Below are 114,524 nucleotides of genomic sequence, written 5' to 3' on the forward strand. Positions count from 1 at the left end.
CACATCAACTACGCCTTCGGCAACGTCGGTTCGGCCGGCACCTGCCAGATCGGCGGCCCCGGCTCCGACGGCTGGGCCGACTACGTCCGCCCGGTCGGCGCGGCCGAGTCGGTCGACGGCGCGGCTGACGCCGACGGCCAGGCGCTGGCCGGCAACTTCAACCAGCTGCGCAAGCTCAAGGCCGCGCACCCGGACCTCAAGCTGATGATCTCGCTGGGCGGTTGGAGCGGATCGGCCTACTTCTCGGACGCGGTGCGCACCGCCGCCGGGCGCAAGGCCCTGGTCTCCTCCTGCATCGACCTCTACCTCAAGGGCAACCTGCCGGCCGACGGCGCCCGCGGCGGCGCGGGGGCGGCGGCCGGGCTCTTCGACGGCATCGACCTCGACTGGGAGTGGCCCGGCTCCGAGGGCGCCCCCGGCAACGGCATCCGCCCCGAGGACAAGAAGAACTTCACCGCCCTCGTCCACGAGTTCCGCACCCAGATCGACGCGTACGGCAAGTCGCTGCCCAAGCGCAAGCACTACGAGCTGAGCGCGTACGTGCCCACCGCCCCCGCCAAGATCGACGCGGGCTTCGAGGTCTCGAAGATCATCCGGGACTTCGACTTCGTGAACCTCCAGGGCTACGACTTCCACGTCTCCGGCGAGAAGACCACCGCCCAGCAGTCCGCCCTCTACGCCAAGAAGGACTTCAGCGTCGACCAGACCGTCGAAGCCTGGCTCCGGCGCGGCGCCCCCGCGCGCAAGCTGGTGACCGGCCTCCCGTTCTACGGCCAGGGCTGGACCGGTGTCACGGGCGGCGGCGACGGTCTCGGGCAGCCCGCCGCCGGCCCCGCCCCGGCGACCTGGACGGCCGGCACCGAGGACTACAAGGCGCTGAAGAAGCTCGCCGAGTCGGGCACCTACAAGCTCTACCGGGGCCAGAAGAACGGCCACGCCTGGATCTTCGACGGCAACACCCTCTGGACGTACGACGACGCGACCGTGCTGCGCACCAAGGCCGCCTACGTCCGCAACGAGGGCCTCGGCGGCGCCATGATCTGGTCGCTCGACGGGGACACCCCGGACGGTGAGCTGATCACGGCGATCGACCAGGGCCTGAGCCGCCGGCACTGACGCGACCGCGCGCGCCGGAGGGCCGGTCCCGGTCGGGACCGGCCCTCCGGCGTTCCGGCTGTCCGGCTGTCCGGGGTCTTGGCGTTCCGGCGTTCCAGCTGTCCGGCGCGGGCGAGGCTGCGTGGTTCGGGCCGGGGCACCGGGGGGGGGGGCGTGCCGGGGCGCCGCTTCCGCCCCTTCCGCCCCTTCCCGTCCGGCCCCGGCGGGACGGGTCAGACGCGGAACTCCGCGACGTAGCGGCGCGGTTCGTGCCGGAGGTCGGTCGCCCAGCGGTCCGCGCACTGTTCGGCGAAGGTCTTCCGGGTGTGCAGCAGCTCGTCGAGCGGGTCGAGGTAGTCCAGCACCTTCGGGGGTTCCAGACCGTCCCCGACCCGGGCGCTCAGACCGGCCCGGGCGAGCCGGACCAGCTCCGCCGCGAGGTCGTGCACACGGTCGCCGCCGAGCAGCGTGCGCAGGCCCTCGGACGGCAGCGCGGCCATCGCCGCCCGGTGGTCGGCCGCACTGTAGGACCGCAGCAGCTCCCACGCCGCCGCCCGCGACGGCGGGTGGTAGCTGAGCCCCACCCACAGGGCCGGTACGGCCGCGAAGTGCCGGTACGGCGGGCCGTCCCCGGCCCGCAGCTCCAGGGTCCGGCGCGCCCGGACCGCCGTCCAGGTCTGCGACATGTGGGAGACCCAGTCCCCGTACTGCGGGAAGCCGCCGTCGTCGAAGCCCTCGCGCAGGATCGTGCCGAACGGCCGTGCGGGGGCGGGGCGGTAGCCCCCGTCCGGGCCCCGGTGGTAGATCATCGGGAGGCCGAGGGCCCAGTCGATGACGGCGTCGGCGTCGACGCCGTCCCGCAGGGCCGGCGGCATGATGCCGCAGCGGTCCGGGTCCATCCGCAGCCAGTCCCGCGACCGGTGCGACAGCAGGCCGTTCGAACGTCCGTTGTCCAGCGGCGAGTTGACGAACAGGGCGGTGACCGTCGAGGAGGCCGCCATCTGCATCCGCAGCTTCTCGGTGAAGTCCCGCTCCGAGAGGTAGTCCAGGTGCACCTGGGCGGACAGCGAGAGCGCCATGACGCGCGTCGCCCCGCTCCCCGCCGCACCGAGCCGTCGGAAGTAGTCCCGCATGACGGCGCCGCGCACCATCGGCACCCACTCCATCGCGTCGACCCGGTCGAACGGCAGCTGCGCGCCGGGCAGCAGGGCCAGCCCGAACCGTCCGACCAGCTCGGCCAGCCGCTCCAGCACCTCCCGCGTGCCGTCGACGGCCGCGGCGAGCCCGGGGAGCGGGACGGAGGAGTACTCCAGCTGCCCGCCGTGCTCCAGCGTGACGCGGGCGCCGTCCGGCAGGGCGACCCCGGTCAGCCGCCCGGCGTCCGCCAGGCGCTCGCCGCCCCACTCCTCCAGCACCGTCCTCAGGACCTCCTCGATCCCGCCCGGGCCCCCGTAGCGGGCGGCGCGGCCGGTCTCGGGGTCGACCACGCCGTTCTCGACCTCCAGGCCGACCAGTTCGGCCCCGGCGGCGGGCGGGGCGAAGAGGGACCGGAGGTCCTCACGCCGCAGCCGGCCCGCCGGGCCGCTGCCGTTCCCGGCCGTGCCGTTCCCGGCCGTGGCGTTCCCGTTCGTGCCGTTCCCGTTCGTGCCGTTCACGGTCGGCTCCCCGTGGTGGCGGTGCCGGACCGTCTCGCCCGGTCGAGTACCTGGAGCACCGCGTCGAGTGCCGACTGCGCGGCGCCCTGCATCCATGCGTGCGCGGCGGAGAGGTGCTCGCCGGCGAAGTAGATCCGCGGGTCGTCGACCGGGTGCGGGGTGCCCAGGCCGCCCAGGTAGCGGGTGTGCTCGCCGGGCGCGAGGTGGGCGAACGCGCCGCCGCCCAGGCCGATCTGGTCGTCCCAGTTCCAGTGCACGACGTCGTCGACGTCGTCGCGGATGAGGGGGTGCAGCTGCTCAAGGCACGTGAGCACCAGCAGGTCGCGTTCGGCCTGCGGGAGCGTCGCGAACCGCCGGGCACTGGCGCCCCAGAGGTAGGCGCCGGTGAGGACCGCGGCATCGTGCGAACGGCCGGGGTCGAGGGCGACCAGGTGCGGCCCCGCGTGGGAGCCGTTGCCGTTCGAGCCGCTGCCGGCCGGGCCGTTGCCGTTCGAGCCGTTGCCGGCGGGTCGCCTGCCGTTCGGGCCAACGGATCCGTTGCCGGTGCCGAGCCCGGTGCCGAGCCCGGTGCTGTGCTCGATGCCGAGGCCGTGCCCGATGCCGTCCGGTCCGGCGTCGTACCGGCGGCCGTTCGAGCCGGAGCCGCTGCCGCCGCCGCTGCCGTTGCCGTTGCCCCCGGCGGTCCCCCCGTCGACGCTCCCGTCCGCGACGGCGCGGGCGTTGTCCGACGGGTACCAGCACTGCTGGATCGGCATGTCCGTGAAGCTGCCGCCGCCGAAGATCCCGTCCGCCAGCTCCCAGCGGCGCCGTCGGGTGTGCACCAGGACCTTGGTGCTGCTGGCGTAGCTGATGCCGCGGATCGCGTGCTGCTGGTGGTGCGGCAGGGCGGGGCGGAAGCCGATCCGGTCCAGGGCCGGTACCGGGACGCAGCAGACCACGAAGTCGAACAGGTCCGAGACCGCGCTGCCCAGCCGGGTCCCCTGCACCCGCACGCCGCCCCGGGTGGTCAGTGCGATCTCGTCGATCCGGGTGGACAGCTGGAGCGTCCCCGGCCGCAGCGCCCGGACGAAGGCCCGCACCAGGGTGTCCATCCCGTCGACCAGCTCCACCTGGCCGAGGTGGAAGAGGCCGAAGTAGTCGACGAGGACCTCCAGCAGGCACGACTGCTCGTAGTGCGCCAGACCGCTGGCGTGGCCGAGGAGGTGCCAGGCGTCCGGGGAGAGGCGCTCGTGGACGTACTGCCAGAGGGACACGGTGGTCAGCCGGTCGAGCGCCGGGTCGTCCCACCGGCCGGACAGCAGGCGCCGCTGCTGGTCCGCGCTCAGCGACCTCCACACCGTCCGCAGCAGCCGGTCCAGGACGTCGAGCGGCGCGCCGTGCTCCTCGGCGCGCAGCGCGTACACGGAGCTCAGCGACCGCCCCTCCCGGATCCGGACGCGCCGGCCGCGCAGGTGGTAGTAGGCGGCGGGGTTGAAGTTCACGAAGGGCCTGGTCCGCAGCCCGAACGCGGAGATGTAGTGCAGGATGCAGTGGTGGTTCGCTGGGACCCGCATGGCTCCCAGGTCCGCGTACGTGCCGTCCCAGAAGCGGTGGGTCCGGACCCGGCCTCCCGGGCGGTCCAGCCGCTCGTACAGGACGACGTCGAAGCCCCGGCGCTGGAGCTCGTAGCCGGCGACCAGGCCGGCGATGCCGGCTCCGATCACCGCGCCGCGGCCGGTGGCGCCGGTCGTCGGGGTCAGCAGGCTCCTGGGGAAGGCGAAGCTCTCGTCGAACATCGGCACCTCGCTGGGTTGTCGTCCCAGCATGGGGCGGTACATCGTGTACGAGCCACTCGGGCGCACCCATCCGGACCGCCGCCCGGCATACGGGCGCGGGCCCGCCCTGGAGGGGGTGGGCCCGCGCTGGTGGGGCCGGATCAGGCGTTGACGCAGGTGTTGCCGAAGGCCGGGTTCAGGGCGCCGATCAGGTTGATCGAGTTGCCGCAGATGTTGATCGGGATGTGGACCGGGATCTGGATCTGGTTGCCGGAGAGGACACCGGGGGATCCGACCGCCACGCCCTCCGCGACCGAGTCGGCGGCGGCGGTGCCACCGCCGGCGAGGACCGCGGCGGCGGCGAGGGCGCAGGCGGCGAGGGTGGTGCGAGTACGCATGTCTCTCCTTGACGGGTGAGTTGGCAGATCAGAGCACCAATCACACCGGTGGAGGGCGGCAACCCGCCCGCATTGGTCGGATCGGGGGCGTGTCCGCACCGCCCGGCCGGCTCCCCGCACTTCCCCCCCAACCCGGGTGCCGAGCGGTGCGCATCCCCAGGCGATTCCCGCCGACGCCGAGGCCGGTGCCGGGGCCGACGAGTTCCTCGTGACGCACCAGGAGCCACCCCCGCAATTGCGGGGTCGACGCTTCGTGCCCTGCGGTGTTGTCGGCAGGGTCTTGGCCTGACATTCGGCCCGTCGAAGGCTTCTGCTTTGCAAAGGCCTCGTGTGAGCCCTGGTGAACGACTCCGGTTGCCGACGAACAGAGTCGGATCGTGCGCAGCCCGGCCGCCCGGCCGCCCGGCAGCCCGGCAGCCCGGCGTGAGTCTGGCCCGCTGTTCCCCTGTCGGCCGGAGGCGTGGGACTGCCGAGGCGTGAGGGCTGAGCGACCCGGATGATCCGGCACGACTGCCGGTGGAGCCGACATGCCGCCTGCACCCGCCACTCCGCCCTCGACCGCTGCCCGTGATCGTTGATCGCTGATCGACTTCTGCTCCGGTCCGTCGAATCCGAGGAAGAAATATGTAGACCGATCGAGATATTTGTAGCCAGCGCCGCACCGGCCCGGATTCAAAAGTCGGCCGGTTCGACTTTCTGTGCAGGGGTGCCTTGTTGACGGGCTCACGAGGGTGGGTGCCTGTGTGGGGTGGGGGCTGATGGGGGTTGTGGAGGTGGAGTAGGAAGTCGGCCGGTTCGACTTTCTGTGCAGGGGTGCCTTCTTGTGGGGGCCCCGATGGTGGGTGCTCGTGTACAGGTGTGGGCCGATGGGGGTTGTGGGGGTGGAGTAGGAAGTCGGCCGGTCCGACTTTCTGTGTACGGGCGTATCGCTGCCGGATTCGCGGGGCTGGGTGCCCTGCGGGTGGAGCAGAAAGTCGGCGGGTCCGACTTTCTGCTCCACTGGGGGTGGGCGGGGTGGAGCGGGCGAGCAGAAATCTGTAGACCGGTCGGTATATTCAGCGAGATTCGGTAGACCGGTCGACATATTTTTGTGAAGGCGCGCAGGCGATGGGCGGTGAGAACAGAGGGGCTGCGGGGCTCAGGGGAGGTCCTGTTCGGCCCAGATGGTCTTGCCCTGGCGGGTGTAGCGGCTGCCCCAGCGGGTGGTGAGCTGGGCGACCAGGTAGAGGCCGCGGCCGCCCTCGTCGGTGAGGCGGGCGCGGCGCATCCGGGGCTGGGTGGCGCTCGGGTCGGAGACTTCGCAGGTGAGGCGTTCGGCGCGGATCAGTCGGACGCCGACCGGGCCGCCGGCGTAGCGGATCGCGTTGGTGACCAGTTCGCTCAGCACCAGTTCGGTGGTGAACACCAGCTCCTCCAGCCCCCAGGCACGGAGCTGTTCGGTGGCGGACTCCCGGACCCGGGCGACGCCGGCCGGGTCGGCCTCCAGGGTCCAGCCGGCGGTGGCCTCGGGCGGTACCGCACGGGTGCGGGCGAGCAGCAGGGTGACGTCGTCGGTGAGCCGGTGGGCCGGCAGTCCGGCGACGACCTCGCGTCCGAGGTCGCGCAGCGCCGCGGTGCCGGGGGCGCCACCGGCGGCGGTCGCCGGGCCCGTGGCGGCGGCGGTCAGGCGGCGGCCCAGTTCGGCCATGCCCTGGTCGAGGTCGTCGCCGTACCCCTGGATCAGGCCGTCGGTGTAGAGCGCGAGCAGGCTGCCCGGTGCCAGTTCGACCTCGGTCATCTCGAACGGCAGTCCGGTCACGCCGAGCGGCGGTCCCGGCCGGACGGGCACGTAGGTGACGGTGCCGTCCGGGGCGACGACGGCCGGCGGCGGGTGTCCGGCGGAGGACATGGCGCAGCGCCGCGACACCGGGTCGTACACCGCGTACACGCAGGTGGCGCCGAAGGGGACGGCCTGCTGGTGGTCGTCCGGGTCCCCCTCCTCGTCCGGCAGTTCGGCCTCGACCATCAGCTGGGCGACCAGGTCGTCCAGGTGGACCAGCAGTTCGTCCGGTTCGAGGTCCAGGTCGGCGAGTGTCCGGACGGCGGTGCGGAGCCGTCCCATGGTGGCGCTGGCGGCGAGGCCGTGGCCGACGACGTCCCCGGCGACCAGGGCGACGCGGGCGGAGGAGAGCGGGATCACGTCGAACCAGTCGCCGCCGATGCCGCTGGCGGTGTCGGTCGGCAGGTAGACGCTCGCGGTGGAGACGGCGGCGGTCTCGGCCTGGGAGGGCGGCAGCAGGCTGCGCTGGAGGCCGACGGCGGCGCGGTGCTCGCGGGTGTAGCGGCGGGCGTTGTCGAGGGCGAGGGCGGCGCGGTCGGCGATCTCGCGGAGCAGTTCCCGGTCGGCCGGGAGGTAGCGCGGCCGGTGCGCGGCGCGGCGGACGGTCACCCGGCCGAGCAGGCTGCCGCCGGCGCGCATCGGCGCGGTCATCTCCGGGGGCCCGGCGTCCTCGGGCCCGGCGGGCTCCGCGGGCTCCGCGGGCTCCACGGACCCGGCGGGCCCCGAGGCGTCAGGCCCCGGCGGGTCGTCGGGGTCGGCCTGGACGGTGACGCCGGTGGGCGGGGGCACCGGTCCGTTCGGTCCCGGTGCGACGGCCACGGCGGTGCGGCGCAGCGGTAGGCGGCCGTCCCGGCCGGGGGCCGGTTCCTCGCCGGCGAACACGGCCTCGGCGACGTCGACGACGACCAGGTCGGCGAGGCCTGGGGTGAGGACGGCGGCCAGCTGCTCGGCGGTGTCGGTCACCGACAGCGATCCGCCGACGGCGGCGGTGGCCCGGTGGAGCAGTGCGAGCCGTTCGCCGGACCGGTGCAGTTCGGTGACGTCGGTGAACAGTGCGGTGACGCCGATGACCTGGCCGTCCGCGGCCTGGAGGCGGAACGCGGAGATCGCCATCACGGCGCCGCCGGCCGGGTCCTCGATGGTGCGGACCAGTTCCTCCGCGCCGACCAGCGGCCGGCCGGTGCGCAGGACCTCGTGCAGTCCGCGTTCGACGGCCTCGGCGTCCTGGGGCTGGAGGAAGTCGCCGAGGCGGCGGCCGCGGAGGTCCGGGGGGAGGCCGCTGTACGGGAGCAGGTGGGTGTTGGTGCGGATCAGCCGCAGGCGGTCGTCGAAGACGGCGAGGCCGACGCGGTCCTGGAGGAAGAGTTCGCGGGTGAACGCCTGGTCCTGGCGCGAGCGGGCGACCTGCGAGGCGGGGGCGGCGAGCACGAAGTACCGGGCGGGGGCGCCGGGCCCGGTGGGGCCTTCGGGGGGACCGGTCGGGGGGCCGGTCGGCGGGTCCGCGGACGGGACGCCGAGCGGCAGCACCTGGTAGGCGATCGCCAGCGCCTCGCCGCGTCCGGAGCGGAGCTCCGCCTCGCCGGACCAGCCGTCGGCCCGCTGCTGGTCGGTGAGGGTGGCGAGTGAGGGCCATCCCGCCGGGTCGGCGAGGAGGTCCCGGGCGGGTCGGCCGCGGACCTGGGCGGCACCGAGGGCGAGCAGCCGTTCGGCCTCCAGGGTCCAGCCGACGATCAGGCCGTTCGCGTCGAGCAGTGCTCCGGCCGCGTTGCCGAGGAAGGGCGATCGGCCACGGTGCAGGGCGTCCGCCGCGCTCATCCGGTCCGCTCCTCTCCTCCGCCGGCACCTCTCCGGGCGCGGCCTGGGACCTCTCCATCATCCCCCGGCGGGCCGGGGCCGCCAGTTCCGCGGGCGGGGTGGCAGGGCCGGCCGGGGGACCGGTGGCGGGCGGGCGCGGGGTGCGGACCGCGTCCGCGGGAGCCGGAACGGTCTCCGGAGCGGCGGCGAGCGGGCCCGGCGGCGGTCGGGCGGGCTGCGGGCGTCCGGGTCCTGGCGCGCGGGGGGTTCTCGGGCGCGGGCTCTTATTGTACTCTCCGTCAATAAGCGGGGCGGGGCGGATCCCGCGCTGGCCACGCACCCGGAGCACGCACCCGGAGCTCGCACTGGAGGCAGCCATGGCTCACCCGGCGGCACGCGCCCGCACCACCGGCACCCACGCCACCGACACCGGCACCGACACCGACACCGGCACCGACACCGACACCGACACCGGCACCGGCACCCACGCAGGCACCACCGGCAGCCACGCGCGCGCCGACGCGCGCCGCACCCACACCGCCGCCGACGACGACGTGGCCAGGCGGCTCCTCGACTCCGCCGCCACGCTCTCCTACGACCCGGCGGTCGAGATCGACTGGGAGGCGCCGCTCCCGCCGGAGCACTACGGCCTCAACCCCGAGTGGAGCACCCTCTACGGCACCGCGCTCTGGGCGGAGATGACCGAGGAGCAGCGGGTCACCCTCACCCGGCACGAAGTCTGCTCGATCATGACGACCGGCATCTGGTTCGAGATGATCCTCCAGCAGATGGTGCTGCGCGACCAGTACCTCAAGGACCCCGCGAGCGCCGAGTTCCAGTTCGCGCTCACCGAGATCGCGGACGAGTGCCGGCACTCGATCATGTTCGCCCGCGCCTGCGAGAAGATGGGCGTCCCCCAGTACAAGCCGAACCGGCTCATCGCCCAGGCCGGCCGCGCCTACAAGGCCCTCGCGCGCGGCGAACTCGCCTACGGCGGCATCCTGGTGGCGGAGGAGGTGCTGGACGTCATGCAGCGCGACTGGATGCGCGGCGAGAACGTCCTGGAGATCGTCCGCGGGACGTCCCGGATCCACGTGGTCGAGGAGTCCCGGCACATGAAGTTCGCCCGCCAGGAGATCCGCGAACGCCTGCGCGGTGCGGGGGCGGCCCGGCGCAGGGCCTCCGCCACCGGGATCGCGGCCGGTGCGTTCGTCATCGTCAGCAGCATGGTCCACCCGGGCGTGTACGCGGCCGCCGGGCTGGACGTCGGCCGGGCGCTCGCCGAGGCCCGGGCCAGTGAGCACCGGCGGGCGATGATGCGCACCAGCAGCCGCCACCTGATGGCGTTCCTGGCCGAGACCGGTCTGCTCACCCGGGCCTCGGCGGCGGTCTACCGCCGGATCGACATGCTCTGAGCCCGTGTCGGCCCGGCGACCGGCCCGGCGACCGGCCCGCGGGAGCCCCGCCGCCGGGCCCGCCCGCACCGCACCGCGCCACGCCGCAAGCCGCCGCACCGCACCACGCCGGAACCCACTGGAACCCACGCAGCGAGGACCCCACCCCCGCCATGGCCTACGCGATCACCCGTACCTGCTGCAACGACGCCTCGTGCGTGTCCGTCTGCCCGGTCAACTGCATCCACCCCACCCCGGACGAGCCCGGGTTCGGCCGCACCGACATGCTCTACATCGACCCGGCCGCCTGCATCGACTGCGGCGCCTGCGCCGACGCCTGCCCGGTGGACGCCGTCTTCCCCGTCGACCGCCTGACGGGCCCCGACAGCGTCTTCGGCGACCTCAACCGCGACTACTTCCGCGACCACCCCGCCGACCACTCCTGGGGCGCGCCCGAGTTCCCCCGCAGCCTGCCCGCCGGCCTCGACCTCGGGACCGGGGCGGGGCCGCTGCGGGTCGCCATCGTCGGCACCGGCCCCTCCGCCGGCTACACCGCGCAGGCGCTGCTGCGCTCCACCGGCGCCGAACTCACCATGATCGACCGGCTTCCGGTGGCCGGCGGGCTGCTGCGGCACGGCGTCGCCCCGGACCACCAGTCGACCAAGCGGATCGCCGAGAGCTTCGCGTCCGTCTTCCACGACCCGCGCCTGCGGGTGCACCTCAACGTCGAAGTGGGCACCGACCTCACCCACGCCGAACTCGCCGCCCACCACCACGCGGTGGTGTACGCGGTCGGCGCCGCCGCCGACCGCCGGCTCGGCCTGCCCGGCGAGGACCTCCCCGGAAGCCTGCCCGCCACCACCTTCGTCCGCTGGTACAACGCCGAGCCGACGGTCCCGGCCGGCGCGGTCGACCTGGGGGCCGCGGGTGCGGACGGTCCCGGCGCGGAGCGGGCGGTCGTCATCGGCAACGGCAACGTGGCCGTCGACATCGCCCGGATCCTGCTCTCCGACCCCGACCGGCTCGCCGCCACGGACATCGCCGACCACGCGCTCGCCGCGCTCCGCGGGAGCCGGGTCCGCGAGGTCGTCCTGGTCGCGCGGCGCGGGCCCGGGCACGCCGCGTGGACCCGGCCGGAGCTGCTCGCCCTGACCCGGCTGCCGGGCGTGGACGTGGTGGTGGACGACCACCCGGAGGTGCGCGCGGCCCTCGCCGCCGCCCCCGAGGGCTCCCATGCGGCGCTGCTCGCCGGGCTGCCGCTGGTCGCCTTCGACGGCGGCCGTGAACCGCTCCCCGGTCGCCGGGTCGTGCTGCGCTTCCACGCCACGCCCACCGAGTTCATCGCCACCCCCGCCGACGCCCCCGCGCCCGCCGAGGCCAACGCCGTGGCCGCCACCGCCGACCGGGTACGAGGCGTGCGGCTGGCCGGTGACGGGACCCCGCTCCACGCGGGCCTGGTGATCCGCTCCATCGGCCACCGCGGCGTCCCCGTCCCCGGCCTCCCCTTCGACGAGGCCGTGGGTGGCGTCCCGCACCGGGCCGGCCGCGTCCTCGATCCGGCCACCGGCCGTCCGCTGCCCGGCACTTACCTCGTGGGCTGGGCCAAGCGCGGTCCCTCCGGCGGCATCGGCGCCAACCGGGGCTGCGCGCGGGAGACCGTCGACGCCCTCCTCGACGACGCCGCCGCCCGCGCCCTGCCCGTGCCCACGGGCAGCCGCAAGGAGTTCGACCGGCTGGTCCGCACCCGTCGGCCCGACGCCCTCGGGCTGCGCCACCTCCGGGCGATCGACCGGGCCGAGCGGGCTCAGGGCGAGGCCGCCGGCCGCCCCCGCGTCAAGTTCTCCACCGTGCCCGCGCTCCTCGCCGCCGCCCGCCGCTGAGATCCGGGGGCGGGGGCGGGGGCGGGGGCGCGGCGGGCGGCGGTCAGAGCGCTTCGGCGCCGATGGCGCGCAGGACGTCGCCGAGCCAGACGAAGCCGTAACCGACGGCGGGCGTCTCGCCCTTGGCCATCTTCTCCAGGTGCGCCCAGGCCTCCGTCACCTGGCCGATGGTGAGCTCCGGCGGGTCGGCGTGGACGTCGGCGGCCTTGGCGGGAGGGACGGACCAGTAGTAGTCGTCCCGGACGGTGATCCCGTCGTCCGGCAGGCGTTCCGCGAGGTGGCGGACGAGGACGTCGAGCGCCCGGTGCAGGTCGGCCGCGGGGATGCGGAGCGCGGCCGTGGGCGGCGCGGGGGCGGACGGCGCAGGGGTGGGCGGCGCAGGGGTGGGCGGCGCGGGCGGCCGGGCGGACCCGCCGCGGGGGTCCGGGGTTCCGGTGCCGGTCGTCACCGGCCCAGCACCGCCCCGCCGTTGATGCCGATGACCTGGCCGGTGACGTAGCCGGCGGCGGGGGAGGCGAGATAGCCGACGGCGGCGGCGACGTCCTCGGGCGTGCCGGCGCGGCCGACCAGCGTGGCGGCGACCTTGTCGGCGTGGAAGTCCGGCGTCCAGTCGGCGCCGAAGATCTCGGTGTCGGCGACGTAGCCGGGGGCGAGGACGTTGACGGTGATGCCGTCCGGGCCGAGCTGGCGGGCCAGGCCGAACGCCCAGCCGTGCAGGGCGGCCTTGGCGGCCGCGTACGAGCCGGCCGAGTGCGGGCCTGCTCCGCCGCGCTGGGCGGCGGCCGAACTGATCAGGACCACCCGGCCGCCGGGGCGGCGGAGCCGGTCGGCCAGCGCGGTGGTGAGCAGGACGGCGGTCAGCAGATTGGTGTCGAGGTCCCGCCGCCACGCCTCGGCGAGTGCCTCCAACGTCCCGTCGGAGGGCGGGGTGATCACCGCACCGGCGTTGTTGACCAGGACGTCCACCGGGCCGAGGGCCGCGATCTCCCCTGCGGCCTCGGTGACCCGTGCGGCGTCCGTCAGGTCGACGGCGAGCGGCACCACCTGCGGCCCCAGCTCGGCGGCCGTCCGCTCCAGTACCTCTGTCCGGCGGCCCAGGATCACCACCCGGTTTCCCCGGGCGGTCAGTTCGGCCGCGATGGCCCGGCCGATCCCCGTTCCCCCGCCCGAGACGACCGCGATCCGCTGCTGCTCCACCGTTCCCCCAAGCCCTGGTCGGTCATTGCTTCGGGAGCGATCCTACTTGCTGGTAACTCCATGGCCGGCTCCGGCGGGTGGCCCGCTCGGACCCGTCAGCTGAAGAGGGCGGCGAGGTCGAGGGGGGAGACCAGGAAGACGCCGGTGGCGTCGTCGTGGGAGTGCAGGAGGGCCGTGCGGCCGGCCGGGAGTGCGGGGTCGCCGGGCATGGTGCGGACCGGGAGGAGGGCGGGGGAGCCGTCGTCGGTGGCGGTCTCGGCCCAACCGGAGGCGGCGTCGGCGCCGCCGGCGAGGATCACGCAGGCACGGCCGACGAGGGGGAACGAGTCGCCCTCCCAGTCGCAGGACTCGTCGCAGCACTCGGCGCCGGGGTCGGCGTCGTCGTGGTCGGGCGCGGTGCGGTGGCCGGCGTCGCGACCCCCGTGCGCGGCGCCGGCCCCGAGCCCGCCGAGCAGGGCGAGCACCCATGCCTCGACAGCCGTCACGGGAATCGGAGGGATCGGTGCGGTCTCGAAGAATCCCTGCATTCGCCCCGTCCCCCCGGCTCACCCCGTAGCGCCGGTTCCCCCCGGGCGCTGTGAGGATCCTTGCAGGCGGAGGGCCGTTCGCACATTGCCAGGATCCGGCAATCTTGACGGCGTTTTGACACCCGGAACGGATCACCGGATCCGGACTTCCCGGACCGATCGGGGGGAAGCGGGCACGGACCGAAGCAGGAAGCGGGCAAGGGCGGGAGCAGGAAGCAGGAAGCGGGCACGGACCGAAGCGGGAAGCCGCCCGGGGGCGGCCCGGCCGCCGCTCCCGGGGCGGTCAGAGCGGCCGGGCCGGCCACTCCAGCAGGCGGGCTCCCATCACGGCGGTCTCCAGCGTGTAGCGGTGCAGCGCGTCCGACGGGTCGTAGCCGGTCAGGGTGTGGATCCGCTCCAGCCGGTAGCCGAGGGTGCGCACGCTGACGCCGAGCCGCCGGGCGGTCTCCGCGTTCACGTACCCGGCCTCGGACTGCACGGTGATGGTCTCCAGCAGCGGCCGCGCGCCGCCGCGGGCGGCGGTGAGCGGGCCGAGCACGCTGCGGACCAGGTCGGCCATGGCGGCCCGGTCGCGCATCAGGACCGGGAAGACCAGGAGTTCCTCGGCGCGCAGCCGCTTCGCGGGCAGGGCCAGCCGCTCGGCGTACTCAAGCGTGCTGAGGGCCTCCTCGTAGCTGCGGACGACGCCGCCGGTGCCGGCGTGCCGCCGACCGCTCGCCACCCGGTGCGCCATGGCCGGATTGGGGCCGGGGCCCGGCCGGAGGGCGAGGTCGGTGAAGGCTTCGAGTACCGACTGGGCGCCGTCGGGGGCGATGCAGATCAGCCGGCCGTCCCGGGCGGCGAGCAGGACGGTCCGTTCGTCGAAGCGGCCGCACAGCTCGCTCAGGATCCGGCAGCGGCCGATCTGCCCGTCGACGTAGGGGCGTTCGCCGATCGCGACGGCGACGGTGTAGCCGGCGGCGAGGTGCACGCCGAACCGTTCGGCGCGCTCGGCGAGCACGCTGAGGTCGCCCCGGCCGTTCAGCAGGTCGTCGATGAACTCCCGCCGGTTGGACTCCTCCAGGCGCATCGCCCGCCGCTGGGCCCGCTCGTGGCCCTCGCCGAGGGCGCCCAGGGCGGACTGCGTGGCGGCGAGCACGGCGTCGCCGGTCCGGCGCAGTTCGGTGGCGGTCGCGGCGGAGGTCAGGCTGGGCAGGGTCTGCCAGGCCTGGCGGGTGGCGTCCAGGAAGTGGGAGACGAGGTCGCGCAGGCCGTGTCCGCACTCGGCCCCGCGTTCGCCGAGGGTGCGCAGGTTCTCCAGTTCGGCGCGGCGCAGGCGGCGTCCGGTCCGGGAGACGTCGGCGAGCAGGTCGAGGCAGCGCAGGGTGAGTTCGGCGGGTACGTCGAGCGGCTCGGCGGCGTGGCCGGGCCACGACGATGCCGGGGCGACGGGAGCGGCGACGGGGACGGAGACGGGGACGGAGACGGGGGGAACGACGTGAGAGGTGACAGGCAGGGCGCCGGTCGGTGTCGACGGTTCGTGTAGAGCCGAGGCCGGGGGTGCCGAGGTCCCTTGGGGCTTCGGCGGTCCCGACAGCCCCGACAGCCTGGGCATTCCGTGTTCGTTCGTCACCGTCATGCCGTCATGCTCCGCCCCGGTCAGTCCGCGCCACTTCGCATCCACTGCCCCTGGGCGGGCATGTTACCGGGTTGTCATCCACCGCGCCGGGGGGTTACGGCCACGGTGGAACCGGCCGCCCGCCGGCTCCCTGCGGAGCCCGGTGTCCGCGCCGACTCCCGGGCGGGCCAAAGTACTTGGCCGTGCACGCACCTTCCCCGTGCCCGTGCCCGCACCCGTGCCCGCACCCGTGCCCGCACCCGCCGGCTCAGCGCGATCGGAGAGCTCCCGGTGCCCGAGGCGACCCCGGCGCTCCCGGTGCCCGACGCGACCCCGGCGCTCCCGGTGCCCGACGCGACCCCGGTGCTCACGGCAGGAGCGGCCGGTGGCAGGCGACCGTTCGCCCGGGTGTCACCTCCCGCAGCTCCGGTACCTCCTTCGCGCACCGCGCGTCGGCGAGCGGGCAGCGGGTGCGGAAGCGGCACCCCGAGGGCGGGTCGAGCGGGGAGGGCGGGTCGGCGGGGAGCAGGCCGGTCTCGCCGAGCGGGCGGCCGGGTTCCGGGACGGCCGCGAGCAGCGCGGCGGTGTAGGGGTGGGCGGGGGCGGCGAGCACCTCCTCGGTGGGGCCCTGTTCGCAGAGCCGGCCGAGCTGGAGCACGGCGACGTCGTCGCTCACGGCGCGGACGACGCCCAGGTCGTGCGAGATGAAGAGGCTCGCCAGGCCGCGTTCCTCGGTGAGCCGGCGGAGCAGGTTGAGGACGGTGGCCTGGGCGGAGACGTCGAGCGCGGAGACGGCCTCGTCGGCGATCAGGACGCGCGGTTCGGCGGCGAGGGCCCGGGCGATGGCGACCCGCTGGGCCTGGCCGCCGGAGAGCCGGTCCGGTCGGCGGTCGCCGAACAGGGCGGTCGGCAGACCGACGGCCTCCAGCTGCCGCTCCACCACCTCGGTGCGGTCGCGGGCCGGGTCCGGGTGGGCGTCGAGCGGTTCGGCGACCAGGTCGCGGACGGTGCGGCGCGGGTTGAGCGAGGAGAGCGGGTCCTGGAAGACCATCTGCATCCGGGGGCGGACGGCCCGCAGCGCGCGCGGGGTGAGCGCGGCGAGGTCGGTGCCGTCCAGGGTGACGGTGCCGGCGGTGGGCGGGGGCAGCCGCAGCAGTGCCTTGGCGATGCTGCTCTTGCCGGAGCCGGACTCGCCGACCAGGGCGAGGGTCCGGCGCTCGTGGAGCGTCACGTCGACGTCGGTGACGGCGTGCAGGGGGCCGGAGCGGGTGCGGTGGACCACCGTGAGCCCGGTGGCTTGCAGGACGGCGGTCATGCGGCGTTCTCCGAGGTGGGCACGGACTTCTCCGACGGGATGGCGGGGGCGGCGTGGGTGGCCGGGGCGGCCGGGGCGGCGGGGGTGAGCGGGAAGTGGCAGGACGCGGTCTGCCCGGGGCCGGCGTGGTGGAGCGGCGGCGCCTCGGTGGTGCAGACCGTCTCCGCGCGCTCGCAGCGCGGCGCGAACGGGCAGCCGGGGATCGCCAGCGAGAGGTCCGGCGGCGAGCCGGGGATGGCGGGGAGCGTGCGGCGCAGCGGCCCGGTGACGCGCGGGACCGAGCGGAGCAGCGCCGCGGTGTAGGGGTGGGCGGGGCGTTCGGTGACGTCCTCGGTGGAGCCGGTCTCGACGATCCGCCCGCCGTACATGACGGCGATCCGGCGGGCCCGGCCGTAGAGCAGGCCGATGTCGTGGGTGATCAGCAGGGTGGCGAGGCCGCGGTCCTCGCGGTGGCGGTCGAGCAGGTCGAGGACGGTGCGCTGGACGGTGACGTCGAGCGCGGTGGTGGGTTCGTCGGCGAGCAGCAGGGCGGGTGAGCCGGCCAGGGCGGCGGCGATGCCGACGCGCTGGCGCAGGCCGCCGGAGAGCTCGTGCGGGTACGCGCGGGCGCGCCGGGCCGGGTCGGGGACGTCGACGGCGGCGAGCAGTTCGGTGGCGGTCTCCCGGCGGGCCCGGCGGGAGAGCCGTCGCCGGTTGGTGAGCGACTCGGTGACCTGGTCGGCGATCCGGACGACGGGGTTGAGCGAGGTCATCGGGTCCTGGTGGACCATGGCGACCCCGGTGCCGAGGAGTTCGGCGCGCCGGGCGGGGGCGGCGGCGAGCAGGTCCTCGCCGCCGAGCAGGACCTGTCCGGTGACGGTGACCCTGGTGGTGCGGGGGTGGACGCCGAGGACGGTCCGGGCGAGCACGGACTTGCCGGAGCCGGACTCGCCGACCACGCCGAGGCACTCGCCGGCGTCGATGGTGAGGCCGACGCCGTGCAGGACGTGCAGGGCCCGGCCGTCGGGGGTGTGCAGGGTGGTGTCGAGCGAGCGGACCTCCAGGACCGGGGCGGTCATGTGCGGCTTCCCTTCGAACGGAGCTGCTCGCCGAGGTAGTTGAGGGCGAGGACGGTCAGGCAGAGCACCGCCGCGGGGGCGAGCGAGATCCACGGCGCGCTGCCGAGGGTGGTCCGGCCCTCGGCGATGATGCCGCCCCAGGACGGCTCCGGCGGGCGGAGCCCGAAGCCGAGGAAGCTGAGCGAGCCCTCGGCGACGATGGCGACGGTGGTGGCGGTGAAGGCGAAGGTCAGGGCGGCGGGCGCGACGTGCGGCACGACCTCGCGGCGCAGGATGCGCAGCGGTGCGGTGCCGATCATCCGGGCGGCCTGGACGAAGCCGCGTTCGCTGAGCGAGAGCACGACGGCGCGCACCACGCGGGTGAAGTGCGGCACGGTGAACACGCCGATCAGGGTGCCGATCACGGTCAGGCTGGGGCCGCGCAGGGCGACCACGATCATCACCAGGATCAGGGTGGGGACGGACATCAGCAGGTCGGTGGCGAAGCCGATGGCCTTGTCGACCGGGCCGCGGAACCAGCCGGCGGCCACGCCGAGCGCCCCGCCGCCGAGCAGGCCGACGGCGATGGTGAGCCCGGCGACGGCGAAGGAGGCGCGGGCGCCGGCCACGGTGCGCTGGAGGACGTCCCGCCCGCCGGCGTCGGTGCCGAGCCAGTGGCCGGGGCCGGGGGCGGCGGAGGGGTGGGCGAAGTCGCCGTGCAGCGGGTCGAAGCCGGGGAGCAGCGGGAGCAGCAGGGCGGCGAGCGCGACGAGGGCCAGCCAGCCGGCGGCGGCGATCACTCCGGCGGGCGGCCGCCGCCGGGTCCTGCGGGGGCGGGGGTCCGCCTTCGCTGTGGCCAGGGCGGCCCGGGCGGTGGTCGCCGCCCCGGTCCCGGCAGCGGCGGTGGCCCCGGAGGTGGCGGCGGCCTCGCCGGTGGTGGCGGGTTCAGCGGTGGTCATGGGCGATCCTCGGGTCGATCGTGCGGTACAGCAGGTCCACCGCGAAGGTGGCGGCGACCACGGCGACGGCGCTGACCACCACCACGGCCTGGACCACCGGGAAGTCGCGCCCGTTGATGGCCCCGGCGGCGAGGCTGCCGACGCCGGGCACCGCGAACAGCGACTCGACGAGCACCGAGCCGCCGAGCGACGTCCCGACGCCGATCCCGACCAGGGTCACCAGCGGCAGCGAGGACGGCCGCAGCGCGCGTCGCAGCAGCAGGCGCACGGTGCCCATGCCCCGGCTGCGCGCGGCGGCGACGTACGTCTGGTCGAGGGTGTCGATGAGCTGGCCGCGCAGGGTGCGGGTGAAGACGGCGGCCTCGGTGAGGCCGAGGGTGAGCGCGGGCAGCACCAGGTGGCGGAGGTTGTCCAGCGGGTCCTCGGTGAACGGGGTCCAGCCGGTGGCGGGCAGGATCCGCAGCTGGACGGCGGCGATCCAGATCAGCAGCAGGCCGAGCACGAAGCCGGGCACGGCGAGCCAGACGAAGGCGCCCGCGGTGGCGATCCGGTCGACGGTGCCGCCCGGCTTCCAGGCCGAGTACAGGGCGACCGGCAGGGCCACGCCGAGCGCCACCACCTGGGCGGCGACGAAGAGTTCGAGGGTGACGGGGATGCGGGCGGCGAGTTCGGCGGTGACGGCGCCGCCGGTGGAGAGCGAGTGGCCGAGATCGCCCTGCAGGGCGTCGCCGATCCAGCGCCAGGTGGCGCTGAGGATGTTCTCGTCGAGGCCGAGCGTCGCCTCGTACGCGGTGACCTGTTCGGGGGTGGCGGTGGGGCCGAGCGCGGCGAGCGCGGGGGAGCCGGGCATCAGGTGCGGCAGGGCGAGTGCGGCCACGGTGACCAGCAGCAGGACGGCGCCGGCCCGTCCGGCCTGGCCGGCCCAGCCGGCGAGGCGCAGGAGCCTGGGTGTCACTTCTTCACCCACAGGACGGCCGGGGAGACGCTGACGACGGTCCGCTTGGAGACGTCGGGCAGTCCGGCGACCTTGGCGGAGGCGAGGAAGCCGACCGTGTTCTCGGTGAGGAAGAGCATCGGGGCCTCCTCGACGACGGCCTGCGCGGCCTCCTGGTAGGAGCGGGTCCGCTGGGCCTGGTCCAGGGTGGCGCGCCCGGTGGCGATGGCCTGCCCGGCGGCGGGGCTGCTCCAGCCGGTGAAGTTGTAGGGGGCGCCGGTCGCGAAGAGGCTGGCGAGCGCGGTGTCGGTGTCGCCGAAGAGGCTGGTGATGAAGTCCATCACCTGGAACTGGCGCTGGTACATCGCGGTGCCGAGGCTCGCCGGGTCGAGCGGCTTGATGGTCATCTTGACGCCGGCCTCGGCGAACATCTGCTGGAGCACGGTGGCGCGCTGCTGGCCCTCGGGGCGGCTGTCGACGAGGTACTCGAAGGAGAGGTCGGGGTGGCCGGCCTCGGCGAGCAGGGCGCGGGCCTTGGCGACGTCGCGTGCGGGGTGGGCGGCGGTGCCCCGGTAGGGGGAGGTGGAGCCGATCGGGCCGTCCGAGACCTTGCCCTGGCCCAGGTAGACGATCTTCTCGACGGCCTCGCGGTCCACCGCGTACTGGAGGGCCTTGCGCACCTTCGGGTCGTCGAAGGGGGCGGCCTTGGTGTTGAACAGCACGGTGGAGGTGGAACCGGGGCCGGTGGCGGAGCGCAGGCCGTCGGCGGTGGCCTGCTTGAACTGGGCGGGGGTCTCGGCCCAGATCAGGTCGGCGTCGCCGGAGCGCAGGGACTGGTAGCGGCTGTCGGAGTCGGGCAGCACCTTGTAGACGAGCTTGTCGGCGTGGCCCTTGGGGCCCCGGTAGGAGGGGTTGCGGGCGAGCGTGACGGAGACGCCGGGCTGCACGCTCTCCACGGTGTACGGGCCGGAGCCGACGGCGGGGGCGTCGGGGGCGGCGGGTGCCTCGGAGACGTAGCCGAGCGAGCGGGTGAAGAGGTTGGGGAAGGCGGCGTTCGGGGCCTTGAGGGTGAAGGCCACGGAGGTGGGGGAGTTGACCGTCATCGTGCCGATGGTGGCGGCGTCGGCGGCGCAGGCGCACTTGTTCTCGGGCTTCGAGAGGCGGGTGACGTGGTCGACCACGGCCTGTCCGTCGAGCGGCTTGCCGTCGCTGAAGGTGACGCCCTCGCGCAGGTCGAGGGTCCAGCCGGTGGCGTCGGCGTTGGGGGTGAAGGACTTGGCCAGGTTGGGCTGGACGGCGCCGTTGTCGCCGTTGACCATCAGCGGGTCGTAGAGCGCGTTGGTGAGGATCATCAGCGGCATCGAGGCGAGGCCGGAGTCGGCGGGGTCGAGCTTGGCGAAGGGCCGGTCCAGGCCGATCTTCAGGGTGCCGCCGTCGACGGCGGGTCCGTCGTCGGTCGCGGCCTTGGTGGCGGCGGCGCCGGACACCGTGTCGTCGGAGGCCGAGCAGGCGCCGGCGGTGAGGGCGAGGGCGGCCGTGCAGGCCGTCGCTACCAGAACGTGCGTGTGCCGCTTCATGGTTTCCCGTGCTTCCTCGGAATGGGGGGAGGGGGTGGCGAGGGGCGGACGATGCTGGTCCGGTCGTCGCCGGGGACGTCGCCGGGGACCACCTTTCGGAAGTGGCACAACTGCCAATTGGCAGTTGTGCAAACTTCGCGTGACGAACTGTCGACGACTTCGCTCTCGCCTTGAGCGAGCCGCACCCGGCGTGATTGCGTACGGACGAGGCCGTATGCGGTAGGGCAGTTGACGCGCACGAACGACATGCGCGACCGACGCGCACGGCCGACACACGCGGCCGACACGTATGACCGACATACGTGACCGACACGTACGACCGACACGCACGACGCCCGAGGGAACCGGGCGCGACGAGGGGCGAGCAAGGTATGCAGGGGCAGGGGACGGACACCGGGGCGGCGAGCGCCGCCGAGATCGGTCTGCGCGACCGGAAGCGGGCGCGGACCCGTCAGGCGATCCGGACGGCCGGGCTCGACCTCTTCGAGGAACAGGGCTTCGAGGGCACCACGGTGGACCAGATCTGCCGGCGCGCGGACGTCGCCCACCGCACCTTCTTCCGCTACTACGCGTGCAAGGAGGCGATCCTCTTCGGGCTCGACTTCGGCCTGGTGGTGCTGGAGGCCTTCGCGCAGGCACCGGCCGAGCTCGGCCTCTGGGCGGCCTTCGAGCACGCCGTGCAGGTCACCGACGGGCAGCTGGAGGAACCCGCCGAGCACACCGCCAGGCGCCGCGCGCTGCGCCGGCGGTTCCTCGACGTCCGGTCCGTCCACGACTTCGCGGTGATCCAGATCGACGCCATCTCACAGCGGGCGGTGGTGATCGCGGGCGAGCGGCTCGGCGTCGACCCCGCCCTCGACCTGCGGCCGCAGGTGCTGGGGGCGGCCCTCGCCGGCCTGACCCGGCGGCACGTCATGTCCCCCGGCGGCTCGGAGCCGATGGCGGCCTGGGCGGAGGCGTTCCGCGAGCTGGTCGCGCCGGGCGGCCCGGCGGGGGACCGGCGGTGAGGCGGCGCCCCGGCGGGGCGGCCGGCCGGCGGGCGGGCCCCGGACCGGACCCGCCGGAGCCGTCGGAGTCCCGCCACCGCTGCTCCTCCCGGGGCTACTCCGCCCGCTGGGATGCGGCGGGTCCGGCGCCGTCCCGGTCGCGGTAGTGCAGGACGAACCGCGCGCTGCTGCCGTCGATCCGCCGCCGGACATACAGCGCGGGCGTGCCGTCCGGGGTGCAGCTGACCCCCTCGCGGACCAGCAGCGGGGTGCCGACCGGCACCCCGAGCAGCTCCGCGTCGGCGAGGTCCGCGCCGATCGCGCCGAACGCCCGCCAGTCGTACTCCAGCTCCACCCCGGCGGCTCCGGCCAGGGCCGGCACCATGTTGCCGGGGCGGCCGGGCCGGACCAGCTCGGCGGGCAGCGGTCCGGCCGCCACCCAGTAGCTGCTGACCACCCGGGGCCGGTCGCCGAGGCGGATCACGGTGTCCACCCGGGCCAGTTCGGCGGCCGGGCGGCCGAGCTGCCGGGCGGCCTCCTCGTCCTCGGCGGAACCGGCCACCGGCGGGGCGGCGACGACGAACTCGCCGTCCGTGCCGACGGCCTCCGCGCCGACGACCTCCGTACCCGTGGCCGCCGGACCCGCGGCCTCCGCCGACCGGGCGTCCAGCGGCAGCGAGCCGTGCACGCTGCCGAGGTCGAATCGCTGGCTGCGCGGGTCGACGGCGATCGAGATCCGGACGGCGGGCGGGCGGACGAAGGTGCCCACGCCCCGGCGGATCTCCAGCACGGCCGCCCGTTCCAGCTCGGCCACCGCCTGCCGGACGGTCAGCCGGTTGACGCCGAACTCGGTGCTGAGCTCGGCCTCGCTGGGCAGCCGGGCGCCGGCCGGGTAGGTGCCGGCGGCGATCCGTTCCTGGAGCTGCCGGGCCAGTCGGCGGTACAGCGGGGTGTCGCTTCGGTGCGTTGCCACGGGCCAGATCCTACGGATCCGGGCGGCGTGCGGGCGGTGCGCGGGCGCCGCCGACCGGCGGGGTCGCGGCGTTCGCCCGGTGTTCATCCCGTCTCCGCTTGCCCTGCACCGGACTCACCCGGTAGACATCTAGACATCTAGATGTCCTGCGCGAAGAAACGTTCCACCGCTCCACCCCAACGCCGCTCCACCGCTCACCGCTCCACCGCTTCGCCACCGAGTTCCCCCACCTCCCCCTCCGAAAGGCCCCTCCGATGACCCTGGTCAACTTCCGCGACCCCGCCGTCCTCGCCGACCCCGACAACCGCTGGATCCGCCCCGGCGTGGTCCACCGCTCCGCCCAGCCCTACCCGTCCGCCGACCAGGCCGTCGTCGACCAGCTGAACGGCGCCGGCATCCGCACCGTCGTCGACCTGCGCGGGGACGCCGAGGCCGACCCGGAGGACTGGTCCGCGGCGGCCGCCGCCGGGATCGAGATCGTCGCGGCGCGCATCCAGCCCACCAACCCGGCCCTGGACGCGTGCATGCGGGAGATGACCACCGCCGCCGACCTCGGCGCCTTCTACCTGCTGATGGCCGAGTCCGCCCCCGAGTCGGTCGTGCTCGCGGTCGAGGCCGCCGCCCGCCCCGGCGGCGTCCTGCTGCACTGCGCCGCGGGCAAGGACCGCACCGGCCTGCTCGTCGCCCTGCTGCTCGACCTCGTCGGCGTCCCCGCCGAGGAGATCGTCGCCGACTACGCCCGCACCAACGAGGCGCTGACGCAGATCTTCGAGATCCTCGCCGAGCGCAACCGCAGCGCCCTGAACGACTACCACGCCGGCTCGCTCACCGTGCCCGCGCCGCTGCTGGAGGCCCCGGCCGGCGCGATCGCCGCCTTCCTGGAGCTGGTCGCCGCCCGCTACGGCGGCACCGAGGCCTTCCTGGCCCACTGCGGGGTCCGGCCCGCCACGATCGAGGCGTACCGCGCGAAGGCCGCCGCCACCGCCCCGGCCGCCGCCACCGCCGGGACGGAGGCCGTCGCATGACGGCGGCCCTGCTCCACCACCACGACGGCACCCCGTTCCGGGACCTCAACCACAACGGCACCATGGAGCCGTACGAGGACCGGCGGCTGCCCGTCGAGGAGCGCGTCGACGACCTGCTCGACCGGATGACCCTCGCCGAGAAGGCCGCCCTGATGTGCCACGGGCGGATGCTCCCCGGCGACCACGGCCCCTTCCCGTCCGGCGCGCACCTGATCACCGAGCGCGGCCTCACCGCCTTCGGCATGATGGCGGTGCCCGACGCCCGCACCATGGCCGCGTGGAACAACCACGTCCAGGACCTCGCCGCCGCCGGCCGCCTGGGCATCCCGGTCACCCTCGCCTCCGACCCGCGGCACGGCTTCACGGAGAACCCCGCCACCACCTTCACCGGCGGCGGCTTCTCCACCGGTCCCGAGCCGATCGGCCTCGCCGCCACCGACGACCCGGCCCTCGTCCGCGAGTACGCCGGGCTGATCGGCCGCGAGCTGCGCGCCGTCGGCATCCGGCTCGCCATCCACCCGATGGCCGACCTGGCCACCGAGCCGCGCTGGGCCCGGATCGCCGGCACCTTCGGCGAGGACGCGGACCGCGCCTCCCGGATCATCGCCGCCTACATCCGCGGCCTCCAGGGGGAGCGGGTCGGCCCGGACAGCGTCGCCTGCATGACCAAGCACTTCCCCGGCGGCGGCCCGCAGTTCCGGGGCGAGGACTCGCACTTCGCGGCCGGGCGGCGGCTGGTCTACCCGGGCGGCGCGTTCGAGCGGCACCTGCGGCCCTTCGAGGCCGCGTTCGAGGCGGGCACCGCGCAGATCATGCCCGCCTACGCGATCCCGTCCGGCAGCGGGCTGGCCGAGGTCGGCGCGAACTTCAACCACGACGTCATCACCGGGCTGCTGCGCGGCCGGTACGGGTTCGACGGCGTCGTCTGCACCGACTTCAACGCGATCACCGGCATGGACGTCCCGGGCATCGTCAGCCTCCCGCCGCGCCACTGGGGCGTCGAGGAGCTGTCGGTGCCCGAGCAGGTCGCGCTGACGCTGCACGCGGGCGCCGACCAGCTCGGCGGCGAGACCGACCCGGAGCTGGTCCTGGGCGTGGTCCGCTCCGGAGCGGTCAGCGAGGCCCGGATCGACGAGTCGGTGCGCCGCATCCTGCGCGACAAGTTCCGCCTCGGCCTGTTCGACGACCCGTACGTGGACGTCGAGGCCGCCGCCGAGCTGGTCGGCACGGCCGAGGGGCGCGCGCTGGGCCGCCGGGTGCAGGCCCGCTCGCTGGTCCACCTCGCCGGGCGGCCGCTCACCGGGGCGCGCCTGTACGTGGAGGGCGTGGACCGGGAGGTCGCCGCCCGCTACGGCACGCTCGTCGAGCGGCCCGAGGACGCGGACGCCGCGGTGATCCGGCTCGCCACGCCGTACGAGCAGCGCGAGGGGCTGCTGGAGCAGGCCTTCCACTCCGGTTCGCTGGAGTTCGCCCCGGCGGAGGCCGGGCGGCTGGCGGCGCTGGCCGGCGCGGTGCCGACGGCGTTCGTGGCGCAGCTGGAGCGGCCCGCCGTGCTGACCCCGCTGGAGCCGCACGCGGCGCTGCTGGTCGGCGAGTTCGGCGCGGCCGACGACGTGGTGCTGGACGCGGTGTTCGGCCGGGCCCCGATGACGGGCACGCTGCCGTTCGACCTGCCGCGCTCGGACGCCGCCGTCGAGGCCGCCCGCGAGGACGTCCCCTTCGACACGGCGGACCCGCTCTTCCGCTGCGGCCACCCGACGGCCCCGCGCGCGGCGTCGGTGTGACCGGCGGGCCGCTGCCCGACGGGTCCCCGTCCGGCGCCGCCGCTGCCCACCGTGGCGGGGGCCGCCCGGACTGAGGCGCACCCGGCCGCCCCGGGGCGGGAGGCGCGGAGCGGTGAAGTACGGAGCAGGAAGTCGGCCCGGCCGACTTCCTGCTCCGGCATGTCCGCCCCGGTCGGTCCACGGGTGGCGACGCTCCACCGGCACGGGCCGCCGAGGCCTCCTGGCCGGAACGGTCCAGGGACGTTTCCGTCCAGGCGAGGGCCCTTCCACGAGCGCTGAGCTGCGACGAAGCTTATGACTGTCGCCGGGAGTACCACCCGGGCGGCACACCGGAGGACGCGTCACCGCGGGACGCGACAACCGGCCGACCCCGTCGCATCGCCGAAGAGGATCCCACCATGTTCCGTACCGTCATCGCCAAGGCCGCCGCGGTCCTCACCCTCGCCCTGATCGGCCTGGCCCCGGTCGTCGCCGCGGAGGCCGCCCCGGCCCGTCCGGCCGCCGCCGCGGAAGCCGCGGAGCCCGCCCCGACGCAGCCGGCGCCCACGCAGCCCGCCCCCACCCGGTCGGGCACCCCCGGCACCGGTGACAACATGATCTGGGGCTGACGGCGCCGGGCGCACCTCGCCCTCCCTGTCCCCCTCCCCGCCCCCGTGGACCGGCTGCTCCTGCAGGGCAGCCGTCAACCGGGCCCACCCACCGCGCCGCACGAAAGCCGCCGCAGCACCGAAGCCGTCCGGCACCGCTGCCCCCGCACCGGCCCGCCGCGATCCCCCCGCGGCGGGCCACGCTCACTTCACGGGCGCGTCGGCGGGGCGGTCGCGGCAGGAGAGGGCGTCGATCTCGCTCGGTTCGGGCCGGGCCTCGTTGCGCAGCGCCAGCGGCACCTTCGGCAGGTTGATCTCGAAGTCGCGGACCCATTCGTTGTTCACCGCGTACGCCTTCAGGGCGTCCCGCAGCTTCTCGCAGTCCTTGCGGTGGCCCTTGGCGAAGGCGATGCCGTAGTCGTTGGGCGCCCCGAACGCGACCCCTGCCACGACCTCCAGGGACGGCTCCGCCTCCATGAAGCCGTAGAGGATCAGCTGGTCGGTGGTGACCGCGTCGACGTCGCCGGCCTTGAGCGCCTTGACGCAACTGCTCGCGTCGTCCCGCGAGGACTGCCGGATATCCCGGTAGGCGGGCTTGTCCAGCTCGATGCCCGAGGTCGTGCTCCGCCAGACGCACACGAGCCTGCCGTTGAAGTCCGCAAGGGTGCGGTAGCGGTCGTGGTCGGCCGCCCGCACGAGCATGCCCTGCAGTCCGGACGCGTAGGGCCCCACGAAGTCGAGCCCTTCCCCGCCCTCCTTGACCGGTTGCATCCGCTGCACGGTGATCGAGAAGGTGGCCGCCACGAGGTCGACGTCGTGGTCCCGCAGGACGGGCGCGCGGTCCTTGGAGAGGACCCCTTCGAACTTCGGGGGCTCGCTCCCGACCCGGTCCAGGAGCTCCCTGGCCACCGTGATGTCCAGCCCGACGAACTCGCGGGCGTGCACCTCCAGGCCGGTTCCGGGCTGGTCGTTCTTGGCCCCGACCCTGACCTTCTTGCCCGCGCCGAACAGCGAAGGCGGCTCGTCCGCCCCGCAGCCACCGGCGGCGAGCGCGAGGACGAACGCCCCCGCGGCGGCCCGTACGGCCGAGGTTCTTCGCTTGCTTCCCGCCACGTGCCCCTCCCAGGTCGCCGTCAGTCGTTGAAGAGCGTGCCGCTCGCGTGCGCCACCCGCATCGCGCAGTTCGTCCTGGTGTCCAGGGTGACGTCGACGGTCACCTCGCCGCGGTGCCCGCCGAGGTCGAAGCGCGCGACGCCCTGGGCGGGCACCCGCTGTTCGTGCGGGGTGACTCCCGGCGTCGTCGCCTTGAGTATGGCCTCCGTCCGGTGGACACAGGTGGGGGTCGTCGGGTCGTCGTCCGCGACCGTCAGCAGGATGCGGAGGTGGTCGCGGGCGGGCGCCGACGCGGGCACCACCAGGGTCCACTTGTCGGGCTCCGAGTCGACCAGCGGCTGGGCGCCCAGGACGGTGATCGCCACGGCGACCTGGCCGTTCCGCCTGACGTCCTCCAGGCCCGTCAGGCCGAGGAGGGCGAGGACGAGCGCGCCGGAGAGCAGGAGCACGCGGACCGTGGACGGCTTGCTCAGGGCGGTCGCCCCGGCCGCCCCGGCCGCCCCGGCCGCCCGGGCCGGGCCTTGCGGGGCCCGGGGGTCCCGGGGGTCCCCGGGCTTCTGCGGGTCACGGGCGTTCCGCGGGTCACGGGGCTTCTGCGGACCCCGCAGGTCCGGGCCCCGCGGGGCCGGTCCGGCGGCGGCGCACAGGACGGACAAGGTGAACGCGGACGAGACCCCGAGGTAGAACCACAGGTACTGGCCCTGCGGGCCCCCGGGCCAGGTCAGGGCCGCGTAGACGGCGGCGGTGACGACGGCGAGGAGCGGCAGCAGGGGGACGATGGTGAAGGGTTCGTCGGTGCGCCAGTTGCCGAAGTTGAAGGTGCTCCTGTCGCCGAAGGTGCCGCCGTTGATGGTCCGGTCGCCGTACGAGGTGGCGGCCGGCGGTCTGTCGGGGTCCGGGCCGTCCGGGCCGTCCGGGGCGCCCGTCATCGGTCGCCGTCAGGGTCGGCCGGGTCGGCGGGGTCGGCGGTGATCCTGTCGCCGAAGTTGAAGGTGTTCTTGTCGCCGAAGGTGCCGCCGTTGATGGTCCGGTCACCGTAGGAGGTGACCGGACCGGGAGCGGTGGAGCCGGCGGGCGCCGCCGCCTGGACGAGCTCCACGAGGCGCTCCGCGGCGAGGCCGCTCGTCGTCGCGCCGCCGAGCCACGAGGACAGGGCCTGTGCCAGCCGGCGGCGGTCGGTCTCGTTGAGGCCGGTGAGCAGGGCGTCCACCTGCCCCTCGTCCAGCTGGTGACTGTCGAGGGCTTCGGCGACCTCGTCGGAACGGCGTCCGAAGAGCCGCCGGAAGAAGCCCTGCCCGGCGTCCACGGTGCCCTCGGCGACGCGTTGCGTGGCCTCCTGGGCGAGCTGCGTCCCGAAGGTGGTCGCAGCGATGGTGAAGTACGGAGCGATTGCAGAGATGTCGGTGAGAAGTTCGGACATGGCCGCTGGCCCCCCAGATATGTCCCGGCCACACGCTGATCGCGGTGTCGACAGGGATGCTAGCGACCGGGAGGCCCCGGCGCATCAGTCCTGATCGACTGATTGAGCGTCAGATATCCATGGTTCCAGTGTTGTTGGATGGGTTTGTGGGGATGGTGGGGCGGATGCGAGCCTTGTTGTAGTCGGTTCCGGCGGAGGAGCTCAGCACTGCCCCGGCCGGGACGGAGGTGTTGCGGTGCCTCGCTCGTTTCGAGCGAGGCACCGCTGGAGGTTAGGCGTGGTGGTCGAGTTCGCCGGACTTGATGGTGTGGAGGAGCGCGGCAAAGGCGGTCGGGGCGGTCCGGAGGATGACGTCGCCGTCGTCTGATTCGCGGAGTTCGATCAGCCCATCTACGGAACGCACTTCGACGCACTCGCTGGAGGCGCCGCTGTAAGTGGACTTCTGCCAGATGCGAGTGCTCATGCTGTCTCCAGGTGCAGGGCCGGAGCGGGTTTGTTGCGGGCCCTCGCTCGGTTCGATCGAGGGCCCGCTGGAGGTTAGGCGTGGTGGTCGAGTTCGCCGGCCTTGATCGCATGGAGGAGTGCGGCGAAGGTGGTTGGGGCAGTGCGGAGGATGGTCTTGCCGTCGTCGGACTCACGCAACTCGATGAGGCCCGCAGCCAGCCGGACCTCGACGCATTCATTGGATGCGCCGCTATAGCTGGACTTCTGCCATTCGGTCTCACTCATACTTGCCCCTCGTGCTATCCCTGATGGCTCGAATGAACTTTCGCGATTCATCATCAGGCAGCGCGAGGGAGTCCAGGCGCGCGAAGGTCGCCCGGTGGCTGGCCAGGTCGGCCGGGGAGTCGAAGAAGAGGACACCCTGCGCGGTGTCCATCTGAAGCGTCGCTAGTTCTGGGACCGACCCCTCGGCGAACATGATGTTCTCCCCAGCGCCGGGGAAGGTGTCCATATCGAACGGAACGACGCGTACCGAGCTCTCCTGCTTCTCGGAGTCTTCGATCAAGCTGTCCAACTGGGCGGCAAGAACCTTTGGGCCGCCGAACTGCATCCGTAGCGCAGCCTCGTGGATGAAGGAGATGTGCTCTATCCCGCTGGAGCGGAGAGCCCGCTGGCGTTGCACGCGGAAGGCGGTTCGGGCTTCGACGTCGTGATCAGGCAGCGGTGGTGTGATGCGGGCGAAGACCGCGGAAGCGTAGGCGCCGGTCTGTTGAAGGCCTGGAATGTAGGTCGTTGCCCACGTGAAGATCGTCTGGGCGTGAGCTTCCATCTCCGCGACCTCAAGGAAGCCGGTCGACAGGATCCCCCGGTACTTCTCCCACCAGCCCTTCCTGCGTGACGCGATGATGTCGGAGAGGGCATCGATGAGGGGTTGGTTGGTGCACTTGCACGCTGCAGCGATGGTCAGCAATCGGTCGGTGCTGACGCTGGTCTTCCCGCTCTCCATCTGCGTCACCTGGGCCTGGCTCACACCGAGCGTATGGGCGAGTTCGCTCCCACGAAGACCTGCCTGCTCACGCATTCTCCGTAGCTCTGTGCCCAGTCGGCGCTGACGAAGAGTGGGGTTCTGTCGGCCAGGCATGGTGTCCTCTCGACGTTCTTGGGACTCAGTGTGCCGTGAGGCGAGAGCGCGAAGCCATCTGTGCCACGTGTGGGGGAACTTCGCTGCAAGGTACCTAATCTTAAGTTCCTCTGCGTTATGGTCTATCTCACAGCGATCCGACGGATCGTCAGTAACGCTCGTCTGTTGGGGCGGTAGGTGCCTGCTGCCCTCTTGCACCGCAGAGCAGCCATGGCCGGGCCTGGCTCACGGTGACGTATCCGCCGCCGCTCTCCCTTCCACCACCCTTGCCTCTCTCGGAGGTTCCCATGCGTGCCTGTAACCCGCCCGACTGGTCGGCCGCCCGCGAGGAGCTGCGTGCCGCGCTCGCCCTCGCCGCCTGGCCCGATGACCTCATCTCCGACGCCGAGCTCGCCCTCCACGAGCTGTACGTCAATGCCTGGCGCCACGCCGGCTGCCAGGCGCCGACCGTCGTGGTCGTCCTCCTGCCCACCCGCACCGTCCGCGTCTCCGTCGCCGACGACAGCCCCACCCTCCCGGAGTCGCGTGTGAGCTCCGACCCGTACGAGATCTCCGGGCGCGGGCTGCACCTCGTCCGCTCCCTCACCCACCGCTTCGGTGCCGACCCCGCCAAGAACGGCAAGCGGGTCTGGTTCGAGCTGGACGCCGCCGCGTGAGCCACGACCACACCCCCATCGCCCCCGACGACCCCGTCATCCGCACCTACACCGACCCCCAGGTCACCGCCCTGCTGCGCGAACTCCACGAAGCGGGCCGCCCGTTCGGCATCCAGTGGGGATCCGCCACCACCCTCCCCGGCACCGTCGACGGCCGCATCCTCGTCGACTTCGGCAACGCGCCGGTCGCGACCGTCCTCAACCTCCTGAACCTCCTGCGGGAAGGAGGAAACCGGCCGTGGGAGTCGTGATCCCCATCCCCCGCCCCCACACCGAGCGCACCACCGTCCCCCACCTCACCGTCGAGACCGCCCCCGACGCCGACCTCCAGCTCCGCTTCCCCGTCGACCACGCCGTCAACGCCGCCCCCGGCGACCACCTCGCCATCCCCCTCACCCGCACCCAGGCCCGCGACCTCCTCGAAAACCTCGCCAACCACCTCGGATACCTCCGATGACCGACTACCTCATCGGCACCGCCTTCGCCGTCCTCCTCGCCCTCGCCCTCGCGACCGTCGCCATCGGCGTCATCACCAGCCTGCGCATCGGCGACACCCCGCCCCCGCCCCCCATCACCCGCCACGGCCGCTGGGAACTGCGCCACCTCCCCGACGGCACCACCGAATACACCTGGATCGCCCGCCAGGCAGGCCACTTCAGCCCCGAAACCAACCCCACCCCCGACAACCGCCGACCCCACGGCCGCCACCGCATACCCCACTGACCGACCGGCGGCGCCCGGGCCTGCAAAGGCCCGGGCCGGTCGCCGCCGGGAGCTTCGCGGGGCTCAGCCCGGCTGCGTGGCGGCCTTCTCCTCGGCCGCCTCACGGACCATCTCCTCGTACCGCGCCTCGGCCTCCTCGCGGGTGTCGGCCTCCTCGACGTAGCGGGTGTACGGGGCGAACCGGGCGGCGCCGTAGACGATGTCGCCCCCTCCGGCGTCGTAGCTGATCAGCGAGATCCACTCGTGGTCGCTCAGGTCCGTACGGAGCAGGGTGGTCTCGAACCCGTCGTTCAGCAGTTCCTCGACGTGCTCGTAGTGGGGGTAGTCATCGGGCTGGGCGAAGATCAGACGCACGGAGTCTCCTGCTGTGGCATGACATCGGCTGTGGACGGACGCAGTCCGCGTTCCGGCCGCCACCGTAGTCAGCCGCACCGACAGTGCACCGCGCCGGACGGACGCAGGCGGGATCAGCCGCTCGGCCGGGCGGGCGGAATCCCACAGGAACCTCGCCGCCCACCGGTGGTGCCGCGCGCGAGGGCCGGGCTCAGGCCGGGGCGCGCAGCCCCGACAGGAGCCGGTCGAGTGCCTGCTCCGCCGCCTGCGGGTCCCCGCCGCGCGCGATCCAGAGCGCGGCCTCGTTCATCGCCCCCGAGAGCAGCCGGGCCAGCGGTTCCACCGGCTGGTCCTCGATGGTCCCGGCCGCGACCAGCGCCGTCAGGGCCTCCGCGAGGTGTCGGGCGGACGACTCCTCGTCCAGTGCCCGCCACTCGTCCCACCCCAGGACCGTCGGCGCGTCGACCAGCAGGACCCGCCGCACCGCCGGATCCGTCCCCGCGGCGAGGAAGGCCCGGCACCCGGCCCGGAGCTGCTCCCAGAGGTCCTCGTGCCGCCCGGCCTCGGCGGCCACCCGCTCGCCCAGCTCCTGCTGCACCTCGGCGACGACGGCCCGGAAGAGTCCGGCCTTGCTGTCGAAGTGGTGGTAGGCGGCGCCCTTGGTGACGCCGGCGGCCCGCGCCACGTCGGTCAGCACCACGTGGTGGTACCCGTCGGCGGCGAACCGGCGCCGCCCTTCGTCCAGCAGTGCCTGCCGTGTGGCAGCACGCTGCTCCGCCCGGTTGACCGCCATCGCCTGCGCACCGCCCTCTCGGTTTCGCGTACCCGGGGTATGCTAACCCTACGATTCACATACCCCGGGTATGTGAAATGGATCCGAAGGGTCTCGCCATGACGAACGACCTCACCGCCGCCGGGCCCGCGAACGGCCCGGCCTCCGCACTCGGCGGCTTCTATCCGGTGCTCGCCACCCAGGACGTGGCCGCCTCCCGCGACTTCTACACCCGCCACCTCGGCTTCGAGGTCACCTTCGAGGCCGACTGGTACGTGAGCCTGCGCCGCCCGGACGCCCCGCAGTACGAACTGGCGCTGCTGGACCACACCCACCCGACCCTCCCCGAGGGCCACCGGGCCGCACTCCGGGGCGGCCTGCTGCTGAACTTCGAGGTGGACGACGTGGACGCCGAGCACCGGCGGCTCGTCGCGGAGGCCGGACTGTCCGAACTGCTGCCGCTGCGCACCGAGGAGTTCGGCCAGCGCCACTTCATCGTCGCCGCCCCGGACGGCGTACTGATCGACGTCATCACCGTCGTGCCGCCCACCGAGGAGTACGCCGCCGGGTACACCGGAGCCTGACCGCCGGCCCGGCCGGGCGCCTCCACCGGTCGGACCGCCGTGACCGCCGCACGGAAAGTCGGCCGGTCCGACTTCCTGCGCGCGGGCGGCGGTGCGGGTGCCGGTACGGGCCCGCCGCCCGGTCGAAAACCGGTCGCCCCGCCCGCCGGGCCGCTGGCAGAGTCGGGCGCCATGCAGCACCTGTGCGAGATCCGCGCCGACTTCGACGCCACCACCGTCACCGTCTACCAGGCGTACGCCCCGGCGGTGGCCGAACCCGCCGTCGCCGCACAGCGGTTCGTGCCGCCCTTCTCCTTCGGCCGGATGACGTGGATCAAGCCGTCCTTCGCCTGGCTGATGCACCGCAGCAACTGGGCCCGCAAGCCCGGCCAGGAGCGCATCCTCGCCGTCCGGATCACCCGCGCCGGATGGGAGGAGGCCCTGGGCCGCGCCGTCCTGACCACCGCCGACCCGGCCGCGCTCGGCCGCGCCGAGGTGCACGTCCAGTGGGACCCGGAGCGCTCGCTGCGCGGCGCCGCGCTCAACCACTACAGCATCCAGGTGGGCGTGGGCCGCACCCTGATCCGGGCCTTCTCCGAGGAGTGGATCACCGGCATCACCGACCTCACCCCGCAGGTCCGGAAGATCGCCGCCCTCGTCCAGGGCGGCCGGGCGGCCCAGGCCCAGCGCCTCCTCCCGCCCGAGCGCCCCTACCCGCTGCCGGGGCCGCTCGCCGCCCGGCTGGGGACGGGCCGCTGATCCGGCCGGATCGGCCGGATCGGCCTGCTGACGTGAACGGCCTGAAGGGTCGGTGACGTCGGCCGTCCGGCCCGCATGAAAAGTCGGCCGCTCCGGCTTCTCGTGCGTGGATACGGGGGCCTACCCGGTTCCTCGCCCGCCAGACAGGGCGGGCGGGCAGGCGGGCGGGGCCGTGCAGCACAGTGCAGGCGGGGCGGAATCCGCCTGGACGGCACCTGGGTGGCGCCGTGGATCCCAGGTGCCCCAAGGGCCCTCCGGCCACGAATGTTTCAAGCCATCCCCCTCTCATATGGCTAACGACCCGTTCGGCCCTGCTTCCCCCGCGTCCCCTGCGGAACGGCGGCGGTCCGCGCTCTCATATGGCTGGGCAGCCCCACGCGCCCCATGGGAAGGCAGGGACATGAGCAGATTCGGATACACGGCCACCGGACCGGCCCTGGCACTCGCGGTCTCGGCGGTCCTCCTGGCGGGAGGCGGTACGGCCCGGGCGGAGGCGGGCTACGACCAGATCGCCATGCTGAAGCAGGAGAAGACCCAGTGGTGCTGGTCGGCCGCCGGGCTCACCATCGCCAAGTTCCAGGGATACGGCACCACGCAGGCGGACTTCTGCGACCGCGCCTCCCGCTACAGCGGCGGACCGAGCTGCGAGAACCAGCCCGCCCGGCTGGAGGACATGGCCAACGCCTGGTACAGCCTGGGCATGGCCAACCCCGGTACCGGCCTCAACAGCGCGGCCTCGTTCGCCCAGGTCACCGCCGACGTCAAGGCCGCCCGGCCGATCGGCGCCCGCATCGGATGGACGTCCGGCGGCGGCCACATGAACGTCGTCTACGGCTTCGACACCTCCAACAACACCATCGGCGTCGCCGACCCGTGGCCGGACACCGCCACCTACACGTGGTGGAACTACGACGACTACGTGAAGAACGGCTCGTTCCGGTGGACCCACTCCCGTACCGGCATCTCCCGATAGCGCCCGACAGAGAAGGAGGACGACACATGCGTGACCGAGGTACGCCCGTCGGGCGGGAGGCCGCCCGGTTCCCCCGGCTGCCCATCGTCCTGGCGCTGAGCGCCGCCGCACTGCTCTCCGCCGCCGGGCCGGCCCGCGCGGTCGACATCCCCGACTACCAGGCCGCCCTCGACGTGGTCAGGTCGGCCGACGTCCACGACGCCGTCTGCCGCTTCCTCGGCACGCCGCTGCCCCAGGGCGGATCCGAGACGATGGTGGCCGTCCCCGACAAGCCCGACCCCTGCGAGGGGCTGCCCGCGTTCACGCTCAAGGACCCGCTGGCGGTGAACGAGGTCGCCCCGGGCTTCGTCGCGGGCACGGCCCAGCCGGTCCCCACCGAGGCCGTCCGGCTGAGCCATCTCGTCTCCACGCTCGACGTCACCGTCAACGACCGCACCGCCACCGTTCTGCTCGCCCCGACCGACGGCGGCGGCTGGCACCTGGCGGGAGTGCGCGACGGTGACGGCGACGCCGCGTACGCGGGCCGGGCGACCCTGGGCACCCTGGTCTTCACCGAGCCCCAGATCCGCGGCTGGTACCAGCTGCAGCTCACCACCGTGGAGCCGCTCAACGACCAGGCCAGGGAGGGCCTCGACGGTCGGTCGGCGGTCTCGCTCGCCGAGTACCAGCAGCTCGTCAAGGCCCGCTACGCCGACAAGCTGCCCGGGTCCGAGTACGACACCCGGGGCATGTCCAGCGGCTACGGGACCGAGGACCGGGCGGCCGGCCCCGCCTCCCGCACGCCGCTGCTCGCCGGCGGTTCGATCGCGGCGCTCGCACTCGCGGGCGGCGCCCTCGTCCTCGCCCGGCTGCGGCGCGCGCGACGCGGCCGCGGGGAGGCCTGAGCGCCGTGCCTCCGCCCCGGCTGCCGTCAGGACGGCAGCCGGGGCGGAGGCGCCGTACCCGCCCCCACCGGCGGGTCCGGCATTCATGAGGTCCCGGGCGGCGCTACGCCTTGAACCAGCCGCTCCACGTGCCGCTGGTGTAGCGGATCTGCCGCCACCAGTCCCCGTCGGTGCCGACGGCGTCGAAGATCAGCTCCTCGCCGTGCCACCCCATCCGGATGCCGGAGGCGAGGACGCCGCCGAGCGTGCGCCAGGTGCTGACGCTGCCGTCCGGGTTCTGCCACCTGGTCCACAGCGAGTTGTCGACCCCGACGGCGAAGACCTGGAACGTGCCGTCATGGAAGGTGAAGTAGCGCGGCTGGGTGTACGTGCCACCGCACTTGACCGGCCCTCCGAAGACGGGCAGGAACTTGATCTCGATGTTCTGCACGTCGCACTGGAGCGTCTCGCCGGTGGTCCGGGCGTGGGCCGTTCCGGCCGCGCCCCCCATCGCCAGTGCCATGACGGCCACCGCCGTGGCGGCGGCCCTCTTGATCCTCTTCATCATCAGTGTCCCCGGGTGATGAGTCGGCTCACCCCGCCGGACGGCGGAGCAGGACGGGCCGGACACCCACGGTCGAAGGACCGGGGCAGCGGATGCCGGCCTCGCCGAGAACCCTCCGGACCGACCCACTGATTCGTCAACAAGCCGACGGTTCAAGGGACTTGAAGGACAGGGCAGCCTGCCCCATCGGGCACCGAATCGGTGCGCTTCGCGACCGGAGGCAACCCGGCCGCGGTGCCGACGGGTTGTTGACGGGCATGACCACGCGTGGGAACACCCGCTCGGACCGCCCCCGGCGCGTCCTGTCCGCCCTCCTGGCGCTGACCGCCTCCGCGGCCACCCTGGCCCTGACCGGCCCGGCCGCCGCCGCCCCGTCGGACCCGTCCGACCCCATCGCCCTTGCCCCGCCCATCAGTTGGGGCCCCTGTCCGAAGAGCGAACCGCCCATGCCGGACCCGAACCCGCAGACGGAATGCGCGACGGTCCGGGTGCCGGTGGACTGGTCGAAGCCGAACGGCCCGAAGACCGGGATCTTCGTCGCCCGCCTCCGGGCCGCCGACCCCTCCCGGCGGATCGGCGTCCTGCTGTCGAACCCCGGCGGACCGGGCGCCCCCGGAGCGGACGACGCGCTGGAGGCGGGCATGCCCGGCCGGAGCACCTACACCCCGGAGATGCTCCAGCGGTTCGACGTCGTCGGGTTCGACCCGCGCGGCACCCAGCACAGCCAGGACGCCCGCTGCGACGAGTCGATCGCGGGCGAGCACACCGCCCGCCCCCGCGACGCGGCCGCCTTCGAGCGGATGCGCGCCACCAACGCCCGGCTGGCGGCCAGTTGCCTGCGGCTGACGGGCCCGCTCGCCGCCCACATGGACACCGAGAGCGTCGCCCGGGACATGGATGCGATCCGCGCCGCCCTCGGCGAGCGCCGGATCAGCTACCTCGGCCACTCCTACGGCACGCTCCTCGGCGAGCGCTACGCCCGCCTGTTCCCCGGCAGGCTGCGCGCACTGGCCCTCGACAGCGTGGTGGACCCGGCCAGGCCGGACGCGGAGCGCTTCCTCACCGACAGCAGCACCACCGTCGAGGCCGCCTTCGAGCGCCTGGCCGCCTGGTGCCGGACCGCCGCGGCCTGCCCGCTGAAGGACCGCGACCTGTCGGGCGTCGCGGCCGACCTGTTCGCCCGCGCCGACGCCGGCACCCTCCGCGTCCCCGGACCGGAGGGGCCGACGGAGACGGCGGCCGACGCCGACGGGCTGTCCGCCTTCCTCACCTTCCTGGCCTGGCAATGGGACCCGGAGCGCGCGACGCGGCAGCTGGCCGCCGTGCACAGCGGGCGCGGCGAGGTCTACTGGCCCGACTACCAGGGCCCCGGCCGCGACATGCAGCTCGTACTGTGCCGGGACCACGACCTCCGGATCCGCGACTTCGCCGAGTACCGGGCGATCCGGGAGCGGGTCGCGAAGGCCGCCCCGCACGTCCGCGTGAGCACCCAGGCCCTGGACATCGTGCTCGGCTGCCAGGGCTGGACCGTCCCGCCGAAGGCGCCGCCCGCCCGGGTGCGGGGCGACCTCCCGCCCGTCCTGGTGGCCAACGCCGCCCTCGACCTGCGGACCCCCGTGCCGGGCGCGCGGCGGATGGCGCAGTCCTTCCCGAAGGCCACCCTGCTGACCCCGGACGTCGTGGGCCACTGGGTGTACGCCCTCGACCCGGGGACGAAGGCGGCGGTCGACGCCTACCTGACCGACCCGCGCGGCTGATCCGTCGGGCCGGCCGGTGGCGGCGCTCCCCGCCCGGCGCTTCGCTCGGGCCCTCGGCCGGTCCGTCGACCGGCGCCTCGACCGCCCCTCGGCCGGGCCCTCGCCCCCGGGGGGCGTCGGACCCCCGGCCCGTCGATCCCTAGGCCGCGGGGACCAGCCCGAGCAGCTCGCCCAGACGGCGCACCGTGGCGGGCGACTCGCGGTGCAGGCCGGCGATGTCCAGGCCCTCGTCGCCCAGGACCATGAGCAGCGCCTGGTCCCCGATCGCCAGCGCCACGACGTAGCCGCCGCTGCAGCGGGTGACCACGTCGCGCAGGCCGCCCACGCCGAACTCGGCGGCGGTGCGGCGGCCGAGGCCGAGCATGGCGGCCGACAGCGCGGCGGCCGACTCGGGGTGGACGGAGGCCGTGTCGGCGGCCACCAGCAGGCCGTCGGCGGTGGAGATGACACTCTCCGAGATGCCCATGACCCGCTCGCGGAGGGACTTCAACTCGTCGACCAGCACGGCGGTCGGTGTCTGGCTGCTCATGGTGCGCTCTTCTCGGTCTCTGGCGTGAGGGTCGTCGGTGTCGTCACGATCGTCACGGTCGTCGCGACGGTCGCGGGTGTCTCGGTGTTCTCGATGGGCGCGGTGCCCTCGCTCCGGGGCGCGTCCGGGGGCGCTTCGGCGGCGACCGGCGCACGGCCGGTCCCGGCGGACGGGCCGTCGGGGCTCGCCGGTCCGCCGCGGACGCGGCGCGGCAGGGGGCCGCCCGGCTCCGGAGGCGGCCCGCTCGGCGCCGTCCGCGGGGCCACGCTCGGTGCCAGCGGGGCCGGGGCCGCCGACTCCCGGTGGAGCAGGTGCCGGGCGTCCATCCGGGCGACGTCGAGGAGCACCGCGAACACGCCCCGCCCCAGGGCGAATCCGATGTCGCGCGCGGTGCGGCGGCCGGTGGCGGCGGCCAGGACGTCCCGGTAGCGGGGCAGGATCCGCTGGGCGCCGGGGCCGGGCCGGTCGGCGGGGCGGATCCTGGTGCGGGCCAGTTCGCCGGGCGGGCCCCAGAGGCGGGTCAGCAGCGCCGTCCGCCGGGCGGTCTCCTCGAAGAGCCGCTGCGGCTCGATCCCCGGGCGCAGCGCGATCCCGGCCGGCGGGGCCGCTTCGACGACCTCCCAGCTGCCGGGCGGGCTCAGCACCAGGGCGAACGCGCCGTCGAAGGCGGCGGCGGCGCAGACGGTTTCGAGTTCGACGGCGCCGATCGTCCCCCGGGCCGCCAGGGCCGCGCCGAGGTCCCCGCCCCAGCCTGCGGGGGCGCCGTCCGGGCGTGCGGCGGACGCGGCGGTCTCGGCGGCCGCCCAGTCGGCCTCGGAGACGCGCCCCGACTTCAGCAGCAGGGTCTCGGCGCTCGGGGAGCCGGGGGTCTCGATCGCCGTGACGAGCCCCCGCTCCAGGTGGATGGTGCCGCCGGGCGCGCTGGAGACGACGACCGAGCCGGTGAAGTCCTGCCCGCGCAGTGCGAGCAGCAGGGCGGGCACGTTGCGGGCCGAGGGCCGCCCGGGGGCGGCGGGCGCGACCGGATCGTGGGCCTGGTCAGAGGCGTGGTCAGGAGCCTGGTCGAGGGCCCGGGCGTCGGTCTGGCCGCTCATGCCAGCAAGTCCGCGGCGTGGTCGGCGGTCTGGCGGATCGCCAGTGCCAGGTTGGTCCGTCCCCGGTCCAGCACGGTGGCCAGCAGCAGGTCGTCGCCCTGCCGGTGCACCATCTGCACGACCTCGTGGTGGCGGGTGCTCGTGACCACCACGCTCTCCAACTCGCTCTCCGCCCCCGCCTCGTGGAGCCGCTCGCCGATCAGGTTGACCAGTTCGGCGAGGTCCGCGCCGGTCCCGAGCAACCGGTGGTCCCCGGCGGACTGGTGGGCGAGGCCCGTGACGGCGTCGACGAGAACGGCACCGACCGCTCCGGGGGAGTCGAGCACACCGGAGAGGGAAGCTTCGAGCGCGCGCACCAGTACCCCTTCACGTTCTGAACACTTGGCAGCGTACTTTATTCCACCATTTCCACGGGGTGACCACCGCAGGTGACTTCTTGCTACTTTGTTCCCGCACAGGGGAGTTCCGCCCGGAAGTCACGCAAAGGACGAACAGCGCATGAACATTGACGACGCACTCAAGGAAGCGATGGCCATCGAAGGCGCCATCGGCGTGGCCCTGGCCGACTACGAGAGCGGTATGTCACTCGGATTCCTCGGCGGGGGCCAGCAGCTCGACCTGGAGGTCGCGGCCGCCGCCAACACCGAGGTCGTCCGCGCGAAGAAGCGGGCCCTGGCCGCGCTGTCGATCGACGACGTCATCGAGGACATCCTGATCACCCTCGGCACCCAGTACCACCTGATACGCCCGCTGGCCCGCAGTCACGGGTCGTTCTTCCTCTACCTGGCGCTGGACCGCTCGCGCGCCAACCTGGCGCTCGCCCGGCACAGCCTCAAGCGCATCGAGGCCGGGCTCGACGTCTAGGGCCTCTCTTTCCGGACCCCTGCCGCATCCGCATCCCGCGTCGGCATCCGCGTCCCGCGCCCCGCGTCGGCATCCGTATCCGAGCCCGAGTCCGGGATACTCCCGACCGCCCGTGATGCACGCGGAATTCCGGATGGAGTGAATGCGAAGCGTGAGCGGCCGGTCACGGCGATCCGCACGCGATAATTGCGGCCGCATTTCGCAGGTGCACATCAATCACGGAAATGCGTGACTCCCCGATGACTGGGCGTCATATCCGCCCCCCGCGTCCGCGCCGGATCCGGGCCGCCGGAACGCCGCGGCAGGGGGCGGAACGCCGCGGCGCCGGGCCGGACCGGCCCCGCCGTGCCGCGCGGCACGGCGGAGCGGCCGCCGTGCCGGGGCCGGGCGGTCGGCCGTGCGCGGCGACGGCCGGGAGGGGCCCGGATCCCGGCCCGGCCGCTACGCCTTGACGGCCTTGAAGACGGTGTACGCGTAGCCGTGGTAGATCTCCACGGCCGCCCGCAGCCAGGCCTTCCCGTCGGTGCTGTGCGAGAGGGTCCGGCGGGAGTCGTCCTCCAACTTGAAGCCGTCGCCCTCGGGGAGGACCTTCCAGGCGGTCGCGCAGGTGGACGCCTTGGACAGTGCGACGCCCTTGCCCTCCGAGCACCAGGTGTCGCTGCCGCCCCAGTTGGAGCTGGTCGACCGGATCGTGTAGCCGTCGCCCTTCCGCTCGAAGACCACGGCGGTGCCGTTGCTGTTCTCGTCGTTGGTCAGCAGCGCCCAGTCGCGGTTCAGGTTCACCTCGAAGGTCGCCCCGCGGTTCCCGTGGTTCGTGGCCACCAGGTGGTAGGAGCGCCCGGTTTCGATGGCCTCCTCCTCGGGGGCGACGGGGGTCGCGCGGGCGGCGGGGGCGAGCACCCCCGCCGTCGCGGTCACGGCGAGGGCGGTGGCCCAGCCCCTGCGGCGGGAGCGGCGGCGGGCGGCCGGAGCGGGGGTCTGCATGGTCCGTCTCCAAAAGGTCGTGTACGGCGCGATGTGATGCCGAGGAGAAGGGTCGCAGCAGACGGCGCCCCCGGAGGGCAGCCCCGGCAGCCGGTTCACCCGATGGGAGGAACCGCCCCGGCGAGGGCCTTGCCGTACATCGAGGAGGTGCGGCGGACCGTCATCCCCAGCCGCTCGTACAGCGACAGCGCGCCCGTCTCCGAGTGCGTCCACAGGGTGCAGAGCTCCCGCCCGTGCCGGTGGAACGCGCCGAACACCTCGCCGAGCAGCAGCCGGGCGATCCCCCGGTTCCGGTGGTCGCGGCGGACGGCCAGCCGCTCCACGAAGCCCTCGCCGCTGCCCGGCACGTCCAGCGACAGCACCACGCCCACCATCTCCCCGCCCGCGAGGGCCACCCGGGAGAGCGCGGGCGCGAACGAGTCCCGCCCGACCGTCCGCAGGGCCCACTCCTCGTAGGAGCTGCGCCGCACCTGCCACTCGTCGAAGGCGTCCTCGGCCACCCGGTAGGCCGCCCGCTCGTCACCGGGGCGGAACGGCCGCACGGAGACCCCGTCCGGCGGCGCGGCCGCCACCGGACCGGCGGGCAGCCCGATCCCCAGCTGCCACTGGTGGACGAACGGCCGGTACCCGCGCGAGCGCAGCAGTGCGACGGCGGCCCGGTCGCCGTCCTCCACGGCCTGGGCGAGCCGCTCCCCGCCCGCCCGCCGGGCCCGCTCCTCCGTCCAGTCGAGCAGCCACCCGCCCAGCCCGGCGCCCCGGTGCCCGGGGTGGACGTCGACCCGGCTCCGCCGCCCGCCGCGCACCCACGCCCAGCCGGCCACCTCGCCGCGGCCGTCCCGCACGAGCAGGGTGTCCCGGGCGGTGTCGAGTCCGGGCTGCGCGAGGTCGGCGGCCACGTCGTCCGGTGCGCTCTCGGTGCGGCCGAGCAGGTCGCGCTCACAGGCGGCGACGAGCCGGTGGACGGCCGGGGCGTCGGCGGGAGCGGCCGGACCGGTCCGGTAGCGGCCGGGGAGCGGCGGGAGTTCGGCGAGATCGGTCATGCGTCCTGACTCTGCGCCACCCGTGCCGCCCTGTCGACCGGATTCGGCACACCGCCCGTCGATCCGGCGCCCGGAGCGGACCTCCCGCGCAGGAAGTCGGCCCGGCCGACTTCCTGCGCGCACGCCGGCCGTGCGGCCCGGTGCGTGCGGCCCGGGCGGCCGTGCGCGGACCGTCAGCCGCTCGTGCGCGGCCCCCGGCAGAGTCTTCCCCGTCAGCAGGAGACAGCAGCACCCGACGAAGAACGAGGAACCAGCCGTGACCAGCACCCAGCAGACCGCCGCCACCGCCACCGCCACCGCCGCCACCACCACCTTCTCCACCGAGGTCCGGCTCGCCGCCCGCCCGGTCGGGGAGCCCACCGCCGACACCTTCGAGCTGGTCCGCACCGCCGTCCCCGAGCCCGCCGAGGGCGAGATCGTCGTCCGCAACACCTGGATGTCGGTGGACCCGTACATGCGCGGCCGGATGGACGACGCCCCCTCCTACATCCCGCCGTTCCAGCTCGGTGCGGCCCTGGACGGCAGCGCGGTCGGCGTGGTGGTCGCCTCCCGCTCCGCGGCCGTGCCGGTCGGCGCGACCGTCTCGCACTTCCTCGGCTGGCGCGAGTACGCGGTGCTGGACGCCGCCGCGGCGACCGTCGTCGACACCGGCCTCGCCCCCGCGCCGGCCTACCTCGGCGCGCTGGGCACCACCGGCCTCACCGCCTACGCGGCGCTCACCCGGACCGCCCCGGTCCGGGAGGGCGACGTCGTCCTCATCTCCGCCGCCGCCGGGGCCGTGGGAAGCGTCGCGGGCCGGCTGGCCCGCAAGCTCGGCGCCTCGAAGGTGATCGGTTCGGCCGGCGGCCCGGAGAAGGCGAGGAGGCTGGTGACCGACTTCGGCTACGACGCCGCCATCGACTACCGGGCCGGTTCGCTGGAGGAGCAGCTCGCCGAGGCCGCCCCCGAGGGCATCGACGTCTACCTCGACAGCGTCGGCGGCGACCACCTGCGGGCCGCGATCGCCGCGATGCGCACCGGCGGCCGGATCGCCCTGGTCGGCGCGATCAGCACCTACAACGCGACCAGCCCCGCGCCCGGCCCCGACAACCTCTTCCAGGCGGCCGCCAAGGAGCTGAACCTGCGCGGAATGCTGGTCAGCAGCCACTTCGACCTCTTCCCCGAGTGGATCGGCAAGGCCGCCGGCTGGCTCGCCGACGGCAGCCTCCGCACCGAGCAGACCGTCGTCGACGGCATCGACCGGGCCCCGGACGCCTTCCTCGGCGTCCTGCGCGGCGCCAACACCGGCAAGATGCTCGTCCGCCTGGAGGGATGATCACCGCCCGGCGGGGCGTTGCCCCGGAGGGCCCCGTTCGGCGGCGGACCGTCAGGGGCCCTCCGGGGCAACGGAACCGAGGCTCGGCGAACCACAGCACGGCAACCACGAACCGACCCACCACGACCCGACCCACCGCGAACCGACGCACCACGAACCGAGGGACCACCGGACATGAGCGACAACCGCGACCACCGCACCATCACCAACCCCGCCGGTCTGCACGACCCGACCCCGTTCGGCTACAGCCACGCCGCCTCCGCACCCGGCGAGCCGGTCTACATCGGCGGCCAGTACGCCTCCGACGAGACCGGCCAGGTCGTGGACGGCGACTTCGCCGCCCAGGTCGAGCGGTCCTTCGACAACCTGCGCACCGCGCTCGCCGGCGTCGGCCTCGGCTTCGAGCACGTCGTCCGGCTCGGCTCGTACATCGTCGACCACGACCTGGAGAAGCTGGGCGTCCTCGGCAAGGCCCTGCACGCCGCCTGGGGCGACCGGCTGCCCGCCCAGACGCTCAGCGGCGTGGCGGCGCTGGCGCTGCCCGGGATGCTCTTCGAGATAGACGCGGTCGCGGTCCGCCCGGCCCCCGGCGGCCCGGCCGAAGCACCGGACGACAGCAGCCGCTGACGCCCGCGCCGCCCTGCGCCCGGACGCCCGGCACCCGGACGCCCTGCGCCCCGCACCCGACGCCCCCACCGCCCTCCCGGGGCCGGCCGCCGTGCCGGCCCGCTCACTGAAAGGCTCGCCATGAAGGCCCTCGTCCACGACCCGAACGCGCCCCGGCAGCTGAGCTTCGCCGAGGTGCCCGATCCGGAGCCCACCGCCGGACAGGCGCTGATCGAGGTCGCGGCGGTCTCCTTCAACTTCGGTGAGATCGTCTACCGTTCGCCCGACACCCCGTACGGCCGGGTGCCCGGCTGGGACGCCGCGGGCACCGTGCTCCGGCCCGCCGCCGACGGCTCGGGCCCGCCCGCCGGCACCCGGGTGGTCGGCTTCGGCTGGGGCGGTGCGTGGGCGCGGCTGCGGGCGGTGGACACCGCCGAACTGGCGGTGGTGCCCGACGGCGTCGACCTCGGGACGGCGAGCGCCCTCCCGGTGGCCGGGGTCACGGCGCTCCAGGCGGTCCGCCGCCTGGGCCCGGTCCTCGGCCGCCGGGTGCTCGTCACCGGCGCCTCCGGCGGGGTGGGGCGCTTCGCCGTCCGCCTCCTCGCCCTGGCGGGCGCGCACGTCGTCGCCTCGGTCGGCGGCCCGGCCCGCGCGGAGGGCCTGCGCGAACTCGGCGCGGCCGAGATCGTGCACGGACCGGAGGAGCTGACCGCACGGGTGCACGGGGTGCTCGACAACGTCGGCGGCGGCCAGCTGGCCGAGGCGTTCTACCGCCTGGAGCCCGGCGGCGTCGTCCAGGCCATCGGGAAGGCGTCCGGCGAGCCGACCGTCATCGACTTCGAGCGGGCCCGCGTCGAGAGCCCGAACGGGCGGCTGGAGAACTTCAACGTCAGCACCCCCGTCGGCGGAGACCTCGGCTACCTGCTCCACCTGGTGGAGACGGGCCGGCTGGCGCCGGAGATCGGCTGGCGCGGCCCGTGGGACCTGGCGCACGAGGCGGCGGACGCGCTCGTCGGGCGCAAGGTCCTCGGCAAGGCCGTCCTGGACCTCGACCCGGACCGGTAGGGCGGGCGCGGTCCCGTCGGGAGGCGCGCTCCCGTTCGAGCGCACCTCCGACGGCTATGGTGACGGTCTGCACGGGGCCGGTCACTCCTGGTCGCCATGGCGGGTTCGGACGATCCCGCGCGCGACGGCCGCGCCCCCGTGCCTTCCAGTAGCAGCGTGGGCGGGTGGGCGGCCCGGTGGGCCGCCCACCCGGCCCCGACACCTGAGGAGGAGCACGTGGCGAAGGCGAAGTTCGAGCGGACGAAGCCGCACGTCAACATCGGCACGATCGGCCATGTCGACCACGGGAAGACGACGCTGACGGCGGCGATCACCAAGGTCCTGCACGACGCCCACCCGGACATCAACCCCTTCACGCCGTTCGACGAGATCGACAAGGCGCCGGAGGAGCGGCAGCGCGGCATCACCATCTCGATCGCGCACGTCGAGTACCAGACCGAGGCGCGTCACTACGCCCACGTCGACTGTCCCGGCCACGCGGACTACATCAAGAACATGATCACCGGCGCGGCCCAGATGGACGGCGCGATCCTCGTCGTCGCCGCCACCGACGGCCCGATGCCGCAGACCAAGGAACACGTCCTGCTCGCCCGCCAGTCCGGGGTGCCCAGCATCGTGGTCGCCCTGAACAAGGCCGACATGGTGGACGACGAGGAGATCCTGGAGCTCGTCGAACTGGAGGTCCGCGAACTCCTCAACGAGTACGAGTTCGACGGCGACAACACCCCGGTGGTGCAGGTCTCCGCCCTCAAGGCCCTGGAGGGCGACAAGGAGTGGGGCGAGAAGCTGCTGGGCCTGATGAAGGCCGTCGACGAGAACATCCCGCAGCCCATCCGGGACGTCGACCACCCGTTCCTGATGCCGATCGAGGACGTCTTCACCATCACCGGCCGCGGCACCGTGGTGACCGGCCGGATCGAGCGCGGCGTGCTGAAGGTCAACGAGACCGTCGACATCATCGGCATCAAGACGGAGAAGACCACCACCACGGTCACCGGCATCGAGATGTTCCGCAAACTGCTCGACGAGGGCCAGGCCGGCGAGAACGTCGGCCTGCTGCTGCGCGGCATCAAGCGCGAGGACGTCGAGCGCGGCCAGTGCATCATCAAGCCCGGATCGGTCACCCCGCACACCGAGTTCGAGGCGACGGCCTACATCCTGTCCAAGGACGAGGGCGGCCGGCACACCCCGTTCTTCAACAACTACCGGCCCCAGTTCTACTTCCGCACCACCGACGTCACCGGAGTGGTGACGCTCAAGGAGGGCACCGAACTGGTCATGCCCGGCGACAACGTGGAGATGACCGTCACCCTCATCCAGCCCGTGGCGATGGAGGAGGGCCTGCGGTTCACCATCCGCGAGGGTGGCCGCACCGTCGGCGCCGGCCAGGTCACGAAGATCACCAAGTAGGCCGCCGCACCAGTCGCCCGGCCCGGGCGGTCCTGAAGGCCCCCTGGGGCCGGCGGAGTTCCGGGATCGGAGCCCGGCGGGGAGAAGGGGGCCGCCTCCTGGCACGATCACAGGATCGGAGGCGGCCCCCGGCCCGGGACCGGTCGTCACTCACCCTGCGGACGGGGCATCGACCGCGTTGTTCTGACCGGCCACGATCTTCCACCCGTCCGCCTGCCGGGCCACCACGTAGAGGGCCGCGCCGTGCGCTCCCTCCACGGGCGTGCCCGCGGCGTCGGTGGGCGTCTGTGCGACGTTGACGGCGACCACGTCCTCCGCGATCGCCAGGATCTTCTCCACCTCGTACCGGGCGTAGGAGTCCCGCAGGAAGCCCTCCATCGCCGGCCGGCTGAACCCGGTGATCTCGGCCCGCCCGTCGAGCCGCACGCCGCGCGCGTTGGTCCACGAGGCCTGCTCGCCGAACCGCTCGCCCAAGGCCGTCGCGTCCTTGGTGTTGAACGCCTTCTCCAGGTCGGCGACCACACCGGTCACCGCCTCCAGGACCTCGGCCGGGACCGCCCCCACCACCAGTACGCCGTTCGTCATGACGGACCCCTCCACTCGGTGCTTCGTCCGGCGGTGGTGATCACCGCCGGGCACCATTGGATGACTTGAAGCCCACTTGAGGTCAAGCCCGGGGGTCCGGGAGCCCGGACGGCCCCCTCAGGGGCGGCTCTCAGGGGCGGCCCTCAGGGGTGGTACAGCTCGGTGATGCGGGTGATCCGCCCGCGGGCGTCCAGGACGATGTCGTAGGTGTCGCCGTAACAGCCGTACGGGGCCTCGGGGACCCGGTCGGCGAGGCAGTCGTCGAGGTGCTGCATCAGGACGGGGAGCTGCACCTCCTTGGCCGGCTCCCCGTGTTCGAGGTCGACGAGGGTGGCGGTGACCCGGGCGGCGAGCGGGTAGGCGACGGGTTCGCCGAACGGATCGTAGGAGCCGTCGTCGGGGGCGTCGGGGCTGCACACGTACCGGGTCGGCCGGGCGGAGAGCCGGCCCTCGATCTCCTCGACGACCCGGACCACCTGGTGGCCCGGCTGCTGGGCGAGGGCGGTGCAGTCGGCGGGGGAGGGGGCCGCCGGGGCGGAGTCGGTCCCGGCGCCGTACTCCTGGTCCGCGTCCTCCTCCCAGGGCTCCGCCTCGTCGGCCTCGTCCGCGTCCCAGTAGTCGGCGGCGCCCTCGTCGCCGTCCGAGGCCATCGCCACCGTGGGGTCCTCGTCGATCGGCGTGCAGGCGGCGAGGCCGGCGGTGACGGTGCAGCAGAGCAGCACGGCGAGGAGGAAGCGGCGGGGGGCGGTCATGGGGCGAGTCTCCCAGGAAGGCGGCCGGACACGGCACCCCCGTACACGCGGAATCCGCACACCCGGTTCCGGCTGCCGGGCCGCTCCCCGCCGGACGCCCACGGGAGCCGGTGGGGGGCGTCGGCGGACGGCGGCGGGCGGGGGTGGTCGGCCGTCGGCCGGTGCGGGCCGGTGCTCAGGACAGCGGCGCCGGGGAGTTGGCCTCGGGGACGAGCAGCGCGGGCGCCGCCGAACCGTCGGCCGGTACCGCCCAGACGTCGTTGACGCCGTCCGGGCGCTGGATCGCGTACGCGACGGTGGCGTCGTCCAGCCAGGCCGGCTGGTCGTCGACCGAGCGCTGTTCGGGCAGCCGGGTGGCGGTCAGCGTGGCGAGGTCCAGGACGGCCGGGCGCCAGCCCTTGGCGGGGTCGGCGTCGACTGCCTGCTTGAAGGCGATCCGGGTGCCGTCGGGGGAGAGGGAGGGGCACTCGACGTTGTCGGCGAGGGTGCGGACGGTGCGGGCGGCGAGGTCGCCCTCCACCAGGTAGCGGTGGCCGTCGGTGGCGAGGGTGGCGTAGAAGCGGTTGTCGTCGGCGGTGAAGGTGACGCCCCAGTAGTTGACGTCGGCGGCGCGGTACGGGCGGCCGTCGCGGGTGATCGCGAACTCCTCCAGGGTGTTGAGGAGTTGTCCCCCGGAGGTGTCGAGGACGCCGGTGCGGGTGGAGAAGGAGTTGCCCGCGTAGGAGTCGCCGCCGACGAAGAGGGTCCAGGAGACCATGCGGCCGCTGGCGGAGACCCGGAGCCGGTTGGGGATGCCGGTCAGGGCGATCCGCTTCCGCTCGTGCGAGGAGCGGTCCAGGACGACGAGTTCGGGCCCGTCGAGGGCGCCGGCCGGGGCGAGGCAGGCGACGGTGTCGGCGGCGGCGTACGCGCGCTCGCAGCGGCGGCCGCCGACCTCGCGGCTGCCGCCCGGGTCCTGCCGGGACACCGAGGAGAGCAGGCCGTTGCTCAGCACCTGGATGCGCGGGCCGGCCACCGTGCCGCCGGGCGCGTCGTCGGGGTCGGGGGCGCTCGCGGCGGCGCCCGGTGCCGGGTCGGCGGCGGTCAGCGTGTACGTGGTGGCGGCGCCGCCGAGCAGCAGGGCGGCGGTGGCGACGGCCAGCAGCCGGGCACGCGGGGTGAGGTTCAACGCGGGTCCTCCGCAGGGGTGTCGGGGGTGGTCACGGGGGCGGCCGGGCCGCCGGGGGCGTCCTGCGGGGCGGGGCCTGACGGGGTCGCGCCGGACGTGGCGGGGCCGGACGGGGTCGCGCCGCCGGGGGTCGCGCCGCCGGGGGAGGCGCCGCGCCGACCGCCGGACAGCAGCACGGCGCTCCCCAGCAGCGCCACCACGACGGCCGCCGCGGCGGCCCGGCTCGCGGCGGCCGGACCCCAGTACTGCCAGGCCAGCCCGAACAGCACCGAGGAGGCCAGGTACGCCAGCGCCTGCCCGCTCTGGACCAGCGCGATCCCGGTGGTCCGCAGCGCCTCGGGCAGCCGGGGCCCGGCCAGCGCCATCAGCACGCCGTCGGTGGCCGCGTAGAAGAGGCCGTGCAGCACCAGCACCGCCACCGTGGCGGCCGTCCCGTCGAGCGGTCCGTACAGCAGCAGGTACGCGCCGGCCAGCGCCGCGTAGCCGCCCAGCAGCACCGGGAGGCGGCCGATCCGGTCGGCCAGCGCGCCCAGCGGGGCGGCCAGCAGCAGGTACGTCAGGCTGGTGCCGACGGCCAGCAGCGGGAACCAGCCCAGCGACAGGTCCGAACGCCGCTGCAGCAGCAGGTAGACGAAGCCGTCGCCGATGGTGGCCAGCCCGAGCAGGGCGGCGGCCAGCACCAGCCGCAGCACCGGGCCCCGCCGGAGCAGGCCCAGCGCGGCGCGGGGGGAGATCGCGCCGGCGGCGGGCAGCGGGGTGCGGTGGTCGCGGACGAACAGCAGCAGCACCAGCACGCCGAACGCGGCGACGCAGAAGCTGGTGACGAAGACCGCGTCGAAGGCCTGCCCGGCCGCCGCCAGCACGGCGAGTGCGAGCAGCGGTCCGGCGAAGGCGCCGGCCGCGTCCATCGTCCGGTGCACGCCGAACGCCCGGCCCAGCGAGCCCTCCGGGGCGGAGAGCGTGATCAGGGCGTCCCGCGGGGCGCTGCGCAGGCCCTTGCCGGCCCGGTCGGCGGTGATCACCAGGCCGAGCGCGGCGGGTGCGGAGCCGGCGGCGATCAGGCCGAGCTTGGCGACGGCGGAGATGGCGTACCCGAACCCGGCGACGGCCTTGCGGCGCTGGATCCGGTCGGCGAGGAAGCCGCCGACCAGGCGCAGCAGCACCGTCGCGCCGCCGTAGAGGCCGTCGATCACCCCGTACGCGGCGGGGCCGAGGTGCAGGGCGGTCATCAGGTAGAGGGGGAGGACGGCGGTGACCATCTCGGAGGAGACGTCGGTGATCAGGCTGACCGTGCCGAGGGCGACGACGTTGCCGCCGACCAGGGCCCAGCGGCGGCGCCGCGGCTTCCCGGCGGGGCCTTCGGAGGGGCCCCCGGAGGGGTCGGCGGGGGCGCCCCCGCCGGGAGCGGTGGAGGGGTCGGCGGTGGCCGGGCGGCCGATGGTGGACAGGTACACGGGTGGCCTTTCGCCGGTGCGGGCGCGCGGCGCGCGGGGTGGTCGGCGTAGCGGCGGAAGCGGGTGCGGCGGGTGCGGCGGAAGCAGCGGAAGCAGCGGAGGGCGCGGCGGGGCGGGGGCGCGGCCGGGGTGGTCCCGGCCGCGCCGTCGTGCCGGTGGTCCGCCGGGGTGTCAGTGGCAGGCGGTGGTGCCGCTGTCGTTGTACGTCTTGCCCGCCTCGGGGACGAACTGCCAGTCGTAGCTGTTGGCGTGGAGGGTGAACTTCAGCACGCCGTAGGTGTCGCTGTTGCGGGCCTCGCTGTTTGCCTGGATGGTGCCGAAGCTGTAGTGGCTGGCGCCGCCCATCCCGGCCACGAAGTGCCGGATGCCGCGGGTGGTGTCGAGCGCGCCGCTCGGGTTGATCGGCGCGAACCGCTCGTACTGGTGGTTGTGGCCGGTGACGATCACGTCCGCGTTGTAGTCGTACAGCGCCTGGACCAGCGGGCCGACGGAGGTGCTCGGGCCGTGGTTGGAGCCGGAGGTGAACCGCGGGTGGTGCCAGTAGGCCAGCGTGCAGGGCTTGTTGCTGGCGGCGAGGTCGGCGCGGAGCCACTGCTCCTGGGCGGATCCGGCGCTGGTGGCGATGTTGGAGTTGAGCGCCACCACGTGCCAGTTGCCCAGGTCGTAGGAGTAGTAGCCCTGGCCGGGGGTGCCGGCGGCGGCGCCGAAGTAGTTGTAGTAGCCGGTGGCGCCCGAGGTGTTGTACTCGTGGTTGCCGGGCGCCGGCTTGGTGCGCGCCTTGTGGCGGCCCCAGGTCGGGGCGTAGTAGTTGGTGTAGTCGGAGGCGCTGCCGTCGGGGTAGGCGTTGTCGCCCGCGTTGAAGACGGTGCCGGGGATGCCGTCCAGCAGCTTGGCCGTCGCCTCGTCCCCGCTCCCGGAGTTGGCGATGTCGCCGGCGCCGACCAGCACCGGGTCGGCGCCGCCGGTCGGGGTCGCGGTGGGAGTCGGCGAGGCGGTCGGGGTCGCGGTGGGCGACGGGGTGGTGGTCGGGGTCGGCGACGGGGAGGGCGTGCCGGTCTCGGTGGTGATCACCAACTGCGGTGCGGTGGAGCCGGATTCGCGCGAGTCGTAGTCGGCGCCGTCGCTGGACGAGGAGGTCGCGCCGATGGCGAAGGTGCCGTTCCCGGTGACGTAGGAGGTGACGTCGACCTCGTACCAGGCGTTGCGCGAGACGGCGCCGATCGAGCCCAGCACCGGGCCGTCCACGGCCGGCTGGTTGTTCCAGGTCAGCCCGGTCTCGGACCAGGTGGTGCTGCTCAGCGAGCGGAAGGTGCCGCCGCTGCCGCTCTCGGCGCCGGAGACGTCGTCGGTGTGGATGCGCAGCTTGGCGCTGGTCACCGGCGAGGTGAGCCCGGAGACGGTGAACTTGAGGAACAGCCGCTTGGCGGGGCTGTTGTCCACCCCGAGCTGACCGGAGGTGCCGTAGTTGGTGCTCGGATTGCTGCTGTACGCGTAGGTGTCGGCCACCGGGGTGAAGGTGGTGGTTCCGACCGCCGCGGTGGCGGCACCGGAGAAGGCGGTGACGGCCAGCGCGCCGGCGGTCATGGATCCCAGGGTGGCCGCGACGACGACTCTGCGTCCGGGCATGGGGTGACCCTTCGTGAGAGGAGGGGGACGGTCGGCGGTGCGTCGGGAGACGTTAGGGACGGCAGCCTGCCCCCGGGTGATGCATTTCCCTTGCGGCGGTGGCCGGTTGGTGAACGCACGGTGCCGTCGCCACATCCGCCCCTTACGTCCCCTTTACCAACACCCTTCCGGCCCTTTGCCCGGTCCTTCGCCCCGTCCCCCGCCCGCACCGCGGGGTGCCCTGGCCCCTTCCCCGACCCCTTCCCCGACCCCGCCGGGACGGCCCCGAACGGCCCCGAACGGCCCCGGACAGCGGACCGCCCCCGCCCGGTGTGCGGACCCGGCGGGGGCGGAGACGAGGGAGCGGGCAGGGGGAGCGGGCACGGGGGAGCGGGCGGGGCGGAGACGGGGGAGCGGGCCGTGCCCACCCACCCCCGGAAGGCCGGACGCTACGCCGCCACCGGCCGGTCCTGGTCGTACGCCTCCCGCACCCGGGCCTGCGCCCCGGCGCCCGCCCCCAGGTGGTCCAGGCCGAGCAGGGCCGCGCCCAGCACCGGCGGCGCGACGACGACGCGCGGTTCGGCGAGCGGCGCCGCCTCCGCCAGCCGCGCGGCGAGGTTGTCGAGCAGCAGCGGCTGCCGCGAGGCGAGCACCCCGCCGCCGAGCACCAGCGGCGTGGGCGACTCCAGGAGGTCGAGCCGGCGCAGCGCGACGACCGCGAGCCGGGTGATCTCGTCGGCCTGCCGGTCGATCAGCTCCAGCGCCACCCGGTCCCCGCCCTCCGCGACCGCGAACAGCACCCGCACGATCTCGTGCAGCCGGGCGAACGGCAGGTGCCCCAGGTGGACGGCCTCGGCCACGGCACCGGCGCTGGGCAGGCCGAAGCGCTCGGCGATGGCCGGGGCCAGCACGGTCGGACCGCCGCGCCCGTCCTCCGCGCGGACGGCGTGCCACATGCTGTTGAGGGCGAGGCCCGCGCCGCCGCCCCAGTCGCCGGTCAGCTCGCCGAGGGCGGGGAACCGGGCGGTGCGGCCGTCGGGCAGCAGACCGACGCAGTTGATGCCGGCGCCGCAGACCACGGCCACGCCGCGCGGGCCGTCGGTCCCGGCGCGCAGCAGGCCGAAGGTGTCGTTGACGACGGTGTTGCTGGCGCCCCACGGGTGGGTCTCCAGGGCGGCGCGCAGCGCCTGCTCCTCGACCGGGAGGTCGGCGTTGGCCAGGCAGGCGCTGACGTGGCTGGTCAGCGGGCCGTGCCAGGCGGTGATCCCGGCCGCGGCGGCGGCCTGCTCGACCAGGGGGGCGAGGCCGGCGACGGCGGCGGCGCCGCCGGTCTTCTGCGGAGTGAAGCCGCCGCCCCGGGCGGAGCCGAGGACGCTGCCGTCCGCGCCGATGAGGGCGACGTCGGTCTTGGAGTTGCCCGCGTCGATGGCGAGGACGCCGGGCAGGTGTGGTTCGGGCTGGTGGGTCATCAGGTCCCCGCGGCTCGTACGTGGCCCGGCCGTGGGTGTTCCCGGCCGGGGGTGGGCGGTCTCCTCGCGGCCTCACCGCGCGGAGGGCCTGCGGGCCCTCGGCGGCGGCCCGGCCCGCACCCCCCACGGAGTGCGGGCCGGAGTACGGCCGGGCTGGTCAGGCCCAGGCGAGGTGCTCGCGGTTGTGGGCGAGCAGCCGGTCCGTCAGCTGATTGGCGAGTTCGATCTGGCCGACCAGCGGGTGGGCGAGCAGGGCGTCGAAGACCCGGTCGCGGCCGCCGCGCAGGGCGGCGTCCAGGGCGAGGTGCTCGTACGCGGTCACGGCGGCGATCAGGCCGGCGTAGAGCGGCTCGACGGGGCGCTGCGGGAGCGGGCGCACGCCCGCCGCGTCGACCTCGGCCGGCACCTCGATGACGGCGTCGTCCGGCAGGAACGGCAGCACGCCGTCGTTGCGGGTGTTCACCACCTGGACCGAGGTCGAGCCGTCGGTGCCGAGCAGGGCGGCGATGAGCTGGACGGCGGCCTCGGAGTAGAACGCGCCGCCGCGCTTGCCGAGCAGCTCGGGCTTGGTGTCCAGCGCGGGGTCGGCGTACATCTCCAGGAGCTGCCGCTCGATCTCGGCGACCTCGGCGGCCCGGGAGCCCTTGGCCTTCAGCTCCTCCACCACGGCGTCGTGCTGGTAGAAGTACCGCAGGTAGTAGGACGGCACGACGCCGAGCCGCTCGATCACCCGCTGCGGCAGGAGCAGGTCCTCGGCGATCTCCTTGCCGAAGCCGGCGAGCAGCTCCGGCAGGACCTCCCGGCCGCCCGCGGCGCCCGGCGCGTCGAGCAGGGTGACGCCGCGCTCCCAGGTGAGGTGGTTGAGGCCGACGTGGTCGAGCCGGATCAGCTCCGGGTCGACGCCCAGGTGCCTGGCGAACCGCCGCTGGAAGCCGATGGCGACGTTGCAGAGGCCGACGGCCTTGTGGCCGGCCTCCCGCAGGGCCCGGGTGACGATGCCGACCGGGTTGGTGAAGTCGACGATCCAGGCGTCGGGGTTGGTCCGCCGGACCTTCTCGGCGATGTCCAGCACCACCGGGACGGTCCGCAGCGCCTTGGCGAGCCCGCCCGCGCCGGTGGTCTCCTGGCCGACGCAGCCGCACTCCAGCGGCCAGGTCTCGTCCCGGTTGCGGGCCGCCTGCCCGCCGACCCGCAGCTGGAGCAGGACGGCGTCGGCGTCGGCGACGCCCGCCTCGACGTCCGTGGTGGTGGTCACCACGGCGCCGTGGCCCTGCTTGGCGAAGATCCGCCGGGCCAGCCCGCCGATCAGCTCCAGCCGGTCCGCGGCGGGGTCGATCAGGACGAGTTCGCCGATCGGCAGGGTGTCCCGGAGCCGGGCGAAGCCGTCGATCAGCTCCGGGGTGTACGTCGAACCGCCGCCGACGATGGCCAGCTTGAGTGTGGACATCAGCCCTTGACCCCTGTCAGTGTCACGCCTTCGATGAAGGCCTTCTGTGCGAAGAAGAAGAGGACGATCACCGGGGCCATCACCAGCAGGGTGGCGGCCATGGTGAGGTTCCAGTTGGTGTGGTGGGCGCCCTTGAAGGACTCCAGGCCGTAGGAGAGGGTCCAGGCGCCGGGGTTGTTGCTGGCGTAGATCTGCGGGCCGAAGAAGTCGTTCCAGCAGTAGAAGAACTGGAACAGGGCGACGGCGGCGATGGCCGGTTTGGTCATCGGCAGCACCACCTTGAGGAGGGTCCGCAGGTCGCCGCAGCCGTCGATCCGGGCCGCCTCGATGTACTCCTTGGGGATCGTCAGCAGGAACTGCCGGAGCAGGAAGATCGAGAAGGCGTCGCCGAAGGCCATCGGGATGATCAGCGGCCAGAGCGAGCCGCTGAGGCCGAGCTCCTTCGCCCAGAACAGGTACATCGGGATGATGGTGACCTGCGGCGGCAGCATCATCATCGAGATGACCGCCATCAGCGCCAGGTTGCGGCCCCGGAAGCGGAACTTGGCGAGCGCGTAGGCCACCGGGAGGCTGGAGACGATGGTCAGCACGGTGCCGAGGCCGGCGTACAGCAGGGTGTTGCGCCACCAGGTGAGGAAGCCGGGCGTGTCCCAGACCTTGAGGTAGTTGCCCCACTCCCAGGAGGTGGGCCAGTAGTCGGTGGTCAGGGCCTGGCTGTCCGTCATGACCGAGGTCAGGAAGGCGAAGACGAGCGGCAGCAGGAAGAACAGGGTGGCGGCGATGGCCAGCGAGTGCACGGCCACCCAGTTGAGCAGGGCGCGGCGGCGGGCCGCGCGGGCGGCGGCGGTCGGGGTGCCGCGCCGGGCGGGCCCCTTCGCGGGGGCCTTCGCCGTGAGGGTGGGGCTGAGAGTCATGATCGTGTCCTCACTGGGCCGCTAGTCGTCGCTCGCCATGAAGCCGGACTTGCGGCGGAGCAGGAGCGAGGTGACGGCCATCGAGATGGCGAACAGCACCAGGGCGACGACGCACGCCGCGCCGTAGTTGAAGCGCTGGAAACCGAGGTTGTAGACCATCTGCGGCAGGGTCCAGGTGGAGCCCTGCGGGTAGCCGGGCTCGAACTGCTGCCCGGAGTTGCCCGCGTTGCCGCCGGCGACCTTCGCGGCGACGATCGCCTGCGTGTAGTACTGCATGGTCTGGATGACGCCGGTGACCACCGCGAACATGATGATCGGCGAGATGTTCGGCAGAGTGACGTACCGGAAGCGCTGGAACGGGCCGGCGCCGTCGAGCTCGGCGGCCTCGTACTGGTCCCTCGGGACGTCCAGCAGGGACGCCATGAAGATGACCATCAGGTCGCCGATGCCCCACAGGGCGAGCATGGTGAGCGCGGGCTTCGACCAGTCCGGGTCGGAGAACCAGCCGGGCTGCGGCAGCCCGACCTCGCCGAGGAAGTGGTTGACCGGGCCGGTGCCGGGGTTGAGCAGGAAGGCGAAGGCGACGGTGGCGGCCACCGGCGGTGCCAGGTACGGCAGGTAGAACGCGGTGCGGAAGAAGCCGGCACCGCTCTTCACCTTGGTGATCAGCATCCCGATGCCGAGGCCGAACGCCACCCGCAGGCTCACCATGATGAGCACCAGCCACAGGGTGTTGCGCAGGCCCTTCCAGAACGCCGGGAGGTCGTTGAAGACGTAGTCCCAGTTCTTCAGGCCGCTGAAGGAGGGCGCACCGAAGCCGTTGTACTTGGTGAACGAGAAGTAGACGGTGGAGATCAGCGGGTACAGGAAGAAGACCGCGAAGCCGATCAGCCAGGGGGAGAGGAAGGCCAGGGTGCGGGCCGCCTCCCGGCGGCGCTTCCGGCGCAGCAGGTGCTGCGTGGAGGGCGCCGCCGGGTCGGTCGGTCCGGTGCCCCTGCGGGTGGCGGACGCGAGTGACATGGGAGCTCCGTGAACCGTTGCGCGCTACTTGGCCTGGGCGATGGCGGCGTCGATCTCCTTGGCGGTGGCCGCGAGGCCGGCCGCGAGATCGGTCTGCTTGCCGGACTCGTAGTCGTAGCCGGCGTTCTGCAGGGAGATGAGGTAGCCGCCGCCGTTGACGCTGGCCGGCGTGGTGCCGGAGTGCGTGTTCTTCGCGATGTCCAGGAAGGTCTTGAAGTTCGGGTCGCTGATCAGCTTCGGCGAGTCGAGCGCCGCGAAGGTGCTGGGCACGTTGTGGATCGCGTTGGCGAACGAGACCACCGCGTCGGTGTCGGTGGTGAGGAACTTGACGAACTCCCAGGCGGCGGCCTGCTTCTTGCTGGCGCTGGCGATGCCGACGATGGTGCCGGTCTGGTAGCCGCGGCCCCAGGTGGAGGCCTGGTCGTCCGGCACCGGGAACGGCGCGGTCGCCCACTCGAAGTCGGGCTTGTTCTCGGCGAGCGAGGCGGTGCGCCACTCGCCGTCGATGGCCATCGCGACCTGGCCGGTGTGGAACGGGTTCTTGGCGCTGAACTCCTCGCCGAAGGTGGCCCGGTACTTGTCCAGCTTGTCGTAGCCGCCGAGCTTCTCGACCAGGCCCTTCTGCCAGTTCATCATCGCGGCGACCTTCGGGTCGGTGGCGACGGTGGACTTGCCGGCGCCGTCGAAGTAGGTCGGGCCGTACTGGCCGAGGAAGTGCTCGGTGGTCGACTCGTAGCCGTGGTACAGCGGCATGAAGCCCAGCTGCTTGTAGCCGTCGCCGTCGGCGATGGTGAGCGCGGTGGCGGCGGCGGCGAACTCGCTGAAGGTCTTCGGCGGGCTGGTGATGCCGGCCGCGGCGAAGGCCTTCTTGTTGTAGTACAGGCCGAAGGCGTCACCGAGCAGCGGCAGCGAGCACTGGTTGCCCTCGAACTGCGTGTAGTTGAGCATCGCGGCCGGGAAGGTCTTGGCCGCGTCGATCTTGTCCTTCGCCAGGAACGGCTTGAGGTCGGTGAAGGCCTTGGTCGAACAGAACATGCCGACGTTGTTGGTGGTGAACGAGGAGACCACGTCCGGGGCCTCGTCGCCGCCGGCCCGCAGGGCCTGGTTGACCTTGTCGTCGGCGATGTTGCCGGTCACCTTGACGTGGATGTTCGGGTGGGCCTTCTCGAAGGCGGCGATGTTGTCGTTGATCGCCTTCACTTCGGATTCCTGGTTCCAGCCGTGCCAGAAGGAGATGGTGACGTCCTTGCCGCCGGCCGAGTCGTCGCTGCCGCCGCCGTCGCTGGAACCGGTGCAGGCGGTGGCCAGCAGGGCCAGGACGGCGCTGCCGGCGACGGCGGCGATCGTACGGCGGCCTCTGCGGTAGGTGGTGGAGTGCACTTCGAGGTCCTCCTGGGGGTGCGCGGGCAGGCGTCATTGCCTCGGGTCCCGCGTTGGGGGATTGGGGAGAGGTGGGTGCAGGGGTCGAGCGGTGCGGTGGTTCCTGGAGCGGTGGTTCCTGGTGCGGGTGGAGCAGGTGGTGCGGGCGGTACCAGGCGGGAGCGCCGGGTCGGTCGGGCGCCGTCGGGTCGGGCGCCGTCGGGTCGGGCGACGGGGGAGTCGGGCGGTGGGAGTCGGGTGCCGTCGGCCGGGTGCCGTCGGGGTCGGTCCTGGCGCCGGTGGGTGCGGCGTCGGCGCTCGGGGCTGGCCTCAGTGGGTGGAGAAGACCGCCTCGCGGGCGGCCGCCAGCGCGCGTTGCAGCGCACCGAGCAGGACGGGCGAGCCGGACAGGGTGCTGCCGCGGACCTCCGGTCTGGCGATCGAGATCCGGGCGAGCTCCTCCTCGACCAGCGCCCGGAGCCGTTCGCCGCCCGCGGTCGGCACGCCGCCGGAGACCACCACCAGCTGGGGGTCGACGACGGCGACGATCACGGCCAGTCCGACGGCCAGCCGGCCGGCCAGCTCGGTGAGGAACGCGTCCCCGGCGCCCGGGGTCTCCAGCGCCTTGGCGAGCGACTCCTCGGCGGTCGGTGCGCCGAGCCCGTGCTCCCGGGCCAGGACCCGGACGGCGGGTGCGCCGACCAGCTCCTGGAAGCCGCCGGAGTTGCGGCGGCGCACGTCCCGCACCACCGGGGCGCCGGGCACCGGCATGTAGCCGACCTCCCCGGCCCCGCCGGTGAAGCCGCGGTGCAGACGGCCGGCGATCACGATCGCCGCGCCGATGCCCTCGCCGGCCCAGAGCAGGACGAAGTCCTCGAACCCGCGCGCCGCGCCGGAGGCCTGCTCGGCGACGGCGGCCAGGTTCACGTCGTTCTCGATGGACACCGGCGCGCCGATCGCCCCGGACAGCTCCTCGACCAGCCGCGGCGTGTGCCAGCCGGGCAGGTGGGAGGCGTACCTGAGCTTGCCGGTGCCCGGGTCGGGCGCCCCGCCGACGCCGATCACCACGGTGTGCAGGGCGTCCTCGGCCAGCCCGGCGGACCGGACCGCCTCGGCGACCGTCCCGGCGACCCGGGGGACGGTCTCGGCGGCCGTCCACCCCTTGGTGGGGACGACGAGCTCGGTGAGCGTGGTGCCGGTGATGTCGGCGACGGCGACCCGGACGTGGCTGTTGGTGACGTCCAGTCCGGCGACGTGGCCGGCGGCCGGGTTCACCTGGTACAGCTGGGCGTTGGGCCCGGGGCCGCCCGCCGTGGTGCCCACCGGCAGGACCAGCCCGGCCGCCTCCAGGCGGGCCAGCAGCTGGGAGGCGGTGGGCTTGGAGAGCCCGGTCAGCGTGCCGATCTGGGTGCGGGAGAGCGGTCCGTTCTCCAGCAGCAGTTCGAGGGCGGCGCGGTCGTTGATCGCGCGGAGCAGGCTGGGGGTGCCGGCGAGGGGGGCCTTGGCGGTCGTCTTGGTCACGCGGAGATCCTCCTCTTCCTGCTGGTCGGGTCGGCCGACGGGTGCGCGCGGGTCGGTCCCGGGCTGTTCCGAGTCGGCCGCGGGGCAGCTCCGGCGCGGGTCCGGGCGGCCGGTGGCGGGGCCGGGGCGAACTGTTAGGAAACTTTCCAGTCGCTTGAGACAGGACCGTACGGTCCGCGTCGGGAGGGTGTCAATGGTCCTTCACGCGGTGGATGCCGAAGCGTTACCGGGCAGCACGGGGCCCCGCCTCCCACCTGCTCGGAAGACGGGGCCTCGTTCGTTCACGTGCGCCGGCCGGGCGGTCGTCCGCCGCCCGTCAGGGCGCCTTCGCCGCGTCGTCGACCGGCTTCACCGGCGCCGGTATCGGCGCCGTCGCCTGGTAGCGCGGCGAGTTCGGGTCCGCCAGCGCGGACGGCGGAGCCGGGTCGGCGACCGGCGTGCCGGCCGTCGCGGTGGTCAGCACCACCCCGGCGGCGGCCGTCCCGGCGGCCGCACCCGCACCGGCGGCGGCCGGCGCGACCTCCTCCTTGACCTTGATCCCGGCCTCGTCGAACGCGACCTTCAGTCGCTGCCGCAGGGCGCGCGCCACGCTCAGCGACTTGCCCGGCGCCGTCCGCGCCTCGACCCGCAGCACCACCGAGTCCACCGCCACCGACTCCACGCCCAGGATCGAGAACGGCGCCCAGACCAGCTCGTCGAACGGAGCCTCCTTGGCCAGCGCCTCCGCGGTCTCCTGGATCAGCGCCTCGACCCGCAGCAGGTCCTCCTTGTAGCCGACCTGGACGTCCACGGAGGCGGTCGACCAGCCCTGGCTCATGTTGGCGATCCGCTTCACCTCGCCGTTGCGGATGTACCAGATCTCGCCGCCCGCACCGCGCAGCTTGGTCACCCGCAGGCCGACCTCCAGCACCGTGCCGGTGGCCACCCCGGTGTCGATCTCGTCGCCGACGCCGTACTGGTCCTCCATGATCATGAAGACCCCGGAGAGGAAGTCGGTGACCAGGTTGCGGGCGCCGAAACCGATCGCCACACCGGCCACACCGGCGCTGGCCAGCAGCGGAGCCAGGTTCACCCCGAGCGCCGACAGCACCATCAGCGCGGCCGTCCCCAGGATGGTGAAGGACGCGACGCTGCGCAGCACCGAGCCGATCGCCTCCGAGCGCTGCTGGCGCCGCTCCGGGTTGACCACCCCGGTGTTGGCCAGCAGCCCGCCCAGCCGCCCGGGCTCGTCCTCGCCCTCGGCGGGCTTGACCATCCGCGCGATCAGCTGGGAGATCAGCTTGCGGACCATCGCCCGCAGCACCAGGGCCAGCACCACGATGAAGACGATCCGCACCCCGCTTGCCAGCCACTCCTGCCAGTGCGAGTCGAACCAGCTCGCGGCCTGCCGGGTGGTGTCGGAGACCTCCTGCGCGCTGGTCGGGATTCTGAGGTCGAGCTGCGGCAGTCCCGGGGCCGTGGGACTCGGGGAGGGGTTCGGCGTCGAGGCCGACGGCGTGGCGGACGCGTCGGCGAGGAGGCCGGCGGCACCGGACCTGAACACGAGCGGGACCTTCCTGCAGGGGGCTTGGCACAGCCCGCCGCCACGGAGGCACACCCCGGAGGCACGCCCCTGGCCTGCGGACCGTCCGCACTACCCTATCCGCCGCCCGCCCGGGACCCTGACACGCCGACCACCCCTGCACCGCTCGCGCACCGCTCCCGCACGGTCCGCCCACCGGCCCGGGGAGGGCGCACGGCCGCCCGTCGGACGCCCCGTCAACGCCCCGGCGCGCTGCCCACCGCGCCGGCCGCGCCTCCGGCCGCTCCCGCGCCCGGAGCCCGTCCGGAGCGCCTCCTGAGCGCGTCCTGGGCGTGTCCGAACCGCCTCCGGCCCTTGCCCCGCCCCGCCCCTTCCAGGGCCGGACGCACTGTCGGGGCCCGTTGCGCCGACCGGCGGCCGACCGTTCGCCCCGGCTGCTCCGACCGGCCCAGCCGTCCCCCGCCCGGGCGCCGCCGCGCCCCCCGCGGGCACCGGAGTGCAACTCGCCCTTCCCCCGGGCATACCGGGTATGACAGAAGCCACACCCGGAGTTCACTTCAGGTCCGTTACACAGGAGTGGTGGCGCCGTACAAAGGCGTAAGGCGACACTGGGGGAGATCACGCACCCGCTGTGTGATCCAACCGCTCGTCCCGGCGCGAGCCACGCGCCGCAGGCGTCCAAGGAGGCATCCGTGCCGCATGTCCTGGTCCTCAACGCGTCCTACGAGCCACTCGGCGTCGTATCGATGCGCCGCGCACTCATCCTCGTCCTCAACCACAAGGCCGTCAGCCTAGAGGACTCGGGTGTCACTCTGCACAGCGCCACCAGCGCCCTTCCGGCGCCGTCCGTCGTCCGTCTGACCCGTTTCGTGCGGGTCCCATTCTGCGGGCCCGTCCCGCTCACCCGCCGGGCGCTGTTCGCCCGCGACCACGGCCGTTGCGTCTACTGCGGGGCCGCCGCCACCAGCGTCGACCACGTCATCCCGCGCAGCCGGGGAGGCCAGCACCGGTGGGACAACGTGGTGGCCGCCTGCCGCCGCTGCAACCACACCAAGGCCGACCGCCACCTGACCGAACTGGGCTGGCGCATGAAGCGCCCGCCCGCCCCGCCGTCCGGCCTGGCCTGGCGGATCATCGGCACCGGGATCAAGGACCCGCGCTGGCGGCCCTACCTGGAACCGTACGGCGGCGGCGACCAGCTGCGCGCCCCGCAGTGGGGCGAGTACGAACACCACGACCATACCGAGGCCACCCATCCGGTGCCGCTCGGCCGGGCGCACGCCGCCCACTCGGCCCCCGTCCGCCGCGGTGAGCAGCCCGAACCGCTCTCCGCCTGACCACCGCTCCACAAGGGCTTGCCCGTCATATTTCCCGGTACGCCTCATGGGCCGCCGCGCACCCCGCAGACGGGGAGCGCGGCGGCCCGCCGTACGGGTGCCGCCGTCCGTGCTCCCGCGCCCGCCCGCCCCGGCGCCCGTGCCGTGCCCGCGCCGTGCTGTGCCCGCCCGTGCCCGTGGCGGCCGTCGGCCCGCCCGGTGGCGCTGCACGGCGGAGCCGGACCCGACCGCAGCCGGGTCCCGCAGGCCGGGCTCCGGGTACGCCCTCGCCCCGCTGCTACGGCTTCGGCGGCGTGCCCGTCGGAGCGCCGGCCGAACCGGACGGGACCGAAGCCGGCCCGGTGGGCGTGGCCGACGGCGTCGGAGTCACCGGGGGTGTCGTCGCCGGTCCGCCGGTCTGGCCGCCGGTCTGGCCACCCGTCTGCTGTCCGCCGCCCTGCTGACCGCCCGCCGAACCGCCGGCCTGCCCGCCCGGAGGCGTCACCGGCGGCGTGACGGGCGGCGTCACCGGCGGGGTCGTCCCCGCCGCCGACGCGACGGCGTACAGCTCGACGCCCCACAGCGAGTACCCGTACTTGGTGGCCCGGGCCACGCCCTGCATCCGCAGGAACTTGGCCCCCGGCGCGTCGAACCGCACCGTCTCGTTCCCGCCCCTGCCGTCCTCCACGGTCGCCACGGTGGTCCAGGAACGGCCGTCCGCCGAGGCCTGGATCTTGTACGCGGCGGCGTACGCGGCCTGCCAGTGCAGCACCGCCGAGCCCAGGTGGGTGGCCTTCGGCAGCTCCAGCTGCACCCACGCGTCGTCGGCGGCCGGCGAGGACCAGCGGCTCTTCGGGTCGTCGTCGGCCACCGCCGCGGCGGGGAAGTTCGGCGTCTCGTCGCCCGAGGAGGTGGCCTGGGCGGTGATCGCCAGGTCCGGCCCGCCGGTCGGCGGCACCACGTGCACCTGGAGCACCTGCCGCACGCTGGTCTGCCCGGTCACGAACACCACCGGCACCTGGTAGGTGCCCGACGGCGTGTCCGGCGCGGCCGTGACCAGCAGCGGGACGCCCACCTTGCCGCCGCGCGGCACGGTCACACCGGTCGCGGGCGCCACCGTGAGGCCCTTGGCGACGGCCGGCACCTCGGTCCGCAGCTCGCCGGCCACCCCCTCCGGCCGGCCCGCCTCGACGGTCGCCTGGGCCTGGACGGGCGTGCTCTCCCCGATGACCGCGTCGACCGCCGCGTCCGCCAGGCTGAGCCGGGCCGCCGGGGCGTCCGCGTACCAGGGGATCACCTGGTTGACCACCGGGGGCTCGCCGCCCGGCTTCCAGGCCAGCCGGAACGCGTCGGCGGGCAGCCCGCCGGCCGACAGCTCGTTCCAGCCCGGCTGTATCGTGCCGATCTCCGTCCACGAGCCGTCCGCGTGCCGCACCGAGACGGTGGCGGAGGCCCGCACGCGCGGGTCGGTGAGGATGGTCAGCCGGTCCAGCGGCCGGGCGGCGCCCAGCTCGACGGTGAGCGGCTCGTCCTGCGCGGTCGGCGCGGTGGCCGCCCGGTAGGCGGTGTCCGGGTTGCCGTCCAGCACGGCGGCCGCCGAGGAGCCGGGCAGCGCGGCCGGGCCGCCCGAGACGCTGGCCGGGGCCTCGTCCGGAGCGGTGACCGAGAACTCGCGCACCGCCACCGCGGTCTTCTGCGCGGCGGTGGCCCGCAGCCGGACCGCCCGGACGACGGTCCCGGCGGGCAGCTGCGCGGAGACCGACTTCTGGTTCTTGACCTGCGCCAGCTTCTTCCAGCCGCCCTCGCCGGTCGAGTACTCCAGCACGCCGTCGCGGATGTAGTCGTCGAGCGCGTTCTGGCCGTCCGGGCCGTTCCCCCAGGAACCCATCAGCACGGTGACGCTGCCGACCGGGCGGCCGCCGCCGAGGTCCAGGCCGACCGAGTCGCCGGGCTGCGGCGGCGCCGAGCTCCAGTAGAAGGTGTCGGCGACGCCGTCGGTCATCAGCGCGGGCAGGTGGTCGTGCGCGGTGCCGAGGGTGGTCGTCGGGGTGACGCCGCCGTCCAGCACGCCGGCCCAGGTGTCGGCGGCCTGCAGCGCGCGCTCCAGGAACGGGCCGAGCACGCCCGTGCCGACCGTCGCGGGGCTCTGGCCGAGCTGCTCGCGCAGCTTGTTCAGTTCGACCCGGGCCTTCCAGGCGGCCCCGCCGTCGCCGCCGCGCTGGGCCAGCAGCATGTCCAGCGCGGCCTTCCCGGCCAGGCCGTAGTCGCGCAGCGGCGCCAGCCAGGACGCGGCCTCGGTGGCCAGCTGGGCGGTGGACGGGGTGGCGGCGAGGGTCTGCTGGGCACCGGCCATCGCGGCGAAGGCCTCCCGCAGCGGGGCGGCGGCCTCTATCAGCTTGGCGAGGTCGGGCGCCGCGCCGGCGGTCGGCTCGGCGGTGGCCCAGAAACGCTCCATCAGCGGGAGCAGGTAGCCGGACTCCTGCTTGGCGAGCGGCGAGGAGACGCTGTTGCCGGCCAGCGCGGTGACGGCGGCCAGGGCCGCACCGGCGGGCGTCGCGGACGCGCCGGCCGGACCGGCCAGCGAACGCAGCGCGGCCTGCCAGGAGTCCTCCGGCTTGTACCCGGCGGGGTTCCAGGCGAAGTCGCCGGCGGTGGACAGCGCGATCCGGGAGGCCACCGGCTGCTGCATGGCACCGGTCAGCATCACGGCCGAGCGGGTCGCCACCTCGGTGTCGCGCCCGGTGTAGGCGCCCAGGAAGAGCCGGTCCGGGGTGGCGTCGTTGACCGGGTAGTTGTCCATGGTCACCAGCGGGTGCCCGTACAGGCCCGCGGTGTCGGCGGTCTGGACGCCCGTGATCCGCTCCGGGATCACGCCGACCCCGCTCCAGGCGACCTGCACACCCGCCGGCAGCGCCGCCGCGAGGGCCGTCCGGTACGGGGTGGCGCCCTGCTGGTGGTACTCGGTGGGCACCACCGACAGCGCCGCCAGGCCCGGGTAGCGGGCGATCAGCCGCTCCTGCACGCGGCCGACCAGCTCGGCCTGCGCCTTGGCGGCGGCGGCCGGGCCGGTGCCGTACTTGGCGCGGTCGTCGGAGCAGTGCCACTCGTCGTAGGAGACGTCCAGGAACTGCAGCTGGAACGCACCGAACCCGAGCTTGCGCAGCCCGTCCAGCTTGGCCACCAGCGCGTCCGCGTCCTTCGCGGAGCTGTAGCAGAACGACTGGCCGGGGTCGACGGCGTACCCGAGCGTCACGTGGTTGCGCCCGGCCCGGGCGGCCAGCGCCCGCAGGTCGTCCGCCTTCGCCTGCGGGTAGGCGTCCCGCCAGCGGGAGAGCCGGTACGGGTCGTCGCCCGGCGCGTAGAGGTAGAAGTTCTGCTTGGAGCGGCCGAGGAAGTCCAGCTGGTCGAGCCGTTGCTGCTGGGTCCACGGGGTGCCGTAGAACGCCTCCGCGGTGCCGCGCACCGGCGCGCCGGACGGCCAGTCCCGCAGGGTGATGCCCGGCAGCCCGAGGCCCGCTGCGCCCGGCGCCTGGCCCTGCCCGGCCGGAACCACGGCCAGCAGCTGGCGCAGCGACTGCGCCGCGTAGAAGGTGCCCGCCGCGTCGGTACCGGCCAGCACGACCGCGCCGTACGTCCCGCCGTCCGGCAGCGGCAGCTGACCGGCGGACAGCACGTAGCCGCCGGCCGGCATCCCGGCCGTGCTCGGGGCCGTGCCGTCCTTCCCGCCGGCCGCCGCGGTCAGCTCCCGCAGCACCCGGTCGGTGTCGCCGCCCGCGCCCTCGGCGGGACCGCCCACGTGGACCACCAGCCCGCCGGCGACCGGCGTACCGGGCTCCGACTGCGGGGTCACCACCGTCGCCCCGGCCACGCCGAGCAGCTCGCGCACCGCGTCCACCGCGCCGTGGTCGGCCTTCGGCGCGACCACCAGGGTGACGGTGTCGGGCACCGTGACCGGCTTGCCGGACACGGCCTGCTCCTGCGGACGCGGGAACACCTGAGGGTCGCTCACGCTGCCCAGCGGGGTCTGCGCCGCGCTGCTCGCGGTGCTCACCACGTCCGGCCCCGGCGAGTACGCGTACGCGGCCGGACCGCTCACCAGGAGCCCGCCGACCACGGCCGCGGCCGACAGGGTCGCCGCGACCTGCAGCGTCCGCCGGCTCGGGGCCCCGGGGCGCGCGGCCAGCGCGCGCTCGACCCGTACCGACTGCAGCAGCGGGGTGGTCCCCTTGAGATCGGCGATCAGCCGGTCCGCCGTCCTCGGCGCCAGCTGACGACAGGTCCGCGCCGTAGCCCGCCGCGCCGCGAGGGCGGCCGGGTGCTGCAGCACGTCACGCAGTGCCGGACTCTGCTCCAGCTGCTGACGCAGCCGCCGCCCGGCTACCTCGGACACTCGGGCTTGCACAGGAGCCTCCTCGCCAGGCTGGGACCACATCGCGCCAAAGCCCACCAGGTACCCCTCCCGGTGTCAACGTCGCCGACGGGTATGCCGACTTTGTCTGCTTTGCCCCGGACTTCAACCCTTCGCCCCCGCACCGAAACGGTCCGCGTGCGCTGCAATGTGGGGAAATATATCGACCGGTCTACATACTACCCTCGCGCCGCACTCGCTCCGGCCGCTTGCGGTGCGCAGGAAGTCGGACGGGTCGACTTCCTGCGCACCGTCAGTTCGGTTTCGGGGTGCGGTTGCTGTTGTTCCGGCGTTCCGGGGAGCTGCTGTTCTGCGGGCTCGCGGTCCTGGCGGTCTGCCCGGCGCGTCCGGAATATGTCGACCGGTCTACAGATACCCCCGGGCCTCGCCGCCCCGAGCCCTGCTGCCCCGCCCTGTGGCCTGCCTGTTCGCGTACCCGGCGGCCCGCCGGTCCGCCCGCTCCGCAGCCTCTGATCGCGCGCCGCGCGCAGGAAGTCGGCCCGTCCGACTTTGCGCTCCGCCGCCGCGCCGCGCCCGCGGAATATACCGACCGGTCTACAGATATCGCGGGCCTCGCCGCCCTGCCGCCCACCCCGCGCAGGAAGTCGGACGGGTCGACTTCCTGCGCACCGTCAGTTCGGTTTCGGGGTGCGGTTGCTGTTGTTCCGGCGTTCCGGGGGGCTGCTGTTCTGCGGGCTCGCGGTCCTGGCGGTCTGCCCGGCGCGTCCGGAATATGTCGACCGGTCTACAGATACCGCCTGCTCCGCACGCCCCGTCACCCCCGGCGGCCCGCCCGCCCTGCACACCCCGGCACCCCGCTGCGCACCCGCCCTGCCCGCCCTGCCCGCTCCGCCCGCGCGCCGCGCCACGCGCCACCCGCCGCGCACCGCGCACCGCGCAGGAAGTCGGCCCGTCCGACTTTTCGCTCCGCCAACACCGGCGCCGACCCGCGCAATTTACCGACCGGTCTACATACTCACCTGCACCCGATCCGCGCGCAGGAAGTCGACGGAGCCGACTTCCTGCGCGCGCCCCCGATCGGTCCGATGCTCCTCCGCCACCCCCGGGCGCGTGTGTCGCGCCGGGTCGTCGGGGTGTCACGCGGGTAGGACTGTGGCTGTCCTGACTGGGCGTTGCCGAGACATCGCAGGAGCCGCGAGTGGCCGCTTATCTCGACCGTGACGGAGCCGACGGCCTGGAGGTGCCGGCGCAGGACGCGCCCCCGCCCCCGCCGGAGCTGGTGGCGCTGGCGCAGGCGTACGGGGTGGACGCCCGGTACGGGCCCGGGGGAGTGCCGGTGGGCGCGCGGACGCTGGTCGCGGTGCTGACCGCGCTCGGCGTGGACGCGGCCACGCCCGACACCGCCCGGGCCGCACTGGAACAGCACCGCGCCGAGCAGCGCACCCGCCTGCTGCCCCCGACCGTCGTGGTCCGGGCCGGCCGGCGGACCGCGCTGGACGTGCCCGCCGACACACGGCTGACCGTCGAACTGGAGGACGGCGGCCGCTGGGAGCTGCCGCGCGGCCACGCCCACTGGCTGCCCGCCGACCTGCCGCTCGGCCGCCACCTCCTCCGGGCCGAGACGCCGGAGCGGCCCGGCACACCGGAGCGGCCCGGCACACCGGCATCGGACGAGCGGCCCGGGACGCCCGCGCGGACCGGCACCGCGCACCTGATCGTCGCCCCCGAGCGGCTCCCCGCACTGCCCGGCCGCAGCTGGGGCTTCCTCGCCCAGCTGTACTCCGTGCTCTCCGACCGCTCCTGGGGCATGGGCGACCTCGCGGACCTCGCCGACCTCGCCCAGTGGGCCGGCGCCGGCCTCGGCGCGGGCTTCCTGCAGATCAACCCGCTGCACGCGGCCCTGCCGTCGGTCCCGTCCGACCCCTCGCCGTACCGCCCGTCCTCCCGCCGCTTCGCGGACCCGGTCCACCTGCGGGTCGAGGCGGTCCCCGAGTACGCCTACCTGACCGGCGAGCACCGCGCCGAGGCCGACGGCCTGGTCGTGCGCGCCGCCCGGCTGCGCGCCGAGGTGCTGCAGCACGACGGCCTGATCGACCGCGACGAGGTGTGGGCGCTCAAGCGCCGCGCCCTGGAGCTGCTCCACGAGCGGTTCGTGCGGTACGCGGCGGAGCACGGCGCCGTCCGGCGGGCGGCCTTCGAGGCGTACCGGGCCCGCGAGGGCGCGTGGCTGGAGCGGTACGCGGTCTGGAACGCCCTGGCGGAGAAGCACGGCCCGGACTGGCACACCTGGCCGAAGGGCCTGCGCCACCCGGACTCCCCGCACGTCGTCCGCGAGGCCGCGGAGTCGGCCGACCGGGTCGGCTTCCACCGCTGGCTGGCCTGGCAGGTGGACCAGCAGCTCGCGCACGCCCAGCAGGCGGCCCGCACCGCCGGCATGCCGGTGGGCCTGGTGCACGACCTCGCGGTGGGTGTCCATCCGGACGGTGCCGATGCCTGGGCGCTGCAGGACGTCCTGGCCACCGGTATCTCGGTGGGCGCGCCCCCGGACGCGTTCAACGCCCACGGCCAGGACTGGGGTCTGCCGCCGTGGCGTCCGGACGCGCTGGCGGAGGCCGGCTACGCGCCGTTCGCGGAGCTGATCCGCTCGGCCGCCCGGCACGCCGGAGCGGTCCGGATGGACCACGTGATGGGCCTGTTCCGGCTCTGGTGGGTGCCGGCCGGGCACTCGCCGATCGAGGGCGCGTACGTGCGCTACGACGCCGAGGCGATGCTCGGGGTGCTGGCGCTGGAGGCGCACCGGGCGGGCACGGCGGTGGTCGGCGAGGACCTGGGCACGGTGGAGCCGGGTGTGCGGGAGGAGCTGGCGGCGCGCGGCGTGCTGGGGACGTCGGTGCTCTGGTTCGAGCGCGACTGGCAGGCGAAGGGCGAGATCCTGCCGCCCGGGCGCTGGCGTCCGGGCAGCCTGGCGACGCTGACCACGCACGACCTGCCGCCGACGGCCGCCCGGCTCTCGGGCGAGCACGTGGAGCTGCGGCACCGGCTCGGCCTGCTGGCCAGGCCGCTCGGGGAGGAGCAGGCGGAGGCGGCGGCGGAGCTGGCCGACTGGCGTGCCGAGCTGGTCCGGCTGGGTCTGCTGGAGGAGGGCGGGGTGCTCTCGGCGGCCGCGCTGTACCGGTTCCTGGCGGACACCCCGGCGGAGCTGGTCGGCGTCTGGCTGCCGGACGTGGTGGGCGATCCGCGTCCGCAGAACCTGCCGGGCACCTGGGACCAGTACCCGAACTGGCGGCTGCCGGTCGCGGACGGGTCCGGTGCCCCGGTCACGCTGGACGCGCTGGCGGCCGCTCCGGCCGCGGCCGCCCTGGCTGACCTGCTGCGGACCGTCGGGCACCGGGCCGGGCCGCGGCCCGAAAGGCCGACCCCGCCGAGCGGTCCGGCGTAAGTGGCGGGTAAGTTGGCATCGTGGACAAGAGGAACGCTTTGCGAGCCGGCGCGGTCACCGCAACGGTCACGCTGATGATGCTGCTGTCGTCGCCCGCCATGGCCCTCACCAGGGACGACGGCGACGACCCGGGTAGCGGCCTGAGCGTCGCCCAGACCATCGGTCTGTTCGTGGTGATCCCGATCGCGTCCTTCGTGATCATCGCCGCCCTGGCCGCGCTGCCGTACGGCGGCGGCAAGGAGAAGAAGTAGCCGAGGGCCCTCCGCCCACAGAGCCCAGCACAGACCCCGAGGGGGCGCCGGACGTCGTCCGGCGCCCCCTCGGGCGTTTCCCGGGGCCGGGGCGCCCGCCCCGCCGCCCCTGAAGCTCCGCCGCCCCTGAAGCTCCGCTGCCCCGGTGGCCCCGCTGCCGCCCGCCCCCGGATCACCGGGAGGGGGCGGCAGCGGCACCAGCAGGACGGCGCCCGCGGAGCCGCGGAGCCGGAGCCACGCAGCCGGAGCCGCAGAGCCGCGGAGCCGGGGGGACGTCAGCCCCGCGCGCCCGCCGCCCGGTCGACGGCCTGCGCCTTCAGCCCGCGCTCCACCCCGGCCCGCGCCTCGACGATCTGCCGCCGCAGCGAAGGCGCCGGGTCGGCCGAGGCCAGCCAGGCGTCGGTGGCGTCCAGGGTCGACTGCTCGACCAGCAGCGCCGGGTACAGCCCGCCGATGATCTGCTGCGAGATCTCGTGGCTGCGGTCCTCCCAGACGGCCTTGACCGCCGCGAAGTACTTCGCCACGTACGGTGCCAGCAGCTCGCGCTGGTCGGGCTGCTGGAAGCCGCCGATCACCGCGGCCTGCACGTAGTTGGTGAGGGTGTCCGACTCGACCACGGAGGCCCAGGCCTCGGCCTTGGCCTCGGCGGTCGGCCGGGAGGCCCGGCAGCTGGCGGCGTGCTCCTGGCCGGCCGCGGTGTTGTCGCGGGCGAGTTCGGCCGCGATCGCGGCCTCGTCGGCGCGGCCGGTGGCGGCCAGGCGGCCCAGCAGGGTCCAGCGCAGCTCGGTGTCGACGGCCAGGCCGGCGATCTCGGCGGTGCCGTCCAGCAGCCCGGCGATCAGGCCGAGCTGACCGTCGGTCCGGGCGACGGAGGCCAGCACCCGGGCCCAGGCGAGCTGGTGGTCGCTGCCGGCCTCGGCGGTGCGCAGCCGCTCCTCGGCGGCCTCGGCCCAGCGGACCAGGCCCTGCTCGCGCCAGTCCGGGTCGGCGTAGGCGTCGAGGGCGGCCCTGACCTGGCGCTGCACGGACTGGACGACGCCGATGTCGGTCTCCCGCTGGAGGCCGGAGAGGGCGAGCGTCAGGTAGTCGCGGGCGGCGAGTTCGCCGTCGCGGGTCATGTCCCAGGCGGAGGCCCAGCACAGGGCGCGCGGCAGCGAGTCGGGGAACCCGCCGAGGTGCTCGGTGACGACGGCCAGCGAGTCCTCGTCGAGCCGGACCTTCGCGTAGGAGAGGTCGTCGTCGTTGAGCAGGATGACGGCGGGGCGGTGCCGGCCGGTGAGCTCGGGCACCTCGGTGCGCGGGCCGTCGACGTCGAGCTCGATCCGGTCGGTGCGGACGAGCGCGCCGTCGTTCAGCTCGTAGAGGCCGATGGCGATCCGGTGCGGGCGGAGCACGGCCTCGCCCTTGGCGCCGGCGGGCAGCGCGGGGGCGTCCTGGAGGACGGCGAAGGACTCGATCTCGCCGTCGGTGTTGAGCGTCAGGGCGGGGCGCAGCACGTTGATGCCGGCGGTCTCCAGCCAGGCGGTGGACCAGGCCTTGAGGTCGCGGCCGCTGGCCTCCTCCAGGGCGCCGAGGAGGTCGCTGAGCCGGGTGTTGCCCCAGGCGTGGCGCTTGAAGTAGGCCCGCACGCCCTCGAAGAAGGCGTCCTGGCCGACGTAGGCCACCAGCTGCTTGAGCACCGAGGCACCCTTGGCGTAGGTGATGCCGTCGAAGTTGACCTGGACGTCCTCCAGGTCGTTGATCTCGGCCATGATCGGGTGGGTGGACGGCAGCTGGTCCTGCCGGTACGCCCAGGTCTTCATCTGGTTGGCGAAGGTGGTCCAGGAGTTGGGCCACTTCGAGCCGGGGGCCTCGGCCTGGCAGACGGCCTCGGCGAAGGTGGCGAACGACTCGTTCAGCCAGAGGTCGTTCCACCACTCCATGGTGACGAGGTCGCCGAACCACATGTGGGCGAGCTCGTGCAGGATCGTGGCGGCCCGCGCCTCGTACGCGGCGTCGGTCACCTTGGACCGGAACACGTACTGGTCGCGCAGGGTGACGGCACCCGCGTTCTCCATCGCGCCCGCGTTGAACTCGGGGACGAACAGCTGGTCGTACTTGGCGAAGGGGTAGGGGAAGTCGAACTTCTCCTGGAAGTAGTCGAAGCCCTGCTTGGTGACCTCGAAGATCGCCTCGGCGTCCAGGAACTCGCGCAGCGAGGGGCGGCAGTAGATGCCCAGCGGCACCTTCTGGTCGCCGTTCTCGTACGCGTCGAAGACGCCGACGTACGGGCCGGCGACGAGCGCGGTGATGTAGGAGGAGATCCGGCCGGTGGGCTCGAACCGCCAGACCTGGCTGTCGCCCTCGCCCTCGGGGGCGGGGGTGGGCGAGTTGGAGACCACCACCCAGCCGGTGGGCGCGGTCACGGTGAAGGTGAACGCGGCCTTGAGGTCGGGCTGTTCGAAGGAGGCGAAGACCCGGCGGGCGTCCGGCACCTCGAACTGGGTGTACAGGTAGGTCTCGCCGTCGACGGGGTCGACGAACCGGTGCAGGCCCTCGCCGGTGTTGGTGTAAGCGCAGTCGGCGACGATCCGCAGTTCGTTCTCGGCGGCGAGGCCCGGCAGCGCGATCCGGCTGTCGGCGAAGTTGGCGTCGTCGAGCCGCTCGCCGTTGAGGACGATCTCCTCCACGCGCGGGGCGACGAGGTCGATGAAGGTGGCCGCGCCGGGGGTGGTGGCGGTGAACCGGACCACGGTGGTGGACCGGAACGTGCCCCCCTCTCGGGCAGAGCTCAGGTCGAGCTCGATGTCGTACGCGTCCACGTGCAGGAGGTCGGCCCGGGTGCGGGCCTCCTCGCGGGTCAGGTTGGTGCCGGGCACTCGCTGGACTCCTTCGTCGGGCTGATGCCTGGCATCCTGCCATGCCCGGCTCCCGGGCCCCGAGGAATATGCCGTCGGCCGCCGGGGAGCGGGGCCGGAGCGGCGGCGGACCGGGGCCGGACCGGCGCCGGGGCGGCAGCGGGAGCGGCCCGGGACCGGGTACGACGAAGGCGGGGCGGGGGCGCTCCGTGGACCACCCCCGCCCCGCCCGTCCGCCGGTCCGGAGCGGTGTCACCACCCGCCGGGCCCGGCGCGGAGCCGGTGTCACCACCGGCCCGGCGTCACTTCTTGACGTACTTGGCCACCGGGGCGTCCGAGCTGTTGCGGCCGAAGCCGTACAGCGAGCCGTCGGACTGCATCACGAACTCGGTGAGGCTGAGGCTGATGTTCAGGTCGACGTTCTTGCTCTCGATGATGGTGCCGAGTTCGGTCACCGCACCGTCGGTGGGCGAGAGCGTCACCAGCCTGGCGTCCTTGCCGTAGCCCATGTCCAGGATGGCCCGGACCTTGCCGTCCTTGTCGGTGCCGGAGACCAGCCGCAGCCCGTCCTTGGCGTCGCCGGTGGTCGACCAGAGCCGCTTGCCGGTGTTCAGGTCGTACGCGTTGATCGCCGGCTTGGTCGGGTTGGTCTGGACGTACAGCGTGGTGCCGCTGATCACGTTCAGGCTGAACGCGTCGGCCTGGCCGCTGAGCCGCAGGCTGTCGTAGCCGGGCTCCTTGACCGACATCGGGTTGGCCGCCTTGTTGGTCTTGTCGAACGGCAGGACGTAGTCGCCGTTCGGACCGTTGGTCACCAGGACCACCAGCGGCTGGTCGGAGAGGACCTTGTCGACCCGCTCGATGGTGCCGGTGAGCGTGACCGGCGCGGGCGAGGTGACCTTGCCGCTGTCCGTCTCGACGACGACCAGCTGCGACTTGACGGTGGTGTTGAGGCCGTAGCAGCGGTCGGTGACGACGATCTGGGCGCCGGCGGCGGTGCCGTAGACGCTGCAGTCCTTCTCGCGCGGCTGGAACGCCCAGACGGCGGAGCCGTCGGCGACGTTGATCGCGCCGGCCATGTTGGCGCCGATGCCGACGACCTTGTCGGTGACGGTCAGCGACGGCGAGGACATCCGCTGCTGGCCGACCTTGACGGTCCAGAGCAGCTTGCCCGCGGCGACGTCGACGGCGGCGATGGTGGAGCAGTCGCTGTCACCGGTGTTCAGCGAGATCGCGGCGATGTGCTTGGAGTTGGTGCTGTACGAGGCGGAGCAGAACTCCTTGGTGCCGGCCGGCACCGGGATGTTCCAGCTCTCCTTGCCGTCGACCGTGCTGATGCCCCGGATGCCGGTGGTGTCGGCGCGCACCGCGACCTTGTCGGCGCCCCAGATGGCGAGCAGCCGCGAGCCGCTGGCGCCGTTGGCCGGCTTCTCGGCGGCCCAGGCGAGGTTGTACGCGCCGGCCTTGCCGCCGCCGGTGGGGGCGGTCGGGCCGCCGCTGGTACCGGTGGTGGGCGCGGTGGTCGTCCCGCCGGTGGTGCCGGAGGTGGTGCCCGCGGTCACCTCGCCGGTGGTGCCGCCGGTGGCGGCCGGCGGGTCGTCCTTCTTCTTCTCGTCGGTGAACAGCACGACGAGCGCGGCGACGATGGCGATCGCCAGCACGCCGCCGATGATGCCGCCCCAGATCATCACCGGGTTGCGCTGCTTGGGCGGGGCCGGCACCGGGGCGCCGGGGAAGCCGTAGCCGCCCTGCTGCGGGTAGCCGTACCCGGCGCCGCCGTCGGCCGGCGGCGGCGCCGCGTAGCCGTACGGCTGGCCCGCGTTCGGGGCCCCGAACTGCTGCTGGCCCGCCGTCGGGTCGTACGGGCCCACGGGGGCGCCCGGCGGGGGCCCCTGCGCGGGGAAGGCGGGGGCGGTGGGCGCGTAGGCGTACGCCTGGCCCGCGGCCGGCTGGGCCGGGGGCTGGGCCGGCGGCATGCCCGGTGCCGGGGGTGCGCCGGCGGGCGCGGGCGGCGCGCCCTGGCCGGGGACCGCCGATCCGTCGAGCTGTGTCTGCTGGTCCGCCACGGCCGCCGGGTCCACGCCGCCGGGCTTGCGCCCGAGCGAGACGCCCCGGTTGTCCTGACCGCCGCCGGGCGTGTCGCCTGCCCCCGGCGTAGGGTGATCCCCTGCCATCTGATGCCCCGTCATGTCTGGAAGCGTCCCCCGGGCCGGTTCACGTCGCGGCCGGTGGGACGGGTGAGATTGGGCACCATCGTACGGGTGGACGCTTTTCGGACGGTCCCTGGCGCCCGCTACCCCGTGCGCGGCCGCCCTGACCTGGGGTCGGACGGTTCGGAGCCCGCCCGCGGGGCCCGGCCCGCGGGCGTCGGCGTGCTCCCTCCCGGTGCTCCCCACCCCTTCCCGCCCGTCCGTCCCCCTCCTCCCCCCGCGTTCCCGCCTGCTTCCCCGGCCTCTTCTCCGCCTCTCCCCGGGCCCTCCCCGGGCTCTCCCCGGTCTCTCCGCCGCCTCTCCCCGGTCTCTCTCCGGTCTCTCTCCGGAGTCCTCACCCGCCCCGGGCCGGCGCCCGGCCGCTGCGCCGCTCCGCTCCGTTCACCGGTGACCGCACCCTCGCCTCCCCGCAGGGCCTAGGCTTCAGGACTTGAAAGGGGACGCCCGGCGGAGGGGTCCCCGCGCCCTTGGGAGGGTGGATCATGTCCACGGACACACCGGGCTCGCAGTCCTCACTGCACCGGGCCAACCTGGAGCGGGTGCTCCGCGCGGTGCGGATGGCCGGCTCGCTGACCCAGGCCGAGATCGCCCGCGGCACCGGACTCTCGGCGGCCACCGTGTCCAACATCGTCCGGGAATTGAAGGAGAGCGGCACCGTCGTGGTGGCCGACACCTCCTCGGGCGGACGGCGCGCCCGCAGCGTCTCGCTCAGCGGCGACGCGGGCATCGTGGTGGGGATCGATTTCGGCCACACCCACCTGCGGGTCGCGGTCGGCAACCTCGCCCACCGGGTGCTCGCCGAGGAGAGCGCCCCGATCGACGTCGACGTCTCCGCCGCGCAGGGCTTCGACCACGCCGAGGCCCTGGTCGAGCGGCTCCTCGCCCAGGCGGGCTTCCGCCCGGAGAAGGTGATCGGCGTGGGCCTGGGCGTCCCCGGCCCGATCGACGTGGAGACCGGCGCGCTGGGCTCGACCGCGATCCTGCCCGGCTGGACCGGGATCGCCCCGGGCCGCGAGCTGGCCGAGCGGCTCGGCATGCCGGTGCACGTCGACAACGACGCCAACCTGGGCGCGCTCGGCGAGCTGGTCTGGGGCGCCGGCCGCGGCCTGAGCGACCTCGCCTACATCAAGGTGGCCAGCGGCGTCGGCGCCGGCCTGGTGGTCAACGGACAGATCTACCGGGGCCCGGGCGGCACCGCGGGGGAGATCGGTCACATCACCCTGGACGAGGCCGGGCCGGTCTGCCGCTGCGGCAACCGCGGCTGCCTGGAGACCTTCGTCGGTTCGCGCTACCTGCTCAACCTGCTCACCCCGACCCTGGGCCCGAAGCTCTCCCTGCCCAAGGTCGTCGAGCTGGCCCACCAGGGGGACCTCGGCTGCCGCCGGGTGATCGCCGACGCGGGCCGGCAGATCGGCACCGGTGTGGCGACCCTCTGCAACCTGCTCAACCCGCGCCGGGTGATCCTCGGCGGCGACCTCGCGGAGGCCGGCGAGCTGGTGCTGGCCCCGATCCGCGACTCGGTGGCCCGCTACGCCATCCCCAGCGCCGCCCGTCAGCTCTCGGTGGTCCCGGGCACCCTGGGAGGCCGGGCCGAGGTGCTGGGCGCGCTGGCCCTGGTGATGAGCGAGATGGGCGACTCCGGTGCGCTCGGCCGCCCGGCGCAGACCGCCGCGGCCCGCTCCTGAACCCACCCGGCCACCCGCCGCCCGCTCCCGCCCGTTCCCGGCCGCCCTGGCCACCCGCCGCGCCCGCCCCGCACACCCGCCCCGCACGCCCGGCTCCGGGGCTCCCCGCCCCGGCCGCCCCCGGACGCTCCGCCCGGGGGCGGCGAGGGGCGCACCCCGGAGCCCGTTCGGGCGCGCCGACACGCCGGTTTCTGCGGTTCACCCGAAAGAGTGACTGTCGAGGTGGCTGGCGCGTACCGGCCGGTGGCACCGGACGCCCCGCCCGGTGTCCGGTGGGCGGACATTAGACTCGACCGGTCGGCACCGACCGCGAAGGGGCGGGACGTGCCGCCGCACCGGGCAGCGACGCCCGTCGGACCCCCGCGGTCCGCGAACACTGAACGAGGAGGAACGGGTGGCCCTGCTGACCCGAATTCGGGGACCGCGCGATCTCGACCGGCTCACGCCCGGACAGCTGGCCACCCTGGCCCAGGAGATCCGGACCTTCCTGGTGACGGAGGTCTCCAAGACGGGCGGCCACCTCGGCCCCAACCTCGGCGTGGTGGAGCTGACCCTCGCGCTGCACCGGGTCTTCGACTCGCCGCGCGACCGCATCCTCTTCGACACCGGCCACCAGAGCTACGTCCACAAGCTGCTCACCGGCCGCCAGGACTTCTCGCAGCTGCGGACCAAGGGCGGCCTCTCCGGCTACCCGTCCCGCGCCGAGTCCGAGCACGACGTGATCGAGAACTCGCACGCCTCCACCGTGCTCTCCTACGCCGACGGCCTGGCCAAGGCCAACGAGCTGCTGGGCAAGCACGACCCGGTGGTGGCCGTGATCGGTGACGGCGCGCTCACCGGCGGCATGGCCTGGGAGGCGCTCAACAACATCGCCGACGCCAAGGACCGCCCGGTCGTCATCGTCGTCAACGACAACGAGCGCTCCTACTCGCCGACCATCGGCGGCCTGGCCAACCACCTCGCCACGCTGCGCACCACGCAGGGCTACGAGCGGTTCCTCTCCTGGGGCAAGGACGCGCTGCAGCGCACCCCGGTGGTCGGCCAGCAGCTCTTCGAGACCCTGCACGGCGCCAAGAAGGGCCTGAAGGACTTCATCGCCCCGCAGGGCATGTTCGAGGACCTCGGCCTCAAGTACATCGGCCCGATCGACGGCCACGACCTCACCGCCCTGGAGTCCGCGCTCACCAAGGCGCGCGGCTTCGGCGGCCCGGTGATCGTGCACTGCCTGACCGAGAAGGGCCGCGGCTACCACGCCGCCGAGAACAACGACGAGGACCGCTTCCACGCGGTCGGCGTGATCCACCCGGAGACCGGCCTGCCGATCAAGAGCGCGGGCAAGGACTGGACCTCGGTGTTCGCCGAGGAGATGGTGGCGCTCGGCCACGAGCGCGAGGACATCGTCGGCATCACCGCCGCGATGCTCCACCCGGTCGGCCTGGCCCCCTTCGCCCAGGCGTTCCCGGACCGCATCTTCGACGTCGGCATCGCCGAGCAGCACGCCGTCACCAGCGCCGCCGGCCTGGCCACCGGCGGCCTGCACCCGGTCTTCGCGGTGTACGCGACCTTCCTGAACCGCGCCTTCGACCAGGTGCTGATGGACGTCGCGCTGCACAGGCTCGGCGTCACCTTCGTACTGGACCGGGCGGGCGTCACCGGCACCGACGGGGCCTCGCACAACGGCATGTGGGACATGTCGATCCTCCAGGTGGTCCCGGGCCTGCGGCTCGCCGCGCCGCGCGACGCCGACCAGGTGCGCGCCCAGCTGCGCGAGGCGGTCGAGGTCAAGGACGCCCCGACCGTGGTCCGCTACTCCAAGGGCTCGGTCGGCCCCGCCGTGCCGGCGGTCGGCCGGGTGGGCGGCATGGACGTGCTGCGCGAGGCGGCGGCGGACGCCGGGGCGGCCGACGGCCGCCGCGCCGACGTGCTGGTCGTCTCGGTCGGCGCGCTGGCCCCGATGTGCCTGGAGGTGGCCGACCTGCTGGCCGCCCAGGGCATCACCGCCACCGTGGTGGACCCGCGCTGGGTGAAGCCGGTCGACCCGGCCCTGCCGGGCCTGGCCGCCGAGCACCGCGTGGTCGTCACGGTCGAGGACAACGGCCGGGTCGGCGGCGTCGGTGCGGCGGTCGCCCAGGCGCTGCGCGACGCGGGCGTGGACCTGCCGCTGCGCGACTTCGGCATCCCGCAGGAGTTCCTGGACCACGCCTCGCGGCCGGAGATCATGGCCGAGATCGGCCTCACCGCTCCGGACATCGCCCGGCAGGTGACCGCACTGGTCTCCAAGCTGGACGTGGCCACCGTCGAGGCCTGAGGGCTGCCGACCGGCCGGGCCGCGGGGCCCGGCCGCCGGCCCGTCCGGGCCGTCCGATTGCGACGGCCCGGCAACAGTTCGGCACGGATCGGGTACGCATCAGGCTGATAATCGCACCGAAAGGCGGGACCGGCGGTTCCGGCCCCGATCCCGCCCGGTAGGTTGTCATCCGTGCCGACCCCCACCCGAACCCGTCTGAACGCGCTCGTCGAGCGCCTGCCCTTGGGGGTACCCCCGGCCGAAGGCTGGGAGCGCGTCCGCACCGGCTACTGGACCCGGCTGGTGCCGCTGCTGGCCCTGGTCGCGCTCGCCACCCACATCCCGTCCTTCGTCCGGCCGGTCTGGAGCCCCGACGAGGGCTTCCTGGCCACCCAGGCCCGGATGCTCGCCGACGGCGGGGTCCTGTACGACACCGTGGTCGACCGCAAGCCGCCGCTGCTGCCCTGGCTCTACCAGGCCTCCTTCGCGGTCTTCGGCTCCGCCTCGCTCTGGCCGCTGCGCACCCTGGCGGTCGGCGCCCACCTGGTCACCGCGATCCTGCTGGCCTCGATCGCCCGCGGCCGCTGGGGCAACCGGGCCGGCGCCGGCGCGGGCCTGCTCTACCTGCTGGTCTCCATCGGGCTCTCCCCGGAGGACACCCAGGCGGCGACCTTCGAGGTCTTCATGCTGCCCGCGATGGTGGCCGCCTTCCGGTACGCCGAGCGGCGGCGCTGGCTGGCGGCGGGCATCGCGGTGGCGCTCTGCTCGCTGACCAAGCAGACCGGCGGCGCGGTGCTGCTGGTGGTGCTCTGGATGCTCTTCCAGGACGCCCGCCGGCGCGGGGTCCGCTGGCCGCCCGCGCTGTTCAAGATCGGCTTCGGCTTCACGCTGCCGATAGCGCTGGTCGCGGTCATCCTCACCAAGCCCAAGGGCTTCCTCTTCTGGGTGGTCACCGGCAGCGGCGACTACGCCTCGGCCGGCGGCGCCTGGCTGCAGATGGTCGGCCGGGCGCTCGGCAACTCGGCGATCCTGCTCGGGGCCGGGCTCGGCTTCCTGCTGCCGGTCGGCCGCCGGCTCTGGCTGAAGTACCGCCACCGCCCGCTGCCCGTGGCCGGGGAGGAGCACGGCTCCACCACCGACCTCTGGGTCTGGCTGCTCTCCTCGGTGGTCGCGGTCAGCGTGGGCTTCCACTTCTTCGGCCACTACTACCTGCAGCTGATGCCCCCGCTGGTGCTGCTGGGCACCGGCGCGGTCGCCACCTCCGCGGTCCGCTGGAAGCCGGTCCTGGTGTACACCACGGCCGCCGCCACGGTCTTCTGGGGCCTGGCCCTCGCCTGGCCGGGGGAGCGGCTCGACCGCACCACCGAGGTCGCCACGGCGGTCGCCGCGCAGACCACGCCGAAGGACACCGTGCTGGTCTGGGGCATGCACCCGGAGCTGTACTGGCTGGCCGACCGCAAGCCCGCCACCAGGTACCTGACCGCCGGCTTCCTGACCAACTACAGCGGCGGCAAGGACAGCAGCCCCAACGTCGGCGAGCAGTTCTCGGTGGACAACGCCTGGCGGACCTTCGACCAGGAGATCGCCAAGGGCCTGCCCGAGGTCGTGGTGGACGACTCCGGCCTCGCGCCGTACCAGCCCGGCATGATCCCGAAGATCGAGGCCCTACTGGACACCCACTACGAGATGGTCGGCGTCTTCGCCGACACCGTGGTCTACCGCCTCAAGCGCTGACCCCTCCCCGGACCGCCCGTACGGGCCCCTGCGCCCCCGCCCGGTCCGCGCGGGGCCCCGGAGGCCCCGGCCCGGTCCGGGGCTGGTCCTGCACCCGCCAGGGCGCCGTCGCGGGCCCCTCGACGGCGCCGCCCCTCGACGCCGCCGCCCGCCCCTCGGGCAGCGCCCGCCCCTCGGCAGCCGGCCGCCCGGAACGGGAACGCGAAAGAGCCCCGGTGACCGACACATCGGTCACCGGGGCTCCGCCGTTCACTCCTAGGCGGGCACGGAGGCCAGGCCCGGGGCGAGGAAGCGCTTGCCGTTCACCCGCTCCGAGACGCCCTCACGGTCCAGGTACGGGGTGATCCCGCCCAGGTGGAAGGGCCAGCCGGCGCCGGTGATCATGCAGAGGTCGATGTCCTGCGCCTCGGCGACGACACCCTCCTCCAGCATGAGGCCGATCTCCTGCGCGACGGCCTCCAGCGAGCGGGCGAGCACCTGCTCCTCGGTCAGCACGGTGTCGCCGAAGGAGAGCAGCTCCAGCACCTCGGGGTCGAGGACCTGCTTGCCGTCGACCCAGGTGTAGAAGCCGCGCTTGCCGGCCTTGACCACCTTGCCGAGGTTCTCGGAGACGGTGAACCGCTCCGGGAAGGCCCCGTGCAGGGTCTCCGAGACGTGCAGCGCGATGGCCGGGCCGACCAGCTCCAGCAGCACGATCGGGGACATCGGCAGGCCGAGCGGCTCGACGCCCTTCTCGACGGTGGCGATCGGGGTGCCCTCGTCGATGATGTTCTGGATCTCGCCCATGAAGCGGGTCAGGATCCGGTTGACCACGAACGCCGGGGCGTCCTTGACCAGCACCGAGGTCTTCTTCAGCTTCTTCGAGACGCCGAAGGCGGTGGCCAGCGAGGCGTCGTCGGTCTGCTCGCCGCGGACGATCTCCAGCAGCGGCAGGATCGCGACCGGGTTGAAGAAGTGGAAGCCGACGACCCGCTCGGGGTGCTTCAGCTTCGAGGCCATCTCGGTGACCGAGAGGGAGGAGGTGTTGGTCGCCAGCACGCAGGTCGGCGAGACCACGTTCTCCAGGTCCGCGAAGACGGTCTGCTTGACGCCCATCTCCTCGAACACGGCCTCGATCACGAAGTCCGCGTCGCCGAACCCGGCGGCCTTGTCGAGCGAGCCGGTGACCAGGCCCTTGAGGCGGTTGGCCTTGTCGTTGCCGATCCGGCCCTTGCCGAGCAGCTTGTCGATCTCGGCGTGGACGTAGCCCACGCCCTTGTCGATGCGCTCCTGGTCGATGTCGGTGAGGACCACCGGCACCTCCAGACGGCGGGCGAACAGCAGCGCCAGCTGCGAGGCCATCAGACCGGCGCCGACGACGCCGACCTTGGTGACCGGGCGGGCCAGCGACTTGTCCGGCGCGCCGACCGGGCGCTTGGCCCGGCGCTGCACCAGGTTGAAGGCGTAGATGCCGCTGCGCAGCTCGCCGCCCATGATGAGGTCGGCCAGGGCCGCGTCCTCGGCGTCGAAACCGGCCTGCAGGTCCTGGTCCTTGACCTGGGAGATGATGTCCAGCGCCCGGTAGGCGGCCGGGGCCGCGCCGTGCACCTTGGCGTCGGCGACCAGACGGCCCCAGGCGACGGCGTCGTCCCAGGCCTTGCCGCGGTCGATCGCCTCGCGCTCGACGGCCACGTCGCCCTTGAGGACGCGGGCCGCCCAGAACAGCGACTGCTCCAGGAAGTCGGCCGGCTCGAAGATCGCGTCGGCGATCCCCAGCTCGAACACGTCCTTGCCCTTGAGCTGCCTGTTCTGCGCCATCGAGTTCTCGATGATGACCTTGACGGCCTTCGCCGGGCCGATCAGGTTCGGCAGGATGGTGCAGCCGCCCCAGCCGGGGACGAGGCCGAGGAAGACCTCGGGCAGCGAGAACGCCGGGACGCCCGCGGACACCGTGCGGTAGTCGCAGTGCAGGCCGACCTCGACGCCGCCGCCCATCGCCGCGCCGTTGTAGAACGCGAAGGTGGGGACGGGCAGCGCGGCGATCCGCTTGAAGACCTCGTGGCCGCCCTTGCCGATGGCCAGCGCGTCCGCGTGCTCCTTGAGCAGCTCGACGCCCTTGAGGTCGGCGCCGACCGCGAAGATGAACGGCTTGCCGGTGATCGCGGCACCGACGATGGTGCCCGCGGCGGCCTCCGCCTCGACCTGGTCCAGCGCCTCGGCCAGCTTGAGCAGCGAGCCCGGGCCGAAGGTGGTCGGCTTGGTGTGGTCGAAGCCGTTGTCGAGGGTGATCAGGGCCAGCCGGCCGGCCTGCAGCGGCAGGTCCAGGTGGCGGACGTGCGCGGTGGTGACGACCTCGCCGGGGAAGAGCTCGGCGCCGCGGGTCAGCAGCTCAGTCGTGGTGCTCATGGTCACTTACCACCCTCGAAGTGCGGGTTCTCCCAGATGACGGTGCCGCCCATGCCGAAGCCGATGCACATCGTGGTGAGGCCGTAGCGGACGTCCGGGCGCTGCTCGAAGCGGCGGGCCAGCTGGTTCATCAGGCGCACGCCGGAGGAGGCCAGCGGGTGGCCGAAGGCGATCGCGCCGCCGAACGGGTTGACCCGCTCGTCGTCGTCGGCGATGCCGTAGTGGTCCAGGAAGGCCAGCACCTGGACGGCGAAGGCCTCGTTGACCTCGAAGGCCTGGATGTCGTCGATCGTCAGGCCGGCCTTGGCCAGCGCCTTCTCGGTGGCCGGCACCGGGCCGATGCCCATCACCTCGGGCTCGACGCCCGCGAAGGCGTACGAGACCAGGCGCATCTTGACCGGCAGGCCCAGCTCCTCGGCCACGTCCTCGGCGGCCAGCAGCGAGGCGGTGGCGCCGTCGTTCAGACCGGCCGAGTTGCCCGCGGTGATGTTGCCGTGCGGGCGGAACGGGGTCTTCAGACCGGCCAGCGACTCCATCGTGGTGCCCGGGCGCAGCGGCTCGTCCACGGTGGCCAGGCCCCAGCCGGTCTCGCCGACCTCGGGGTTGGTGTTGCGGATCGAGATCGGCACCAGGTCGGGCTGGATGTCACCGTTGGCGTACGCCTTGGCGGCCTTCTCCTGCGAGCGCACCGCGTACGCGTCGCAGCGCTCCTTGGTGATGTGCGGGAACCGGTCGTGCAGGTTCTCCGCGGTCATGCCCATGAACAGGGCGGACTCGTCGACGAGCTTCTCGGAGACGAAGCGCGGGTTCGGGTCGACGCCCTCGCCCATGGGGTGACGGCCCATGTGCTCGACGCCGCCGGCGACGACCACGTCGTACGCGCCGAAGGCGATGCCGCCGGCGGTCGCGGTGACGGCGGTCAGCGCGCCGGCACACATGCGGTCGATCGAGTAGCCGGGGACGGACTTCGGCAGGCCGGACAGCAGCGCGGCGGTGCGGCCGATGGTCAGACCCTGGTCGCCGATCTGCGTGGTGGCCGCGATGGCGACCTCGTCGATGCGCTCGACGGGCAGGCTCGGGTTCCGGCGAACGAGCTCCCGGATGCACTTGACGACGAGGTCGTCGGCGCGCGTCTCGTGGTAGATGCCCTTCGGGCCGGCCTTGCCGAACGGGGTGCGGACGCCATCGACGAAGACGACGTCCCTCGCGGTACGAGGCACGGGGGCTTCTCCTCCCAGGGACCAACAGGTTGAGGTGGGCAGGCTGCCGCCGTCCGTCGCACGAGGGGACGTGAGCGGCGCCGCTTCACCCGCCATGCTACCCGTCGGTAACCAACCTGCCCAGGCCCGACGGGTGCATCTCCCCGTGTGTCCCCCGACACGTGTCCTCGCCCGCTCGCCTCAAGGAGCCTCGGGGTGGGGCGGTCGCTCCGGTCCGGGGACGCCGAAGGGGATGCCGTCCCGGTGGGCGGCATCCCCTTTCGTGTGGTCCGGCGGTCCGTGCCCGCTCAGTCCTGCTGTGCGGCGGCGGCCTCCGCGAAGGCGTTGGCCAGGGCGGGGGCCACCAGGTCCACCTGCCACTGGCGGGCGCCCAGGCGGCGCAGCGCGGCGGCCACCTCGGTGGCGCCCGCGCCGGCCGGCGGCTCCCAGGCGACCCGGCGGACCAGGTCCGGGGTGATCAGGTTCTCGGCCGGCAGGTTGTGCGCCTCGGCGAGCTCCGTGACGGCGGCCCGCGCTCCGGTCAGCCGGGCGGCGGCGACCGGGTCCTTCTCGGCCCAGGCGCGCGGCGGCGGCGGGCCGTCGTGCGGTGCGGCGGCCGGCGGCAGCTGGTTCTCCGGGACCTCGCGGCCCCGCTGGACGGCGGCCAGCCACTGCTCCAGCTGGCGCCGGTGCACGCGCGGTCCGAAGCCCTGGACCGCCTGGAGCGCGGCGATGTTCAGCGGCATGGCCAGCGCGGCGTTGACGATCGCGGCGTCCGAGAGCACCCGCCCCGGCGAGACGTCCCGCTCCTGCGCCATCCGGTCCCGGGCGAGCCAGAGCTCGCGCACCACGACGAGCTGGCGCCGCCGCCGCACCTTGTGCAGCTGCGAGGTGCGGCGCCACGGGTCGGTCCGCGGGGCGGGTCGGGGTGCGGCGGCGATCGCGGCGAACTCCTCCAGGGCCCAGTCGAGCTTGCCCTGGGCGTCCAGCTCCCGTTCGAGTGCGTCGCGCAGCTCGACCAGCACCTCGACGTCCAGAGCGGCGTAGCGCAGCCAGGGCTCGGGCAGCGGGCGGGTGGACCAGTCGACCGCGGAGTGCTCCTTGGCCAGGCTCAGGCCGAGCACGCTCTCGGTCATCGGTCCGAGTCCGACCCGGGCGAAGCCGGCGATGCGCCCGGCCAGCTCGGTGTCGAACAGTCGCCGGGGTCTCATGCCGACCTCGGCCAGACAGGGCAGGTCCTGGGTGGCGGCGTGCACCACCCATTCGGTGTCGGCGAGGGCTTCGCCGAGTCCGCTCAGGTCGGGGCAGGCGATCGGGTCGATCAGCGCGGTACCGGCGCCCGCGCGGCGCAGCTGGATGAGGTACGCCCGTTGGCCGTAGCGGTAGCCGGAGGCTCGCTCGGCGTCGACGGCGACCGGTCCGGTTCCCCCGGCGAAGGCGGCGACGGTGGCGGCCAGCGCCCGTTCGTCCGCCACGACCGGAGGGATCCCCTCCTTCGGTTCGAGGAGCGGGACCGGGGCTGCTTCTTCTGGGATGGCTGCTACGGCGTCGGTCACCTACCAAGGGTACGACGGTCCCCGCAGCCGGGAGTGTTGTCGGACTGGTCAGACCGCTTCGAGGCCCGGTTCGCCCGATCTTCGTCCCGATCTTCGTCCCGTCCTTGGTCCGGTCCCGGGGCGGTGCACGGCTCCGCCCCCGGGGGAGTCACCCCCGGGGGCGGAGACGGCGGGCGCGTGCCCGCCGGAGCCGTGGAGCGCGCGCGTCCCGAGCCAGGGCGCGCGCACCGCCGCGAGCCGTCCGGTGCCGGACCGGCGGAACCGGACGGCACCTGCCCGCCCCGTCGACCCCGGAACGGAGCGTCCCGGAGGCGAGCGGGCGACAACACAGAAACGTTCCTCCAGGCCGCCGCGGCGGTCCACCAGGGTCAGTGGATGATGCCGGTCCGCAGTGCGACCGCGACCATCCCGGCCCGGTCGCCGGTGCCCAGCTTGCGGGCGATGCGGGCGAGGTGGCTCTTCACGGTGAGCGCGGAGAGGCCCATCGCGACGCCGATGGCCTTGTTCGACTGGCCCTCGGCGACCAGCCGCAGCACCTCGACCTCGCGGCCGGAGAGCTCGCGGTAGGCGGCCTGCTGGGCCCCCGGCGCACCGGGGGCGCCGGGAGCGCCGCCGGGGGCACCCGCCGCGCCGGGCATGCCCGGCATGCCGGGGCGCCGCATCCGGCCGGCCAGGCCGCCGGCGCCGAGCGGGAGGCCGGGGCGGCCCGGCATGGCGACGTTGGTGCGGGTACCGGTGACGACGTAGCCCTTCACGCCGCCGGCCAGTGCGCTGCGGACGGCGCCGATGTCGTCGGCGGCGGAGAGGGCGAGCCCGTTGGGCCAGCCCGCCGCGCGGGTCTCGGCCAGGATGGTGAGTCCGGAGCCGTCGGGGAGGTGGACGTCGGCGACGCAGATGTCGCGGGGGGTGGAGACCCTGGGGCGGGCCTCGGCGATCGAGGACACCTCGATCACGTCCCGGACGCCGAGCGCCCAGAGGTGGCGGGTGACGGTGTTTCGGACGCGGGGATCGGCGATGACCACCATGGCGGTGGGCTTGGTCGGCCGGTAGGCGACCACGTTTGCGGGGTGCTCAAGAAGGACCGACACCAGGCCTCCTGCGGGGAGTGGCGGACGGAACCCCGAGGGGGCGGTCGGAGTGTTCCGCGTTCGGAAAGGGTCACAGTCTGCTTCGGCATCATCCGTGCCCGGCTTTAGCGAAAGATCACGATCTAGTGAGTAACAATACGGACAAATCGCGCATGTGACTGATACGACCTGCCTGGAATTCGCACAAAATCGATCAGATCGATCGCATAGCAGACGGCTTCGACCGATTTGTTGACGCAGAGCCGGTCCGAAGTCACACTCCGTCAGCCCTGGGGGTGGTGCGGGGCGCGGCGGAGCCGCTCACCCCGGGACGCCACTCGTCAGTGCGAGCGCGGGCGCCGTCGCGCGGGCATCGGGACCACTCCACCGAGTGACGCGACGTCGGCCGGTGACTGCGGGGCCGGGGCGGCGGGCGGCAGACCGGCGCCGATGCAGAGCAGGTCCCCCCAGGCCGCGAGGTGCCGCTCGAAGCGGCCGTCGGCCGGTGTCCAGGACGCCCGGATCTCGATCTCGGTGCTGGACTCGCGGTCCGACAGCCCGCCGAAGTACTGCGAGGCGCACCGGGTCACCGTGCCCGACGGCTCCGCGTACCCGGCGCCGTGCGCCTGCAGTGCGTCGAGCAGCCAGGCCCAGCCGACCTCGGAGAGCATCGGGTCGCCGGCCATCTCGGGTTCCAGCTCGGCCCGGGTCATGGTGACCACCCGGAAGTCCCCGTTCCAGGCCTCCTGGCCGGCCGGGTCGTGCAGCAGCACCAGCCGGCCGTCGGAGAGCTCCTCGCCGTCGACCTCGACGGCGGCGGTCACGGCGAACGCGAACGGTGCGAGCCGGCGCGGGGCCGGCGCGGGGGAGAGGACGACCTCGGGGCGGAGCCGCGCTCCGGAGAACGCCTCCACGGCAGCCCGGAACTCGCTCGGCGCCGTCTCCCGACCCGTTCCGCCACCTGCTCCGCCACCCTGTGCGGGGTGCCCTCCGACCGCTGCCATGACCCGAAGACTAGGTCGAAAACCCGAGTAATCGCCGCAACTTCTTTCCGCGCGGCGCGCCGGGAGGGCAATCCGGCCAGATCTTGGAGGAACCGACGAGCCCGGGCGAGGGGCGCGGTCCGGGGCCCGTGCGAAGATTTGGGGCGTGAGCGAGACAACGGCAGACACCACGGCGGCCGCCCAGGCAGGCACCGCCCCCGGCCAGCAGCCCCCCGCGCGCCGCGGCGCCGCGTACGACTCCGCGTTCCTGCGGGCCTGCCGGCACGAGCCGGTACCGCACACCCCGGTGTGGTTCATGCGCCAGGCAGGCCGCTCGCTGCCCGAGTACCTGAAGGTCCGCGAGGGCATCCCCATGCTGGAGTCCTGCATGCGGCCCGAGCTGGTCAAGGAGATCACCCTCCAGCCGGTGCGCCGGCACAAGGTGGACGCGGCGATCTTCTTCAGCGACATCGTGGTGCCGCTCAAGGCGGTCGGCATCGACGTCGACATCAAGCCCGGCATCGGACCGGTCATCGCCGACCCGATCCGCACCTTCGAGGACCTCAAGCGGCTGCGCCCGCTGGAGCCCGACGACGTCCCCTACATCACCGAGGCGATCGGCCTGCTCGTCGACGAGCTGGGCTCCACCCCGCTGATCGGCTTCGCCGGCGCCCCCTACACGCTGGCCAGCTACCTGGTCGAGGGCGGTCCGTCCAAGAACCACGAGAACACCAAGGCCATGATGTACGGCGAGCCCGAGCTGTGGGCCGCCTTGGTCGACCGGCTGGCCGACATCACCTCGGCCTTCCTCAAGGTGCAGATCGAGGCCGGGGCCTCCGCGGTCCAGCTCTTCGACTCCTGGGTCGGCTCGCTCGCCCCGGACGACTACCGCCGCTCGGTCATGCCGGCCAGCACCAAGGTCTTCGACGCCGTCGCCGGCTACGGCGTGCCGCGGATCCACTTCGGCGTCGGCACCGGCGAGCTGCTCGGCCTGATGGGCCAGGCCGGCGCGGACGTGGTCGGCGTCGACTGGCGGGTGCCGCTGAACGTCGCCGCCGAGCGGGTCGGCCCCGGCAAGGGCCTGCAGGGCAACCTCGACCCGGCCGTGCTGTTCGCGCCCACCAGGGCCGTCGAGACCAAGGCCCGCGAGGTGCTGCACGCCGCCCAGGCGCTCGGCTCCAGCGGCCACATCTTCAACCTCGGCCACGGCGTGCTGCCCAGCATGGACCCGGACGCGCTCAGCCGCCTCGTCGCCTTCGTCCACGAGGCCAGCGCCCGCTGACGCCCGTGCGGTACGGCGGCGGGCCCTCCACGCGGGGGCCCGCCGCCGTACCGGCCGTTCCCGGGCCGCGCTACTCCTCCTCGCCCGCCGCGGGGACCGCCGGACGCTCCGTGGGTGCGGCCGGCACCTTCGGGCCCCCGGCCGGACTCCCGGCCGGACCGCTGACGGGGACGGCGGGCTCCGCGGACTGCTCCTCCGGGGCGTCCGGGGCCGCTGGGGCGTCCGGGGCCTGAGCGGCCCGCGCCGCCACCGCCCGCCGCCGTCGCAGCACCCAGAGCACCAGCGCCACCGGCCCGGCCACCAGCAGGAACGGCACCGCCGCGGCGATCGCGACCGCGATCCCGCGCACGATCGCGGCCAGCACGCCCCAGCCGCCGCCCAGCGCGGAGCCGACCGAGTCCCAGAAGCCGTCTTCGTCGTCGTCCGCGTCGGGCTCGTCCGGGGCGGGAGTGTCCGCCTTCTGCCGCACGTCCAGCGTGATGGTGGACAGCGAGGTCTTCGCCGACAGCTCCTTCAGCTGCTTCTGCAGCGACTCCAGGTCCGCCTCGCGGCGGCTCAGCTCGCCCTCCAGACTGGTGATCTCGCCCAGCGTCTTCGCCTGCGCCATCAGCGCCCGGACCCGGTCCACGCTCGCCTGCTGGGTCTGCACCCGGCTGCCGACGTCCGCGACCTGCTGGGTCAGGTCGTCCGCCTGGCTGCGGCGGGAGAGCACCTCGCCCAGCCCGGCCAGCTGGTCCAGCGTCTGCTGGAACGCCGCCGACGGCACCTTCACCGTCAGCTGCCCGTTCTGCGGACCGGGCGGATCCATGTCGACCGGGCGCTTTCCGCCGCCCCCGCCGCCGGGCTGCGCGCCGTAGCCGCTCACCGTCTCGCTCGCCACGTAGCCGCCGGCGCCGGTCGCCAGCTCGCGGGCCCTCGCGAGCGCGGTGTCCGTCTTCGCCACCCGTACCGACAGCTGCGCGCTGTACGCGATCTGCCGCGTGTCCACCACCGGCACCGCGGCGGGCTTCCCGGCGCCCGCCTCGCCGCCCGTCCCGGTGCCCGCCTCCGGAGCCGCCTTCGGCGCGGCGGAGGGCGCGACGCCCGCCACCTCCGGTGCGGCCGGTGCGGGCGCCGCGGCCGCGTCACCCGCCGCGGCCGCGGCCGTGCCCGCCCTGGCGCTCATGTCGCCCTTGCCCTCGGACGCGCTGCACCCGCCCGCCACGACCGCCGCCACGGCCACCGCCGCCAGCGCCGCCGCTCCCCGTCGTCCTCGTTCCACGATCGAGTCCTCCCCGCGTCCACAGTTCCGGCGCCGTTTCCTTCCGGCACTCGCACCATTCGACGGGAGCGGGCCCGGATCGGACCCGCTCCGGAGGTCGCAGCTCGATCACGGCTCGGCTGCGGAGCGGACAAGGCGTCAGACCGCCTCCACCACGATCCCCGCCCGCCGCAGCAGTGCCGCCGTCACCCCGTCACCCGGCCGCAGCGTCCCGCCGAACGTCCCGTCGTAGACCTGCCCGCAGCCGCAGGACGGGCTGCGGGCCGTCAGCAGCGCCCGGCGCGCGCCGCCCGCCTCGGCGGCGGCCAGCGCCGCCCGCGCCCCCGCCACGAACTCCGCGGTGCGGTCGGCGCCGGTCGCGTCCACCACCCGGGCCCGCCCGTCCAGCACGTCCGCGCCGTCGCCGCCGACGATCTCGGCCGGGGGCCGTGGCGTCGGCAGCCCGCCGGCCCCTCCGGGCAGACCACCACGGCCCGCCCCGCCCCGACCGCCCCGACCGCCCCGACCGCCGCCTCCGCCGTCTTCGCCCGCCCGTCGTACCGGCACGGCACACCGGTCAGACAGGCGCTCACCAGGATCGGTTCCATGCCGGCGAGCCTAGGGGGAGGTCCGGGGGCTTCGAAGTCGCTACCGTGGAGCCATGAGTGAGTTGCCGGACTGGATGTACGCACCCCGCCTGGAGGGGTGGCTCGCCGATGACCTCGACCATCTCCCGGAAGCGCCGCGGCACACCGAACTGATCGACGGAGCACTGGTCTTCATGATGTCCCCGCAGCGTTCCTGGCACAGTCGTGCGGTCTCGGCGCTGATCGCCGTCCTGGAGGACCTCGCACCTGACGACTTCCTGGCCGAGCGGGAGATGGCGATCAAGCTGAACCGGCGCAATCGCCCGGAGCCGGACCTGGTCGTCGCGACGACCGAGTACGACCCCGACCGGACGTGGTTCGCGCCGACGGACGTCGCACTCGTCATCGAGGTCGTCTCGCCGGAGTCGGCCGACCGCGACCGGATGGTCAAGCTGCGCAAGTACGCCGAGGCCGGGATCCCCCACTACTGGGTGATCGAGGAGGAGGACGGACTGCCGGTGGCGTACGTCTACGAGATCGACCCCAACCTGTCGGCCTACTCGCCCGCCGGGATCTTCCGGGGACGGCTTCGGCGGCCGGTGCCGTTCCCGGTCGACATCGACCTCGACGCGCTCGTCCCGGCGCCCAAGGCCTCGAAGGCTTCCAAGGCCTCGAAGGCTTCCAAGGCTTCCAAGGCTTCCAAGGCGTCCGAGGCCTCGAAGGGGCGGAAGCGGGCGGATTGAGGCAAAGGTGTAAAGACCTGCAAGACTGCGAGGCATGTCGCAAGCACATGTCGTCGTGATCGGCGGCGGGATCGCGGGGCTGACCGCGGCCGCCGTGCTCAGCGGGGCCGCCGGCGGAGCGGCCCGGGCGCGGGTGACGCTGCTGGAGGCGTCGGAGCGGCTGGGCGGGAAGCTGTGGGGCGGCGAGGTCGGCGGGATCCGGGTGGACCTCGGGGCCGAGTCGATGCTGGCCCGGCGGCCGGAGGCGGTCGAGCTGGCCCGCGCCGTCGGACTGGGCGGCGAACTGGAGCCGCCGACCACCGCCAAGGCCGCGATCTGGACCAGGGGCGCGCTGCGGCCGCTGCCCGGCGGACAGGTGATGGGCGTCCCCGGGGACCTCGCCGCACTGGAGGCCTCCGGCGTGCTGAGCGCCGAGGGCCTGGAACGGGCCCGGCACGAGGGCCCCGCCGAGGCGGTCACGGACGACGTCGCGATCGGGCGGTACGTCGCCGACCGGCTCGGCCGCGAGGTGGTGGACCGGCTGGTCGAACCGCTCCTCGGCGGCGTCTACGCCGGGCGCGCCGACGAGATCTCGCTGCGGGCCGCCGTCCCCGCACTGCTGCCGGTCGCCCGTGGCGGCGGCTCGCTGGTCGACGGCGTCCACGCACTGGCCACCCGCCCGCAGACCGCCGGGACACCCGTCTTCCAGGGCCTGCGCGGCGGTCTCGGCACCCTGCCGACCGCGGTCGCCGCGGCCTGCGCCGGGGCCGGCGTCGAACTGCGCACCCGCACCGCCGTCACCGGGCTGCACCGCACCCCGGACGGCTGGCGGGTGCTGACCGGCGAGGGCGGGGAGCTGCGCGCGACCGCCGTCGTGCTGGCCGTGCCCGCGCCCGCCGCCGCCCGCCTGCTGCGCGCCGACGCGCCGGCCGCCGCCGCCGAGCTGGACGCCGTCGAGTACGCGGGGATGGCGCTGGTCACCCTGGCGTTCCGGCGCTCCGACCTGCCGGAGCCGCCGTCCGGCAGCGGCTTCCTGGTGCCGCCGGTGGACGGGCGCCGGATCAAGGCGTCGACGTTCTCCTCCAACAAGTGGGGCTGGCTGGAGCGTTCCGCCCCGGACGCGTTCGTGCTGCGCACCTCGCTGGGCCGGCTGCGCGAGGAGGAGCCGCTGGAGCTGCCGGACGGGGAACTGGTCGCCCGTTCGCTGGCCGACCTGGGCGAGGCGATCGGCCTGACCGCCCGCCCGTACGACACCGCCGTCACCCGCTGGCGGGCCGGACTGCCGCAGTACCCGGTCGGCCACCTGGACCGGGTGGCCCGGATCCGGGCGGCCGCGGACCGGGTGGGCGCGCTGGCGCTGTGCGGCGCCGCGTACGACGGGGTGGGCATCCCGGCGTGCATCGCGAGCGCCCGGACGGCCGTCGCGGGGCTCGACGGAGTGCTGACCCCGCCGACCGGGGAGAACGTCACGGAGAGGACAATGAGCGCATGACTGAGACCGTTGAGCAGCAGCCGGAGAAGAAGAAGGCACGGGACCTGAACCAGGTCATCCGCTACACCATGTGGTCGGTGTTCAAGCTCAAGGGCGCACTGCCCGAGGACCGCGCCGCGCTGGCCGCGGAGGTCGACGAGCTGTTCGCCCAGCTCGACGCCAAGGACGTCACGGTGCGCGGCACCTACGACGTCTCCGGTCTCCGCGCGGACGCCGACATCCTGGTCTGGTGGCACGCCGCCGACTCCGACGACCTGCAGGAGGCGTACAACCGCTTCCGCCGCACCGGCCTCGGCCGGGAGCTGGAGCCGGTCTGGTCGAACATGGCGCTGCACCGCCCGGCCGAGTTCAACAAGTCGCACATCCCGGCGTTCCTCGCCGACGAGCGCCCGCGCGACTACGTCTGCGTGTACCCGTTCGTCCGCTCCTACGAGTGGTACCTGCTGCCGGACGCCGAGCGGCGCGCGATGCTCGCCGAGCACGGCCAGATGGCGCGCGGCTACCCGGACGTGCGGGCCAACACGGTCGCCTCGTTCGCGCTGGGCGACTACGAGTGGCTGCTCGCCTTCGAGGCGGACGAGCTGCACCGGATCGTGGACCTGATGCGCGACCTGCGCCCGTCCCGGGCCCGGCTGCACGTCCGCGAGGAGGTGCCGTTCTTCACCGGCCGCCGCAAGCCGGTCAGCGAGCTGCTCAACGGCCTCGTCTGAGGAACGCGCGGCCCCGGCCGCGGGATGCCGGTCTCCGGGGACGCGCCCCGGCGGCCGGCATCCGCCGTTCCGCGGCCCGCTCCCGGGCCGTTCCCGGTGCGCTCGGTCGCGGCTCGGCTCGGTGGCGGCTCGGTCGCAGCTCGGTCGCGGCTCAGTGGCGGCGGAGGGCGGCGCGGAGGCGGGCGTCGGGGAGGGCGTCGGTGCCGTTCATGGCGACGGCGGTGAACAGCTCGCGCTCGTCGTCGTCGGTCAGGCCGTGCTGGCGCGGCGGACGGACCTCGCGGAGCACCTCCTGCCCGATCGGCGAGGCCCAGCCGGTGTACGGGTGGACGTCGACCCGGGCCATCAGCAGGGTGCCGGTGGTGAGGACCACCGGCAGCGAGAACCAGGCCAGCGGCGCCAGTGCGTCACCGTTCGCCAGGACGCTCGTGGCCAGTGCGGCGGCCAGCAGCACCAGGGACAGCAGCAGCGCCTGCCGGACCTGCCGGATCACCAGGACGGTGTGCCGCTGGACGGCCGCCGGGGTGGCCAGACCGGCCAGTGAGAGCCGGCTGCCGATCTCCATCACGGTCGGGTGCGCGGCCATCGCCTCGCGCAGCTCACCGGTGCGGCACTGGCCCTCGGGACCGACGGTGGCGAGCACCGCGCGCTCCAGCCGGCTGCGCCCGCGCGGGTCGACGACCGTGGTCCAGCCGGTGTGGGCGAGGTGCAGCCGCCCCCGGGAGGCCATCAGGACGAGGGCCAGCTCCACCACCCGGTCCGGGCCGCCGGCCAGGTAGGCCGTCTCGTAGAGCCCGATCCCGACCGCCTCAGGAGGCCGCGGCCCCTCCTGCCCGGCCAGTGCGTCGGCGGTCGCGGTCATCCGGACGAGCCGGATGCAGGACAGGACCGCAGCGACGCAGGCCGGGAGCAGGAAGAGCAACCACATGGGCTTGTTGTAGACCCGTCGCCGTCGCGGGTGGAACGCATTCCCGGACCGCGATACCGAACTGTGACGTCCGGGACGGGCCGGGATCAGGAGCCGCAGCCGCCTCCGCCGCAGCTGGAACCGCAGCTGGAGGACGAGGAGGAGCCGCAGGAGGAGCCGGAGGAGGAGCTGCAGCTCGACGAGGAGGACGACCCGCAGCCGCTGCTGCCGCCGCACCCCGAACCGGACGACCCGGAGTCGGAGGAGGAGCCGCACCAGGTGGCCGCGGTGCCGCAGGAGGAGCCGGACGACGAGGACGAGGACGAGCCGCTGCCCCCGGCGTACGCACCGGCCCGGACGGCCTGGTCGGCCTGGTCGGCCGCCGCCGAGGCGAGCATCGCCTCCCGGAGTTCCTCGTCGGCCAGGCCGGCGGCGGCCAGGCCGCCGAGCGCGATGGCGCCGAGCAGCGCGGCGTCGGCGGCGCGCAGGGCCGGACGGTCGGCGGGCTTCCACGGCTTGCCGGTGTCCATCAGGAGGAGCTGGCGGCGCCCGGCGGGCGTGATCCGGCCCTTGAGCGGCCAGGTGACCAGCACCGAGAGCAGGCCGAACGCGAGCAGGACCAGCGGGAGCCAGAGCGCCGGGCGGTCGTAGCCGGGCTCGTCGGAGTCCAGCAGGTAGGCGGCGGCGGTGAAGGCCACCACGTCCAGCAGGGCGATCCAGAGCAGCCGGCGGGCCAGCTTGGCGCGGCGCAGCCGGGCGGGGTCGCGCAGCAGGCCGCGCCCGGCCAGCCGGTCGCCGATCTCCTGCACGGCGGCGGAGCGCATGACCGTGCCGCGCAGCGTGCGGAGTTCGCCGCTGCGGGCCGGGCCGGCCGCCTCGACGACGGCCTGGTCGACGGCGTCGTACGCCTGGGTGCCGGTGATGGTGACGAGGCCGGCGCGGTTGACGACGGCCCGGCCGTCCTGGTGCATCCGGACGAGCGCGGTGTCGAAGACCCGGCCGGGGCCGCCGGAGAGGAAGGCGGTGTCCAGCAGCGGCAGGCCGCGACCGGGCAGGCCCTTGGGGAAGGGCACGCGCTTGGCGGCCTGCTTGGCCTGAGCGGCGTAGAGCACGGCGCCGATCAGCAGCAGGGTGGGGACGATGAAGTAGGTGTTGTGCCACATGGGCGGATTCCCCCGGGGACGGTGAGCGTGGTGCCGCTCGTTCGGGTGCGCGGGACCTGCTGGTCCGGCGCGGGGTCTCGGGTGCGCGGCGTCCGGCACCCGGTGCGTGAAGGGTGGTTCGTGAGGTCCGGCGGGCGGGGCCCGGTCCGGGTGCCTGGTCCGCTGCGCGGCGTCCGGCTGCCCGGTGTGCGGCTCTGCGTCCGGTCCGTGCGTCCGGTCTCTGCGTCCGGTGTCGGTGTCCGGTGTCGGTCGTGGGCCGCCCGGGTCAGGCCCGGCGGCTCGGGCGCAGGGCGTGGCGCAGGCGGGTGAGCGGGCCGGGCGTTCGTTCGGGGGCCGGGTGGAGCCACTGTTCCAGGGCTCCGCGTTGTCCGGCGTCGAGCGGACGGGCGGCCGTCGTTCCGGCTCCGGGAGTGCTCCCGGCCCCGGCGGCGCCGTCCGGTCCGCCGTCCGGTCCGGCGAGGGGTTCGGCGAGCGCCCACGCGGCGAAGGCGCGGGCGTCGGCGCGGTAGCCGCCGGTCTGCGGGTGCCGGCGGGCGTAGGAGAGGAAGAGCGGTCCGTACTGCGGCCCGAGCAGGCGCGGCAGGGCGGGGGCCACCTTGGCCGCGGTGTCCCGCCGCTTGGCGGCCAGTGCGGCGGACTGGGACCGGACCTGGGCCGGGTCGAAACCGGGCGGCACCGGGCCGCCGGCGACCAGGGCGGTGAGCAGCGCGGTCTGCCGGGCGGCCAGCCGGGCCCGGGCCTCGTCGGTGGCGGTCACCGCTGCACACCGCCGTCCAGCACCCGCCGGATGGCGTCGAGTTCGGCGGCCAGTTCGGCGGGCGGCGGGAAGGCGGCGTCGCGCTCCAGCAGCACGCCGGGCGGTGCGACCCGGGCGCAGAGCTCGGCCAGCACCTCCAGCACCGGCTCGGTGACCGGGTGGGCGTGGGTGTCGTGCCAGACGCCGTCGACCATGGTGCCGCCCGCGACGTGCACGTAGGCGAGCGCCTCCAACGGCAGGCGGTCCAGTTCGGCGGCCGGGTCGATGCCGAGGTTGACCCGGTTGGTGTGCAGGTTGGCGACGTCGATCAGCAGCCGGACGCCGGTCCGTTCGACCAGCTCGGCGAGGAACTGGCCCTCGGTGAGTTCGTCGTCCGGCCAGGCCAGCTGGGCGGCGATGTTCTCCAGTGCCAGCGGGACGGGGAGCTGGTCCTGGGCGATCCGGACGTTCTCGGCGATGACGGCCAGGGCGTCGCGCGAGCGCGGCACCGGCAGCAGGTGTCCGGCCTCCAGGCCGCCGGCCCGGACGAACGCGAGGTGCTCGGTGACCACCGGGGAGCCGAGCGCGCCGGCGGTCTCGGCGAGCCTGGCGAGCCGGGCCGGGTCGGGCCGGTCGGCGCCGCCGAGGCCGAGCGAGACGCCGTGCGGGACGACCGTCAGGCCGCGGGCGAGGAGGACGGTCAGGGACTCGGGCAGGTGGCCGGCGCAGACGTTCTCGGCGACGACCTCGACCCAGTCCAGGCCGGGCTGCCGCTCCACGACGGTGTCGATCTCGCTGCGCCAGCCGAGGCCGACGCCGAGCCGGCCGGAGGTGCGGGGCGCGGTGGCGGCGGCGACCGCGGTGGCGGTGGCGACCGCGGTGGTGTCGGCCGGGCCGGTCGTCCCGGCGGTTCCCGTCGTCGTTGCGGGCGCTCGCAGTGCAGGAGAGGTCATCGGTGCGCCCCCTTCTGAGGGCTGGGTGGGAAGCCGTCGGTCGGCGCGGGCCTCGTCGCCAGGGCCGCCGGGCTGTGCTGCTGAGGATGTCCCCAGGTGGTGCGGCTGCCAAGCCTCACCCGGTCATCTCAGAGCATTATTTGAGCTTGGCGGTGCGCCGATGACGGACTCTAACCCCCTCCGCCGCGCCTCTTCGCAGGTGGGGGCCGTTTCGGGGCCTCCGGACCCGGAGAATAATCGGCTGCGGGCGGGTGGCCGGACCGCTAGCGTGACGCACCTATGACAACGCTGACTATTCGTGACTTCCGCACCGACGACGCCGAGGCTGTCGCCGCCGCCCACCGCGCCGGGCGCGACCATCTGGTGATGACCGCCGAGGCCTTCACCTGGCAGGGCGAGCACCAGGGCGAGGGCGCGCACTTCCGCACCTTCGTCGCCGAGCTGGACGGCCGCGTGGTCGGCTCGGTCCGCTGCGCGGTGGTCACGGGTACGACCACGAAGGGCATCGGCTACGCCAACGGCAGCGTGCTGCCCGAGTACCGGCGGCGCGGGGCCTTCACCGGCCTGCTGGCCGCGGCCGAGCGGCACCTGGCCGAGCACGGCGTGGTCGAGGTGCACAGCTGGGTGGACGAGACCGCGGAGTCGCGCGCCTTCGCCGAGGCCCGCGGCTTCACCGAGGGCCGGCTGGCCCACTTCGCCGGCCGCGACCTGGCGCTGCCGCTGCCCGAGGCGCCGCCGCTGCCGGCCGGTGTCGAGCTGCGCCCGGCGAGCGAGTGGCAGGCCGACCCGTACCCGATCTTCGTGGTCGAGGCGGACGCCATCCGGGACGAGCCGGGCGAGGTCGAGATGGACGCCTCCGACTTCGAGGAGTTCCGGAACGGCGACTGGATCCACCCGGACCACGACCACGAGCTGACCATCGTGGCCGTGGTCGACGGCGAGGCCGCCGCCTTCAGTGCGGCGCACACGGACGGCGCGGACCGGTACTGGTCGGCCTTCACCGCCTGCCGCCGGGAGTTCCGGGGCCGGGGGCTGAGCAAGCTGGCCAAGCTGGAGTCGCTGCGCCGGGCCCGCGCCGCCGGACTGCGCCGGGCGTACACCTCCAACGACGCGACCAACGCGCCGATGCTGGCGATCAACGCCTGGCTGGGCTACGAGCAGTGCGCCAGCGAGCGGAAGTTCACCAAGAAGCTGGGCTGAGCCGCCCGCAGGTCGCCACCTGTCGCCTGCCGCTTGCCGCCTGTCGTCCGCCGATCGGCGGTGGGCGGGCGGCAGGCGGCGGCCGAAGGCCGGGCGGGGTGCGATCGGCCCCACCCGAACGGGTGAATTCGGCGCACTTCGAACTCCTGGCGCCGGGTGGACTGCAGTGTCGGGAGTTTCCGGTGTTCTACGGGGCATCACCTCAGCGTGGACAGTTCGTGCCCGAGTCGTCCGCGCTAGGGGTGCCATGGAGATCCTGCTGCAGGTCCTGGTCGGCTTCTTCCCGGCCGTGATCGGCTTTCTCGCCGCCCGTTCGCTCGCCCGTACCCGCCTCTTCCTCCGCTACGGCTTCCTGCGCGCGCTGCTCGCGCCGTACGGCCGGGTGCAGATCGTCACCCCCAGCATCGAGGTGGCGGAGTTCGCGTACGCCAAGGACGGCTGCCGACTCACCAGCCGGGGGCCGAAGAACGTGCTCTTCATGCCGATGGCCGAGGCCCGGGCGATCGCCGAACTCACCGATCTGCTGCGGAAGATCAACCGGAAGGCGACCATCGAGCTGGTCACCGCCGGTGCCCAGGACCCGCGGATGCCGACCTTCTCGATCGGCGGTCCGGACGTCAACGCCTACTCGGCCACCGTGCTCGCCGGCGACTTCCCGGACTTCCGGCTCGAACACCCCAGGGCGGCCCGGGCCCGCTGGGGCGGCATGGCCTTCGAGGCGCAGTACAACGCCGCCGACGAGCTGGTCCGCGACCACGGCTTCGTCTTCGTCACCAGCACCTCCCGGCACGCCCCCTGCGTCGTGCTCTGCGGCGTCTTCGCCTTCGGCTCCGCGATGGCCGTCGAAGCCCTGACCGCCGCCGGCCGGCAGTCGCCGCTGGCGGCGCTCTTCCGTTCGGGGGAGAAAGGATTCGCCGCCGTCGAGGGCCGGGTGATCGGTCTCGACACCGTCGACGTGACCGTGGAGGTCTGCCGCTTCCTCCCGGCGGCCTGAGGCACCGACGGGTACCGGGAACCGGCCGGATCCCGGTCCGTGGGACGCAGAGGTCCAGACCTCGATCGGTGCAAGGGGGGAGGAAACCGGACAGGGCGGGATGCTCCGTGACAGGAATTGTCTTGAAATGCAGGGGCCTTGCTCCACTCCAGTCACATCATCGGCATAATCGCGCCCATGACGATCAACCGTGCGAACGTGAGCGCGATCGCCGATGACCTGTACGTCTGGCTTCCGCCGAAGCGCGGATGGGGGCTCGCCAACTGCGGGCTGCTGGTCTCGCCGCGGACGGCGCTCTGGATCGACACGCCCTACGACCCCTCGCTCGCCGCCGAGTTCCTCGCCGAGAGCCGCGCGCGGCTGACCGCCGGGACCACCGTCGACCGGGTGATCGTCACGCACGCCAACGGCGACCACCTCTGGGGCGCCGGAGTGCTCCCCGACGCGGAGGTCATCGCCACCCGCGAGGCGCTGGAGCACATCCACTACGAGCCGACGCCCAAGCAGCAGCACGCGCTGGTCGCGGGCAGCGACCCGGACTCGCTGCTCGGCGGCTACCTCCAGCGCCACTTCGGGCAGTTCGACTGGTCGCAGACCGAGCCCGTCCGGCCGGACACCGTCTTCCACGGCGAGCTGGAGCTGCGGGTGGGGGACTACCCGGTCCTGGTCACCGGGCTGCCGGCCGCGCACACCGGGGGCGACCTGATCGTCCACCTCCCGCACCAGCGGGCGGTGTTCACCGGCGACGTGATATTCGGCTCGACCGCCGAACAGCCCGGCGACCACCCCTCGCACTGGTCCGGGCCGCTGGAGAACGTCATCGCCGCCTGCGAGCGCATCCTCGCCACCGGCGCCGAGGTCTTCGTCCCCGGCCACGGCCCGGTGCTCGACCGGGCCGGCGTCCGGGAGCACATCGCCTACCTCGGCTACCTGCGCGAGCGCGCGCACGCCCTGCACGCCGCCGGGATCCCCGCGCTGGACGCGGCCCGCCGGATCATCGCCGAGCAGCGCTACCCCGAACTCGGCCTGCCCGAGCGGCTGGTGCTCACCATCGGCGCCGAGTACCGGCACCTGGACGGCACCGAGGTGCCGAACGTCCTGGAGGCCATGAGCCAGGTGGCCCTGGTGGCACGCGAGTTGGACGAGGACACTGATCGGCGCAGGCCGCGGAACGGGACGGGCGGCGCACCCGCCCGGGGCTGAGCCACCAAGGACACCCACCCGGGGCGAGCCCGCCCCTCCGACCGAGGACCTCCGAGGACGTCGATGACGCAGCTCGTGTTGCCGGCCCTGGCGTTGATCGCGGTCGCCGCGCTCGCGGCGGCCGCCGTCCTGGCGCGCTCCCGCGCCCGGGCCCTGGCCCGGGCGGCCACCGCCGAATCCTCGGTGGCCCGGGCGGAGGAACGCGCCCGCGCCGCCGAGTCGCGGGCCGGTCTCGGCGAGGACCGGGCCCGTGAGGCCCGGGCCGAAGCCCGGAGGTCGGCCGAGGAGGTCCGGCAGGCCGCGGACCGGGCGCTGGCCGCCGAGGACCGGGCACACGAGGCCGAGCGCGCCGCCGCGGAGGCCACCCGCCGGGCCGTCGAGGCCGAACGGGCGACCGCCGGGGCGGAGCGTGCCGCGGCCGACGCCGAGCGCGCCGCGACCGCGGCCGAGGGCACCGCCGCCGCGGCCGGACGCACCGCGGCGGCCGCCGGGGAACGCGCGGCCGAGGCCGAGCGAAGGACCGCCGCCCTGCTGGCCGAGGTCGGCCACCTGGCCACCGAGCGGGTGGCCGCCGCGGCCCTCCGCCTCAGCCACCCCAACGCGCCGGTCGCCGGACCGCTCGACCCCGCGGCCGCCGGTCCGGACGCCGTCCGGACGCTCCAGGCCGTCCTCGACGCGACGGCCGCCGCCGTGACCGACGAGCGCGAACGGGTCGACGCCGCCGCCCGCTCCGCGATGCGCGGGGCCACCTCCAAGATCCAGACGCTGCTCTACCAGATCCAGAGCCTGGTCCAGCAGCTCCAGCACGACAACGACGACCCCCGGCTGCTGGAGGTCGACTTCCGCAACGAGGTCGCGCTGCGCCGGATCCAGACCGTCGCCGTGCTCTGCGAGGCCTGGCCGGGGCTGGCCCGCACCGACTCGCCGCTCGCCGAGGTGGTGGTCGGCGCCCTCTCCCGGGTGCCCGGCTACGGCCGGATCAGGGTCGCCAACCACCTGCGGGAGGGCCGGCTGGCGGTGGTCGCCCGGGCCGCCGAGCCGCTCGCCATCGCCGTCGCCGAACTGCTCGCCAACGCCACCGCGTACTCGCACCCGGAGACGGACGTCCCGGTCACCGTCCAGCAGGGCGGCCGCGGTGCGCTGGTGATCGTCGACGACAGCGGCATCGGCATGGAGGAGGACCAGCTGAGCCGGGCCCGCCGGCTGCTGTCCGGTCCGCCCGAGGTCCTGCTCACCGAACTGGGCAACCCGCCGAAGACCGGCTTCGCGGTGGTGGGCAAGCTGGCCCGGCAGTACGGCTTCGCCTGCCACATCGAGCCCTCCCCGTACGGCGGCATGCGGGCCATCGTGCGGGTCCCGGCCGGGCTGCTGACCGTGCTGGACGAGGAGCAGCCGCTCTCGGTGCTCACCCCGCTGCCGCTGCGGTCCGGCGCCGGGCCCGCCCCGGTGCCCACCGTGCAGGCGGTGCCGGCGCCGCACACCCGCCGGTCCGAGGGCCGGACCGCGGCGGCCGCGCCGGAGCCGCACGCGCCGCCGGCGATCCACGTCGTGCCGCCGGTGCACCTCGTCCCGGACGACGGCAGCGGGCTGCCCAGCCGCCGCCGGCGCCAGCCGCTGGTCCAGCGCCCGGAACCGGCCGCACCGGACGAGCCGGGGGAGCGGTCGGCCGGTCCGTCGGTCCGCACGCCCGAACAGGCGGCCGAGCGCTGGCAGGCGCTCCAGCACGGCACCGGCTCCGGTCGGGCCGCCGTGGCCCTCGCCGCGGTGACGACCGCCGACGTGAGGGGGAGCGCCGACGCCCGGGGGAGCGTCGGCGGTCCCCCGAGTACCCACCCGGACGCCGACGCCCACCCGGACGCCCACCCGGACGCCGACCCGGCCGTCGACGCCGGTACGGCCACCGCGCCGGACGCGGCGGCCGGGGCCACCGGGGCCACCACGCCCCACCACCACCCGTCCCCTGCGGCGACCGGCCCCGCCGGCGCCGACCGGGCGGCCGCGCCCCGCCCCGACGCCGACCACACCGGCGCCGGACCGGCGGGCGCGTCCGGCCGCTAGAACCCCAGCCTCCTAAGGAGCCGAGTCGTGAGCAGCACGCCCAGCCCCACCGCCGCCGCAGGCACCCCCGCCGCGACCGGTGCGGCCGCGACCACCACCACCGACGAGATCGCGTGGGTCCTGGCCCCGCTGCTGGAGCTGCCGGGCGTCCTGCACGCGGTCGTCGCCACCGGCGACGGCCTGGTGGAGGCCGCCTCGGCGGGCCTCGGCCGTGCCTCCGCCGAGCGTGTCGCCGCGATGACCGCCACCGTGCACGCCGCCGCCCGCGCGTTCACCACCGCGTTCACCGATGTCGAGCAGCCGCGGCTGGCGCAGACCGTGGTCGAGTCCGAGCTGGGCTTCGCCGTCGTCGTCCCGGCCGGGGAGAACACCTCGCTCGCGGTCTTCACCACGCCCGAGGCCCAACTCGGCAACGTGGCCTACCAGATGCAGGTGCAGGTCGCAGCCCTGGGCCGCGCCCTGGCGAGCCCGGCCAGGCGGCAGGACGCGTCCGCCCGGTCATGACCGCCGTCCCCCGCAGGCGGATGGTTCCCGCCTACCTGGCCACCGGCGGCCGGGCCCGGCCCGGCACCGCCGGATTCGAACGGCTCACCGTCCTGTGCGCGGCCGGCACCGAGGCCCCGCCGGAACTGGCGGAGCTGGGCGCCGAGCACGGCCGGCTCTGGGAACTGCTCCGCCCCGGTGCGCTCACCGTCGTGGAGGCCGCGGCCCACCTGCGGCTGCCGGTCAGCGCCACCGTCTTCCTCGCGGCCGACCTGGTCGAGGCGGGCTGCCTGCGCGCCCGCGCGCCGATCCCCCGCGCCCAGCAGACCGACCGCTCCATCGTCGAGAGGCTCCTCGTTGGACTCCGCACTCTCCGGTAGCCCGGCCGCACCGGGCGTGCCGGACCGGGTGGGCTACCTGCCCGACCGGGACCAGACGCTGATGAAGCTGGTGGTGGCCGGCCCGTTCGGGGTCGGCAAGACGACGCTGATCCGCACCCTCTCGGAGATCCCGACCCTGCACACGGAGGAGGCGATGACCGAGACCGGCGCCCCGGTGGACGACGTGGCGGGCCTCCCCGGCAAGTCCACCACCACGGTCGCGGTCGACTTCGGACGGCTCACCCTGCCGGGCCAGGTGGTGCTGTACATGTTCGGCACCCCGGGCCAGCGCAGGTTCTTCCCGCTCTGGCAGGACATCGCGCGGGGGGCGGTCGGCGCGCTCGTCCTGGCCGACACCCGGCGGCTGGCGGACTCCTTCGAGATCATGGACATGGTCGAGGAGCAGGGCCTGCCGTACGCGGTGGCCGTCAACGTCTTCCCCGGCGCGCCCGTCCACCCGCCCGAGGTGCTCAGGGCCCACCTGGACCTGCACGCGGCCACCCCGCTGGTGCTCTGCGACGCCCGTGAACGCGGCTCCAGCCTGGACGCGCTGATCGCCCTCGCCGAGCACGTCCTGCACGGCCTGCCCGCGTCCCCCGACCCCGCCGAACTCGACCCGTCCGCGCTCGACCCCGCCGAGCTCGACCCGTCCGCGCTCGACCCCGCCGAGCTCGACCCGTCCGCGCTCGACCCCGCCGAGCCCGGACCCGCCGCGCTCGGCCCCGCCGCCGCCCCGGAGCAGCCGTGACCAGCCCCGACGACGTACCCGCCGCGAGCCCCGCCCCCGCCCCCGCCGCCGGTGGGGGCGCGGACGGGCCGGGCCCCCGGGCGGTCCCGCTGCACGGCCCGGCCTTCGCCGCCGACCCGCAGGCCGTCTACGAGCAGCTCCGCCGCCACGGCCAGGTCGCCCCGGTGGAGGTCTCGCCCGGCGTCGAGGCCCTGCTGGTCACCGACTACCAGGCCGCCCTCGACCTGCTGCGCGACACCGACACGTTCTCCAAGGACTCCCGGGCCTGGCAGCGGACGGTCCCGCCGGACTCCCCGCTGCTGCCGGTGCTCGGCTACCGCCCGACCGCCCTCTTCAGCGACGGCGGGACGCACGCCCGCTACCGCCGGGTGATCACCGACGGCCTGGCCCTGCTGGAACCGCACGTGCTCCAGCGCCGGGTGGCCGAGGTCGCCCACCGGCTGATCGGCGCCTTCGAGGCGACCGGCTCCGCCGACCTGATCGCCGACTACGCGCGGCGCCTGCCCGTCCACGTCGTCACCACCTGGTTCGGCGTGCCGGAGGAGCACGCCGACCGCCTGGTGGCCGGGATCGTCGGCATGATCGAGTCCACCGAGAAGGCGGTGGCCGCGTACGGGGACGTGGTCGCGGTGGTCACCGCGATGGTCGCCGAGCGGCGCGAACGGCCCCGGCACGACCTGACCTCGTGGTTCCTCACCCACCCTGCGGGGCTGGACAACGAGGAGGTGGTCCGGCAGATCACCCTGACCATGATCGCCGGGAACGAGCCGACCACCAACCTGATCGGCAACGCACTGCTCCGCCTGCTCACCGACGCCCGCTACGCCGGGTCGCTGTTCGGCGGCGCGATGACGGCGTACCAGGCGATCGACGAGGTGCTGTGGCACGAGCCGCCGCTGGCCAACCTCTCCGCGCACTACCCGCGCTACGACGTCACCTTCCACGGCCGGGAGATCGCGGCCGGCTCCCTCGTCCTGGTCTCCTACGCGGCCGCCAACTCCCAGGCCGCCCCGCCCACCGACGGGGGCGAGCTGCGCAGCGGCGAGTCCGCGCACCTGGCGTGGGCCGCCGGCCCGCACGCCTGCCCGGCCCGGGACCCGGCGCTGCTGATCGCCATCACCGCGATCGAGCAGCTCACCAGCCGCCTCAGCGAGCTGGAGCTCGCCACCCCCGCCGGGGCCCTCCGCTGGCGCCCCGGCCCGTTCCACCGCGCGCTGGTGGAGCTGCCGGTCCGCTTCGCCCCGGTCGCCGCGCCGACCGGAGCCTGAGCGCGGACCCCGGCCCCTGACCCCGAGAACGGACCCCGCAGCACGGGGGCCCGGGAACCGAACCGGTTCCCGGGCCCCGCCGCACGCGGCGCCGGACCGGCTACTCCGCCGGCTTCAGCGTCAGCGAGACGCTGTTGATGCAGTACCGCTGGTCGGTCGGCGTGCCTTGCCGGGAACGCTTCGGACGGGGTGGGGTCAGAGAGCCTGAAAGGCGATCCGGAGATCTGTCATAAACGCCTGCCATGAGGGGAGTTGGCTGACCGGCCCGAACGCGTCCAGGCGCTCCAGGAGCTGGTGGCGGTGCTGGGGAAATCGTCTCCGAAAGTTGTCGAGCCGCCGCCCTGTACTTCCGTTCGCGGTGGCCAGACTTTCGCGGAGCAGCTTCTTGGGGTCCGGCACACGCTCGGCGGCGATGCCTTTGGGGAGGGCGAGCCGGGCCTTCCCGTTCGGATTCTCCGCGACCTGGCGGATGGAATGCTCGTCGAGGAGTAGCCACGCCTCAAGCGCACGGACCGGGACCGCAGCAATGTGCAAGTGCCCCGGCCAAGTGGTGCCAACTGCCTGTGCGACCTCGCTGCGGCGCTCCTGCGGTCCGATGCGGTCGGCGTCGCGGTGGATGATGACGAGGTCGTAGTCGGAGTCTTCCAAGGCGCGGATGGCTCGCAACTTCGCTGGTACCGAGTGCAGTTCGGATACCGGCAGGCGACCGAAGTCCGGCGCTGTCACGATGGCTCGGAGCCCTTCCCGGGCCGCGGCTGCCTCGATGTGGGGGACGAGCCCGTTGTCGCTGGCTCCCTCGCCGGTGAACAGAACGCGAAGGGTCACGCCATGCTCCAGTCGAGTGTCGTCTGCGCCCCGGGAGGAGTGGTCAGGTACGGCAGGATGTCGGCCTTGGTGACGTAGTCCCGATCACCTTCGGAAGCGCGCCAGGTGCCGCGGAGCGGGCGGAGCTGGAGACTGCGGGCCAGGGTTCCGTCATCGAGTCTCCGAAGTACGGAGTCGGCGAACAAGAGGTGATTCCGGTCCACCAATTGGACTACGCCAGGGGAATGAGTGTTGATGAGTACCTGTCGAAACGGATTGTCGCCTCCCGGAGTGGCCGTAGGATCGACTGCCAGGTCCTGGACCAGCTCGACCATGGGCACGAGGTTGGCCGGATGAATCCCGTTCTCCGGCTCTTCCATGCACACCATTCCGCGGACGCTGGTGTCCTCCAGCAGCACACAGAGCGCGAGAAAACGAAGAGTCCCCTCGGAGAGGCTGCGGGCCGGGAGGAACATCCCATCGGCCTCCCGGACCTTGACGGTCAGGAGCTGGCGCACTTCGTCCTGATCGACGGCGAGGTCGCGGATCTGTACGCCGGTCAGGTCGGACAGTCTGCCGGCAACACGGGCGTACACCTGCTCCGGGTCGAGTTCGGCGGATTCGGCCGCTGTATGCGCGATTCGGTACAAGGCCGCCGGAAGATGCGAGCCGTCCGCCTCCATGATCTGGGGATCAACGAATCGGTCTGCACTGCGGAGGGCTGAAGGCTCCAAGGCGAGTCGGCGCCAGGACTCCATCTCCCGCCTCGCCGCCAGGATGGTGGGATCGTCGCTGGACGTGATGGTGGAGACGACGGTTGCCGGAGCCCGGGACGCGGCTGCGGGCTTCGGTTGGCCTCGGCTGCCGCCGTCCTGGTGGATCTTGACGATCGGTTCACCGTTGGCCGCGTCGGTGTCGGTGGAGATGTACGGAGCGCCGCTGCGGTGGCCGAGGATCACCTCGTTGCGGAACCGCGCCGCACTGTGCGGGAAGCGGATGTGCTCCTTGGCTGTGCCCTTGGTGATGTGGCGCAGGTCCTCGCGAAGAAGGGTCAGACGGCCGAACCGGTCCAGCCCGGACGGCTCCTGGTAGCCGATCTCCAGCTCGTACCGCAGGAAGGTGGTCGTAGGCCTCGCGACCCTGCCGAAATCATCCTCGATCGTGGCAGGGACGATCATTTCCACTGCGAAGCTCATCCTGTGCCGACCCGGGAGGTAGCCCTTCCAGAAGAGGTCACGTGGGTCGCCGTGCCTCTCGCCGTGTACCCCGCGGACCTCCTGAGCGGCTTCCATCATCGACTTGTCCGCAAGCAGGGAGAGGAACTGGATCGCGTCGAAGACGTTCGACTTCCCGGTCCCGTTCTCACCTGCGATGCAGGTGAAGGGGCCGAAGTCGACCCCGAGGCCAAGGAGGTTCTTGAATCCGTGGACCTCTAGGCGGGTGAGCATCAGGACCCTTCCGGCCGACGGGGCGGTTCCACTTCACCGTGACTGGCTCAGTGCCGGGCCAGCCTATCCAGTTCTCGGACAGCGTCCCGCGGATGGTGGCGCGACTGCGTGCGGGCGGGTGCCATCTCGATGGCACCCGCCCGCCCTGTTGCTCCTCGGACCGGCTACTCCGCCGGCTTCAGCGTCAGCGAGACGCTGTTGATGCAGTACCGCTGGTCCGTCGGCGTGCCGTAGCCCTCGCCCTCGAAGACGTGCCCGAGGTGCCCGCCGCAGCGGGCGCAGCGGACCTCGACCCGGCGCATGCCGAGCGTGGTGTCCTCGATGTACTGGACGCGGTCCCCGGCGAGCGGCGCGTAGTAGGACGGCCAGCCGCAGTGGCTGTCGAACTTGGTCTCCGAGCTGAACAGCTCGGCGCCGCAGGCCCGGCAGCCGTAGACGCCGACCGTCTTGGTGTCGGTGTACTCGCCGGTGAACGGGCGCTCGGTGCCCGCCTCGCGGAGGACGTGGTACTCCTCCGGGGAGAGCTCGGCGCGCCACTCGGCGTCGGTCTTCTCGATCTCGTAGCTCATCACGGCTCCAGGTCGTGGGACTCAGACGTTGGTGGCGACGTTCGCGAGGTGCTCCAGGCCCCTACCCAATTCTGCCAGGACGGCCTCACCGAGGTTGGTGACGTCGCCCGCACCCATGGTGAGCAGCAGGTCGCCCGGGCGGGCCAGGCCGGCCAGCAGGGCGGGGGCCGCGGCGAAGTCGTGCTCGGCGGTGACCTCGGCACCGGCCTTGCGGGCGGCCTCGATGATCAGCTCGCTGGTGACGCCGGGGATCGGGTCCTCGCGGGCCGGGTAGATGTCGAGCACGACGGAGGCGTCGGCCAGGGCGAGCGCGGCGCCCATCTCCTCGGCGAGCTGCTGGGTGCGGCTGAACAGGTGCGGCTGGAAGACCACCAGGACGCGCCCGTCGGCGGCCTCCCGGATCGCCTCCAGGTCGGCGGTCATCTCGGTCGGGTGGTGCGCGTAGGAGTCGATCACCTGGACCCCGCCGGCCTCGCCCTTGAGCTGCAGGCGGCGGCGCACGCCGGTGTAGGCGGCGATGGCCTTGGCCAGGTCGGTGGCGGGGACGCCGAGCGCGACGCCCGCGGCCAGCGCGGCCACCGCGTTGTGCGCGTAGTGCCGGCCGGGCACCGAGACGGTGAAGGTGAGCTCGGCGCCGTCGAGCAGGACGGTGACCTCGCTGGTCATGCCGTGCGCGACCACGGAGAGGACGCGCAGGTCGGCGTCCTCGGCGGCGCCGACGGTGACCACCCGCAGGTCCTCGCGGCCGGCGACCCGGGCGGTCAGCTCGCGGGCGCCCCCGTGGTCGGCGGAGACGACCAGGGTGCCGCCGGGGGCGATCCGGCCGACGAAGGTCTCGAAGGACTCGTGGATCTCGTCGATCGAGGCGTAGTTGGCGTGGTGGTCGAGCTCCACGTTGAGCACGATCGCCACCTCGGGCGCGTACTTGTGGAAGCTGCGGTCGCTCTCGTCGGCCTCGGCGACGAAGATCTCGCCGGTGCCGTGGTGGGCGTTGGAGCCGGGGGCGTCGAGGTCGCCGCCGATCGCGTAGGACGGGTCGAGGCCCAGCTCGCCGAGGGCGACGGCGAGCATGCTGGTGGTGGTGGTCTTGCCGTGGGTGCCGGCCACGGCGAGCGCCCGCCGCCCGCCCATCAGTGCGGCCAGCGCGTCGGAGCGGTGCACCACCGGGATGCCGCGCTCGCGGGCGGTGGCCAGCTCCGGGTTGTCGGCGCGGATCGCGCTGGAGACCACGATGCTGCTGGCGCCGTCCGGCACGTGCTCGGCGGCGTGGCCGATGTGCACGCTGGCGCCGAGGGCGCGCAGCGCGAGGACCGTCTCGGACTCCTTGGAGTCGCTGCCGGAGACACTGGCACCGCGCACCGCGAGGATCTTCGCCAGGCCGGACATCCCGGCGCCGCCGATGCCGATGAAGTGCGGGGCGTGCAGGTCGTGCGCGGCGTCGTTCAAGGCGGGGCTCCGTACGGGCGATGGGCCCCTCCTGCCCGGCGGTGGGCGAGGAGGGAGGGACAGGGGGCAGGGCGGGCGGCAAAGCCGAATCGCCCTCGCGGACCGGACCGCAAGGACGATTCTGCACCACCGGGAGCCCTCGGCACCGTTTGCCCGAGGGCGGGCGGGGAGGGCGTCAGGAGTCGCTGGCGAACAGCCGCAGCACCGGGACGCCCACCTTGTGCCGGGCCTGGGAGGCCCAGTCGCGGTGGAAGAACTCCTCCACGAAGTGCGGCGAGGTGAGCACCACCACCTCGTCGGCCTGGTGCTCCCCGACCACGGCCCGCAGCCGGTCCAGGGGCTTCTCCTCGACCAGTTCGCCGACCGCTTCGGCACCGGCCTGCCGCAGGTGGCGCAGGCTGTGCTCCAGCGACTCGGTGGCCACCGTCGGCCCGCTCTCGGACTCGTCGTGCTCGTGCACCACCTTGTCGAGGTGGCCGAGGGCGACGTCGTCCAGCGCCCGCAGCAGCTCGTCCTGCTTGCCGCGCGGCTGCATGAGGACGACGAAGGACACCTTCTCGTCGCTGTGGAGCGTGGTGACCAGCTCCACATCGGCGTCGGAGAGTGCCTTTTCGATCATCAGTACCGTCTTGAACACGTGAGTCCCTTCCAGTCGCCGGCCCCCGGGCTCCGGCATCGGATCCCATACTGCCCCGGCGGAAGCTTTCCGCACCTCGCTCACCCGGCACACGGGCCACGCGGAGGGAACGTCCCAAGTGGGAGCGGGATCACTGTCCGGGGGTCACGGGGTCGGCGGACGCAGGTAACGGGTGAAGAGGAATCCTTTCTGCTCGATCAATGAGACCAGTCTCATCCGCTGCACGTCAGGCATTTCCGCATCGTGGATGATCCGCGGCGCGTCGCCGGCCGTGATCATCGGGGCCAGGGACAGGCACAGCTCGTCGAGCAGGCCGGCGGCGGCCAACTGTCCCAGCAGCCGCGGTCCGCCCTCGCTCAGCATCCTCGTCCAGCCCCGGTCGGCCAGCGCCGCGACCGCCGCCGACAGGTCCACCGACCCCCGGCCCACCGCGATCACGTCGGCCACCCGGGCCACCGCCGCCCGGCTCTCGGCGGGGGCGTCCTCGGTGGTGATCACGACCGTCCGCACCAGCGGCTCGGTGAACAGCGGCGCCGCCAGGTCGAGCCCCAGCGAGCGGCTGACCACCGCGATGGCAGGCGCCGGCGCCTGCCCGGCCGCCCGCCGCGCCGCCGCGAACTCGGCGCGGGCCCGGCCCGGCCGGTACCCCTCGGCGCGGACCGTCTCGGCGCCCACCAGCACCACGTCCGACAGCGCCCGCAGCACACCGAAGATCCGCTTGTCGGCCGAACCGGAGAGCCCCTCCGAGAGCCCGTCCAGCCGGGCCCCGCCGTCCAGGCCGGCCACCATGTTGGCGCGCAGCCACGGCCGGCCGTGATTCACCTGGTCGGGGTACGCGTAGACGGCGGCGAGCGACTCCAGCGAGGCCGGGTCGGCGAACGGCCCGGCCAGCGGGCTGATCAACTGTTGCATGCCGCCAGTCTTCCACCGGCGCGCGCCGGCGGCCGGGGCCCGCCCCGTGCGCGGCCGGGCGTACCCTGTACTACCGTGCCAACAGCCTCACACCCCGAAGCCGTGATCGCCCCCGAGCCGATAGCCGCCACCGGCGGGGCCCCCGGACCGTCCGCGCTCACCGACCGGCGTCCCGTCGTCCCCGCCGAGCGGCTGGTCGCCGAGATGGTCCCGCCGCCGCGCTTCTCCGACGTGAGCTTCGGGACGTACATCCCGGACCCGACGCAGCCCAGCCAGTACGAGGCCGTCCAGGTCCTGGAGCAGTTCGCCGGCGCGCTCAACAGCGGCGGCGGGTCCGCCCCGAAGCGCAGCTGGTTCCGCCGCAGCGCCCCCGCGCCCACCGGCCCGGCCGGCGTCTACCTGGACGGCGGCTACGGCGTCGGCAAGACCCACCTGCTCGCCTCGCTCTGGCACGCCGCGCCCGGCCCCAAGGCCTTCGGGACCTTCGTCGAACTGACCAACCTGGTCGGCGCGCTCGGCTTCCAGCAGGCCGTGACCACGCTCTCCGGGCACCGCCTGCTCTGCATCGACGAGTTCGAGCTCGACGACCCGGGCGACACCGTCCTGGTCTCCACCCTGCTCGGCCGCCTGGTCGACAACGGCGTGCGGCTCTGCGCCACCTCGAACACCCTGCCCGAGAAGCTCGGCGAGGGCCGCTTCGCCGCCGCCGACTTCCTCCGCGAGATCCAGGGCCTGTCCGCGCACTTCCGCCCGATGCGGATCGACGGCCAGGACTACCGCCACCGGGGCCTGCCGGCCGCCCCGCCGCCGTACACCGACGCGCAGGTGGACGCCGCCGCGCACCGCACCCCCGGTGCCTCGCTGGACGACTTCGACGCCCTGCTCGGCCACCTCTCGGCCGTCCACCCCAGCCGCTACGGCGCGCTGCTGGACGACGTCACGGCGGTCTGCCTGCGCGGCGTCCGGCAGGTCGACGACCAGTCCACCGCGCTGCGCCTGGTCGTCCTCGCGGACCGGATGTACGACCGCGAGCTGCCGGTCACCGCGTCCGGGGTCCCCTTCGACCAGGTGTTCCCGGAGGAGATGCTGCGCGGCGGCTACCGCAAGAAGTACCTGCGGGCCGTCTCCCGCCTGGTCGCGCTCGCCCGCGACAGCGCCGCGTAGCGGACGGC

At 74.1% G+C, this 114,524-nt stretch carries 97 protein-coding genes and 2 pseudogenes (1 of these 99 cut by a window edge); 40 read left to right on the forward strand and 59 right to left on the reverse strand.

The genetic code is table 11. The features are described 5' to 3' along the window. Nucleotides 1–1,116: the 3' portion of a glycoside hydrolase family 18 protein gene (locus OG550_RS26080; protein ID WP_327681466.1), read on the forward strand. 252 nt of this gene lie to the left of the window's left edge; the window shows 1,116 of its 1,368 coding nt (coding positions 253–1,368); the start codon falls outside the window, past its left edge; it ends in the stop codon at nucleotides 1,114–1,116. Between the two features lie 212 nt (nucleotides 1,117–1,328). Here the strand turns inward: OG550_RS26080 and OG550_RS26085 are convergent, their stop codons facing one another. The 4 genes from OG550_RS26085 to OG550_RS26100 all read right to left on the reverse strand — a co-directional run bounded on the left by OG550_RS26085 (nucleotide 1,329) and on the right by OG550_RS26100 (nucleotide 8,536). Next, nucleotides 1,329–2,750, reverse strand: a complete 1,422-nt coding sequence (locus tag OG550_RS26085) for a glutamate-cysteine ligase family protein (protein WP_327681469.1) — start codon at nucleotides 2,748–2,750, stop codon at nucleotides 1,329–1,331. Beyond that, the gene (locus tag OG550_RS26090) at nucleotides 2,747–4,555 is read right to left on the reverse strand and encodes a flavin monoamine oxidase family protein (RefSeq protein WP_327681471.1); all 1,809 of its coding nucleotides are present in this window, start codon (nucleotides 4,553–4,555) and stop codon (nucleotides 2,747–2,749) included. The genes OG550_RS26085 and OG550_RS26090 overlap by 4 nt, the downstream gene beginning before the upstream one ends. A gap of 110 nt (nucleotides 4,556–4,665) precedes the next feature. Further along, nucleotides 4,666–4,902, reverse strand: a complete 237-nt coding sequence (locus OG550_RS26095) for a chaplin (RefSeq protein ID WP_327681473.1) — start codon at nucleotides 4,900–4,902, stop codon at nucleotides 4,666–4,668. Between the two features lie 1,138 nt (nucleotides 4,903–6,040). After that, on the reverse strand, nucleotides 6,041–8,536 hold the full coding sequence (locus OG550_RS26100; RefSeq protein ID WP_327681475.1) for a SpoIIE family protein phosphatase: 2,496 nt from the start codon (nucleotides 8,534–8,536) through the stop codon (nucleotides 6,041–6,043). 356 nt (nucleotides 8,537–8,892) lie between these two features. Between OG550_RS26100 and OG550_RS26105 the strand changes: the two genes are divergently transcribed. Both OG550_RS26105 and OG550_RS26110 read left to right on the forward strand, forming a co-directional pair. Beyond that, a complete protein-coding gene (locus OG550_RS26105; RefSeq protein ID WP_327681477.1) occupies nucleotides 8,893–9,930 on the forward strand; it encodes an AurF N-oxygenase family protein in 1,038 nt (345 codons plus the stop codon). 152 nt (nucleotides 9,931–10,082) lie between these two features. Next, on the forward strand, nucleotides 10,083–11,789 hold the full coding sequence (locus OG550_RS26110; RefSeq protein ID WP_327681480.1) for a 4Fe-4S binding protein: 1,707 nt from the start codon (nucleotides 10,083–10,085) through the stop codon (nucleotides 11,787–11,789). A 43-nt stretch (nucleotides 11,790–11,832) separates the two neighbouring features. Here the strand turns inward: OG550_RS26110 and OG550_RS26115 are convergent, their stop codons facing one another. The 9 genes from OG550_RS26115 to OG550_RS26155 form a co-directional block, all read right to left on the reverse strand. Next, nucleotides 11,833–12,237, reverse strand: a complete 405-nt coding sequence (locus OG550_RS26115; protein ID WP_327681482.1) for a hypothetical protein — start codon at nucleotides 12,235–12,237, stop codon at nucleotides 11,833–11,835. Further along, a complete protein-coding gene (locus tag OG550_RS26120; protein WP_327681486.1) occupies nucleotides 12,234–12,986 on the reverse strand; it encodes an SDR family NAD(P)-dependent oxidoreductase in 753 nt (250 codons plus the stop codon). The genes OG550_RS26115 and OG550_RS26120 overlap by 4 nt, the downstream gene beginning before the upstream one ends. Before the next feature lie 95 nt (nucleotides 12,987–13,081). After that, nucleotides 13,082–13,471 (reverse strand): hypothetical protein, encoded by a 390-nt coding sequence (locus OG550_RS26125; protein WP_327681488.1) that lies wholly within the window; start codon nucleotides 13,469–13,471, stop codon nucleotides 13,082–13,084. Nucleotides 13,472–13,796: 325 nt separating this feature from the next. Then, nucleotides 13,797–15,131: a PucR family transcriptional regulator gene (locus OG550_RS26130; RefSeq protein ID WP_327681490.1), complete on the reverse strand. Its 1,335-nt coding sequence runs from the start codon at nucleotides 15,129–15,131 to the stop codon at nucleotides 13,797–13,799. 346 nt (nucleotides 15,132–15,477) lie between these two features. After that, nucleotides 15,478–16,425: an ABC transporter ATP-binding protein gene (locus OG550_RS26135; protein ID WP_327681491.1), complete on the reverse strand. Its 948-nt coding sequence runs from the start codon at nucleotides 16,423–16,425 to the stop codon at nucleotides 15,478–15,480. Further along, the gene (locus OG550_RS26140) at nucleotides 16,422–17,483 is read right to left on the reverse strand and encodes an ABC transporter ATP-binding protein (protein WP_327681493.1); all 1,062 of its coding nucleotides are present in this window, start codon (nucleotides 17,481–17,483) and stop codon (nucleotides 16,422–16,424) included. The genes OG550_RS26135 and OG550_RS26140 overlap by 4 nt, the downstream gene beginning before the upstream one ends. After that, entirely contained in the window at nucleotides 17,480–18,421 is a 942-nt protein-coding gene (locus OG550_RS26145; RefSeq protein WP_327681495.1) for an ABC transporter permease, read from the reverse strand. Before OG550_RS26145 ends, OG550_RS26140 begins: the two co-directional genes overlap by 4 nt. Next, nucleotides 18,408–19,376 (reverse strand): ABC transporter permease, encoded by a 969-nt coding sequence (locus OG550_RS26150; RefSeq protein WP_327681497.1) that lies wholly within the window; start codon nucleotides 19,374–19,376, stop codon nucleotides 18,408–18,410. Before OG550_RS26150 ends, OG550_RS26145 begins: the two co-directional genes overlap by 14 nt. Next, nucleotides 19,373–20,932, reverse strand: a complete 1,560-nt coding sequence (locus tag OG550_RS26155; protein ID WP_327681499.1) for an ABC transporter substrate-binding protein — start codon at nucleotides 20,930–20,932, stop codon at nucleotides 19,373–19,375. Before OG550_RS26155 ends, OG550_RS26150 begins: the two co-directional genes overlap by 4 nt. 371 nt (nucleotides 20,933–21,303) lie before the next feature. On the opposite strand from OG550_RS26155, the gene OG550_RS26160 reads away from it, so the two are divergent. Continuing rightward, nucleotides 21,304–21,939 carry a TetR family transcriptional regulator gene (locus OG550_RS26160; protein WP_327681501.1) on the forward strand — a complete coding sequence of 212 codons (636 nt, stop codon included), beginning with the start codon at nucleotides 21,304–21,306 and terminating at the stop codon, nucleotides 21,937–21,939. Nucleotides 21,940–22,033: 94 nt separating this feature from the next. Here OG550_RS26160 and OG550_RS26165 read toward each other — a convergent pair whose 3' ends face one another. Next, nucleotides 22,034–22,891, reverse strand: coding sequence for a GntR family transcriptional regulator (locus tag OG550_RS26165; protein ID WP_327681503.1), 858 nt, complete (start codon nucleotides 22,889–22,891; stop codon nucleotides 22,034–22,036). Nucleotides 22,892–23,145: 254 nt separating this feature from the next. On the opposite strand from OG550_RS26165, the gene OG550_RS26170 reads away from it, so the two are divergent. The 3 genes from OG550_RS26170 to OG550_RS26180 all read left to right on the forward strand — a co-directional run bounded on the left by OG550_RS26170 (nucleotide 23,146) and on the right by OG550_RS26180 (nucleotide 26,308). Beyond that, on the forward strand, nucleotides 23,146–23,916 hold the full coding sequence (locus OG550_RS26170; protein WP_327681505.1) for a tyrosine-protein phosphatase: 771 nt from the start codon (nucleotides 23,146–23,148) through the stop codon (nucleotides 23,914–23,916). Next, nucleotides 23,913–25,700 carry a glycoside hydrolase family 3 protein gene (locus OG550_RS26175; RefSeq protein ID WP_327681507.1) on the forward strand — a complete coding sequence of 596 codons (1,788 nt, stop codon included), beginning with the start codon at nucleotides 23,913–23,915 and terminating at the stop codon, nucleotides 25,698–25,700. Before OG550_RS26170 ends, OG550_RS26175 begins: the two co-directional genes overlap by 4 nt. Before the next feature lie 398 nt (nucleotides 25,701–26,098). After that, the gene (locus OG550_RS26180) at nucleotides 26,099–26,308 is read left to right on the forward strand and encodes a hypothetical protein (RefSeq protein ID WP_327681509.1); all 210 of its coding nucleotides are present in this window, start codon (nucleotides 26,099–26,101) and stop codon (nucleotides 26,306–26,308) included. 183 nt (nucleotides 26,309–26,491) lie between these two features. Here OG550_RS26180 and OG550_RS26185 read toward each other — a convergent pair whose 3' ends face one another. The 6 genes from OG550_RS26185 to OG550_RS26210 all read right to left on the reverse strand — a co-directional run bounded on the left by OG550_RS26185 (nucleotide 26,492) and on the right by OG550_RS26210 (nucleotide 30,405). Further along, the gene (locus OG550_RS26185) at nucleotides 26,492–27,400 is read right to left on the reverse strand and encodes a transporter substrate-binding domain-containing protein (protein ID WP_327681511.1); all 909 of its coding nucleotides are present in this window, start codon (nucleotides 27,398–27,400) and stop codon (nucleotides 26,492–26,494) included. A gap of 20 nt (nucleotides 27,401–27,420) precedes the next feature. Continuing rightward, entirely contained in the window at nucleotides 27,421–28,329 is a 909-nt protein-coding gene (locus OG550_RS26190; protein WP_327681513.1) for a hypothetical protein, read from the reverse strand. Further along, the gene (locus OG550_RS26195) at nucleotides 28,326–28,820 is read right to left on the reverse strand and encodes a hypothetical protein (protein ID WP_327681516.1); all 495 of its coding nucleotides are present in this window, start codon (nucleotides 28,818–28,820) and stop codon (nucleotides 28,326–28,328) included. Before OG550_RS26195 ends, OG550_RS26190 begins: the two co-directional genes overlap by 4 nt. Nucleotides 28,821–29,091: 271 nt before the next feature. After that, entirely contained in the window at nucleotides 29,092–29,283 is a 192-nt protein-coding gene (locus OG550_RS26200) for a DUF397 domain-containing protein (RefSeq protein ID WP_327681518.1), read from the reverse strand. 74 nt (nucleotides 29,284–29,357) lie between these two features. After that, on the reverse strand, nucleotides 29,358–29,549 hold the full coding sequence (locus OG550_RS26205; protein WP_327681520.1) for a DUF397 domain-containing protein: 192 nt from the start codon (nucleotides 29,547–29,549) through the stop codon (nucleotides 29,358–29,360). Beyond that, a complete protein-coding gene (locus OG550_RS26210; protein WP_327681522.1) occupies nucleotides 29,542–30,405 on the reverse strand; it encodes a helix-turn-helix domain-containing protein in 864 nt (287 codons plus the stop codon). Before OG550_RS26210 ends, OG550_RS26205 begins: the two co-directional genes overlap by 8 nt. Before the next feature lie 287 nt (nucleotides 30,406–30,692). Between OG550_RS26210 and OG550_RS26215 the strand changes: the two genes are divergently transcribed. From OG550_RS26215 to OG550_RS26230, 4 genes are read left to right on the forward strand one after another with little or no spacing between them, the layout of a single operon-like run. After that, the gene (locus OG550_RS26215) at nucleotides 30,693–31,061 is read left to right on the forward strand and encodes an ATP-binding protein (RefSeq protein WP_327681524.1); all 369 of its coding nucleotides are present in this window, start codon (nucleotides 30,693–30,695) and stop codon (nucleotides 31,059–31,061) included. Continuing rightward, nucleotides 31,058–31,312 (forward strand): hypothetical protein, encoded by a 255-nt coding sequence (locus tag OG550_RS26220; protein WP_327681525.1) that lies wholly within the window; start codon nucleotides 31,058–31,060, stop codon nucleotides 31,310–31,312. The genes OG550_RS26215 and OG550_RS26220 overlap by 4 nt, the downstream gene beginning before the upstream one ends. Then, a complete protein-coding gene (locus tag OG550_RS26225; RefSeq protein ID WP_327681527.1) occupies nucleotides 31,300–31,518 on the forward strand; it encodes a hypothetical protein in 219 nt (72 codons plus the stop codon). The genes OG550_RS26220 and OG550_RS26225 overlap by 13 nt, the downstream gene beginning before the upstream one ends. Then, a complete protein-coding gene (locus tag OG550_RS26230; RefSeq protein WP_327681529.1) occupies nucleotides 31,515–31,784 on the forward strand; it encodes a hypothetical protein in 270 nt (89 codons plus the stop codon). Before OG550_RS26225 ends, OG550_RS26230 begins: the two co-directional genes overlap by 4 nt. A gap of 63 nt (nucleotides 31,785–31,847) precedes the next feature. Here the strand turns inward: OG550_RS26230 and OG550_RS26235 are convergent, their stop codons facing one another. Continuing rightward, complete coding sequence (locus OG550_RS26235) at nucleotides 31,848–32,138, reverse strand: hypothetical protein (protein ID WP_327681531.1); 291 nt, start codon at nucleotides 32,136–32,138, stop codon at nucleotides 31,848–31,850. Between the two features lie 190 nt (nucleotides 32,139–32,328). Beyond that, the gene (locus OG550_RS26240) at nucleotides 32,329–32,910 is read right to left on the reverse strand and encodes a TetR/AcrR family transcriptional regulator (protein WP_327681533.1); all 582 of its coding nucleotides are present in this window, start codon (nucleotides 32,908–32,910) and stop codon (nucleotides 32,329–32,331) included. 98 nt (nucleotides 32,911–33,008) lie between these two features. Here OG550_RS26240 and OG550_RS26245 point away from each other — a divergent pair, with 98 nt between their 5' ends. The 4 genes from OG550_RS26245 (at nucleotide 33,009) to OG550_RS26260 (ending at nucleotide 36,068) form a co-directional block, all read left to right on the forward strand. Continuing rightward, the gene (locus tag OG550_RS26245) at nucleotides 33,009–33,473 is read left to right on the forward strand and encodes a VOC family protein (protein ID WP_327681535.1); all 465 of its coding nucleotides are present in this window, start codon (nucleotides 33,009–33,011) and stop codon (nucleotides 33,471–33,473) included. Nucleotides 33,474–33,644: 171 nt separating this feature from the next. Further along, on the forward strand, nucleotides 33,645–34,211 hold the full coding sequence (locus OG550_RS26250) for a DUF4291 domain-containing protein (RefSeq protein WP_327681536.1): 567 nt from the start codon (nucleotides 33,645–33,647) through the stop codon (nucleotides 34,209–34,211). Between the two features lie 400 nt (nucleotides 34,212–34,611). Further along, complete coding sequence (locus tag OG550_RS26255) at nucleotides 34,612–35,184, forward strand: papain-like cysteine protease family protein (RefSeq protein WP_327681538.1); 573 nt, start codon at nucleotides 34,612–34,614, stop codon at nucleotides 35,182–35,184. A gap of 26 nt (nucleotides 35,185–35,210) precedes the next feature. Beyond that, nucleotides 35,211–36,068, forward strand: a complete 858-nt coding sequence (locus OG550_RS26260) for a hypothetical protein (protein ID WP_327681540.1) — start codon at nucleotides 35,211–35,213, stop codon at nucleotides 36,066–36,068. A 103-nt stretch (nucleotides 36,069–36,171) separates the two neighbouring features. On the opposite strand, the gene OG550_RS26265 is transcribed toward OG550_RS26260, so the two are convergent. Further along, nucleotides 36,172–36,612 carry a hypothetical protein gene (locus OG550_RS26265; RefSeq protein ID WP_327681542.1) on the reverse strand — a complete coding sequence of 147 codons (441 nt, stop codon included), beginning with the start codon at nucleotides 36,610–36,612 and terminating at the stop codon, nucleotides 36,172–36,174. Nucleotides 36,613–36,869: 257 nt separating this feature from the next. Here OG550_RS26265 and OG550_RS26270 point away from each other — a divergent pair, with 257 nt between their 5' ends. Then, nucleotides 36,870–38,369 carry an alpha/beta fold hydrolase gene (locus OG550_RS26270; RefSeq protein WP_327681544.1) on the forward strand — a complete coding sequence of 500 codons (1,500 nt, stop codon included), beginning with the start codon at nucleotides 36,870–36,872 and terminating at the stop codon, nucleotides 38,367–38,369. A gap of 139 nt (nucleotides 38,370–38,508) precedes the next feature. Here the strand turns inward: OG550_RS26270 and OG550_RS26275 are convergent, their stop codons facing one another. Genes OG550_RS26275 through OG550_RS26285 form a run of 3 tightly spaced genes read right to left on the reverse strand, consistent with a single transcriptional unit; the run spans nucleotide 38,509 to nucleotide 40,348 of the window. Next, the gene (locus OG550_RS26275) at nucleotides 38,509–38,898 is read right to left on the reverse strand and encodes a roadblock/LC7 domain-containing protein (protein WP_327681546.1); all 390 of its coding nucleotides are present in this window, start codon (nucleotides 38,896–38,898) and stop codon (nucleotides 38,509–38,511) included. Continuing rightward, complete coding sequence (locus OG550_RS26280; protein WP_327681548.1) at nucleotides 38,895–39,992, reverse strand: hypothetical protein; 1,098 nt, start codon at nucleotides 39,990–39,992, stop codon at nucleotides 38,895–38,897. Before OG550_RS26280 ends, OG550_RS26275 begins: the two co-directional genes overlap by 4 nt. After that, on the reverse strand, nucleotides 39,989–40,348 hold the full coding sequence (locus tag OG550_RS26285) for a hypothetical protein (RefSeq protein ID WP_327681550.1): 360 nt from the start codon (nucleotides 40,346–40,348) through the stop codon (nucleotides 39,989–39,991). The genes OG550_RS26280 and OG550_RS26285 overlap by 4 nt, the downstream gene beginning before the upstream one ends. A 142-nt stretch (nucleotides 40,349–40,490) precedes the next feature. Between OG550_RS26285 and OG550_RS26290 the strand changes: the two genes are divergently transcribed. Continuing rightward, entirely contained in the window at nucleotides 40,491–40,856 is a 366-nt protein-coding gene (locus OG550_RS26290; protein ID WP_327681552.1) for a hypothetical protein, read from the forward strand. Nucleotides 40,857–41,297: 441 nt separating this feature from the next. Here OG550_RS26290 and OG550_RS26295 read toward each other — a convergent pair whose 3' ends face one another. Together OG550_RS26295 and OG550_RS26300 are read right to left on the reverse strand one after the other, a co-directional pair. Continuing rightward, complete coding sequence (locus OG550_RS26295; protein ID WP_327681554.1) at nucleotides 41,298–41,840, reverse strand: hypothetical protein; 543 nt, start codon at nucleotides 41,838–41,840, stop codon at nucleotides 41,298–41,300. A 95-nt stretch (nucleotides 41,841–41,935) separates the two neighbouring features. Then, the gene (locus OG550_RS26300) at nucleotides 41,936–42,880 is read right to left on the reverse strand and encodes a GNAT family N-acetyltransferase (protein WP_327681556.1); all 945 of its coding nucleotides are present in this window, start codon (nucleotides 42,878–42,880) and stop codon (nucleotides 41,936–41,938) included. A 256-nt stretch (nucleotides 42,881–43,136) separates the two neighbouring features. Between OG550_RS26300 and OG550_RS26305 the strand changes: the two genes are divergently transcribed. The 4 genes from OG550_RS26305 (at nucleotide 43,137) to tuf (ending at nucleotide 47,276) form a co-directional block, all read left to right on the forward strand. Continuing rightward, entirely contained in the window at nucleotides 43,137–44,195 is a 1,059-nt protein-coding gene (locus tag OG550_RS26305) for an NADP-dependent oxidoreductase (protein WP_327681558.1), read from the forward strand. Nucleotides 44,196–44,369: 174 nt separating this feature from the next. Then, nucleotides 44,370–44,822: a RidA family protein gene (locus tag OG550_RS26310; RefSeq protein ID WP_327681560.1), complete on the forward strand. Its 453-nt coding sequence runs from the start codon at nucleotides 44,370–44,372 to the stop codon at nucleotides 44,820–44,822. Between the two features lie 120 nt (nucleotides 44,823–44,942). Beyond that, complete coding sequence (locus OG550_RS26315; RefSeq protein ID WP_327681562.1) at nucleotides 44,943–45,866, forward strand: zinc-binding dehydrogenase; 924 nt, start codon at nucleotides 44,943–44,945, stop codon at nucleotides 45,864–45,866. 216 nt (nucleotides 45,867–46,082) lie between these two features. Beyond that, nucleotides 46,083–47,276 (forward strand): elongation factor Tu, encoded by a 1,194-nt coding sequence (gene tuf, locus OG550_RS26320; protein ID WP_327681564.1) that lies wholly within the window; start codon nucleotides 46,083–46,085, stop codon nucleotides 47,274–47,276. A 150-nt stretch (nucleotides 47,277–47,426) separates the two neighbouring features. On the opposite strand, the gene OG550_RS26325 is transcribed toward tuf, so the two are convergent. The 12 genes from OG550_RS26325 to OG550_RS26380 all read right to left on the reverse strand — a co-directional run bounded on the left by OG550_RS26325 (nucleotide 47,427) and on the right by OG550_RS26380 (nucleotide 62,113). Further along, nucleotides 47,427–47,861: an SgcJ/EcaC family oxidoreductase gene (locus OG550_RS26325; RefSeq protein ID WP_327681566.1), complete on the reverse strand. Its 435-nt coding sequence runs from the start codon at nucleotides 47,859–47,861 to the stop codon at nucleotides 47,427–47,429. 143 nt (nucleotides 47,862–48,004) lie between these two features. Continuing rightward, nucleotides 48,005–48,613, reverse strand: coding sequence for a hypothetical protein (locus OG550_RS26330; protein WP_327681568.1), 609 nt, complete (start codon nucleotides 48,611–48,613; stop codon nucleotides 48,005–48,007). A gap of 175 nt (nucleotides 48,614–48,788) precedes the next feature. Beyond that, nucleotides 48,789–49,781, reverse strand: coding sequence for a hypothetical protein (locus OG550_RS26335; RefSeq protein ID WP_327681570.1), 993 nt, complete (start codon nucleotides 49,779–49,781; stop codon nucleotides 48,789–48,791). Further along, nucleotides 49,778–51,235 carry an MFS transporter gene (locus OG550_RS26340; protein WP_327681572.1) on the reverse strand — a complete coding sequence of 486 codons (1,458 nt, stop codon included), beginning with the start codon at nucleotides 51,233–51,235 and terminating at the stop codon, nucleotides 49,778–49,780. Before OG550_RS26340 ends, OG550_RS26335 begins: the two co-directional genes overlap by 4 nt. Nucleotides 51,236–51,406: 171 nt before the next feature. After that, the gene (locus OG550_RS26345) at nucleotides 51,407–52,861 is read right to left on the reverse strand and encodes a CBM96 family carbohydrate-binding protein (protein ID WP_327681574.1); all 1,455 of its coding nucleotides are present in this window, start codon (nucleotides 52,859–52,861) and stop codon (nucleotides 51,407–51,409) included. A gap of 428 nt (nucleotides 52,862–53,289) precedes the next feature. Then, the gene (locus tag OG550_RS26350; protein WP_327681576.1) at nucleotides 53,290–54,309 is read right to left on the reverse strand and encodes an N-acetylglucosamine kinase; all 1,020 of its coding nucleotides are present in this window, start codon (nucleotides 54,307–54,309) and stop codon (nucleotides 53,290–53,292) included. A gap of 157 nt (nucleotides 54,310–54,466) precedes the next feature. After that, nucleotides 54,467–55,756, reverse strand: coding sequence for a 6-phospho-beta-glucosidase (locus OG550_RS26355; protein ID WP_327681578.1), 1,290 nt, complete (start codon nucleotides 55,754–55,756; stop codon nucleotides 54,467–54,469). Further along, nucleotides 55,756–56,670 (reverse strand): carbohydrate ABC transporter permease, encoded by a 915-nt coding sequence (locus tag OG550_RS26360; protein ID WP_327681579.1) that lies wholly within the window; start codon nucleotides 56,668–56,670, stop codon nucleotides 55,756–55,758. Before OG550_RS26360 ends, OG550_RS26355 begins: the two co-directional genes overlap by 1 nt. 21 nt (nucleotides 56,671–56,691) lie before the next feature. Beyond that, entirely contained in the window at nucleotides 56,692–57,690 is a 999-nt protein-coding gene (locus OG550_RS26365) for a carbohydrate ABC transporter permease (protein WP_327681581.1), read from the reverse strand. 24 nt (nucleotides 57,691–57,714) lie between these two features. After that, a complete protein-coding gene (locus OG550_RS26370; protein ID WP_327681583.1) occupies nucleotides 57,715–59,070 on the reverse strand; it encodes an extracellular solute-binding protein in 1,356 nt (451 codons plus the stop codon). A gap of 309 nt (nucleotides 59,071–59,379) precedes the next feature. Continuing rightward, complete coding sequence (locus tag OG550_RS26375; RefSeq protein WP_327681585.1) at nucleotides 59,380–60,570, reverse strand: ROK family transcriptional regulator; 1,191 nt, start codon at nucleotides 60,568–60,570, stop codon at nucleotides 59,380–59,382. 316 nt (nucleotides 60,571–60,886) lie between these two features. Continuing rightward, a complete protein-coding gene (locus OG550_RS26380) occupies nucleotides 60,887–62,113 on the reverse strand; it encodes a mechanosensitive ion channel family protein (protein WP_327681587.1) in 1,227 nt (408 codons plus the stop codon). 671 nt (nucleotides 62,114–62,784) lie between these two features. On the opposite strand from OG550_RS26380, the gene OG550_RS26385 reads away from it, so the two are divergent. Further along, nucleotides 62,785–63,429, forward strand: coding sequence for an HNH endonuclease (locus tag OG550_RS26385; RefSeq protein ID WP_327681589.1), 645 nt, complete (start codon nucleotides 62,785–62,787; stop codon nucleotides 63,427–63,429). Nucleotides 63,430–63,706: 277 nt separating this feature from the next. Here OG550_RS26385 and OG550_RS26390 read toward each other — a convergent pair whose 3' ends face one another. Continuing rightward, a complete protein-coding gene (locus tag OG550_RS26390; protein WP_327681591.1) occupies nucleotides 63,707–67,810 on the reverse strand; it encodes a beta-N-acetylglucosaminidase domain-containing protein in 4,104 nt (1,367 codons plus the stop codon). Nucleotides 67,811–69,017: 1,207 nt separating this feature from the next. On the opposite strand from OG550_RS26390, the gene malQ reads away from it, so the two are divergent. After that, a complete protein-coding gene (gene malQ, locus OG550_RS26395) occupies nucleotides 69,018–71,216 on the forward strand; it encodes a 4-alpha-glucanotransferase (protein WP_442906176.1) in 2,199 nt (732 codons plus the stop codon). A 20-nt stretch (nucleotides 71,217–71,236) separates the two neighbouring features. Then, on the forward strand, nucleotides 71,237–71,467 hold the full coding sequence (locus OG550_RS26400) for a hypothetical protein (protein ID WP_327681593.1): 231 nt from the start codon (nucleotides 71,237–71,239) through the stop codon (nucleotides 71,465–71,467). A 275-nt stretch (nucleotides 71,468–71,742) separates the two neighbouring features. Here OG550_RS26400 and pepN read toward each other — a convergent pair whose 3' ends face one another. Further along, nucleotides 71,743–74,325 (reverse strand): aminopeptidase N, encoded by a 2,583-nt coding sequence (pepN, locus tag OG550_RS26405; RefSeq protein WP_327681595.1) that lies wholly within the window; start codon nucleotides 74,323–74,325, stop codon nucleotides 71,743–71,745. A 281-nt stretch (nucleotides 74,326–74,606) separates the two neighbouring features. After that, nucleotides 74,607–76,478, reverse strand: coding sequence for an outer membrane protein assembly factor BamB family protein (locus OG550_RS26410; RefSeq protein ID WP_327681597.1), 1,872 nt, complete (start codon nucleotides 76,476–76,478; stop codon nucleotides 74,607–74,609). A gap of 518 nt (nucleotides 76,479–76,996) precedes the next feature. Between OG550_RS26410 and OG550_RS26415 the strand changes: the two genes are divergently transcribed. The 3 genes from OG550_RS26415 to OG550_RS26425 all read left to right on the forward strand — a co-directional run bounded on the left by OG550_RS26415 (nucleotide 76,997) and on the right by OG550_RS26425 (nucleotide 82,220). Next, on the forward strand, nucleotides 76,997–78,199 hold the full coding sequence (locus OG550_RS26415) for an ROK family transcriptional regulator (protein WP_327681599.1): 1,203 nt from the start codon (nucleotides 76,997–76,999) through the stop codon (nucleotides 78,197–78,199). 394 nt (nucleotides 78,200–78,593) lie between these two features. Next, the gene (gene dxs / locus OG550_RS26420) at nucleotides 78,594–80,507 is read left to right on the forward strand and encodes a 1-deoxy-D-xylulose-5-phosphate synthase (protein ID WP_327681601.1); all 1,914 of its coding nucleotides are present in this window, start codon (nucleotides 78,594–78,596) and stop codon (nucleotides 80,505–80,507) included. A 171-nt stretch (nucleotides 80,508–80,678) separates the two neighbouring features. Beyond that, a complete protein-coding gene (locus tag OG550_RS26425; protein ID WP_327681603.1) occupies nucleotides 80,679–82,220 on the forward strand; it encodes an ArnT family glycosyltransferase in 1,542 nt (513 codons plus the stop codon). A gap of 255 nt (nucleotides 82,221–82,475) precedes the next feature. Here the strand turns inward: OG550_RS26425 and OG550_RS26430 are convergent, their stop codons facing one another. The 5 genes from OG550_RS26430 to OG550_RS26450 form a co-directional block, all read right to left on the reverse strand. Continuing rightward, nucleotides 82,476–84,605 (reverse strand): 3-hydroxyacyl-CoA dehydrogenase NAD-binding domain-containing protein, encoded by a 2,130-nt coding sequence (locus OG550_RS26430; RefSeq protein ID WP_327681604.1) that lies wholly within the window; start codon nucleotides 84,603–84,605, stop codon nucleotides 82,476–82,478. 2 nt (nucleotides 84,606–84,607) lie between these two features. Continuing rightward, entirely contained in the window at nucleotides 84,608–85,825 is a 1,218-nt protein-coding gene (locus OG550_RS26435; RefSeq protein WP_327681606.1) for a thiolase family protein, read from the reverse strand. A gap of 287 nt (nucleotides 85,826–86,112) precedes the next feature. Next, nucleotides 86,113–87,360, reverse strand: a complete 1,248-nt coding sequence (locus OG550_RS26440; protein WP_327681607.1) for an HRDC domain-containing protein — start codon at nucleotides 87,358–87,360, stop codon at nucleotides 86,113–86,115. A 368-nt stretch (nucleotides 87,361–87,728) separates the two neighbouring features. Continuing rightward, nucleotides 87,729–88,448, reverse strand: a complete 720-nt coding sequence (locus OG550_RS26445; RefSeq protein ID WP_327681609.1) for a response regulator transcription factor — start codon at nucleotides 88,446–88,448, stop codon at nucleotides 87,729–87,731. 320 nt (nucleotides 88,449–88,768) lie between these two features. After that, a complete protein-coding gene (locus OG550_RS26450) occupies nucleotides 88,769–89,431 on the reverse strand; it encodes a DUF3000 domain-containing protein (protein ID WP_327681610.1) in 663 nt (220 codons plus the stop codon). Between the two features lie 247 nt (nucleotides 89,432–89,678). On the opposite strand from OG550_RS26450, the gene hemE reads away from it, so the two are divergent. Beyond that, nucleotides 89,679–90,692 carry a uroporphyrinogen decarboxylase gene (gene hemE / locus OG550_RS26455; protein WP_327684148.1) on the forward strand — a complete coding sequence of 338 codons (1,014 nt, stop codon included), beginning with the start codon at nucleotides 89,679–89,681 and terminating at the stop codon, nucleotides 90,690–90,692. 70 nt (nucleotides 90,693–90,762) lie between these two features. Here hemE and OG550_RS26460 read toward each other — a convergent pair whose 3' ends face one another. After that, nucleotides 90,763–91,953, reverse strand: a complete 1,191-nt coding sequence (locus tag OG550_RS26460; RefSeq protein ID WP_327681612.1) for a DUF4349 domain-containing protein — start codon at nucleotides 91,951–91,953, stop codon at nucleotides 90,763–90,765. Between the two features lie 138 nt (nucleotides 91,954–92,091). Next, nucleotides 92,092–92,540: pseudogene (locus OG550_RS26465) on the reverse strand (DUF523 domain-containing protein). Nucleotides 92,541–92,593: 53 nt separating this feature from the next. On the opposite strand from OG550_RS26465, the gene OG550_RS26470 reads away from it, so the two are divergent. From OG550_RS26470 to hemQ, 3 genes are read left to right on the forward strand one after another with little or no spacing between them, the layout of a single operon-like run. Further along, nucleotides 92,594–93,262, forward strand: a complete 669-nt coding sequence (locus OG550_RS26470) for a Uma2 family endonuclease (protein WP_327681614.1) — start codon at nucleotides 92,594–92,596, stop codon at nucleotides 93,260–93,262. Nucleotides 93,263–93,296: 34 nt separating this feature from the next. Beyond that, the gene (hemG, locus tag OG550_RS26475) at nucleotides 93,297–94,733 is read left to right on the forward strand and encodes a protoporphyrinogen oxidase (RefSeq protein WP_327681615.1); all 1,437 of its coding nucleotides are present in this window, start codon (nucleotides 93,297–93,299) and stop codon (nucleotides 94,731–94,733) included. Next, on the forward strand, nucleotides 94,730–95,443 hold the full coding sequence (hemQ, locus tag OG550_RS26480) for a hydrogen peroxide-dependent heme synthase (protein ID WP_327681617.1): 714 nt from the start codon (nucleotides 94,730–94,732) through the stop codon (nucleotides 95,441–95,443). The genes hemG and hemQ overlap by 4 nt, the downstream gene beginning before the upstream one ends. A gap of 151 nt (nucleotides 95,444–95,594) precedes the next feature. Here hemQ and OG550_RS26485 read toward each other — a convergent pair whose 3' ends face one another. The 3 genes and pseudogenes from OG550_RS26485 to OG550_RS26495 form a co-directional block, all read right to left on the reverse strand. After that, the gene (locus OG550_RS26485) at nucleotides 95,595–96,371 is read right to left on the reverse strand and encodes a TIGR04222 domain-containing membrane protein (protein ID WP_327681619.1); all 777 of its coding nucleotides are present in this window, start codon (nucleotides 96,369–96,371) and stop codon (nucleotides 95,595–95,597) included. A gap of 86 nt (nucleotides 96,372–96,457) precedes the next feature. Continuing rightward, complete coding sequence (locus tag OG550_RS26490) at nucleotides 96,458–97,513, reverse strand: TIGR04222 domain-containing membrane protein (protein WP_327681621.1); 1,056 nt, start codon at nucleotides 97,511–97,513, stop codon at nucleotides 96,458–96,460. 265 nt (nucleotides 97,514–97,778) lie between these two features. Beyond that, nucleotides 97,779–99,040, reverse strand: a pseudogene (locus OG550_RS26495) (DUF692 domain-containing protein). 441 nt (nucleotides 99,041–99,481) lie between these two features. Here OG550_RS26495 and OG550_RS26500 point away from each other — a divergent pair. From OG550_RS26500 to OG550_RS26535, 8 genes are all read left to right on the forward strand, one after another. Next, nucleotides 99,482–100,402, forward strand: a complete 921-nt coding sequence (locus tag OG550_RS26500; RefSeq protein WP_327681623.1) for a GNAT family N-acetyltransferase — start codon at nucleotides 99,482–99,484, stop codon at nucleotides 100,400–100,402. Nucleotides 100,403–100,649: 247 nt separating this feature from the next. Continuing rightward, the gene (locus tag OG550_RS26505) at nucleotides 100,650–101,396 is read left to right on the forward strand and encodes a hypothetical protein (protein WP_327681625.1); all 747 of its coding nucleotides are present in this window, start codon (nucleotides 100,650–100,652) and stop codon (nucleotides 101,394–101,396) included. Nucleotides 101,397–101,573: 177 nt separating this feature from the next. Next, nucleotides 101,574–102,599, forward strand: a complete 1,026-nt coding sequence (locus OG550_RS26510) for an MBL fold metallo-hydrolase (protein WP_327681627.1) — start codon at nucleotides 101,574–101,576, stop codon at nucleotides 102,597–102,599. 63 nt (nucleotides 102,600–102,662) lie between these two features. Next, nucleotides 102,663–104,657: an ATP-binding protein gene (locus OG550_RS26515; RefSeq protein ID WP_327681628.1), complete on the forward strand. Its 1,995-nt coding sequence runs from the start codon at nucleotides 102,663–102,665 to the stop codon at nucleotides 104,655–104,657. A gap of 108 nt (nucleotides 104,658–104,765) precedes the next feature. Beyond that, a complete protein-coding gene (locus OG550_RS26520) occupies nucleotides 104,766–105,161 on the forward strand; it encodes a roadblock/LC7 domain-containing protein (RefSeq protein WP_327684150.1) in 396 nt (131 codons plus the stop codon). Further along, complete coding sequence (locus OG550_RS26525) at nucleotides 105,158–105,520, forward strand: DUF742 domain-containing protein (RefSeq protein ID WP_327681630.1); 363 nt, start codon at nucleotides 105,158–105,160, stop codon at nucleotides 105,518–105,520. Before OG550_RS26520 ends, OG550_RS26525 begins: the two co-directional genes overlap by 4 nt. 61 nt (nucleotides 105,521–105,581) lie before the next feature. Then, nucleotides 105,582–106,268: a GTP-binding protein gene (locus OG550_RS26530; RefSeq protein ID WP_327684151.1), complete on the forward strand. Its 687-nt coding sequence runs from the start codon at nucleotides 105,582–105,584 to the stop codon at nucleotides 106,266–106,268. Nucleotides 106,269–106,357: 89 nt separating this feature from the next. Next, the gene (locus OG550_RS26535) at nucleotides 106,358–107,536 is read left to right on the forward strand and encodes a cytochrome P450 (RefSeq protein ID WP_327684153.1); all 1,179 of its coding nucleotides are present in this window, start codon (nucleotides 106,358–106,360) and stop codon (nucleotides 107,534–107,536) included. Between the two features lie 195 nt (nucleotides 107,537–107,731). Here the strand turns inward: OG550_RS26535 and OG550_RS26540 are convergent, their stop codons facing one another. The 6 genes from OG550_RS26540 to OG550_RS26565 all read right to left on the reverse strand — a co-directional run bounded on the left by OG550_RS26540 (nucleotide 107,732) and on the right by OG550_RS26565 (nucleotide 113,352). Continuing rightward, nucleotides 107,732–108,361 carry a hypothetical protein gene (locus OG550_RS26540; protein WP_327681632.1) on the reverse strand — a complete coding sequence of 210 codons (630 nt, stop codon included), beginning with the start codon at nucleotides 108,359–108,361 and terminating at the stop codon, nucleotides 107,732–107,734. After that, entirely contained in the window at nucleotides 108,358–109,788 is a 1,431-nt protein-coding gene (locus tag OG550_RS26545; protein WP_327681634.1) for an AAA family ATPase, read from the reverse strand. Before OG550_RS26545 ends, OG550_RS26540 begins: the two co-directional genes overlap by 4 nt. 164 nt (nucleotides 109,789–109,952) lie before the next feature. Next, the gene (gene msrB, locus OG550_RS26550) at nucleotides 109,953–110,357 is read right to left on the reverse strand and encodes a peptide-methionine (R)-S-oxide reductase MsrB (RefSeq protein ID WP_327681636.1); all 405 of its coding nucleotides are present in this window, start codon (nucleotides 110,355–110,357) and stop codon (nucleotides 109,953–109,955) included. Between the two features lie 21 nt (nucleotides 110,358–110,378). After that, the gene (gene murC, locus OG550_RS26555; protein WP_442906078.1) at nucleotides 110,379–111,803 is read right to left on the reverse strand and encodes a UDP-N-acetylmuramate--L-alanine ligase; all 1,425 of its coding nucleotides are present in this window, start codon (nucleotides 111,801–111,803) and stop codon (nucleotides 110,379–110,381) included. Between the two features lie 175 nt (nucleotides 111,804–111,978). Next, nucleotides 111,979–112,440 (reverse strand): indole-3-glycerol phosphate synthase, encoded by a 462-nt coding sequence (locus OG550_RS26560; protein WP_327681638.1) that lies wholly within the window; start codon nucleotides 112,438–112,440, stop codon nucleotides 111,979–111,981. 144 nt (nucleotides 112,441–112,584) lie between these two features. Beyond that, nucleotides 112,585–113,352 (reverse strand): pyrimidine reductase family protein, encoded by a 768-nt coding sequence (locus tag OG550_RS26565; RefSeq protein WP_327681640.1) that lies wholly within the window; start codon nucleotides 113,350–113,352, stop codon nucleotides 112,585–112,587. 102 nt (nucleotides 113,353–113,454) lie between these two features. Here OG550_RS26565 and zapE point away from each other — a divergent pair, with 102 nt between their 5' ends. Continuing rightward, entirely contained in the window at nucleotides 113,455–114,516 is a 1,062-nt protein-coding gene (zapE, locus tag OG550_RS26570) for a cell division protein ZapE (RefSeq protein ID WP_442906177.1), read from the forward strand. The last annotated feature ends 8 nt before the right edge of the window (nucleotides 114,517–114,524 follow it).

Source organism: Kitasatospora sp. NBC_00458 (genome assembly GCF_036013975.1).
Classification (GTDB): domain Bacteria; phylum Actinomycetota; class Actinomycetes; order Streptomycetales; family Streptomycetaceae; genus Kitasatospora.

Coding starts and splice junctions, on each gene's coding strand:
- OG550_RS26365 (WP_327681581.1), bottom strand. CDS start 57,690: ATGTCACTCGCGTCCGCCACCCGCAGGGGCACCGGACCGACCGACCCG.
- OG550_RS26545 (WP_327681634.1), bottom strand. CDS start 109,788: ATGCTCACCCGCCTAGAGGTCCACGGATTCAAGAACCTCCTTGGCCTC.
- OG550_RS26530 (WP_327684151.1), top strand. CDS start 105,582: ATGAAGCTGGTGGTGGCCGGCCCGTTCGGGGTCGGCAAGACGACGCTG.
- OG550_RS26275 (WP_327681546.1), bottom strand. CDS start 38,898: ATGAGCAGCCAGACACCGACCGCCGTGCTGGTCGACGAGTTGAAGTCC.
- OG550_RS26510 (WP_327681627.1), top strand. CDS start 101,574: ATGACGATCAACCGTGCGAACGTGAGCGCGATCGCCGATGACCTGTAC.
- OG550_RS26505 (WP_327681625.1), top strand. CDS start 100,650: ATGGAGATCCTGCTGCAGGTCCTGGTCGGCTTCTTCCCGGCCGTGATC.
- OG550_RS26105 (WP_327681477.1), top strand. CDS start 8,893: ATGGCTCACCCGGCGGCACGCGCCCGCACCACCGGCACCCACGCCACC.
- OG550_RS26350 (WP_327681576.1), bottom strand. CDS start 54,309: ATGACCCACCAGCCCGAACCACACCTGCCCGGCGTCCTCGCCATCGAC.
- OG550_RS26140 (WP_327681493.1), bottom strand. CDS start 17,483: ATGACCGCCCCGGTCCTGGAGGTCCGCTCGCTCGACACCACCCTGCAC.
- OG550_RS26345 (WP_327681574.1), bottom strand. CDS start 52,861: ATGCCCGGACGCAGAGTCGTCGTCGCGGCCACCCTGGGATCCATGACC.
- OG550_RS26230 (WP_327681529.1), top strand. CDS start 31,515: ATGACCGACTACCTCATCGGCACCGCCTTCGCCGTCCTCCTCGCCCTC.
- OG550_RS26160 (WP_327681501.1), top strand. CDS start 21,304: ATGCAGGGGCAGGGGACGGACACCGGGGCGGCGAGCGCCGCCGAGATC.
- OG550_RS26110 (WP_327681480.1), top strand. CDS start 10,083: ATGGCCTACGCGATCACCCGTACCTGCTGCAACGACGCCTCGTGCGTG.
- OG550_RS26215 (WP_327681524.1), top strand. CDS start 30,693: ATGCGTGCCTGTAACCCGCCCGACTGGTCGGCCGCCCGCGAGGAGCTG.
- OG550_RS26515 (WP_327681628.1), top strand. CDS start 102,663: ATGACGCAGCTCGTGTTGCCGGCCCTGGCGTTGATCGCGGTCGCCGCG.
- OG550_RS26355 (WP_327681578.1), bottom strand. CDS start 55,756: ATGTCCACACTCAAGCTGGCCATCGTCGGCGGCGGTTCGACGTACACC.
- OG550_RS26250 (WP_327681536.1), top strand. CDS start 33,645: ATGCAGCACCTGTGCGAGATCCGCGCCGACTTCGACGCCACCACCGTC.
- OG550_RS26180 (WP_327681509.1), top strand. CDS start 26,099: ATGTTCCGTACCGTCATCGCCAAGGCCGCCGCGGTCCTCACCCTCGCC.
- OG550_RS26295 (WP_327681554.1), bottom strand. CDS start 41,840: ATGCAGACCCCCGCTCCGGCCGCCCGCCGCCGCTCCCGCCGCAGGGGC.
- OG550_RS26470 (WP_327681614.1), top strand. CDS start 92,594: ATGAGTGAGTTGCCGGACTGGATGTACGCACCCCGCCTGGAGGGGTGG.
- OG550_RS26430 (WP_327681604.1), bottom strand. CDS start 84,605: ATGAGCACCACGACTGAGCTGCTGACCCGCGGCGCCGAGCTCTTCCCC.
- hemQ (WP_327681617.1), top strand. CDS start 94,730: ATGACTGAGACCGTTGAGCAGCAGCCGGAGAAGAAGAAGGCACGGGAC.
- OG550_RS26175 (WP_327681507.1), top strand. CDS start 23,913: ATGACGGCGGCCCTGCTCCACCACCACGACGGCACCCCGTTCCGGGAC.
- OG550_RS26190 (WP_327681513.1), bottom strand. CDS start 28,329: ATGACGGGCGCCCCGGACGGCCCGGACGGCCCGGACCCCGACAGACCG.
- OG550_RS26135 (WP_327681491.1), bottom strand. CDS start 16,425: ATGACCGCCGTCCTGCAAGCCACCGGGCTCACGGTGGTCCACCGCACC.
- OG550_RS26195 (WP_327681516.1), bottom strand. CDS start 28,820: ATGTCCGAACTTCTCACCGACATCTCTGCAATCGCTCCGTACTTCACC.
- OG550_RS26415 (WP_327681599.1), top strand. CDS start 76,997: ATGTCCACGGACACACCGGGCTCGCAGTCCTCACTGCACCGGGCCAAC.
- OG550_RS26330 (WP_327681568.1), bottom strand. CDS start 48,613: ATGACCGCCCCCCGCCGCTTCCTCCTCGCCGTGCTGCTCTGCTGCACC.
- OG550_RS26245 (WP_327681535.1), top strand. CDS start 33,009: ATGACGAACGACCTCACCGCCGCCGGGCCCGCGAACGGCCCGGCCTCC.
- OG550_RS26280 (WP_327681548.1), bottom strand. CDS start 39,992: ATGAGCGGCCAGACCGACGCCCGGGCCCTCGACCAGGCTCCTGACCAC.
- OG550_RS26145 (WP_327681495.1), bottom strand. CDS start 18,421: ATGACCACCGCTGAACCCGCCACCACCGGCGAGGCCGCCGCCACCTCC.
- OG550_RS26155 (WP_327681499.1), bottom strand. CDS start 20,932: ATGAAGCGGCACACGCACGTTCTGGTAGCGACGGCCTGCACGGCCGCC.
- OG550_RS26325 (WP_327681566.1), bottom strand. CDS start 47,861: ATGACGAACGGCGTACTGGTGGTGGGGGCGGTCCCGGCCGAGGTCCTG.
- OG550_RS26290 (WP_327681552.1), top strand. CDS start 40,491: ATGAACATTGACGACGCACTCAAGGAAGCGATGGCCATCGAAGGCGCC.
- OG550_RS26205 (WP_327681520.1), bottom strand. CDS start 29,549: ATGAGTGAGACCGAATGGCAGAAGTCCAGCTATAGCGGCGCATCCAAT.
- OG550_RS26500 (WP_327681623.1), top strand. CDS start 99,482: ATGACAACGCTGACTATTCGTGACTTCCGCACCGACGACGCCGAGGCT.
- OG550_RS26315 (WP_327681562.1), top strand. CDS start 44,943: ATGAAGGCCCTCGTCCACGACCCGAACGCGCCCCGGCAGCTGAGCTTC.
- OG550_RS26525 (WP_327681630.1), top strand. CDS start 105,158: ATGACCGCCGTCCCCCGCAGGCGGATGGTTCCCGCCTACCTGGCCACC.
- OG550_RS26360 (WP_327681579.1), bottom strand. CDS start 56,670: ATGACTCTCAGCCCCACCCTCACGGCGAAGGCCCCCGCGAAGGGGCCC.
- OG550_RS26565 (WP_327681640.1), bottom strand. CDS start 113,352: ATGCAACAGTTGATCAGCCCGCTGGCCGGGCCGTTCGCCGACCCGGCC.
- OG550_RS26485 (WP_327681619.1), bottom strand. CDS start 96,371: ATGTGGTTGCTCTTCCTGCTCCCGGCCTGCGTCGCTGCGGTCCTGTCC.
- OG550_RS26095 (WP_327681473.1), bottom strand. CDS start 4,902: ATGCGTACTCGCACCACCCTCGCCGCCTGCGCCCTCGCCGCCGCCGCG.
- OG550_RS26210 (WP_327681522.1), bottom strand. CDS start 30,405: ATGCCTGGCCGACAGAACCCCACTCTTCGTCAGCGCCGACTGGGCACA.
- hemG (WP_327681615.1), top strand. CDS start 93,297: ATGTCGCAAGCACATGTCGTCGTGATCGGCGGCGGGATCGCGGGGCTG.
- OG550_RS26200 (WP_327681518.1), bottom strand. CDS start 29,283: ATGAGCACTCGCATCTGGCAGAAGTCCACTTACAGCGGCGCCTCCAGC.
- OG550_RS26240 (WP_327681533.1), bottom strand. CDS start 32,910: ATGGCGGTCAACCGGGCGGAGCAGCGTGCTGCCACACGGCAGGCACTG.
- OG550_RS26410 (WP_327681597.1), bottom strand. CDS start 76,478: ATGGCAGGGGATCACCCTACGCCGGGGGCAGGCGACACGCCCGGCGGC.
- OG550_RS26100 (WP_327681475.1), bottom strand. CDS start 8,536: ATGAGCGCGGCGGACGCCCTGCACCGTGGCCGATCGCCCTTCCTCGGC.
- OG550_RS26270 (WP_327681544.1), top strand. CDS start 36,870: ATGACCACGCGTGGGAACACCCGCTCGGACCGCCCCCGGCGCGTCCTG.
- OG550_RS26090 (WP_327681471.1), bottom strand. CDS start 4,555: ATGCTGGGACGACAACCCAGCGAGGTGCCGATGTTCGACGAGAGCTTC.
- OG550_RS26255 (WP_327681538.1), top strand. CDS start 34,612: ATGAGCAGATTCGGATACACGGCCACCGGACCGGCCCTGGCACTCGCG.
- OG550_RS26490 (WP_327681621.1), bottom strand. CDS start 97,513: ATGTGGCACAACACCTACTTCATCGTCCCCACCCTGCTGCTGATCGGC.
- OG550_RS26170 (WP_327681505.1), top strand. CDS start 23,146: ATGACCCTGGTCAACTTCCGCGACCCCGCCGTCCTCGCCGACCCCGAC.
- OG550_RS26130 (WP_327681490.1), bottom strand. CDS start 15,131: ATGACGGTGACGAACGAACACGGAATGCCCAGGCTGTCGGGGCTGTCG.
- OG550_RS26260 (WP_327681540.1), top strand. CDS start 35,211: ATGCGTGACCGAGGTACGCCCGTCGGGCGGGAGGCCGCCCGGTTCCCC.
- OG550_RS26265 (WP_327681542.1), bottom strand. CDS start 36,612: ATGAAGAGGATCAAGAGGGCCGCCGCCACGGCGGTGGCCGTCATGGCA.
- OG550_RS26310 (WP_327681560.1), top strand. CDS start 44,370: ATGAGCGACAACCGCGACCACCGCACCATCACCAACCCCGCCGGTCTG.
- msrB (WP_327681636.1), bottom strand. CDS start 110,357: ATGAGCTACGAGATCGAGAAGACCGACGCCGAGTGGCGCGCCGAGCTC.
- OG550_RS26450 (WP_327681610.1), bottom strand. CDS start 89,431: ATGGCAGCGGTCGGAGGGCACCCCGCACAGGGTGGCGGAGCAGGTGGC.
- OG550_RS26300 (WP_327681556.1), bottom strand. CDS start 42,880: ATGACCGATCTCGCCGAACTCCCGCCGCTCCCCGGCCGCTACCGGACC.